This window comes from Luteimonas composti (assembly GCF_042678665.1).
GTDB lineage: Bacteria > Pseudomonadota > Gammaproteobacteria > Xanthomonadales > Xanthomonadaceae > Luteimonas > Luteimonas composti.
The window spans coordinates 612,593-713,404 of sequence record NZ_JBHTKU010000003.1 but is presented as its reverse complement, the minus strand read 5'-3'; the positions used below and the strand labels follow the sequence as shown (position 1 = coordinate 713,404).

The window sequence follows — 100,812 nt, the reverse complement described above, 5'->3', positions numbered from 1 at the left end:
GTCGTTCAAGCCGAACCCGTAGCGGGGCACCGGCTAGGTGCTTTTACGCTACGCTAGCACCTATCCGCCGCCCCGCTACGGGTCGGCTTAACTCTGGTGTTAGGGCGCGCGCTGAGCCATCCCATGACCGGAATGTGGCTGCAGCAGCTCCATCCTCCTAGCGCAAGCCTGCCGCGCCAGATCGGCGCACTGCAACTTCGCCCCCGACCGTTCCAGGCGCAAGCCGCTGGCTGGCGGTCTTCCACGGGGCAGCCGATTGCCGAGTTGCTTCTGGGCAAGCCCTGTATGGCGATCGGTTGGCGTACAGTTCCGGCAGCGGGGCCCGGCAGTTCTGTCGCCGGCGCCCTAACCATTCGTTCAAGCCGAACTTGTCCCGCTGCGCGGGCCAAGTCGGCTTAACTCAAGCGTTAGGGCGCTCGCTGAGGCATCCCATGACCGGTATGTGGTCGCAGCAGCTCCACCTTCCTAGCGCAAGCCTGCCGCTCCAGATCGGCGCGCAGCAACTTCGTTCCCGACGGCTCCAGGCGCGAGCCGCTGGCTGGCGGTCTTCCACGGGGCGACCGACTGCCGAGTTGCCTCTGGGCAAGCCCGGTAGGGCGATCGGTTGGCGTACAGTTCCGGCAACGGGGTCCGGCAGTTCTGTCGCCGGCGCCCTAACTATTCGTTCAAGCCGAACTTGCCCCGCTGCGCGGGCCAAGTCGGCTTAACTCAAGTGTTAGGGCTCACCGGCACCATTCACGCAACATGGAGGTATGCAATGAAAGCTGTCGCCGCTTCAACAGTACTGTTCAGTTCTTCGCTCGCGGCGTTTGCCGCGATGCCGGAGCGGGTCCAGTTTGTAGGCTCCATTCAGCACGACAACCTGACGCCGATCACCTTCGACCTCCACTTGCCATCCAAGCAAAGCGCGACCTTGAAGCTTGCGGATGGCTCAACGCTGGAGCTGGTCACTCCAGGCGGCCAAGCCAGCCCGGACGGGGCACGCATTCGTCTACTATCCCCCGCCGGCGAGATCATGCACACGGCCACAGTGCCTGATCCGAGTCTGGCAAGTACGTCGTTCGCATACAAGATCTGCAACGGGCAAGTCACCTACATGAGTCCGGCGCCTGCTGTGGTCCAAGATTGCGGGGCGTGAGCCCTAACCATTCGTTCAAGCCGACGCCACTTCGTGGCGCGGCTTAACTCAAGCGTTATGCGGCACAAGTGAGGGCGCGACATGTCTGACAACAACGAGTACGGCGCTCAGCACTCAGTGAAGTTCAGCGAGGTGACATGGTACGAACGGCTGCGAAAAATCGCTGCATACGTACCAGATCAAGTTCCCCTATTCGCTACGGTTACAGTTTTGTTCTGGGGCGTGGCAGAAGTTGTTTCGGAACTTGGTGGTGAGACGCTATCACTCCGAAATCTTGCAGCACCAGCACTTGCGACTGCGCTCGTCATATCTGTGTACAAGGCGATACAAGCGTATGCGAAATATGTGCCAGAAGCGCTTTCTGATGAAAGCCTGTCGGCCAAGAAGGTCTTTCGACAGGGAAGGTGTGGCTGGCAATTCGCTTTAGCTAGAGAGATGCTCCTTGAGCGTATAAGAGCCGTTGATCGAAAGTTGAAAAGAGTTGAAACTGGTGCCCAGTTCATTCGACCGACGCATCTTCCTGCAGCTGACTACCTGTCTTGGCTGCAGAAGCGGCCCGAAATACTTCAACGGTTGATCCGGTCAGTTGCTGTCCAATGTACAAGTGACATGCCGAAGATACTTGCAGTCACGACAGATGAAGCAACACTTGCGATGTCAAGGATGCAGTCGAGCAACTAGCCCTTCTTTACGAAGAAGCAGCTAATTTTGAGCTGGAGGTTCGCAGCGTGAAGCCGCCCGAGCACCTTGCCTCTGTGCATCGCATGACATTCGGATGGTCCGACCCAATCCGAGACGGAATCGCCAAGTTCGTGGGTGTCTTGGACGCAATCTCTAAGCTGGACGTTAAACGCGTCGCGTCTGGCGCGGAACAATTGCCTGATTTCGCTATCGCGTTCGAGTCCCCGCCTAGTCTCAACGCATTTGGGAAGGAACTTGAGTCGCTCGGGCCTTATGCATTTCGCTAGCGCGTGGCAAAGCGGCGCATACCGTAAAGTACGTGTCGCATAACAGTTCATTCAAGCCGAAGCCGCTACGCGGCTCGGCTTAATTCAAGCGTTAGGCCTCATGAGACACATTCTCGCAATTGCCTTGTTGGCTGGGTTGTCGTTCACACCCGCACCTGCCAACGCACAATCCAAGATTGTTAATGTTCCCATCGGCCCGACGCCCGCTTGCCCAGCGCTCCCGGGTGTCACTAACGTCAAAATTTCCGGCGTGCCTGGCCCAGATTTCTGGTCGTGTACCGCCACCCATGTGCAGAGCGGCAGAAAGCTGTTCGACATCTATGTTGGCAATCATCCCGCCAGACCGGGACCGGGCTATCGTTTCGCTGGATACACCTTCTTCGGGGATAAATCACTAGTGTGGTTCGCACAGCCAACTGGTCATCGCAGCTCTCCGGTAACATGGCAAACGTACCTGCCAACTGGCGACCTGCGAATGTCAGTAATGGTTGTCTCGCTTGAGCGCACCGGCTTCTTCGACCTAGAGGAAATCACCCCGCTAATTGCACACCTCAAGATTGGTTACTAGCATGAGGCCTAACAATTCACTCAAGCCGACGCCGCTTCGCGGCGCGGCTTAATTCAGGCGTTAGGCCCCTTATGAGACAGTTCGGCCTCCTCATTGTTTGGTGCTTGGCTCTCGCCGGATGCGGCTCGGACAGGGTTTCCGAAACCATCGGAGTGCAAGTTCACGCCGGCAATGTGATCGACCTGCGCGCCGCAGAGGCTGGGGAGTGGGACCGGGTTTGTGTACTTGGTCCGTACTCCAACGACCAAACCGCCAAAGAAGCGCTAGGTTTCGGCTGGCCTGTTGAGTCGCGCTCCTCCATCCAAGAGAGCGACGGCATCTCCCTGCTTCTGTTCGTTCTTGGACAGAATGTCGTGCATTCGGTCGAGCACCCGCGGGATCAGGGCGACTTTTCTGAGCTGTCCGGTCGCTGCTTCCCGCGCGAGCAGGCACAATTTGTCCTTAGGGCCGGGCGAGCTGACGGCTGGCCGGAGTTGGTCCCGCGCAACGGGGCCTAACAATGCGTTCAAGCCGAAACCGCTTCGTTCCACCAAGCACATGGCAGGTAAAGCTTGCCATGTGTTTGGCTCCACTACGCGGTTCGGCTTAACTTTGGTGTTAGGCAGCATGGGCAAGCGCAGGGTCCTCCGGGCAGTGCTTTTCAGCTTCAGTGCGGCCATTGGCCTTCTAGGGCTTTGGTGGCTGCTTTCCGCTCATGCGACAGCCCATCTCCGCTTCGGTCATTGCGGAGCTACTTCGCTCGATCATCCGGAGGCTTACTGTCGCGTCGGCATGCGGCTCTTGTACCAGTCGATCGCCACGCTTGCTGCCTCTGCGGTGCTGCTGGTTTCTGCAATCTACATCGGGCGGCATCGTAAGCATGCTGCCTAACAAGTCATTCAAGCCGATGCCGCTTCGCGGCACGGCTTAATTCTGGTGTTAGGGCGCTATGAAAGTCCTCATCAATCTAATTCTTGCTTCCACGCTATTTGTCGGCATCTGCTCAGCTCAGTCCATTGCAGAGCAGCAAGATGCTCGTGTCATCGAGAACCTGATATCCGCCGGGTCTGATATTTCAAAGCCGCATAACATCGACTTCTTCATGTTCATGCCTAGCAAATCGAAAGCCAAATCGGCGGCCGCTGAAATGGAAAAGCTTGGCTACACCATCGCCTCAATAGACCGAGATGCCGGACAGTCGCAATGGCAGATTCACGCCATCCGCGTAATGGCGCCCCAACTTGACGCAATGACCGCCACGACGCGCACGCTTGAGTCTGTAGCAGCCAAACATGGCGGTGACTATGATGGCTGGGGCGCGAGCGTAGTCGAGTAGCGCCCTAACAATTCATTCAAGCAAGCGTTAGGCGTCACACCATGCACATCGCACGTCAGGCCTTTCTATCGATCCTGGTGCTGGCAAGCTTGCTCGCACTTTTGCCGGGCATCGCTTATGCCGTTGGCCTTTTCAGAGTTCACGGTAGGCCGGTTCCGGCAGATCCAACTGCCTTCGACAGAGGTTTGGTGCAGGCCGCTTGGCAGGGATGCCGCGAAGAGTCTCCTATTGCCGTTACCCGTCTCAATCCTTGGGGAGTTGCCGCCCGACTTCTCTTCGGTGATCCACTGCGGGCGGCACCTGGCGAGCGCGCCTCTTGGCAGATTGCGCGCACCCACAATGCCGCCCATCCCGTAGGCAACAATCTTTGGTGGCACACATCCGGCACGGCGCTTACCATTTGGATAACTCGCAACTGGTCGGCTGAGCAAATTGGCGCAACCCTTGCCCGTGATGGTCTATGCAAGTGACGCCTAACAATTCATTCAAGCCGAACCCGCTTCACGGGTCGGCTTAATTCAGGCGTTAGGCCGCTCGCAAACGTTCGGGGGAGCTGATGGATCTCAACGCAGTCCGAGCACTCGCTATTTCCTTGCCCGGAGTGACCGAAGAGCCCCACTTCAACTACTTGTCGTTCCGCGTGAGCGGAAAGATCTTTGTGACTGTTCCTCCGGATGAGCTGCACGCTCACGTCTTTGTCTCAGAAGAGCATCGGGAGCAGGCGCTTGCCATGCACCCAGAGTTTGTTGAGAAGCTGCTGTGGGGTGGGAAGGTCGTCGGGCTGCGCGTAGCCCTGGCTGGGGCGGAGCCACTTGTCGTAGCCGAGCTCGTTCGCCAAGCTTGGCGCAACAAAGCTCCTCGTAGGGTGGTCGCGGCTTGGGGTGGTGGTTAAGGCAGCCGCGGCCTAACAATTCGTTCAAGCCGACGCCGCTTCGGGGCGCAAACCACATGGCAGGTAAAGCTTGCCATGTGCTTCACGCCCCTGCGCAGCGCGGCTTAACTCTGGCGTTAGGCCGCTCCCAAGCATCATAGAGAGTCGACGAAGGTCGCACGATGGCTACGGCAAGACGAATCTTAGCTACTGCATTTATGGCGTCGGCGGGATTGCTCCCGGCATTCGCCGGCGGGCACGTAGCCCGAACAACTAGCCTGTGTGAGCTGGCTACACTTGCTGACCTAGACAGCACGTTGGTTTCCTTCAAGGCCATTGCATCAACGGACTTGCATCACGGGGTTACGCTTTCAGATCCAGCGTGCCGCAACTTTGGGTTGAGACTTGGTCAAGAGTCGGATTCGGCAGAGCAGACTGTGGGGCTCTTCCTGCACACGCTGGCGACGCAGGCGCCGCATTGGACCTGGCGCTCCGTTAGCGGCACCTTCATCGGGGTCGTTCAGATCAATCCAGCGGGCGAGCGCCGTTTCATTCCATCGGCCGTGCGTGATTTCAAAGAGGTTGCTTATGAGCCGTAGCACCCGCGGCCTAACAATTCGTTCAAGCCGAAGCCGCTTCGTTACGCAAACCACATGGCAGGTAGATCTTGCCATGTGCTTCGCTCCACTACGCGTCTCGGCTTAACTCTGGTGTTAGGCGGCACAATCGAGCAGTCCTAGAATCCGAAACATGAGTCGAACTTTTCTTGTTGGCGTCCGGGGCGAGAGCCACAACAACGATGATGGCGCATCGCGCCAAGACATCATTCGGCGCATGCGTGTCAATGAGCCGGTGCAACTCAAAGCCGACCCGACGAATCCGCACGACAGATGGGCAGTCAAGGTTCTTACGCAATCTGGGGAGCAGATCGGCTGGCTACCTTCGGACGCTCGGGATGCAGACGCACTACTCAAAGGCGAGCCGATCGAGGCCGCAGTTCATGCGGTGCGTGGTGGCACAACCTGGATCAAGCGACTTCTTGGCAAGAAGTCCGTTGGTGTTGTCCTACGCATCACCAAAGGCGATCCTGATTGGGACAGGCGTGCACAACTTGAAGCTCGCGCTGAGAAAATCGATGAGCGGGTAGCGGCGGCGCTCAAGATTGAGAAGAGCGGAGATAGCGAAGCGGCAGTTCTCGCTTTCACTCAGGCCATTTCGGAGGTTCGTTCTTTTACAACGACAGATCCATATGCGTCTGCGCACCGCCGGCTTCACGCCCCGATAGATCGCTTGAGTCTATTGCTTGAGCGCCGCAAAGCTTACGCAGATGCGCTTGCGGTGATCCAAGAATGGCGAACAACATTCGATCCAATCCAACCAAGCAAGTCCATCGTGGATTCATTGGACAAGCGGGCCAAGCGTTTGCAGGCAAAGCTCAAGTAATGTGCGAGTGCCGCCTAACAATGCGTTCAAGCCGAAATTGCATCGCTACGCCAGTCGCATGGCAGAAAAAGCTTGCCATGTGCCCGGCTACGCGCTGCAATTCGGCTTAACTTAGGTGTTAGGCAAGGCAGAAAGATTATGGGCGACTGGGATTTTCTTTACGAGATGAATGAACGCGGCTATAGCGCCGAAGAAATCGCCGACGCCGCCGGGTGTGGCGTAGCACCTTGGCAGTGGAAGTACGTTGATCGGGAGTGGGTTGACTCCCAACTCAAGGACACGCCAGAAGATGACGTTTATTCCATAGGGCCATGCGAACCGTTTGAGAGCAGGGACGGCTTTCCCTACAGCATCCTGGAGCAAACAGAAATCTTGCAAGAGCTAGTAGAGTGCGCTGCACGGCACTTCGAAAACACAGGCAGATACTTGCAAGTTTGGGGTGAGCTCGGAGAAATCTATGCTGAGATCAAGTTCGGGCTTCGCAGTCACGGCACTCACACGGCTGGATCTGACGGCACAATCAACGGCAAGCTCGTTGAGGTAAAAACCATTTCACCCGAGAAATCTAACGATCGTGTGATAGTCAAGAGTCAAGGCGACTTTGAGCAATTGCTAATTGTCAGGATTGATCAAGATTTCCAATTTCAAGGCAAGCTCTTCGACAGGAGCGAACTCAAGGGTGCCGCCAGCAAGTTCCTCAGGGGGCGCCTGAAGGTATGACGCGAGCCTTGCCTAACAATTCATTCAAGCCGACGCCGCTTCGCGGCGCGGCTTAATTCAGGCGTTAGGGCTCACCGGCACCATTCACGCAACATGGAGGTATGCAATGAAAGCTGTCGCCGCTTCAACAGTACTGTTCAGTTCTTCGCTCGCGGCGTTTGCCGCGATGCCGGAGCGGGTCCAGTTTGTAGGCTCCATTCAGCACGACAACCTGACGCCGATCACCTTCGACCTCCACTTGCCATCCAAGCAAAGCGCGACCTTGAAGCTTGCGGATGGCTCAACGCTGGAGCTGGTCACTCCAGGCGGCCAAGCCAGCCCGGACGGGGCACGCATTCGTCTACTATCCCCCGCCGGCGAGATCATGCACACGGCCACAGTGCCTGATCCGAGTCTGGCAAGTACGTCGTTCGCATACAAGATCTGCAACGGGCAAGTCACCTACATGAGTCCGGCGCCTGCTGTGGTCCAAGATTGCGGGGCGTGAGCCCTAACCATTCGTTCAAGCCGACGCCACTTCGTGGCGCGGCTTAACTCAAGCGTTAGGCGCATTGGAGGAAACGATTATGCCGTATCGATCCGCTAGAAGACTCGCCTCAATCCTTGTCATAGTCGGCTGGGGCACCGTGTTCTTGAGCCTCATCCTCCTTCCAGTGATGGCTTGGTCCGCTATGGGCTCTCTCGGAGGCTGGATCGCTGCTGCGCCATTCGTACTCCCAATCTTCATCTCTGCTCTGGGTGGACTGCTGCTATCGATGGCAGGCTATGCGTCGCGGGCTGTCTTCGATATCGCAGAGTCGGCCTCAGAGCGGGCGCCTAACAATTCATTCAAGCCGAACTCGCTTCGCGAGTCGGCTTAATTCAACCGTTAGGCCGCATGGGAATTGTTCTCGCAATGGTCCAGTTCGGTCTCGTGCTGATCCTGCTGGCGGTGGCTCTGGCCGTGCGCTTCGCTGGCAACGCAAAGCCACTTAACGTCGTTGATTACGCTCGCGTGTCGGACCCCGTGGCGCTTCATCGCTGGGCAGGGAACCGGCTTCTTGTTCTGCCGCTCGTGTTCCTGGTCGGGGGCTACACCTCGTACGCCTTCCCCACGCTCGCTCTGGTGATTCTTGGGGCAGCAACAGTCGTCTGTCTCTGCGTAGCCGCTTGGCTTGCGGTCGGGGCTGAAAGATTCCAGAGTGCGGCCTAACAGTGCGTTCAAGCCGAACCCGCTTCGTTACGCGGCCCAGGCGGCAGGTAAAGCTCGCCACCTGGTCCGCTCCACTGCGCGGGTCGGCTTAACTTAGGTGTTAGGCCGTGGGGACAAGTCTGTCGCGAGTACGCTCCTACCGCATCTTCTTCCTTTGCTTCATCGGCGGGAGCCTGCTGCTGTCTTACTTGGCCACGCTCCCAGCGAGCGGATGGCTGCGTACGGCAAGCGCGTATCTGGTGCCCGTCGGGGCTTCGATCCTGGGCCTACTCGTTGCTCAACGGGGTAGCCGCCTCTCGTTCAGCGGCTTACTGGCTTCTGGTGCGCTCATTTCCGCACTCTTCTATACGGTCATATGGGCCTCCTACCATTGGCTTGCACTTCCGGCTGGGGGCTCGGTGCCGTTCTGGCGGTTAGCACAAGTTGCCGGCTGGCCTTACTTGCTCGCCCTAGCGGTCAATGCCCTAGCTCCTGCCCTCTGTTGGCTTCTGTTTCCACGGCCTAACAATTCGTTCAAGCCGATGCCGCTTCGCGGCACGGCTTAACTCAAGCGTTAGGCCTTCAACGGAGCAATCATGGACCTCCGAAATTTCATCAAAGAGACGCTCGTACAGATTTCCCAAGGAATTGAAGACGCGAGCGCTGCTCTCGAAGGTACGAGCGCAATTGTGAATCCGCGAAACGTAGCAGGGGCGACGGGGACGAATGACACGAAGGTGTACGGCTATCTGATCGAGAAGGGCAGTAGCACCGTCATGCGGCAGGCAGTCCAAAGCATCTACTTCGACGTTGCTATCTCTGCGGCGAAGGGAACAGAGACCAAAGGAGGAATTGGCCTCGTGGTTGGCGCGGTTGCCCTCGGGAGCCAAGGGCGTAGCGATGCAACCGACAGCTCCCAGTCGCGCATCCAGTTCACCATTCCGATGGTCTTGCCCACCAAGGGTCAGGCCTAACTAGTCATTCAAGCCGACGCCTTCGGCGCGGCTTAACTCGGGTGTTAGACCGCATGAAAGAATTACCAGATGTGACGCCTCGCGCTGACTTGGTGGCCCGCCTGGTCTGTGCGGCTCTCGGGATACTTCTTGGTGCCGTTTGTGCCACCGCCTACTTTGCGGGCAGTCATGCGGCTGTGTGCTGGCTATCCGGCATAGGGTCCGCCGTCTTTCTGTTTGCAAGCTTTGGCCCTCAGAGCTTTCGTGTAGGCTTGCTCATATGGCTGCCGTGGGTGTAGCGCTGCGGCCTAACAACTCGTTCAAGCCGAACTTGCCCGCTGCGCGGGCCAAGTCGGCTTAACTCAAGCGTTAGAGCGCTGGAGAGTGCGATGAGAACTGCCTCGGCGATCGCTGCATTGCTACTGCCACTGTCAGCGTTTGCGGGCAGTCACGGAGCCAACGTCCCAGATCGCTTTCTTGGCTACTGGGCCGGAAGCCCTGATTCTTGCGGGTCAGACGCAGACGATATGATTCTTCGCATTGCACGGCAGCATATTTCTTACTGGGAAAGTGAAGGCGCAATCATAGCCGTCGTGACTCGCGGAGAAACTGAGATTGCCCTGATCTCCGAGCTATCCGGCGAGGGAGAAACATGGCTATCCACTGCAAAGTTCAAGCTCTCTCAAGATGGTCGTCAGCTAATTGACGACATGTCTGTGCCAGGCCAGCAATTTGTACGTTACAAGTGCTCTCGCACAGTGGGCACGCGGTCTAACAATTCGTTCAAGCCGATGGCGCTTCGCGGCACGGCTTAACTCAGACGTTATGACTCATGAGCAGCGAACCGACAGCCAAAGTTCTGTTCCGCGTCCCAGGCGATGATGGCGTTGCATCTATCGAGACGCTTTGGGCAATTCCGCTCGGCCACGACCTCTACAAACTGGACAACTCGCCGTTCTACGCCTACGGCGTTTCGTGGCAAGACACAGTGCTCGCGCCGATAGACCCCCAAGAGCAAGTGCCAACCTTTCAGTCCGTAGTCGAGAGGTCAGGCAACCGGACAATCCGAGTTATCTTTGACCCGCCTGTCTCTCCGGGCAACACTTCGGATCAGCTTCTTCAAGGCTTGGTCTCCCTTGGGTGCAGTTATGAGGGAGCCAATCCAAAATATATCTCCGTCAACATCCCGCCAGAGGTGGGGCTACAAGATGTTCGGTCGTACCTCATCGCACGTGACGCTCAGTGGGAGCATGCAGACCCAACGTATGAGTCACTGTTTCCGGATGAGGGGTGAATTAACACCCCAAGTGCAACACCCCTGAGAGCTGTTGCATGCGTTCGACTGGGCTCTGGTAGCCATATCGCTTCCTCGGTCGTGTATTGAGTTTATGCGTGATACGGTCGCAGTGGGCCTGGCCTGCACGCGCCAAGCTTCTGCGCTTGGGCGGGTACTGACGTAACAGACCGTTGAAGTTCTCGTTGCTCCCTCGCTCCCATGGATGATGGGGATAGGCGAAGTAACAACGAACCCCCGTCGCTTGTTCGATCGCCTGGTAGCCATGGAACTCGGTGCCGTTGTCCCAGGTGATGGTCTTGAACGGCAGGCCGCTGCGTCCGATCAGATCGACGGTGGCGCGATTGACCGCTTTGACGGTTCGATGCGGCAGCCTGGCGATCAGGGCCAGCCCGGTGCTTCGCTCGACCAGGGTCAACAGGCAGGCCCGCTCTCCGGCTGTGCCAATGACGGTGTCTCCTTCCCAGTGACCGACTTGCCTTCGATCCTCGGCCTCGACGGGGCGAGTGTCGATCATGGGCTTGCCGTGGAGCTTTCCCCGCCGTTCGGGGCCGAACGTCCGCTTGCGTCTTCGCTTGCCTGCTTGGCGCAAGCAGTAGCGTAGGTTGCCTCCGGCGAGCCGGTCGCGGTGCACGTGCCGGTAGATCGTCATGTGGCTGATCCGCGCAACGCCGTGCAACGCCAGCCAGCGGGCGATCTGTTCGGGATTCCACTGTGCGTGGGACAGGAGGGCCTCGACGCGACCGTAGGTATCGGGATCGTGCTGCCTGACCTGCCGGCTGCGCCGGCGCCGGCCATTGGTTCGCTCCTGCGCCTTGCTCGGCCGGTAGGCGCCGTCCGTCCGGTGGCAGCGGTTGCGCTGAACTTCGCGGCTGATGGTGCTCGGCGACCGACCCAGCAGGCGCGCGATGGCGCGAAGGGACTGCCCGTCGCGGTGAAGCACGGACAGGGTGTATCGTTCGGGCTCGGTGAGCTGGTGGTACATGAGGGATCGTCTCTTGCCGGAGTGATCCTCTCCAGTCTGCCAGCTCACCTCTTCATCTTCGGGCGGCGTGGGTGTTGCACTTACTTTGTTAACTCGCGCCGCCTAACAAATCGTCCGAGCCGACGCCGCTTCGCGGCGCGGCTTAGCTCATGTATTAGGTCGCGGAGCAAGTTCGTGGGACCGAAAGAACTTTCCGGCGCAGCTGCGTTGCTTGGCCTACTCATCGTTGTTGCAGGGTGCTGGCAGCTCATGCGTACCCTGCGTACTCGGCCGAGCAGGTTCCTGTTTGTTTCGCTCGTATCACTGATTGTTTGGGTTCTCATCTCCGACACGATAACCCGAGTAATCTTTTTCTACACAGACCTCTCCAATCCACAAACTTGGGCAAACTGGGCGTTGCTTTCTGTCGAGTTCTTTGTGCCATCGGTTCTGGTTCTGATTGCTGCGGTGTGCTTCTGGATTGTCGCTCGGTCGCTACCGCGGCCGAACTAATCATTCAAGTCGACGCCTTCGGCGCGGCTTAATTCAGGCGCTAGGCGGTTCGTCATGACACTCGGCAGGCGCCAGTTTCTTACGGCTGCGGCGATTGGAGCTGCGACGTTTGCTATGCCAGCAGGCGCCGCGCGCATCGGGGGAGCGACAATGTATGGTCTGATCGGAAAGATGACGGCGGTCGCTGGCCAGCGCGACGCGCTGATTTCGATTCTTCTGGACGGTGTTTCAGGAATGCCAGGGTGTTTGAGCTATGTCGTCGCACAAGACCCCGCGGACGCTGACGCCATCTGGATCACCGAGGTCTGGGACAGCCAGGCCAGCCACAAGGCCTCGTTGTCGCTGCCATCGGTCCAGGCCGCTATTGCCCAGGGTAAGCCGCTGATTGCAGGCTTCGACCAGCACATCGAGACTGCACCGGTGGGTGGGCACGGGATCGCGGGCCCGGGCTGACAATGTATTCGAACCGGCGACGCTTGGTTGCGCAAAGCATGTGGCAGGAACTGCCTGCCGTATGCCTTGCTTCACGATGCATCCCGGCTTGACGTGGGCGTTAGGCGGCAGGGGATGAACTTCAGCGATCTCGCAAAAGCGGCGCTCCAGCTGAACGACCTCTACGAGCAACTGGAGGTCAAACGCTGGGGACGCGTCTGGAGCACGCAGGAGCTGGCTCTTGGCTTCATGGGAGACGTCGGCGAGTTGGCCAAGCTGATTCAGGCTCACGCCGGCGTTCGGACGATCGATGAGCATCACGCAAAGCTCGGCCATGAACTGTCTGACTGCCTCTGGTCAATCATGGTGCTGGCCAGTAAATGTGGCGTCGATCTTGAGGCGGAGTTCCTCAAGAACACACGTGAGATTTCAGAGCACGTGTCGCGCGAACTGGGCGAGGAGACGGGAGCCGCCTGACAATGCGTTCAAGCCGAGGCCGCTTCGTTCCGGAGAACGCACGCCAGGTACCCTTGCCATTTGCTCCGCACCCCTGCGCGTCTGGCTTTAACCTGGGCGCCAGGCCGCAAAGACCAAAAGCCAAGGATCACGGTTGCACCTGGTCGGGTGATTGCTCGCGTCGCCAAGCATCCCCGTGCGTCGGCTCTTACCCGCCGCGCGGAACAGCTGGCGCCCGATCGGGCGGCTTGAGCTGCCGGATCGCCGGCCGGGCAACGGGCTGGCCGGCATCATGGGGCAAGCCCTCGCTCGGCAGGTTGCCGGCGGACAGTTCATGGTCGCGCCGGCGTTCATGGCTTCGGGACGTCCAAAGCGGACGCTTGCGTGCTCCTCACTGTCGTCGCATGCTGCGGCCCAACCAATCATTCAAGCCGAACCCCCGTTGCGCCTCGGCCCGGTTCCGGCGCCAGCTGCCGCGAGCCAGCCCGGACTTTGGGAGCCGGTCTCCGCGCGTGACCCGCGGACCGCGCCGCACGTTGTTGACGACCCGGCTGGCGTCCCTCTGCTTCAGCCGAGGTCCGACCTGGAGGACCGATGGAAATTTCGGCTCATCTGCTCAGTGCCGCGGGTGGCCATGCGCTCGAGGTCCGTACTGGCGAGTCGATGCAGCGGCTCGCGGTCGCGGCCAAGGCGGTGGGGCGGGGCAGCGCCGTCAACGGTGGCGAGTTCCTGATGGCCGCCCTGGCGAGCTGCTATTGCAACGATCTCTACCGGGAGGCGGCACGGCTGGGGATCCAGGTCATTGGCTGCGAGGTGGTCGCGTCCGCCCGGTTCAACGGGGTGGGGCTGGCGGCTGAATCGGTCACGTATGCGGCCAGGGTGAATTCGCCGGATGCCCCGGAGCGGATCGACTTGCTGCTGGAGGAAACCGATCGTCTTGCGGAGATCCACAACACGCTCCGCGCTGGCTGTCCGGTCCGGCGGGTGGCCTGGCAAGACGACGCTGGGTAGGCATCTGCCTGGACGGGACTGCAGGCGAGGAAGCTTGGTTCACCCTGTCCGCAACCCCGTCCAGTTCCTTGATCCGCTCTGTCGCCCGTCTTGCGACGTCCGCATCGCTGGCGCGCCGTCGGCCGGCCGGGTACGACCGCCGCAGATCTCGGACGGGGCTGGCAGTCGCGGGGGATCATCGCCTGAGACCGCGAACGCCTAGACTTGGCGCCATGGATTCGATGACCTTGCTGTACACGATGACCGCACTGCTGCTGCTGGCGGTGGTGTTGCTGGCGGTGCTGGTGCTGCGGCGCCCGGGGCGGGAGCTGGAGCGCGCGCTGCGCGAGGAGCAGCGCGAGGGACGGGGCGAGCTGCGCCAGCAGCTCGACGGGCTGGCGGTGCTGCAGGAGCAACGCAACGACGCCTTCGGCCGGCGGCTGGAAGATCTGTCCACCCGCACCGACCAGCGCCTGGACGTGCTGCGCGAGGCTCTGACCGACGATGCGCGCAAGGCCCGCGGCGAGCACGCCGAACTGCAGCACCGCTTCGAGCTGGCGCTCGGCCAGCGCCTGCACGGCCTGCGCGAGCAGATGGACGCGTTCGGCCAGCAGCAGGAGGCGCGCATCCACGCCTTCGGCCAGCAGCAGGCCGAGCTGGTGAGCCGCATCGACGCCGGCATGACTGCGCTGCGCCAGTCGCTGGCCGGGGAGCTGGCGCGGGCGCGTTCGGAAACCGGCGAGCAGCAGCAGCGTTTCGCCGAAGGCCTGGGCGCGCGCCTGGCCGAGCTGACCCAGCGCAACGAGCAGCGTATCGGCGAGATGCGCGCCACCCTGGAGCAGCAGCTGCGCAGCCTCCAGGAAGACAACGCGGCCAAGCTGGAGAAGATGCGCGAGACGGTGGACGAGAAGCTGCAGAGCACGCTGACCACGCGCCTGGATTCCTCGTTCAAACTCGTATCCGAGCGGCTGGAGCAGGTGCAGCGCGGGCTGGGCGAGATGCAGCAACTGGCGACCGGCGTGGGCGACCTCAAGCGGGTGCTGACCAACGTCAAGACCCGGGGTACCTGGGGCGAGGTGCAGCTGGACAACATCCTCGAGCAGACGCTGACCGCCGAGCAGTACGCGCGCAGCGTGCGCGTGCGTCCCGACAGTGGCGAGGCGGTGGACTTCGCCGTGCGCCTGCCGGGGCGCAGCGCGGACGACGCACCGCTGTGGCTGCCGATCGACTGCAAGTTCCCGCGCGAGGACTACGAGCGCCTGGTCGACGCGCAGGAGCAGGCCGAGCCGGAGCTGGTGCGCAGTAGTGGGGCCGCGCTCGAGCGGGCGATCCGCACCCAGGCCAGGTCGATCTGCGAGAAGTACATCGTGCCGCCGCACACCACCGATTTCGCGGTGATGTTCCTGCCCACCGAAGGCCTGTACGCCGAGGTGATCCGCCGTCCCGGCCTCACCGATGCGCTGCAGCGCGACCACCGCATCGTGGTGGCCGGGCCGACCACGGTCACGGCCCTGCTCGGCAGCCTGCAGATGGGCTTCCGCACCCTCGCGATCGAGCAGCGTTCGAGCGAGGTGTGGAAGCTGCTGGGCGCGGTGAAGAGCGAATTCGGCAAGTTCGCCGGGGTACTGGAGAAGGCGACTTCGCAGCTGGGCACGGTGCAGAACAGCATCAAGGCCGCGGGCGTGCGCACCCGCGCGATCGAGCGCAGGCTGCGCGGCGTGGAGACGCTCCCGGGTCCGGAAGCTGCCGGCCTGCTGGGCGGTGCGATCGACGAGTCCGAAGAAGCCGACGAGGGCACGGACGCGCAGGACTAGGCGCGGGCGCAGGCATCGACACGCGCGGTGTCCATGGCGCGACGAGCGGCGGTGGCCGGGTCGACTTGTGGCACGGGTCCTGTCCCGACGCCCGGCCGATACTGACGACCTCCACAGCGGAGGAATCGCGCATTCGGATCGGCCTGTGCCTCGTCGTCCTGCTCGCCATCGCGGTATCCCGGCCGTCCCCGGCCGCAGCGGGACCCGAGCGCGAATCCTTCGACCTGCGCGTGCCGGTGGCCCCCGCAGCGGTGCCGTCGCAGGGCCGCCTGCGCCTGTTCCACGAGCTGCACCTGACCAGCTTCGCGCGCGAGCCGTTGGCGATCGAGCGGATCGAGGTGCAGGGCGATGACGGCAGGGTGCTCGCCAGCTACGCCGGCGACGCGCTCCGGCGTCGGCTGGTGCCGGCGGTGCCTGCCGCGGAAACCGGAGATGCGCGCCTGCTCGCACCCGGCACGGTGCGCGTGCTGCATGTCGAACTGGAGCTTGCGCCAACGGCGGTGCCGTCCTCGCTGCGGCATATCGTGACCTATGGCGTGGCGGGTGAACCTGCAGACGCGCAGGTCTCGGCCGGTGCAGTCGCGGTCGGCAGCGATGGCGCCATCGTGCTGGGTCCGCCGTTGCGCGGTGGGCCCTGGGCGGCGGTGTTCGATCCGGCCTGGGCGCGTGGACACCGCCGCGTGCACTATGCGCTCGAGGGGCGCGCGACCCTGCCGGGCCGCTTCGCCCTGGACCTGGTCAAACTCGACGCGCAGGGCCGCATCGCCGCCGCGGACCCGGATGTGATCCGGAACGCCTACGGCTGCGGCGAGCCCGTGCTGGCGGTGGCCGATGCCGAGGTGGTTGCCGTCCGCAACGACTACCCGGAAGCCGAACGCATCTCCGGCAACGGGCGCCATCGGCTGTCCGCCGGCAGCGGCAACCATGTGGTGCTGGCGCTGGAGGACGGACGCCACGCCTTCTACGAGCACCTGCGCCCGGGCAGCGTGCGCGTCGCGGTGGGCCAGCGCGTGCGGCGTGGGGAGGTGCTCGGCGAGGTCGGACTGAGCGGCAGCGGTGGCTGGCCGCACCTGCATTTCCACGTCGCCGACGGGCCTTCGCTGCTGGGCGCGGAAGGGCTGCCGTTCGCCTTCGACGCTTTCGAACTGCTGGGGCGCTACGGGGACTTCGAGCAGCTGGGCCAGGCGCCCTGGGAGCCGCAAGGCGCCGGCATGCGGCGCGGGGAACGGCCGCCGGACAACGCCGTGCTGCGCTTTCCCGACTGAGGCCGGCGAGGCGTCAGGGCGTGGGCGACAGCGGAACGATCGGCATCACGTCGACTGGCACGGTCGGGTGGGCTTCGTCGTCGCGCAGGTAGTCCGGCAGCTCCTCGTCCTCTTCGCTGCGACGGTCGGCCTGGATCTGGTAGTTGCGGCGCTGCATCCAGGCATCGCGCACCAGCGCGTACTCGTCGGCCGCGCCCTGGCGCATGGCGTCGACGGCGAACAGCTGGGTGCGCAGGTCGACCAGCTGCAGGCCCTGCAGGAAATAGCGGGTGCCGTCGTCCTCGATCTGGCGCGTCGGCGACAGCGGCGCGTCTCCGACCAGTCCGAAGGTATCGCGCAGGGTGCGGGGGCCGAACAGCGGCAGCTCGACATAGCGCGAGTTCTTCCAGCCCCACACGCCCAGCGTCTGGCCGAAGTCCTCGCTGCGGTTGGGGATGTTGACCGCAGTGGCGGGATCGAAGATGCCGCCGATGCCGATGGTGGCGTTGAGCAGGAAGCGGCCGAGCGACTGGCCGGCCTGGCCCGGGCGCCCCTGCAGCAGCGCATTGAGCGCACTCACCGGCTGGCCGAGGTTGTTGAAGAAGTTGCCCACGCCCAGCCGCACCGGCCGCGGCACCACCTTCATGTAGGCGCGCGCCAGCGGCGTGGCGATGGTGCGGTCCACGGCGTTGTTGAAGCGGTGCACCTTGCGGTTCCACTTCTCCCAGGGGTCGTAGCTGCCGGGCAGCTGCGCCGGCGCCGGCAGGCTGGGATCGGCGACCGGATCGTACGGCGCGCCGTAAATGGCGGCGTAGTCGAGTTCGGCCTCGGTGGGCGCGGTGGCGGCCACGTCGGCTTGCGCGGCATCGGCAGTGGGCGGTTCGGCCGCCAGGTCACTGGCCTGCGTAGCGGCTTCCGACGCCTCCAGCGCAGGATCGATGGCAGCGGCGGCCGTGGTGTCGACCGCCGGCACGGCGGACGTGTCCACAACGTGAGGCGCCACTGCCGGAGCCTCGGTCGCGGACGGACGAGCGCCGCCGCCGCTGGCGCAGGCGGCCAGCAGCAGGGTCGGGAGCAGGAGCAGGCACAGGCGCGGCAGCGTGCGCAGGGAGACACTCATGGATGCGGTCCGTCGGATGCGCTGCGCGGACTTCATGCCCGCGCGAATGTGAGGGTGGGGGAGAGCCGGTAGGCGCGGCGCAGGCCGTCGAGGCCTGGCGGATCGCCGACCACCGGAACGCCGCCGCCACGTTGCGCCAGTTCCACCAGCAGGGCAAGGCCCGCACTGTCCACGGAGGTGACCGCCGACAGATCGAAGCGTTCCACGCCCGGCGCCTGGGCCAGTGCGGCCGGCCAGAGCGCGGCCACCGCTTCGCGCACGAGCGCGCCGGCGAACGCCAGCGTGGTCCCGTCGCGACGCAGGGTGGCCGCCTGTGCCATCAGTTGCTGCCGGCCTCGGCCGAGAGCTGGCCGCTGCGCAGTTCCTTGGTCACCTGCGCGATCGACTTGCGCTGCAGCTCGGCGTCGAACTGCTGGCGGAAGGTCTGCACGAACGACACGCCTTCGACCATCACGTCGAACACGCGCCAGCCGCTGCCGGCGCGGCGCATCAGGTAGTCCACCGGGATCGGCTCGCCGCCCTGGCGCAGCAGTTCGCTGGAGACCTTGACGCCGAGGTTGCGCGGCAACGCGGTCTCGGACTTGATCCGCACGCGCAGGCGCGTGTTGAAATCGATCAGCGAGGAGCCGTAGCGGCGCATCAGGTTGTCGGCCAGCGCGTCGCCGAAGGCCTTCACGTCGGCATCGGAGGCGCCCCGGCCGTGCCGGCCCAGCACCTGGCGGGCCGCGTAGTCGCGGTCGAACATGGTGTCGAATTCGCTGCTGACGAACCGCTGCAGGGCGGCGCGGTCGCGGGTGAACTCGGCGCGGCGCGACTCCAGCGTTTCCAGGACGCGCCGGGTGTTCTGCAGCACCAGCTCGCTGGGCGAGCCCTGCATGGTGGCGGGCGCCGCGGGCGCGGACTGTGCCTGGGCGAAGGACAGGGCGGGCGCGGCGGCGAGCAGGGTCGCGGCCAGGCCCAGTGCGAGGGCGTTGCGGGGGATGCGGATCATGGGGTCGTTCCTTCTTCCGGAGCGGACGGCGCGGCGGGCGCGGGCTGCGCATCACCGGGCGCGGCATTGTCGCCGCCGCCGCTGAACATGTACTTGCCGACCATCTGGATCAGGTCCACGGCCGGCGTGGTGAACACCAGTTCCTCGCCCGGCTTGAACACCTCCATGTCGCCGCCGGGCTGCAGCCCGACATAGCTTTCGCCGAGCAGGCCGCCGGTGAGGATGCCGGCCGAGGTGTCGATCGGGATCTCGCTGAAGCGCTCGTCGATGGCGAGGGTGACGATGGAGTCGAACTTGACCGGATCGAGGTCGATCTTCGACACCCGGCCGATGGTGACGCCGCCGATCTTGACCGGTGCGTTGGGCCGCAGCTGGCCGATCTGGGTGAAGCGCGCGGTCAGCTCGTAAGTGTCGCCGGACAAGCCGAAGCGGCCGTTGGTGGAGGCGATGGCCAGCACCAGCAGCGAGGCCAGCGCCAGGACCAGGAAGGCGCCGACGGCGAATTCGAGACGGGGGCCACGGGTAGCCATTGGATCACCTCGTCGCCGCGCGATGCGGCGGATTGCGTGTTGCGGAAAAGACGGCGGGCAAGCGGTTGCGGTGCATGCGGCTCACCGGAACAGGAAGGCCGACAGCACGAAGTTGAACATCAGCACCAGCAGCGAGGCGTTGACCACCGCGCGCGTGGTGGCCACCGAGGTGCCCTCGATGGTGGGTTCGGCGTGGTAGCCCACGTACGAGGCCACCAGCGCCGCGGTACCGCCGAACACCGCCGCCTTGACGAACGCCGGCACGAAGTCGCCGTGGAAATCCACCGCGTCCTTCATGATCTGCCAGAAGCTGCCGTTGTCGATGCCCAGCACCTGCACCGCCTGGAACCAGCTGGCGGCGATGGCGAAGCTGGCGAAGAACCCCACCAGCAGCGGCACGGTCAGCACCGCCGCCCAGAAGCGCGGCGCGACCGCCTTGCCGACCGGATCGATCGCCATCAGGCCGAGCGCGGTGATCTGGTCGGTGGCGCGCATCAGGCCGAGTTCGGCGGCGATCGAGGAACCGGCGCGGCCGACGAACAGCAGCGCGGTCAGCACCGGCGCCAGTTCGCGGTACAGGCCCAGGCCGATCAGCACGCTGACCTGGTTGGAGGCGCCGTAGGTCTCGAGCGCGCGGAAGCCGAGCAGGGTGAGCGACAGGCCGACGAAGGCGCCGCCGACCGCGATGATCGGCAGCGAGCGCGCGCCGATCTTGTAGATCTCGCGGGTGAGTTCGGCGAAGAAGTCGGCGGTCGGCCTAGAGGCGCGCAGCACCGAGAGCGAGAACAGGCCGGCGCGGCCCACCGAGCGCAGGGCGGAGGCGAGCGGCATCAGCGGGTGCTCCGGTGGAACGTGGCGGCCGATGCACCCCCACCCCAGCCCTCCCCCGCGCAGCGGGGGAGGGAGCAAAGGCGCATCCCGCTCCCCCGCCGCTGCTCGGTGGAGCGAAGACGGGGCCCCGGCCCCCGCTTGTCGGCCATGGAGCGAAGGCGCATCGCGCCTCCCCACCGCTGCCTGGTGGAACCAAAGCTGGGCGTCGGCCTCCGCTTGTCGGCCGTGGAGCGAAGGCGCATCTCCTCCCCCCGCGCGCGGGGGGAGGTCGGGAGGGGGGGCAGCCCGACGCAAGGATACGTGCCGGTCGCGCTCACGCCGCCTCCGTGCGCCGCGCGCTGTCGAAGGCGATGGGGCCGTCGGGCTCGCCGCGCAGGAACTGGCCTACCAGCGGGTCGGCGCTGGCCTGCAGCTGCCCGGGCGTGCCCGAAAACACGATGCCGCCGTTGGCGATCACCACCGCGTGGTCGCAGATCGGCAGCGTCTCGTGCACGTGGTGGGTGACGATGATGCTGGTCAGGCCCAGCCGGTCGTTGAGCTCGGAGACCAGGTTCATGATCACGCCGGACGCGATCGGGTCGAGGCCGGTCAGCGGCTCGTCGTAGACCATCAGCGGCGGGTCGAGCGCGATCGCGCGCGCCAGGGCCACGCGCCGTGCCATGCCGCCGGACAGCTCGCGCGGATACAGGTCGGCCGCGGAGCGCAGGCCCACCGCGTGCAGCTTCATCTCCACCAGGCGGTCGATCACCTCGCGCGGCAGCCTCGTATGCGCGCGCAGGGGCAGCGCCACGTTCTCCGCGGCGGTGAGGTCGGTGAGCAGGCCGTTGCCCTGCAGCAGCACCCCGATCGACTTGCGCAGCTCCAGCAGCGCGCGCTGGCGCTGCGGCACCGCCTGGCCGAACACCTCGACGCGTCCGGCCGCGGGCACGAGCTCGCCGGTGAGCGCGGCCAACAGGGTCGACTTGCCGCTGCCCGAGGGTCCGAGCACGGCGGTGACGCTGCCGCGCGGCACGGCCAGGTCGATGCCGGACAGGATCGTGCGACCGCCCCGGTCGAGGCGGACGGCGTCGAAGCGCACGGCGATGGCGTCGTTGGAGTCGGTCATGGGCGGGGAAGACGGGTCCGGCGGACCCGGCAGCCGGGCAGGATGCGGGACAGCGGCTGAACCTCGACGGAGTTTTCACATCGGATGCCACTCCGGCAGTCCGCCCCCTGGCCGACGCGGCGGACGGCAAGCGTCCAGGGCAGCGACGGCTGCGCTGGAATCCGCCGGCCGCCGCCCCGGCAACAGCGGCGGCTGGCACGCCGGCCATCGGGACGCAGCCGCCCTCCGGTCCCGCGACGCTCAGGCGTCTGCTCCGCTCTCCGGCAGCACCCCGTTGTACTGCGCGCGCGGCCGGATCAGGCGGTCCGCGGCCTGCTGCTCCTGCGCGTGCGCCAGCCAGCCGGCGAGCCGCCCCGCGGCGAACATCACCAGCGCCGGCGTCTCGGGCAGGCCGTGCACGTAGCAGATCGCGGCCAGCATGCCGTCGATGTTGGGCAGCCGGCCGCTGGTCTCGGCCGCGGCCTGCACCAGCGCATCGACATGGGCCATGCGCGGATCGCCGGCGCGGTACCGGCGCAGCATCGCCAGCACTTCGGCGCCGCGCGGGTCGCCGTCGGGATACAGCACGTGGTGGAAGCCGGGAAGTTCGTCGCCGCGGCGCCAACGCTCGCCGATGAAGGCGGATGCCGAGCGGGCGCCGGCGGCATCGGCGATCAGCGCGTAGGCGCGCGCGGTGGCGCCGCCGTGGCGTGGTCCGGACAGCGCCGACAGCCCGGCGCAGACCGTGCCATGCAGGTGCGCGCCGGTGGAGGCCACCACGCGCGCGGCGAAGGCCGACACGTTGAGTTCGTGGTCTGCGCACAGCACCAGGGCCGCGCGCACCAGGTCGGCGAAAGCCTCGTCGCCCGGGCGCCAGGCGTCGGCAAGCACCCGGTGCACCGGCCGCGCGTCCGGGGCGCCGGCCACCAGCAGGGCGGCGTTCTGGCGCAGCAGGGTCGCGGCGATGCGGCGGCGCGCGGCGGGCGCGGCATTGAGCGAATCGCGCTGGTCCACCGCCAGCAGCGGGATCGACGCCATCGCCCGCTTGAGCGGCGGCAGCGAGGCGTCGGTCGCGATCGGCGCGACCCGCGCCGGCCAGCCCTCGACGTCGAGTCCGGCAAAGGGATCGCTGTCGCCGCAGTCCCAGAGCAGGCGCGCGGCGTCCTCGAGCGTGGCGCCGGCGCGCACCATGCCGACCGCCGCGCGGCCACGGTAGTAGGGGCTGTCGGGGCGGATCAGCGAGATCGCGGTTTCCATCACCGGCAGGCCGCGGTCGAGGCTCTGCGCCGCGCCCCGCGCCGCGCCGCGCCCGGCCTTCTTGCGCTGCGCCAGGCGCTCGATGTCGCGCCGCAGATAGACGCGACTGCGGTGGTCGGGCCCGGGGCGCGACTCGATCAGCCCGCGGCTGACGTAGGCGTACAGCGTGGCCGGGCTGATCCCGAGCAGGGCGCAGGCCTGGGGGGCCGCAATCAGGTCGCCGTCGGCGGGGCCGGGCTGGGTCATGGCTTCAGCTTGATCCGTTCAATCAAGATTGATCAACCCGAGGAAGAGTGCCACATTGCAGTCCACCGGGAAATCCCCGCCGCCATGCCCCAGGCCGCCATGTCCAGCTCCGCTTCCTCCCAGTCCGCCGGCGCGCGCTTCCGCGCCGCCCTCGCCGCCGAATCGCCGCTGCAGGTGATCGGCGCGATCAACGCCAACCACGCCCTGCTCGCCAGGCGCGCCGGCTACCGCGCGATCTACCTGTCCGGCGGCGGCGTCGCCGCGGGTTCGCTGGGCCTGCCGGACCTCGGCATCAACACGCTCGAGGACGTGCTGATCGACGTGCGCCGCATCACCGACGTCTGCGACCTGCCGCTGATGGTCGACATCGACACCGGCTTCGGGCCCAGCGCCTTCAACATCGAGCGCACGATCAAGTCGCTGATCAAGGCCGGCGCGGCCGCCTGCCATATCGAGGACCAGGTCGGCGCCAAGCGCTGCGGGCACCGCCCCGGCAAGGAAATCGTGTCGCAGGGCGAGATGGTCGACCGGGTCAAGGCCGCGGCCGATGCCAGGACCGATCCGGACTTCTTCCTGATCGCGCGTACCGACGCGATCCAGGTCGACGGCGTGGACGCGGCGATCGAGCGCGCCATCGCCTGCGTCGAGGCCGGCGCCGACGGGATCTTCGCCGAGGCCGCCTACGATCTCGACACCTACCGGAAGTTTGTCGATGCGGTGCAGGTGCCGGTGCTGGCCAACATCACCGAGTTCGGCAAGACCCCGCTGTTCACCCGCGACGAGCTGGCCGCGGCCGGCGTGGCGATCCAGCTGTATCCGCTGTCGGCGTTCCGCGCCATGAACAAGGCCGCCGAGACCGTGTACGAGGCGATCCGCCGCGACGGCCACCAGAAGGCCGTGGTGGAGATGATGCAGACGCGCGAGGAGCTGTACGAGCGCATCGGCTACCACGCCTTCGAACAGAAGCTCGACGCGCTGTTCGCGAAGAAATGAGTCGTCCGGCGGCCGCGGTCGGCCGGCGGACCGGACGGGGCATCCTGCCCCGCCGGCTGCCTCCGGCGCGTGCGGTCGCGGCGCAGCCGCTTCCATCCATCCAACGCAAGGTCCGTCGCCGCACGGACACGAGGCGCGCCACAGGCGCCGCCACCGCAACCAGCTGACGCAGTCCAGGAGATCCGCCCATGAGCGAAGCCACCCCCGCCGCCACCGGTTTCAAACCCAAGAAGTCCGTCGCCCTGAGCGGCACCGCCGCGGGTAACACCGCCCTGTGCACCGTCGGCCGCACCGGCAACGACCTGGCCTACCGCGGCTACGACATCCTCGACCTGGCGACCACCTCCGAGTTCGAGGAAATCGCGCACCTGCTGGTCCACGGCAAGCTGCCCAACCGCGCCGAGCTGGCCGCGTACAAGACGAAGCTCAAGGCGCTGCGCGGCCTGCCGGCGGCGGTGAAGGTGGCGCTGGAACAGCTGCCGCCGTCGAGCCATCCGATGGACGTGATGCGCACCGGCGTGTCGGTGCTCGGCTGCGTCAAGCCCGAATCGGCGGACCACAACCACCCGGGCGCGCGCGACATCGCCGACAAGCTGATGGCCTCGCTGGGCTCGATGCTGCTGTACTGGTACCACTGGGCCTACAACGGCAGGCGCATCGAGGTGGAGACCGACGACGATTCGATCGGCGGCCACTTCCTGCACCTGCTGCACGGGCAGAAGCCGAAGGAGAGCTGGGTGCGCGCGATGCACACCTCGCTGATCCTGTACGCCGAGCACGAGTTCAACGCGTCCACCTTCACCTGCCGCGTCGTCGCCGGCACCGGTTCGGACATGTACTCGGCCATCTGCGGCGGCATCGGTGCGCTGCGCGGCCCCAAGCATGGTGGCGCCAACGAGGTGGCGTTCGAGATCCAGAAGCGCTACGACACCCCGGACGAGGCGGAAGCGGACATCCGTGCGCGGGTGGAGCGCAAGGAAGTGGTGATCGGCTTCGGCCACCCGGTCTACACCGTGTCCGATCCGCGCAACAAGGTGATCAAGCAGGTGGCGAAGGAGCTGTCCGAGGAAGCGGGCAGCACGAAGATGTACGACATCGCCGAGCGCCTGGAAACGGTGATGTGGGACATCAAGAAGATGTTCCCCAACCTCGACTGGTTCAGCGCGGTCAGCTACCACGTGATGGGCGTGCCGACCGACATGTTCACCCCCCTGTTCGTGATCTCGCGCACCTCGGGCTGGAGCGCGCACATCATCGAGCAGCGCATCGACGGCAAGATCATCCGACCGAGCGCCAACTACACCGGTCCGGAAGACCAGGCCTTCGTGCCGATCGACCAGCGCTCCTGATCCTCCGCTTCGCTCCCCCCCGCACGCGGGGGAGGGCCGGGGTGGGGGCCAGCCGTCGCACCGCTGCCCGGACGCGCGCCCCCATCCCAACCTTCCCCGCACGCAGGGGAAGGGGCCTAGTCCCCATTCCGAGTCGCCAGCCATGAACAGCCAGCACCGCAAACCCCTCCCCGGCACCCAGCTCGACTGGTACGACGCGCGCGCAGCCGTCGAGGCGCTGCAGCCCGGGGCCTGGGCCACGCTGCCCTACACCGCGCGCGTGCATGCCGAGAACATCGTGCGCCGCGCCGATCCGGCGCGCATCGATGACTACCTGGGCCAGCTGGTGCGGCGCGAACGCACGCTGGATTTCCCCTGGTTCCCGGCGCGCGTGGTCTGCCACGACATCCTCGGCCAGACCGCGCTGGTCGATCTGGCCGGCCTGCGCGATGCGATCGCCGACCAGGGCGGCGACCCGGCGGCGGTGAACCCGGTGGTGCCGGTGCAGCTGATCGTCGACCACTCGCTGGCGGTGGAATGCGGCGGCTACGACCCGCAGGCCTTCGAGAAGAACCGCGCGATCGAGGATCGCCGCAACGAAGACCGCTTCCACTTCATCGAGTGGACCAGGCAGGCGTTCAAGAACGTCGACGTGATCCCGCCGGGCAACGGGATCATGCACCAGATCAACCTGGAGAAGATGTCGCCGGTGATCTACGTGCAGGACGGCGTCGCGTTCCCGGATACCTGCGTCGGCACCGACTCGCATACCCCGCACGTCGATGCGCTGGGCGTGATCGCGATCGGCGTGGGCGGGCTGGAAGCCGAGAACGTGATGCTGGGCCGCGCCTCGTGGATGCGCACGCCCGAGATCGTCGGGGTCGAGCTGGCCGGCAGGCCCGCACCCGGCATCACCGCCACCGACGTGGTGCTGGCGCTGACCGAATTCCTGCGCCAGCAGAAGGTGGTGGGCGCCTACCTGGAGTTCCGCGGAGAAGGCGCGGCGGCGCTCACCGTGGGCGACCGCGCCACCATCTCCAACATGGCGCCCGAATACGGCGCCACCGCGGCGATGTTCTTCATCGACGACAACACCCTCGACTACCTGCGCCTGACCGGCCGCACCGACGAACAGGTGGCCCTGGTCGAGACCTATGCGAAGACCGCCGGCCTGTGGGCGAGCGATCTCGCGACCGCGCAGTACGAGCGCACCCTGCACTTCGACCTGTCGAGCGTGGTGCGCAACATGGCCGGCCCGTCCAACCCGCACCGGCGCCTGCCGACCAGCGCGCTGGCCGAGCGCGGCATCGCCGACGAAGCCAAGCTGGCCGCCGGCAAGGCCGAGGAAGCGGCGGGCCTGATGCCCGACGGCGCGGTGATCATCGCCGCGATCACCAGCTGCACGAATACGTCGAACCCGCGCAACGTGATCGCGGCCGGCCTGCTGGCGCGCAACGCGGTGGCCAAGGGCCTGGCCCGCAAGCCCTGGGTCAAGACCTCGCTGGCGCCCGGCTCCAAGGCGGTGCAGCTGTACCTGGAAGAGTCGGGCCTGCTGCCGGACCTGGAGCAGCTGGGCTTCGGCATCGTGGCGTTTGCCTGCACCACCTGCAACGGCATGAGCGGTGCGCTGGACCCGAAGATCCAGCAGGAGATCATCGAGCGCGACCTCTACGCCACCGCGGTGCTCAGCGGCAACCGCAACTTCGACGGCCGCATCCACCCCTACGCCAAGCAGGCCTTCCTGGCCTCGCCGCCGCTGGTGATCGCCTATGCCATCGCCGGCACGGTGCGCTTCGACATCGAGAAGGATCCGCTGGGCGTGGATGCCGAGGGCAATCCGGTCACGCTCAAGGACCTCTGGCCCAGCGACGAGGAGATCGACGCGGTGGTGAAGGCCAGCGTCAAGCCCGAGCAGTACCGCGCCGTGTACGGGCCGATGTTCAAGCTGCGCGTGGAATCGGGCGAGGCCGTGAGCCCGCTGTACGACTGGCGCCCGATGTCGACCTACATCCGCCGTCCGCCGTACTGGGAGGGCGCGCTGGCCGGCGAGCGCACGCTCAAGGGCATGCGCCCGCTGGCGGTCCTGGGCGACAACATCACCACCGACCACCTCTCGCCGTCCAACGCGATCCTCGCCAGCAGCGCCGCCGGCGAATACCTGGCGAAGATGGGCCTGCCCGAAGAAGACTTCAATTCCTACGCCACCCACCGCGGCGACCACCTCACCGCGCAGCGCGCCACCTTCGCCAATCCCAAGCTGCTCAACGAGATGGTGCGCAACGAAGATGGAAGCGTGCGCCAGGGTTCGCTGGCGCGGATCGAGCCGGACGGCCAGGTCACGCGCATGTGGGAGGCCATCGAGACCTACATGGATCGCAAGCAGCCGCTGATCATCATCGCCGGCGCCGACTACGGCCAGGGCAGCTCGCGCGACTGGGCCGCCAAGGGCGTACGACTGGCGGGCGTAGAGGCGATCGTGGCCGAAGGCTTCGAGCGCATCCACCGCACCAACCTGATCGGCATGGGCGTGCTGCCGCTTGAGTTCCGCAGCGGCGACACGCGCCACACCTACGCCATCGACGGCACCGAGACCTTCGACGTGGTCGGTGCGCGCACCCCGCGCGCGACGCTCACCCTGGTGATCCGCCGTCGCAACGGCGAGGTGGTCGAGGTGCCGGTGACCTGCCGCCTGGATTCGGACGAGGAAGTGTCGATCTACGAGGCCGGCGGCGTGCTGCAGCGCTTCGCCCAGGACTTCCTGGCGGAGAACCAGGCGGCGTGAGGCGCAGCCCGGAGCGTTGCTCCGGGGAGCGCCGCGGGGCGCGAAGTCCCGGGCGGGCTGCGCTCGTCCTGGCGGCAGCGGATGGCGGAGAATGCAGAGCGATGTCGAAAGCGGAGTGGCCGGTTCGTCGTGACGGCACTGCCACCCCAACGAGGACATGAGCATGAGCCAGACTGCCGAACCGGGCACCGTTCGCCTGCACCGCATCCTCGCCGCGCCGCCGGAGCGCGTGTATCGCGCCTTCGTCGATCCGGCCGCGCTGACGCGCTGGCTGCCGCCCTACGGCTTCACCGCCACCATGCACGCGTTCACGCCTGGCGTGGGCGGCGGCTACCGCATGTCGTTCACCAACTTCAGCACCGGTTCGAGCCACGCGTTCACGGCGACGTTCGTCGAACTGGTCGAGAACGAGCGTATCCGCCACACCGATACCTTCGATGCCCCTGGCCTGCCCGGCGAGATGCAGGTGACCGTTTCGCTGAAGAAGAGCATTGCCGGCACAGAACTGCAGATCGTGCAGGCGGGAATTCCCGCCGCGATTCCGGTCGACATGTGCCACCTCGGCTGGCGCGACTCGCTGGAGATGCTGGCGAAACTGGTCGAACCCGAGATTCCGGACGGGGGCTGATCGATGGACGCCGGAAGCCTGATGCGGATGGCGCGAGCGCCCGCGGACACGGCGGAGCGCATGCATGCGGTCCTGCCGTCGCTCGGGCTGGAGACAGGCGGCGAACGCTGGCCTGCCGCCAACCTCCACCAGTCGCTCTCGACCGACTGCCCCGCCCGGCACGAGCAGGCGCTGCGGCGGGCGCTGGGGCGGATACGTGCGCCTGCGTTCGACCTGGTCTTCAACCGCGTCGGTCTGGGCGACCGCTGGGTACTGCGCGCCCGGGGCACCCCGGACGGATTCGCGCGGCTGCTCGCCGAGACGCGCGCGGTGCTGCAGGCCGAAGGCATCGCCTGCCACACCGGCCATACCCCGCACGTGACCCTGTGCTACGCCCCGCCGTTCGTCCAGGACGGCACGCGCGCGCTGGCTTCGCCGATCGCGTGGCGCGTCGACGCCGTCGAACTGGTCGTGGCCGCCACCCATCCCTACCGGTACCGGACGCTGGCGCGACAGCCGCTGGCGCCGCCTCCCCAGAGCGAGCTGTTCGACGCAGCTTGCCGCAACAGGTTTTCTGACAGGCAGCGATTGCAGGACATTCCATGGCATTGAAAAAGGGCATCAGGCAGCTGGTCGACGAGGCCAGCGCACGCATCGACACGATCCCGGTGGACCAGGCGCAGGCGCTGCTCGCCGATCCCGACGTGCAGTTCGTCGATATCCGCGACGTGCGCGAACTCGAGCGCGAGGGCATGGTGCCGGGCGCCTTCCACGCGCCGCGCGGGATGCTCGAGTTCTGGGCCGACCCCGACAGTCCCTACTTCAAGCCGGTGTTCGGCCAGGACCGCCGCTTCGTCCTGTACTGCCAGTCCGGCTGGCGTTCGGCGCTGGCCGCCGCGGCGCTGCAGGACATGGGCCTGCAGCGCGTGGCCCATGTCGCCGGCGGCTTCCATGGCTGGAAGACCGGTGGCGGCGAGGTCGCGCGCAAGACCGCGCGCGAGCCTGGATCCGCGCCGGAGCTGCGCGGCGGCCAGGTCCGCATTCCCGCCACCTACATGCGCGGCGGCACGTCCAAGGGCGTGTTCTTCCGCCTGGCGGACCTGCCCGAGGCCGCGCGCGCGCCCGGCCGCGCGCGCGACCGCCTGTTCCAGCGTGTGATCGGTTCGCCCGATCCCTACGGCAAGCAGACCGACGGCATGGGCGGGGCGACCTCGAGCACCAGCAAGTGCGTGATCGTCTCGCCGTCGACGCGCGAAGGCCATGACGTGGACTATCTCTACGGGCAGGTGTCGATCGACAGCGACTTCGTCGACTGGTCGGGCAACTGCGGCAACCTGTCCTCGGCGGTGGGACCGTTCGCCATCGCCCAGGGCATGCTCGATCCGTCGCGCGTCCCGCACGAGGGTCGCTGCACCGTGCGCATCTGGCAGGCCAACATCGGCAAGACCATCCTCGCGCACGTGCCCGTCGTCGATGGCCAGGTGCAGGAGACCGGCGACTTCGAACTCGATGGGGTGACCTTTCCCGCGGCCGAAGTGGTGCTGGAGTTCCTCGACCCTTCCGATGAAGGGGACGGCGGTGGCGCGATGTTCCCCACCGGCAACCTCGTCGATACCCTCGACGTGCCCGGCGTCGGCGAGCTGCGGGCGACGATGATCACGGCCGGCATTCCGACGGTGTTCGTCAACGCGGCCGACATCGGCTTCGATGGCACCGAACTGCAGCCTGCGATCAACGAGGACAAGGCCGCGCTGGCGAAGCTCGAGGCGATCCGCGTCGCCGGCGCGCTGCGCATGGGGCTGATCCGGTCGCCCGAAGAGGCGCTGACCCGCCAGCACACGCCCAAGGTCGCCTTCGTCGCGCCGCCGAAGGGCTACGTGTCGTCCAGCGGCAAGGCGGTCGCGGCGGAGGCCATCGACCTCAACGTGCGCGCGCTGTCGATGGGCAAGCTGCACCACGCGATGATGGGCACGGCCTCGGTGGCGATCGCGACCGCCGCCGCCGTGCCCGGCACCCTGGTCAACCTCGCCGCCGGCGGCGGCCAGCGCGACGTGGTGCGCTTCGGCCACCCCTCCGGCACGCTGCAGGTGGGCGCCTCGGTGCAGCAGGTCGACGGCCAGTGGTGCGTGACCCGCGCGGTGATGAGCCGCAGCGCCCGCGTGCTCATGGAAGGCATGGTGCGGGTGCCGGCGGACACGCTGGAATAGTAGTTCCGCAGCTTCCCGCCCCCGCATGATCGACTCCCTCCCCCGTTCGCGGGGGAAGGGGTTCTCGCCCGGCTCGAGCGAGGCGGCGATGTGCGGCCTTCCCCCGCGCGCAGGAGACGAATGCCGGGAAGGGCACCGTTTCCCTCAGCGCCTTGCAGATTCGGCTCCCTCCCCCCGCAAGCGGGGGAAGGGGTTTTCGCCCGGCTCGAGTGAGGTGGCGATGTGCGGTCTTCCTCCGCGCGCGGGGAAAGGGGCAATGCCAGGTTGGTCGCCGTTTCCCCCGGCGCCTTGCAGATTCGACTCCCTCCCCCGCTTGCGGGGGAGGGTCGGGGTGGGGGCCGGCAGGTCGCGGCGCTTTTCGAACGCGCGCCGTTGGCGCGCGCCCCCATCCCGGCCTTCCCCCGCAAGCGGGGGAAGGGGTCCTCGCCCGGCTCGAGCGAGGCGGCGATGTGCGGCCTTCCCCCGCGCGCGAGGAAAGGGGCAATGCCGGGTGGGTCGCCGTTTGCCCCGGCGCCTTGCGGATTCGACTCCCTCCCCCGCTTGCGGGGGAGGGTCGGGGTGGGGGCCGGCAGGTCGCGGCGCTTTTTCGAACGTGCGCCGTTGGCGCGCGCCCCCATCCCGGCCTTCCCCCGCAAGCGGGGGAAGGGGTTCTCGCCCGGCTCGAGCGAGGCGGCGATGTGCGGCCTTCTCCCGCGAGCGGGGAAGAGCAAAGCCGGGTGGGTCGCCGTTTTCCCGGCGTATCGAGAATTCGACTCCCTACCTGCGGAGAAGGTGTTTGCGCAGGAGAGCGAAGCGCCGCTCAGTCTCTCCGGCCGAACCGCTCACCGAAGAAATCGCCCTCGTTCCAGCGCGGCCGCTGCGCATCGTCGCCCACCCGCTGGCCGATGCGCGCGTTGAGGCGCGCCATGCGCGCGGCGTCGCCGTAATGGATCGGCAGGGACACGTCGTCGCAGGGCTGGTGGTAGCAGTGGCGCAGGAACCAGGTGAAGGCCAGCTTCGGATCCTGCGCCGGGTTCGTGCCGACCACGCCGCCCATCAGGTAGACCGCCGGAATCCCCGCGCGCACGAACGCATACTGGTCGCTGCGCACGAAGATCACCTCCTCCGGGAACGGATCGGGCGACAGCGTCACGCCGATCTCGGCCGCCGCCGCTTGCAGCACCGCATCGAGCGAGGAATGCGCCACGCCGATCGGCACCACGTCCGTCGTCGGCGCGGTCATCACCGGCATGTCCATGTTGATGTTGGCCACCAGCGGCCCCTCGACCGAGGGGTGGTTGGCGAACCATTCGGCGCCGAGCAGGCCCTTCTCCTCGCCGGTCAGCGCCACGAACAGCAGCGATCGCCGGGGCGCGGGCGCCCCGGCCAGCTCGCGCGCCGCCTCGAGCATGATCGACACGCCCAGGGCGTTGTCGAGCGCGCCGTTGTAGACGCCGTCGCCATCGACCTCCACGCCGGTGCCGACATGGTCGAGATGGGCGCTGTAGACGACGTGCTCGGCCGCCAGCGCCTGGTCCGCACCCGCGATGCGGCCCACCACGTTGCGCGACTCCATCGGTTCGATCCGGCTGCGGCTGGCGAGGCGGATCGTGCCCGGCAGCGCGAAGCCCTGCAGCCGGCCCTCGCGCGCCTGCTCGAACAGCATTGCCGCGGTCTGCCCGCTCTGGTCGAACAGCACGTCGGCCGCGGCCGCACTCACCGTCGCGGTGGCGCGCAGCTGCGGAAAGGCGTCGATCGCGCTGCCGTCGGCGCCACGCAGGCGCATCGACGGCTTGCCGATCGACTGCACCGCACGCGCCCACGGGTAGCGCGCCTCGTCGTCGGCGGTATTGACGAAGACCACGCCGACCGCGCCGCGCTCGACCAGGTTGCGCAGCTTCTCGCGATTCGAGGAGTGGAATGCGCGCTGGGTATTGTCGAAGGTGCCCGGCGCGCCGCCGAACACCACCGCGATGCGTCCCTCCAGCTCGAGCCCGGCGAGATCGTCGTGGCCCAGCTCCGGGGCGTGCACCGCCTGGCCGACGAACACCGCCGGCGCTTCCACCACGGCCTCGGGGGCGTTGAAGTTCACCCCGGGAAGGAACTGCTCGCGCAACGACAGCGCGGTGACGTCGCCGCCGCGCCGGATCTCGAAGGCCGCACCGTCCTCCAGCACGGTCGCCTGCAGCAGCGGCACGCGCTGGTACCAGCCGCCGTCGTCGCCGGCCGGGAGCAGTCCGATCTCCGCATAGCGTCCCGCCACGTACCCGGCGGCGCGATCGAAGCCCTGCGTGCCGGTCTCGCGGCCCTCCATGGCGTCGTCGGACAGGGCCACCACGTCGGCCTCGATGCGCTGGCCCGCCGGCGTTTCGTTGGCCGGCTTCGGCGTGGACGGCGGCGCGGCGGCGGCGGCGGCGTCGGTGTCGGTGTCGGGGGCGGGCGCGCGCTGGCAGGCGGCGCAGGCCAGGCAGGCGGACAGCAGCAGCGCCGCGAAGGGTCGACAGGTCATGGGGGCTCCGTGAATGCGCGGCGACGCTAGCACCCGCCCGGCGATCGCCACAACCTGCACGCCGGCGCGACCCGGCGGCCTATGATGCAGGTGCGCAGCAGCCGGATTGAGCCGGGTCAATGCGCGGCGCGCCCGCGGCCGCCAGCATCGCCACGGGCCACCCGGCTCCGGACGTGCTCCGCTCCCGACCGACATCCACCAGCGAGGTGACGACATGGGCAAGGCTTCCGATCTCCCGATGGCACTGTGGAAAGCCAACTTCGACCTGCAGACGCGGCTGGGCCGGCTGCTGCAGGACAGCGGACGCGACTGGCTGGAACTAGGCACGCGCGCGGCCGGCGAGGGCGCCGCCGAGTTCGACGCCGAGGCGCGCCGCCTGCTGCAGGCCGGCGACTGGCAGGCGCTGGCGGCGCTGCCGATCGAGACGTTCTGGCGCCAGGCCGAGCAACGCGTGGGCGACGGCCAGGCGTTCGCGCAGGTGGCGCTGCAGGCGCAGGAGCGCTTCGCGCGCGAACTGGGTACCGCGCTGCAGGAATGGCAGCGGCAGATGGCCGAGGCCTGGTCCAGCGCGGGCCTGGACGGCAGCGCCGCGCAGGACACCGCCCAGGCGTGGCGCGCGCTGCTCGCCGGACTGGAGCAGTCGTTCGCCGGAATGGCGACCGGTGGTGGAAGCGGCAAGGGCCCGGGCACGCGTGGCGGTTGAGGAGGCCGCACCGCCCGACGATTCCTGGCACGCGCTCGATCCCGGGCAGGCGCTGGCGCGGCTGCACGCGGACCAGCAAGGCCTGGACCCGGAGGAAGCCGCAGGCCGCCTGCACGCGCATGGCCCCAATGCGCTGCCGCCGCCCCGGCAGGTGCCGGGCTGGCACCGCCTGCTGCGCCAGTTCAACGACCCGCTGATCCTGTTCCTGCTCGCGGCCGCCGTGCTGTCGGCGCTGCTGGGCCATCTGGTCGACGCCGGGGTCATCGCCGCGGTGGTCGTGGTCAACGCGGTGGTCGGCGTCGTCCAGGAAGGCCGGGCCGAGCAGGCGCTGTCGGCGCTGCGCTCGATGCTGGCGCCCTCGGCGCGGGTGCTGCGCGCCGGCCATCGCGCCACCGTGGCGGTGGAGACGCTGGTGCCGGGCGACGTGCTGCTGCTGGAGGCCGGCGACCGCGTGCCCGCCGATGCGCGGGTGCTGCGCGCGCGCGGCCTGCGCGTGGACGAGTCGGTGCTGACCGGCGAATCGGTCCCCGCCGACAAGCAGGTCGAGGCGGTGCCGGTCGAGGCGGAACTGGGCAGTCGCGCATCGATGCTGTACTCCGGCACCCTGGTCGCGACCGGGCAGGCGGTCGCGCTGGTGGTGGCCACGGGCCCGTGCACGCGCATCGGCCGCATCGGCACCCTGCTCGGACAGGTCGAAACGCTGACCACGCCGCTGCTGCGGCAGATCGCGCGCTTCGGCCGCGCCTTCACCGCGTTCGCGCTGGTGTCGGCCGTGGCGCTGCTGCTGTTCGCGGTGGTCGTGCGCGACTACGCCTGGCTCGACGCGCTGATGGTGGTGGTGGCGCTGGCGGTCGGCGTGGTGCCCGAGAGCCTGCCCGCGGTGATCACCATCACCCTGGCCATGGGCGTGCGACGCATGGCCGCGCGCAACGCCATCGTGCGGCGCCTGCCCGCGGTGGAGACGCTGGGCGCCACCACGGTGATCTGTTCGGACAAGACCGGCACCCTCACCCGCAACGAGATGACCGCGCGCAGCGTGGCGACCGCCGCGGGGCGGGTGGAAGCCGACGGCAGCGGCTACGCACCCGAGGGCAGGCTGCGTGCGCATGACGGCGGCGACACCGCGCTCGCAGCCGCGCAGCGCGTGGCGCGCATCGGGCTGCTGTGCAACGACGCCCAGCTGCGCGCCGGCGAGGATGGCTGGCGCGTGGACGGCGACCCGATGGAAGGCGCGCTGCTGGCGCTGGCGGGCAAGGCCGGTTTCGACGCGGCCGCCGTGCGCAGCGCGCATCCGCGCCTGGACGAAGTGCCGTTCGATGCGGCGCATCGCTTCATGGCGACCCTGCATGCGGATGCGGAAGGCCCCGGCGCCCTGGTCTGCGTCAAGGGCGCGCCCGAGCAGGTGCTGGCGCTGAGCACGGCGCAGGTCGGTGCCGACGGCGCCGGAACGGCACTCGGGACGGCCGCCTGGCGCGCGGCGATCGACGCCGCCGGCGCGGACGGCCAGCGCGTGCTGGGCTTCGCCTACCGCCGCCTGGACCAGGTGCCCGCGCGCTTCGAACTGGACGACATCCAAGGCCTGGTGTTCGCCGGCATCGTCGGATTCATCGACCCGCCGCGCGAGGAGGCGATCCGCGCCGTGGCCGACTGCCGCCGCGCCGGTATCGCGGTGAAGATGATCACCGGCGACCACGCCGCCACCGCCGCCGCCATCGCCGCGCAGCTGCGCCTGGCCGACGAGGTGCGCGTGGTCACCGGCCAGGAGCTCGACGGCGTGCCGGACGCGGACCTGCCCGCGCTCGCGCTGCAGGCCAGCGTGTTCGCCCGCACCACGCCCGAGCACAAGCTGCGCATCGTGCGCGCGCTGCAGTCGCGCGGGCACACCGTGGCGATGACCGGCGACGGCGTCAACGACGCGCCCTCGCTCAAGCAGGCCGACATCGGCATCGCCATGGGCCACAAGGGCACCGAGGCGGCCAAGGAGGCCAGCCAGATGGTGCTGGCCGACGACAATTTCGCCTCGATCGCCGCCGCGGTCCACGAGGGGCGCGCCATCCACGACAACATCCGCAAGGTCATCGCCTGGACCCTGCCAACCAATGGCGGCGAGGCGCTGGCGGTGCTGCTCGCACTGCTGTTCGGCTGGCTGCTGCCGATGACGCCCGCGCAGATCCTGTGGATCAACATGGTGCTGACCGTGAGCCTGGGCCTGTCGCTGGCGTTCGAGCCGCCCGAGCGCGGGGTCATGTCGCGCCCGCCGCGGCGCCGCGATGCGCCGCTGGTCTCGCCCTTCATGCTGTGGCGCATCGTGCTGGTGTCGGTGCTGTTCAGCCTGGCCGCCTTCGCCATGTTCGGCTGGGCGCAGGCGCGCGGCCACGACATCGAAACCGCGCGCACCATGGTGGTCAACACCTTCTGCGTGCTGGAGATCTTCTACCTGTTCGCGGTGCGCTACCTGCATGGCACCTCGTTCTCGCTGCGCGGCCTGCGCGGCACGCCTGCCGTGCTGTGGGCAGTGGGCGCGGTGGTGGTGGCACAGCTGGGCTTCACCTACCTGCCGTGGATGCACGCGCTGTTCGACAGCCGCCCGCTGCCGCTGCCGGAGGGCATGGCGATCGTCGCCACCGGCGTGGCCCTGCTGGTGGTGCTGGAACTGGAGAAATGGCTGCTGCGCCGCCTGGACGTGTTCGCCGAGCTGCGGACCGTGGCAGGATCGGCAGCGACGCAAGGGGAGGCGACCGCATGACCGGGACCACGCACGCGCGCAGCCTGCTGCTCGCCACCGACCTGTCGCCGCGCTGCGACCGCGCCACCGACCGCGCCATCGCCCTGGCCGGCGCCTGGCGCGTGCGCGCGGTGGCCGCCACCGTGGTGGAGTGGGTCGAACGCACCGAGCGCAACGTGCCGCGGCACGACCTGCCGGGCTGGTATACCGAACCCAGCGACGCGCAGCTGGCGCGGCACCGGCTCGCGCGCGAGTTCGAAGGCGCTTCCCATCCCTGGGACATCAGCGTGGGCGAGGGCGTGGCCGGCGAACAGGTGTCCGGCCTGCTCGACGTACTGGATGCGCCGCTGGTGGTCACCGGCCCGGTGCGCGGCGGGGCGATGGCGCCGGTGGTGCTGGGATCGACCATCGACCGCCTGCTGCGCCGCCCCGGCACCCGGTTGCTGATGGTCAACGAGCGGGTACATCGTCCATACCGGCGGCTGCTGCTGGCCAGCGATTTCTCGCCGGCCTGCATGATCGCCCTGCAGCAGGCGCGCCTGCTGTTCCCGGAGGCAAAGCTGACGGTGCTGCACGGCTACAGCGTGCCGATGCTGGGCCTGCTCGATACCAGCCGCGACCAGGCGCTGGCCAACGCGCGCGCCGCCCAGCGCGAGGAGGGCCGCGCCTTCCTGCGCGAGGCGGGCCTGGACGACGTCGAGCTGCTGGTCGAACACGGCGACCCGGCGCGCCTGGCGCAGCAGTACGTCGACAGCGTCGGCGCCGACCTCGTGGTGCTGGGCACGCACGGGCGCGGCGCCATCCACGAACTGCTGGTGGGCAGCGTCGCGCGCCGGTTCCTGACCACGGTGCACGCGGACATGCTGGTGGTGCACGGGTGATGCGTTGCCCCGTCGCTCCGTCTGGCGCCTTGCTCCCTCCGCCCGCGGGGGAGGGTCGGGGCGATGGCCAACGGAGCGGCGACAGCCCCCGCCTCCACGCCGCCCTCCGGCATCGCATCCCATGATCCCCGCATGACCCCAGACGATGACCTGCGCATCCTGCGCAACCGCACGTTCGACGAACTCGCGATCGGCGACACCGCCACCATCGAGCGCGGCCTCACGCAGCAGGACATCCAGCTGTTCGCGCTGCTGTCGGGCGACGTGAATCCGGCCCACGTCGATCCCGACTTCGCCGCCTCGACCCGCTACCACGGCGTCATCGCCCACGGCATGTGGGGCGGAACGCTGATCTCGGCGGTCCTCGGCACGCGCCTGCCGGGGCCGGGCACGATCTACCTGGGCCAGACGCTGCGCTTCCTGGCGCCTGTGCGCATCGGCGACCGCCTGACCATCCAGGTCGTCGTCGCCGCGCTGGAGCCCGAAACCCGCCGCGTCACCCTCGACTGCCGCTGCACCAACCAGGACGGCCGGGTGGTGATCGAGGGCGAGGCGAAAGTGGTCGCGCCGGACCAGCGCATCGAACGCCCGCGCACCGCGCTGCCCGGGATCCACCTCGATGCCGCCGGCGACGGCCTCGACCGCCTGCTGGCCCACGTCGCATCGCTCGAGCCGATCCGCGTGGCGGTGGTGCATCCCTGCGACGCGTTGAGTTTGGCCGGTGCGCTGGACGCGCGCGATGCCGGGCTCATCGAGCCGGTCCTGGTCGGGCCGCGGCCGCGCATCGAAGCCGCGGCTGCCCAGGCCGGCGTGTCGCTCGAGGGCATCGCGATCGAGGACGTGCCGCACAGCCACGCCGCGGCCGCCCGCGCGGTGGAACTGGCGCGCGCGGGCGGCGTGGAGGCGTTGATGAAGGGCAGCCTGCACACCGACGAACTGATGGGCGCGGTGGTGGCCTCGGCCACAGGCCTGCGCACCAAGCGCCGCGTCAGCCACTGCTTCGTGCTGCAGACGCCGCATTACCCGCGCCCGTTCATCGTCACCGATGCCGCGATCAACCTCGCGCCCGACCTCGCGCAGAAGGCCGACATCATCCGCAACGCCATCGAGCTGGCGCACGTGATCGGCGTGGAGCGGCCGAAGGTGGCGATCCTGGCGGCGGTGGAAACGGTGACGCCGACCATGCCCGCAACGCTCGACGCCGCGGCGCTGTGCAAGATGGCCGACCGTGGCCAGATCGAAGGCGGCGTGCTGGACGGTCCCCTGGCCTTCGACAATGCGGTGTCGATCGCCGCCGCGCGCACCAAGGGCATCGAGTCCGAGGTCGCCGGCCAGGCCGACATCCTGGTCGTGCCGGACCTGGAGAGCGGCAACATGCTGGCCAAGCAGGTGATGTTCATGGGCGACGCCGCCAGCGCGGGCATCGTGCTGGGCGCCAAGGTGCCGGTGGTGCTGACCAGCCGCGCCGACGCGCGCGAATCGCGCATCGCCTCCTGCGCCATCGCGCTGATGCTGGCGCACCGCTATCGCACAACGCCGCCCTGAGCGGCAGGCTTTGGCCGCCTTGCTCCCTCCTCCGCTTGCGGGGGAGGGCCGGGGTGGGGGCCGTCCCAGGTCAATGCGCCAGCCGTCCTCGCGTCGGAACCTGCCCCCATCCCAACCTTCCCCCGCAGGCGGGGGAAGGAGCTGGGGGCGAGTCGCGCGTGATCGCGCTGCTGCCTCACCTTCCTTCGGTTTCGTCTCCCTCCCCCGGTTGCGGGGGAGGGTCGGGGTGGGGGCCGTCTCAGGTCGCTACAGCAAGCGTCCCCGCATCGGATCCTGCCCCCTACCCCCACCTTCCCCCGCGAGCAAGGAAAGGAGCGCGCCGGCCTTGTCGCCTTGACTCTGGACCAGGGTCCAGACTGCAGACTGTCGTCCCCGCCCGGAGATCGCCATGTCCACCATGAGCATCGGCCAGCTGGCCCGGTCCGCCGGCGTTGCCATCGACACCGTGCGCTACTACGAACGCAGCGGCCTGCTGGCGCCTGCCGCGCGCCTGGCCTCGGGGTACCGTCGTTACGGCGGTGCTGAACTCAAGCGCCTGCGCTTCATCCGCCGCGCCAAGGCGTTGGGCTTCTCGCTGGACGACATCTCCGAGCTGCTCAGTCTCGGCGAGCGCAGCGACGTGGCCAGCATCCGCGCCGTGGCCGCGCGCAAGCAGTCGGAGGTCGACGCGCGCATCGCCGAACTCGAGCGGGTGCGGGACGGCCTGCGCGCCCTGGTCGCCGCCTGCCCGGGCCACGGTCGCGCCGAAGCCTGCCCGATCCTCAACGCGCTGGCGGGGGAGGGCACGCCATGAATGATCACCACGACACGCTGCACGACCCCGTCTGCGGCATGACGGTCAAGCCCGGTTCCCCTCACCGCGTCGAACATGGCGGCCGTGCCTGGCACTTCTGCAGTGCCCATTGCGCGGAGAAGTTCAGCGACGATCCCGCCCGCTACGATGGCAGCGCCCCCGGAACCGCCGCGGAGCGCGACCCGGTCTGCGGCATGACGGTGAAACCTGATTCCCCGCACCGCGTCGGACACGCCGGCCGCACCTGGCATTTCTGCAGCGCGCACTGCGCGAAGAAGTTTGCCGCCGACCCCGCCCGCTACGACGGAAGTCCGGCCCCCGCCAGTGAAGGCCGGGACCCGGTTTGCGGCATGACGGTCAAACCCGATTCCCCGCACCGCGTCGAACACGCCGGCCGCACCTGGCATTTCTGCAGCGCGCACTGCGCGAAGAAGTTTGCCGCCGACCCCGCCCGCTACGACGGAAGTCCGGCACCCGCCAGTGAAGACCGGGATCCGGTTTGCGGCATGACGGTCAAACCCGATTCCCCCCACCATGTCGAACACGCCGGCCGCACCTGGCGCTTCTGCTGCGCGCGCTGCGCGGAGAAGTTCACCGCCGATCCCACCCGCTACGACGGCAGCGCGCCCGCCTCATCCTGCCGCGCCAACCACCAGGCAGCGCCCGCAGCACCAGCCGAACCACTGCCGCCGGGCACCATGTACTTCTGCCCCATGGATCCGGAAGTCCGTCAGGACCATCCCGGCACCTGCCCCAAGTGCGGCATGGCGCTGGAGCCGGAGATCCCCAGTCTGGAGGAAGGCGACAGCCCCGAACTGCGCGATTTCTCGCGCCGCTTCTGGTGGACCCTGCCGCTCACTGCAGTCGTGTTCGTGCTGGGCATGTTCGGCCACCGGCTGCAGCTGATGGACATGGCCACGCAAAGCTGGGTCGAGCTGGTACTCGCCACCCCCGTGGTGCTGTGGGCCGGCGCGCCGTTCTTCGTGCGCGGCTGGCAGTCGATCCGCAACGCCAGCCCCAACATGTGGACCCTGATCGCGCTGGGCACCGGCGCGGCGTACCTCTACAGCGTGGTCGCCACCGTCGCGCCGGGCGTGTTCCCCGACGCCTTCGCCTCGATGGGCCGCGTCTCGGTGTACTTCGAGGCCGCCGCGGTGATCGTCTCGCTCACCCTGCTCGGCCAGCTGCTCGAACTCAAGGCGCGTGCGCAGACCTCGGCGGCGATCCGCTCGCTGCTTGGCCTGGCGCCGAAGACCGCGCGCCGCCTGCGCGAGGACGGCGGCGATGAGGACATCCCGCTCGAGCACGTGCACGTCGGCGACCGCCTGCGCGTGCGCCCCGGCGAGAAGGTGCCGGTGGACGCGGTGGTGGTCGAAGGCGGCAGCAGCGTCGACGAATCCATGCTCACCGGCGAGCCGCTGCCGGTGCGCAAGGCGCCGGGCGATCGCGTGATCGGCGCCACCCTCAACACCAGCGGCGCGCTGGTGGTGCGGGCCGAACGCGTGGGCTCGGCGACCCTGCTCTCGCAGATCGTGCAGATGGTGGCGCAGGCGCAGCGCTCGAAGGCGCCGATGCAGCGCCTGGCCGACGTGGTTGCCGGCCGCTTCGTGCTCGGCGTGGTGGCGGTGGCGCTGATCGCCTTCTTCGCCTGGGGCCTGCTGGGGCCGGAGCCGGGCTGGGTCTACGGCCTGGTCAACGCGGTGGCGGTACTGATCATCGCCTGCCCCTGCGCGCTGGGCCTGGCCACGCCGATGTCGGTGATGGTGGCCACCGGTCGCGGCGCCACCCTGGGCGTGCTGTTCCGCGACGCCGCGGCGATCGAACGCCTGCGCGAGGTCGATACCCTGGTGGTCGACAAGACCGGCACCCTCACCGAAGGCCGGCCCGCGTTCGACGAGGCCGTGGGCCACGAAGGCTTCGACGACAGCGAACTGCTGCGCCTGGCCGCCAGCCTCGACCAGGGCAGCGAACACCCGCTCGCGCACGCCATCGTGCAAGCCGCGCGCGAACGCGGCATCGCGCTTGCGCCGGTGGACGATTTCGAATCCAGCACCGGCATCGGCGTGCGCGGCCGCGTGGAGGGCCGCCGCCTGGCGCTGGGCAATACCGCACTCATGCGCGAGGAGGGCGTGGATCCATCGCCGCTCGCGGACCGCGCCGAACAGCTGCGCGGCCGCGGCGCCAGCGTCATGCATCTTGCGGTGGACGGCGCGCTGGCCGGGCTGCTGGCCGTGTCCGATCCGCTCAAGCCCAGCACGCCCGATGCGCTGGCCGCGCTGCGCGGCTCAAACCTGCGCATCGTCATGGCCACCGGCGACGGCCTCACCACCGCCAACGCCATCGCCGCGCGCCTGGGCATCGACGAGGTGCACGGCGAGGTGCGCCCCGAGGACAAGCTGGCGCTCATCGAACGCCTGCAGGGCGAAGGCCGCGTGGTGGCGATGGCCGGCGACGGCATCAACGATGCACCGGCGCTGGCCAAGGCCGACGTGGGCATCGCCATGGGCACCGGCACCGACGTGGCCATGGACAGCGCCCAGGTCACCCTGGTCAAGGGCGACCTGCGCGGCATCGCCACCGCGCGCGCGCTGTCGCAGGCCACCGTGGCCAACATGCGCCAGAACCTGCTGTTCGCGCTGGTGTACAACGGCCTGGGCGTGCCGGTCGCCGCCGGCGTGCTGTATCCCTTCACCGGACTGCTGCTCTCGCCCATGATCGCGGCGGTGGCGATGAGCTTCAGCTCCGCCTCGGTGGTGGGCAACGCACTGCGCCTGCGCAACCGCCGCCTGTCCCTGCCCATCCCCGGAGAGTCCCCCGCATGAGCGAACCCACCGATCGCTATCCCACCCGCGGCGACCTGGTGCTGGTGCTCAACTGCGGCTCCTCCAGCATCAAGTTCGCGCTGTTCGACGCCGGCCAGCAGCCGCTCCCGCGCCAGCCGGCGTGGAACGGGAAGGTGCAGGGCATCGGCGGGCCGACGCCGAGCTACGGCGAGACGGGCATCGAACCCGCGCCGGTGGAGCTCGACGCCGCCAGTCCCTACCGCGCGGCGCTGCAGCGCATCCGCCAGGGCGTGGTCGCGCGCCTGGGCGGGCGCAGGCTCGCCGCGATCGCGCACCGCGTGGTCCATGGCGGCAGCCGCTACTTCGCGCCCACGCGCGTGGACGACGCCGTGCTGGCCGACCTCGAGGGCTACATCCCGCTGGCGCCTCTGCACCAGCCGTTCGCGCTGGAGGCGATCGAGATCCTGCTGCGCGAGCGCCCGGACATCCCCCAGGTGGCCTGCTTCGACACCGGCTTCCACCACACCCTGCCGGACGTGGAGAAGATCCTGCCGCTGCCCTTCGACGCCTGGCGGCGCGGCCTGCGCCGCTACGGCTTCCACGGGCTGTCGTACGAGTACATGGCCACCGCCCTGCCCGAGCGCCATGGCGAACTCGCAAAGGAGCGGGTGGTGGTCGCGCACCTGGGCAGCGGCGCCAGCCTGTGCGCGATGCACGGCCTGCAAAGCGTGGCCACCACCATGGGCTTCTCCGCGCTCGACGGCCTGATGATGGGCACGCGCACCGGCGCGCTCGACCCCGGCGCGCTGCTGTACCTGATGGAGATCGAGAAGCTGACGCTGGAGCAGGTGGGGCAGATGCTCTACCACCGCTCCGGCCTGCTGGGCGTGTCCGGCATCTCGCCCGAGCCGCGCGTGATCGTGCGCCACGAGGACGAGGCCGGCGAGACCGGCGAACGCGCGCGCCTGGCGCTGGACCTGTACGTGCGCCGCATCGTGCGCGAGACCGGCGCCCTGGCCGCGGTGCTCGGCGGGCTGGACCTGCTGGTGTTCACCGCCGGCGTCGGCGAGCACAATGCCTTCGTGCGCGAACGCGTGTGCCGGGACCTGGCCTTCCTCGGGATTGCGCTGGATCAAGGCGCCAATGCGGCGGATGCACCGATCATTTCCGCCGAGGACAGCCGCGTGCGCGTGGGCGTGGAGCCGACCAACGAGGAATGGGTGGCCGCGCGCGACGCGCTGGCTGCGCTGGGCTGACGCAGCGGGGCCGGTCGCGCCTGTCCCCGTACCAGGCGGCCCGACCCTCTGCCGGAGGTTGGCCCTGGCCCCGGTTCCGCCACTGACGGAGATGCCGATGCTGCTTGGACTCGACGCCTCGATCTGGAAGATGCTGGTGCTGGTGCTGGTCGCGCCGGTACTGGCGGTGGGCCTGCTCAACCTGCTGTTGCGCAGGCGCGGCGGGGTCGGCAGCGCCTGGGCCGGCGTGCTGGTGCTGGCGCTGGCTGGTGCGGTCTCGGTGCTGATCATCCTCGACAAGGTGCGGCTGTGAACCGGGCCTTGGCCATGGAGGTGGACGCATGCGCCGGCTGATCCTGCCGATGCCCGGCAACGAGGCGCTGGCCGCCGCGCTGGCGCAGGCCTGCGACGGCGAGGCCGGGCGGGTCGAGACCCGGCGCTTCCCCGACGGCGAGAGCTACGTGCGCCTGCATGGCGATCCGGCCGGACGGCCGGTGGACCTGGTCTGCACGCTGGCGCGCCCGGACCCCGGCTTCCTCGGCCTGGTCTTCGCCGCCGACGCCGCGCGCGAACTCGGTGCGACCGAAGTCACCCTGGTCGCGCCCTACCTGGCCTACATGCGCCAGGACGTCCGCTTCCAGCCCGGCGAGTGCATCAGCTCGCGCAGCTTCGCGCGGCTGCTGTCGTCGAGCTTCGACCGCCTGCTCACGGTCGACCCGCACCTGCACCGGTACGCGGCGCTGTCGGCGATCTACACCATGCCCACCGCGACCCTGCAGGCCGCACCGCTGCTGGCCGACTGGATCGCCGCGCACGTGGCCGCGCCACTGGTGGTCGGCCCCGACGCGGAGAGCGAGCAGTGGGCCGGCGCCATCGCGACCCGCATCGGCGCGCCGCACGTGGTGCTGCGCAAGACCCGGCTGGGCGACCGCAGCGTGCGGATCGACGTGCCCGACCTGTCGCGCTGGCGCGACCGCACCCCGGTGCTGGTGGACGATATCGCCTCCTCCGGCCGCACCCTGGCCGAGGCCGCGCGCGGGCTGGCGGCGCAGGGGCTGCCCAGGGCCGAATGCGTGGTGGTGCACGCGCTGTTCGCGGACGGCGCCTTCGAGGCACTCGCGCCGCTGTTTGCCCGCATCAGTTCCACCGATTCCGTGCCGCATCCGAGCAACGGCATCGCGCTGGCGCCGCTGCTGGCCGATGCACTGCAGCGCGACCTGCGGGATTGATCCAGGCAACGAGGACCGTCGCACAGAGGGAGGACCCATGAGCACCGACACCGCACGCGCCCGCTGGCTCGCCGGCCACGGCCCCATCGTCCACCGCGACGACACCGTCGACCGCGTCGATGCCCTGGTCGCGCGGCTGCAGGACGACGGCCGCATCGCCTCGATGGATGCCGCCTACGCCCTGCTCGCCGCCGCCGACCGCCTGGCCTGCGTGGCCATGAACGTGGTCGCGCACATGACCTACGCACGGCGCATCGACCTGTCCGGCACGCCGCTGGCCGCCGACGACTTCAAGCCCGTGCCCGAAGGCCACACCGGCGGCTCGCTCAACATGGTGCAGGGCTTCGTCGGCTACCTGCTGGCCAATGCGCTGACCGGCCGCACCCGCGGCTGGATCATGGGCCAGGGCCACTGCGTGGCCGCGATCGAGGCGGTGAACGCGCTGACCGGCGATGTCTCGCCGAACCAGCGCGGCCGCTACGACCGCAGCGCCGAAGGCCTCTCGCGCCTGGTCGCCGATTTCTATTCGTATGCGATCGGCCCGGACGGCCGCCCCGCCGCACCGCTGGGCAGCCACGCCGGCCCGGACACCGCCGGCGCGGTGAGCGAAGGCGGCTACCTCGGCTTCGCCGGCCTGCAGTACGTGCACATGCCGCTGCCGGGCGAGAGCGTGGTGGCCTTCCTCAGCGACGGTGCGTTCGAGGAACAGCGCGGCCAGGACTGGGCGCCGCGCTGGTGGCGCGCCGAGGACAGCGGCGCCGCCATCCCGGTGATGATCCTCAACGGCCGCCGCATCGAACAGCGCACCCAGATCGTGCAGGAAGGCGGTGCGGCCTGGCTGGCCGGCGACGTGCGCCACAACGGCTTCGATCCGGTGATCGTCGACGGCCGCGACCCCGCCGCCATCGCCTGCGCGATCGTCGAGGCCGAGGACGCGCTGCATGCCTTCGCCGCCGACCCGCAGCGCCGCTATCCCGCGCGCCTGCCCTACGTGATCGCCGAGACCGAGAAGGGCTTCGGTTTCCCCGGCGCCGGCCGCAATGCCGCGCACAACCTGCCGCTGGACGGCAACCCGCACCACGAGGCCGACGCGCGCGAGGCCTTCAACCGCGGCGCGGCCGCGCTGTTCGTGCCCGGCGACGACCTGGACACCGCGCTCGCCACCTTCGTCTGCCACGACGCGCAGGGCCGCGCGAAGGAGAGCGCGCACCCGATGGCGCATCGCGATCCGCCCGCGCCGACGCTGCCCGAGCCTGTCTGGGCGGCACCGGGCGGCAAGGCCAGCGCGATGGCCGCGCTCGATCGCTGGTTCGTGGCCCTGGTCGAGGCCAACCCCGGCCTGCGCGTGCGCATCGGCAATCCCGACGAGCTGGCCAGCAACAAGATGGGCGGCACCCTGCAGCGGCTCAAGCACAGGGTCAATGCGCCCGAGCCGGGCGTCGCCGAGGACCTGCAGGGCGCGGTCATCACCGCGCTCAACGAGGAGGCGGTGGCGGCCGCCGCGCTGGCCAACAAGGGCGGCCTGAACCTGATCGTCAGCTACGAGGCGTTCGCGGTGAAGATGCTGGGGCTGCTGCGCCAGGAAGCGATCTTCGCCCGCCGCCAGCGCGAGACCGGACGGCCGCCGCGCTGGCTGCCGGTGCCGCTGGTGGTCACTTCGCACACCTGGGAGAACAGCAAGAACGAGCAGTCGCACCAGGACCCCACCATCGGCGAAGCGCTGCTGGGCGAGATGTCCGACACCGCGCGCGTGCTGTTTCCCGTGGACGGCAACACCGCCGTCGCCGCGCTGCGCGATGTCTACGCCGGACGCGGCCAGCTGGCCTGCGTGGTGGTGTCCAAGCGCGAGGTCGACGAACGCTTCGATGCCGCCGCCGCGCAGCGGCTGGTGCGCGATGGTGCCGGCCATCTCGTCGGCGACCCGGCCGATGCAGAAGTGCAGCTGGTGGCGATCGGCGCCTACCAGCTCGACGCCGCGCTCGCCGCGCAGCGCCACCTGGCCGAACGCGGACATCGCGCCTGCGTGAGCGTGGTGCTCGAGCCCGGGCGCCTGCGCATGCCGCGCGATGCCATCGAAGCGTCGTTCGTGGCCGACGACGCCAGGGTGCAGGCGCTGTTCCCGCCGCAGCTGCCGCGCGTCCTCCTCAGCCACACCCGGCCCGAGCCGATGCTGGGCGTGCTCCGGCGCATCGACTCAGGCCCGGCGCGCACGCGCGCGCTGGGCTACATCAGCCGCGGCGGCACGCTCGACGTGCCCGGCATGCTGTTCGCCAACCGCTGCACCTGGGCGCATGCGGTCGATGCCTGTGCCACTGTCGCGGGCTGGTCGCGCGAGGCCGTGCTCGATCCGCCGCTGCGCGATGCGCTCGACGGCCGCGGCGATCCGCGCGCGCTGCAGGCCGCGGCCCCATGAGCGCGGTCACGCCCGGCCCCGCACTGCCGCCGCTGCGCGCCCTGCGCATGCAGCTGCATGCCGCGCACCAGCCGATCGTGGTGATGCGCAGCGATTGCCATGTCTGCCGGTCGGAAGGACTGTCGCCCCGCAGCCAGGTGCTGCTGGTGTCCGGCGAGCGGCAGGTGCAGGCGCTGCTCTACCAGACCGACGACGAACGCTTCCCGCTCGACCAGGTGGCCCTGTCGGAAGCGGCCTGGACCGCGCTGGGCCTGGCCGAGGGCGACCCGGTGCAGGTGCGCCACCCGCCGGTGCTCGAATCGCTGGCCAGCGTGCGCCGCCGCGTGTACGGCCGGCGCCTCGACGCGCCCGAGATCGACGCCATCGTGCGCGACGTGGTCCAGGGCCGCTACACCGACGTGCACCTGGCCGCCTTCCTCACCGCCACCGCGGCGCTGCCGATGGACGCGGCGGAGACCGTGCACCTCACCCGCGCCATGGTCGAGGTCGGCCATCGCCTGTCGTGGCCGTCGCCGAGCGTGGTGGACAAGCACTGCGTCGGCGGCCTGCCCGGCAACCGCACCTCGCCGATCGTGGTCGCCATCGCCGCGGCCAACGGCCTGGTCATGCCCAAGACCTCCTCGCGCGCGATCACCTCCCCGGCCGGCACCGCCGACACCATGGAGACGCTGGCGCCGGTCGACCTCGACCTGCCCACCCTGCGGCGCGTGGTCGAGCGCGAAGGCGGTTGCCTGGCTTGGGGCGGGGCGATGCACCTGAGCCCGGCCGACGACATCTTCGTGCGCATCGAGCGCGAGCTGGACATCGACACCGAAGGCCAGCTGATCGCCTCGGTGCTGTCGAAGAAGATCGCCGCCGGCGCCACCCACGTGGCCATCGACATCCCGGTCGGGCCCACCGCCAAGATTCGCAGCCCCGAGGCCGCCCGCCACCTGGCCGCGCGCATGGAGGCCACCGGCGCCCATTTCGGCCTGCTGGTGCGCTGTATGTTCACCGACGGCGCGCAGCCGGTGGGCCACGGCATCGGCCCCGCGCTGGAGGCGCACGACGTGCTGGCGGTGCTGCGCTGCGAAGCCGGTGCCCCGGTGGACCTGCGCGAGCGTGCCGCCGACATCGCCGGCGTGGTGCTCGAACTCGGCGGCGTCGCCGCCGAAGGCACGGGCACGCGGCTGGCGCTGGACACGCTCGACAGCGGCCGCGCCTGGGACCGTTTCGTCCGCATCTGCGAAGCGCAGGGCGGCATGCGCACCCCGCCGGTCGCCCCCTGCGTGGCGCCGCTGGTCGCCACCCATGGCGGCCGCGCGGTGCACATCGACAACCGCCGCCTCTCGCGCCTGGCCAAGCTCGCCGGCGCGCCGGAAAGCGCGGCCGCCGGCGTCCGCCTGCTGGTCCGCCTGGGCGACGAGGTTGCGCGTGGACAGCCGCTGCTGGAGCTGCATGCGCAGACGGCGGCGGAACTGGCGTATGCGCTGGAGTACGCGAAGGATGCGGGGGATATCGTGCAGATCGTGGCGTGAGAGGTTCACCAGCGGCTGTCCCGATGCACCGCACTGCGATCATCTGCCCCAGTCTCCACGCGGCCGATCCCTTGTCATCGCGCGCGAGGGCAGCGGTAAAAGGGGACGGAGGGAATTAATCCCCAAATAGCCACCTACTGACTAAGAAGACTCGGTTTGTTCTGCGGACCGCGGCGAGTCTGCCCTGGAGCGGGTGGCCTTACTTCTCGGAACCCGGCTCAATCGCTTCGGCAAGTCGTCGCGCCAATCCGTACGGCTCCGGATCATTCCGGTTGCTGAGCACCACCACCGTCAGCCGCTGCTCCGGCCAGCGCAGCAGCACGTTCCGGAACCCGATGCTCTCACCCGAATGCCACTGCAGCGGGCCATGCGCGCTGGCGTGCAGGCGCCAGCCATAGCCGTAGCCGTCCACGTCGGCTTCGTCGGTGGTGGTGTGGGCGATGAAGGCGAGCGCGCGCAGATCGGCGCGCAGCAGGCGGTCGTCGTCGAGGGCGGCGTTCCATTTCGCCAGGTCGTCGATCGAGGCGTAGATGCCGCCGTCGCCGAGGGTGGCGCTGGTGGGGCTTTGGTCGGTGCGGGTCCAGTTGCCGTCGCTGTGGCTGTAGCCCCAGGCGCGATGCGGCACCGGCGGGCCGCCATCGACGCGGGCCACGGCGCCCATGCCCAGCGGCTGGAAAATGCGTTCGTGCAGGAAGGTGGGAAAGTCGCGGCCTGAGGCGCGGGCCACCACCAGGCCCAACAGCACGTAGCCGCTATTGCTGTAGCGATAGCGGCTGCCGGGCGCGAAGTCGAGCCGGTCCACGCCTTCGAGCAGGCCCAGCACATCGGCGTCCTGCACCTGGCCGTCGACGTCGGGCGGCAGCAGGTCTTCGTAATCGACCAGGCCGGAGGTGTGGCTGAGCAGGTGGTGCAGGGTGATGCCGTCGGTGGCCTGCGGCAGGCCGGGCAGCCAGCGGCGCAGCGGGTCGTCCAGCGACAGGCTGCCGTCCTGCACCAGCAGCAGGATCGCCGCAGCGGTGAACTGCTTGCTCACCGAGGCCAGGCGGAAGCGCGTGTCCGGCGTGACCGGCGTGCCCTGCTCGAGGTCGGCCAGGCCGTAGCCCTTGCGCACGACGGGCTCGCCATCGCGAAGCACCAGCACGGCGGCACCGGGGACTCGGCCGGTGTAGTCGGCCATCATCGAATCGACCCGTTCGGCCGTGGACTGCATCGCGCCTCCTGTGCTGGCGCAGGCCGCAAGCAGGCAGGAGAGCAGGGCGGCGGCGGTGCGCATGGCCGGAGTGTAGCGTCCGCCGCGGCTGGCGCGCCTCGCGGCGCGCAAGGTGGATTAGTGCGTCGCTCCGTGCAGGCCTTCGTGGATCGCGTCGAGCAGGCTGCCGTCCGCGTCGTCGCCGCCCAGCTCCCAGAACATCAGCCCGCCCAGTCCGCGCTCGCGGGCGAAGGCGGCCTTGGCGCGGATCGACTCGGGATCCTCGTAGCTGATGAACTCTCGCGTGGCCGGGTTCCAGAGCCATGGCGCCTGCGCCTGCGGATCGCGATGGCGTTCGAACGCGTCATCGGTGAGTGGGCCATCGCGCAGCTCGCGCCAGGTCAAAAAGCCGATCTCGCTTTCGAAGGGCTGGTGCAGGCCGGCGTTGTCCGCGGTGGTGGCGCGGAACTTCTTGCCGTAGAAGGCCGCGCCCGGCACCAGCTTGGCCGGGGGCACGCCAGCGGCGAGGAACTCGTCGATGGCGCGCGCGGTATCGCGATCCTGCGCGCTGGTCGCGCCGGCGGAGCGGAACAGCCCGGCGTGGTGGCCGGTCGGCTTGCGCGGCGAGCCGAAGAAGTCGTAGGTCATCAGGTGGATCGCATCGACCAGGGGCACGATGCGCGGCAAGTCCAGTCCTTGCGCGGCATCGCCGTCGGCGGCGGCGATGGTGAGCCGGTAGTGCCGGTCGGTCTCGGTGGCCAGCGTGTCGAGCTCTTCTCGCAGCGCCTGCAGCAGCAGCGGGAAGTTCCCGCGGTCCGCGGGCGAATGGCTGATGCCCGCCTCGCCGACGGCGGGATATTCCCAGTCGATGTCGAGGCCATCGAGATCGTGCCGGCGCACCAGCTCCACCGCGGTCTGGGCGAAGGTGCGGCGCGCGTGCGCGCTGGCGGCGGCCTCGGAGAAGTTGCCCGCGCCCCAGCCACCGATCGCCAGCAGCACCTGCGGTCGGCCGGCGTCGTCACGCTGGCGCGCAAGCTGCGACAGGCGCTCGCCCATGCCCGCGCGCGGGAGATGCACGCGGTGCGCGTCGTCGACCACGGCGAAGGAATAGATCACGGTGTCGAGCCTGTCGACATCGACCTGCGGCAGCGGCGCGCCGCGGTCGAGTACGTAGGCGATCACGCGGGGTGCGCGGGGCGGTTGCGCGGCCATCGCCGCGGTCGATGCCATCGCCAATGCCGCGAGACACAGGGCCAACCGCCACCAGCGTCGTTGCATGCCGTCGCCTCCAGTCCGGGAGGCGACACCGTACGGCAACTACGGGGTCGGGCGCACCTGTAAGGCGCCCGGCATGCCGCAGTCGCGACCCTCATCGCGCATCGCACGGCTCATCGTCTTCGCCGGGGACCAGACCGGCCTCGTGCAGCATGCAGTTGATGCGCGCGTCCACGTGCGGGCAGTCTTCGGGCGCGGCATGCTCCAGAATCTCGTCGGCAATCCCGTTGAAGGTGCTCATCAGGCGCTCGGGTTCGGTGTCGGCGATGAGTTCGGGCAGATGCGCCGCAAGCTGGTCGAGCTGGTGATCCAGGGTGGCCCTGTCCAGGTGGCGCATCCGGTTGCCTCGCGGGGTTTGTCGCACGATGGTGCTCAGGCCCGAAGATCGCCTGTCTGGCGTCGACGGCACGCGAACGCGGGCACCTGCGGGAGAGCGCCGCGCCTACTCGTCCCGCCGCCGGAACGGCAGCACCACGCCGCGTTCCTCTTCGCTGGCATCGCGCCGCCACAGCACCGGCACGTCGCGCGGCGAGCCGGGCTCGAAGGTATCGCGCTCGGCCTGCGCGGCGCGTTCGGCTTCCTCCTCCTCGATCTCCCAGCTGTAGCGGCGGCGCGGCGGCAGCGGATCGGCGCGGCGCAGCAGCCACGCCGCCAGCGCGCCGCCGAGCGCGCCGCCCAGGTGCGATTGCCAGGACACGCCCGGCTCCTGCGGCAGCACGGTCAGCAGCATGCCGCCGTAGAACAGGAAGGCGATCATGCCGGCGGCGATGGAGGGCCGGTCGCGGCGCAGCAGGCCCAGCACGAACACCAGGAACATCAGGCCGTGGGTGAGGCCGCTGGCGCCGAGGTGGAACGAGCCCGGATCGCCCAGCGCCCAGGCGCCCAGGCCCGAGCCCAGCCACATCAGCGGCAGGCCGCGTACGGTGGCGCGCGGGTAGACGGCCAGCGCCAGGGTGCCGAGGATCAGCAGGGCCGAGGCGTTGGCGATGAGGTGTTCGGGCGAGCCGTGCAGCAGCGGCGCGGTGAGGATGCCGGGCAGGCCCTGCAGCGTGCCCGCGCCCACCGCGAAGGCGTGGTAATCGCCCATGCCCTGCAGGCCGAACACGATGAGCAGCAGCAGGACGAATGCGATCGCACCCTTGAGTGCGTTGCCCAGTCGCCGCCGGTCGATGGCGCGCTGGGCTTCGGGATCGATCGGGTCGTCGGGGGTAGGCAGGTACATCCGGCAAGGGTGGCGGCGGAATGGGTGGATGCAAGGGTGGAGCGGCGGCAGCGGCGGGCGGCGTCCTGCTCCTTGCCGCTTGCGGCGGAAGGTTGGGATGGGGGCGCGCGCGAGTGCGCGGCAGGGACGGTCGCGACCTGTCGCCCCCACCCCAGCCCTCCCCCGCAGGCGGGGGAGGGGGCAGGAACAGGCGGAGCCGGGTACGTGATCCTCAACCCACGTCGCCGCCCTGCTCCTTCCCCCGCTTGCGGGGGAAGGTTGGGATCGGGTGCGCGCGAACGCGCGGCAGGGACGGTCGCGACCTGTCGCCCCCACCCCAGCCCTCCGCAGGCGGGGGAGGGGGCAGGAACTGGCGGATCCGGGTACGTGATCCTCAACCCACGTCGCCGCTCTGCTCCTTCCCCCGCTTGCGGGGGAAGGTTGGGATGGGGGCGCGCGCGAACGCGCGGCAGGGACGGTCGCGACCTGTCGCCCCCACCCCAGCCCTCCGCAGGCGGGGGAGGGAGCAGGAACTGCGCATCCGGGTACATGATCCTCAACCCATGTCGCCGCTCTGCTCCTTCCCCGCTTGCGGGGGAAGGTTGGGATGGGGGCGCGCGCGAGCGCGGCAGGGCGGTCGCGACCTGTCGCCCCACCCCCCCCCCCGCAGGCGGGGGAGGGGGCAGGGACTGGCGGATCCCGGGTACGTGATCCTCAACTCACGTCGCCGCTCTGGCTCCTTCCCCGGCTTGCGGGGGAAGGTCGGGATGGGGCGCGCGCAAACGCGCGGCAGGAACGGTCGCGACCTGTTGCCCCCACCCCGGCCCTCCCCCGCAGGCGGGGGAGGGGGCAACGCGCGGCGGTGCGAGCGGTCTGCTCCCTCCTCGGCTGGCCGAAGAGGGGGTGCGCCAATGCGGCGTCAGCGAACGTCAGCCGGCGGCGGGCTTCGGCGGCCGCGCCAGGCTCAGGGCCACGGTGATCGCCAGGATCGCTCCCACCGTGCCCAGCGACCACAGCACCGGGATCTTGTACACGTCGATCAGCAGCATCTTCGCGCCGATGAAGACCAGCACCACCGCCAGTCCGTAGGGCAGCAGGTGGAAGCGCTCGGCCATGCCGGCCAGCAGGAAGAACATCGCGCGCAGGCCCAGCACCGCGAACACGTTCGAGGTCAGCACGATGAAGGGGTCGGTGGTGATGGCGAAGATCGCCGGGATCGAGTCCACCGCGAAGATCACGTCGGTGATACCGATCATCACCAGCACGATGAACAGCGGGGTGAACTTGCGGCGGCTGCCGCGGCCCAGCCACAGCGCGCCGCCGTGGTAGCGGCGCACGAACGGCACGTGCGCGGTCAGCCAGCGCAGCACCGGGTTCTTCTCCAGATCGGGTTCCTTGCCGGCGGCGAACCACATCTTCACGCCGGTCAGCAGCAGGAAGGCGCCGAACACGTACAGCATCCAGTGGAAGTTCGCGATCAGCGCCGCGCCGGCGAAGATCAGGATCGCGCGCAGCACGATCGCCAGCAGGATGCCGATCACCAGCACGCGCTGGCGCTGTTCCTCGGGCACCGCGAAGTAGCCCATCAACATCAGGAACACGAAGATGTTGTCGACCGCCAGCGCCTTCTCCACCAGGTACCCGGTGAGGAACTCCAGGCCCACGCGCCGCGCCTCGTCCGGCCCGGCCGCCTCGCCGACGTACCACCACAGGGCCGCGTTGAAGGCCAGCGCCAGGGCCACCCAGCCCAGGCTCCACCACGCCGCCTCCTTGAACGTCACCTTGTGCGCGCCGCCGTGGCGCATCAGCACCAGGTCCACCATCAGCGCGACCAGGACCAGGCCGGAGAAGCCGGCCCACAGCCATACGTTGCCTATCGTTTCCATCGGGTCATCCGGGCAGGGGGAAAGAACGGCCGCGGACGCAGGCGGCTCGGAACCCTTGCTCGGAGATCCGGGGACGCACCTTCGCCATCGCGGCGAAGGTCTTGCTCACAGCCCTCTGGGCTGCCGCGGGACCGGAGCATCGCTGCTCGAAATGACGGCCGTCGCGCTGGGAGCTACTCCCCTTCGGCGCGCATTGTGGCGGCGTGCCGGCGGCGCGGTCAACGGGGCGGATAAACTGTGCGGATGAACGAAGCCCTCCCCACCGTCCGCCTCAGGAACGCCTGGCGCTCCAACCACCCCTGGATCTTCCAGAAACTGGTCGAGAAGCCCGCCCAGCGGCCCAGGCCCGGCACCATCGTCGATATCGTCGGCATGGATGGCGTGTGGATCGGGCGCGGCTTCTACAACGGCCATTCGCGCATCGCCCTGCGCATCCTCGAAACCGATCCGGACGTGGCGGTGGACGCCGCCTGGTTCTCGCGCAAGATCGCCGAGGCCGTGCGCCTGCGGCGCGAGGTGCTGCGCCTGGACGAGACCAGCAACGCCTGGCGGGTGGTGCACAGCGAAGGCGACGGCCTGAGCGGCCTGGTGGTCGACCGCTACGACGACCTGCTGGTGGTCGAGTACTTCAGCGCCGGCATGTTCCGCCACCGCGAGTGGATCCATGCCGCGCTGCGCGAGCAGTTCCCGGGCTGCCGCTTCCACGGCTTCGCCGACGAGCACGTGCAGAAGCAGGAGTCGTTCGACTTCCGCGAAACCAGCGGCACCGAAGCCGCGATCATCACCGAGAACGGCATCCGCTTCCGCGCCGATCCGGCCGGCGCGCACAAGACCGGCTTCTTCGCCGACCAGCGCGACAACCGCGAATGGCTGTCGCACCGCTGCACCGGCAAGCGCGTACTCGACCTGTGCTGCAACACCGGCGGCTTCGGCGTGTACGCCGCGGTGCGCGGCGCGGCCGAGGTGGTGGGCATCGATATCGACGACGCAGTGCTGGAGATCGCGCGCGGCAACGCGAAGCTCAACAACGTGCGCCCGCGTTTCGTGCAGGCCGACATCTTCCCGTGGCTGCGCGACGCGGCCAATAACGGCGAGCAGTACGACGTGGTCATCCTCGATCCTGCGAAGATGACGCGCGACCGCGACCAGGTGATCCCGGCGCTGAAGAAATACCTCGACATGAACAAGCTGGCGCTGGGCGTGGTCAAGCCCGGCGGGCTGCTGGCCACGTTCTCGTGCACAGGCCTGGTGAGCGAGGAGCAGTTCCTCGACATGCTGCGCCGCGCCGCGTTCTACGCCGGGCGCACGGTGCAGGTGCTGAAGATCTCCGGCGCCGGCGCCGACCATCCGTTCATGGCCCACGTACAGGAATCGCGCTATCTCAAGGCGGTGTTCTGCCGCGTGCTGGATTGAACCGGCGCACCGGCCGCGTGCGGCCGGGCGCGCGGCGCGCGCTGCTGGCAGTGGCGACGCTGACCGTCGCGGCGCTGGCGCTGACCTTCCTCTGGCGGCCGCTTTACCACTGGTGGCGCGGGCCGCCGCCGACCCTGCCGGCCACCTCGTTCGACTGGCAGCCGCGCATCTCGCCGCTGGCCGGCGACGGCCACCGCGGCCTGCGCGACGGGCACCTGCTGCAGGCGCGCTTCGACGAACCCTGGGGCCTGGTGCGCGGACCGGACGGCAGCCTGTTCGTGGCCGACGGCGGCGAGGCCAACCGCATCCGCCGCATCGCGCCCGACGGCAGCGTGAGCACGTTCGCAGGCTCGGATGAAGGCTTCGCCGACGGCATCGGCGCGGCGGCGAAGTTCCACACGCCCTCGTCGCTGGCCATCGACCGCCTGGGCAACCTCTACGTGGCCGATACCGGCAACCACGCGATCCGCAGGATCTCGCGCGATGGCCGGGTGACCACGCTGGCGGGCACCGGAATCCCCGGCTTTCGCGACGGCGAAGGCGCGCTGGCGCAGTTTCGCGCGCCGATGGGCGTGGCGGTGGATGCCGGCGGGCGCGTGTACGTGGCCGACACCTGGAACGACCGCATCCGCGTGATCGAAGCCGATGGCCGCGTGCGCACGCTCGCCGGCGGCGATGTCCCCGGCCTTGCCGGCGGACGCGGCGAGGCCGCGCGCTTCGACACGCCTACCGCGATCGCCGCGACAGGCGACGGCAGGCTGTGGATTGCCGATACCGGCAACCGCGCGCTGCGCTGGATCGATGCGGCGGGCGCGGTCCACACCTGGCGCGCGGCGGCCTGGGACGCGCCCGAGCCGTCGCGCCCGCTGGCGCTCGCCGCCAGCCACGACGGTGTGCTGTACGTGTCCGAGCTGTCGCCCGGGCGCGTGCTGCAGGTCTCGGCCGATGGCCGCTCGCGCGTGCTGGCCGGCGGTGGCGTGCCCTGGTTCGCGCGTCCCGCCGGGCTGTGGCTCGAGATCGACGGCAGCCTGCTGCTGGCCGATGCGGCGGGCCATCGCCTGCATCGCATCGCACCGCGCGCGGCCGGCGCGCCCGGCAACGGCCCGATTGGCCCTTCGCCCGCGCGCGTGCTGCCCGACACCGCGCAGCGCTGGCCGTTCGCGCCGCAGGACGGCTGGCACGAGGTGGTCGGCACCCTGGGCGAGGTGCGCGGCAACTTCAGCGGCGAAAGCCGCAGCCACCTGCACAACGGCCTGGACGTGCGTGCCGACGTCGGCACGCCGGTGCTGTCGCTCGCCGGCGGCAAGGTGACCAGTCCGCTGGCCGCCTTCAGCTTCGGCGGCCAGGCCGAGGGCATCAGCGTCGACGAGCTCACCTACCTGCACCTGCGCGCCGGGCGCACGGCGCAGGGGCGCAACCTCGACCCCGCGCGGTTCCTGATCGACCGCGACGAGGGCGGCCGCGCCGCGTCGGTGCGGATCATGCGCGGCACGCGCTTCGCCCCGGGCGACGCGCTGGGCACGGTCAACGCGCAGGCGCATACCCACCTGATCGTCGGGCCCTATGGCCACCAGCACAATGCGATCCGGCTCGGCCTGCGCAACTTCAGCGACGGGGTGCCGCCGCGCATCGACCACGTCAGCCTGCTCGACAGCGCCGGCCGGCCGCTGTCGGCACGCGAAGAGGGGCGGGTGCTCGTGCCGCGCGCTGGCGGCGGCGTGCAGGTGGTGGTCGAGGCCTGGGACCAGGTCGACGGCAACCTGCCGCGGCGCCGGCTGGGCCTGCACCGGGTCGGCTACCAGGTGCTGGGCGCCGACGGCCGCCCGGTCCCCGGCTTCGAGCAGCCGGCGATGCAGCTGGACTTCTCGCGCATGCCGGCCGATCCGGGCGCGGTGAAGCTGGCCTACGCCGCCGACAGCGGCATCACCGTGCACGGCGCCGCGCGCACGCGCTTCCTGTACGTGGCCAGCAACCGCGTGCGCGGCGACGAGGCGGCGGTCGATGCCTGGCAGCCGGGCGCACTGCCGCCGGGCGATTACATCGTGCGCGCGCACGGCGAGGACGCGGCCGGCAACCGCGCGACCGGCTCGACCGACCTGCCGGTGCGGATCCTGCCCTGAGCGGCTCAGGCCGCCGCCGCGCCCAGGCCACGCTGCAGCCGGCTGAACGCGCGCCGCAGCGAGGACTTCACCGAGCCCAGCGGCATGCCCAGTTCGCTGGCGATCTCGCTGTGGCTGCGCGCCTCGAGGAAGGACATGCGCACCAGCCGCGCCTGCACGGGGGGCAGGGCGGCGATGGCGCGGCCCAGGCCGAGCTGGTCGACATAGGCCTCGGGCGCGCTGGCGCCGTCGCCGCCCTCGTGCAGCGCGGAGGCGAGGTGTTCGGGCAGCTCCTCGCCGCAGACCACGGCGCTGCCGCGGCGCAGGCTGTCGATGTGGACGTTGCGGGCGATGCGGTACAGCCAGGTGGCCGCGCCCGCGCGGCCCGGGTCGAACATGCGCGCCGCGCGCCAGGCCCGCAGCATGGATTCCTGCACCAGGTCCTCGACCCGCGCGGCGGGCGCGCCCAGGCCCAGCAGGTAGCGGTGCAGGCGCGGCGCGAAGTGCTGGTGCAGGCAGCGGAAGGCGAGGGCATCGCCGCCGGCGATGCGGCGCATCACCGCCGCCCAGTCGGGCAGGGCGGCCTGCGGCGAAGCGGTGGGCGGGTCGGCGTCCATGTGCGTGGCTCCCGGATCGGTCGGGGCAGACGCTAGACAGCGCGCTGTTACATGTTAGTCAATCGTTAAGTTGTACGAATCATGGACAAGATTTTCCAGGGTCCGGTGCATCCGGCCGGGCCGCAGGCGCGTATGAGGCGGGGTCGTCAGCACTGACGTCGCCCTGTCCCCAATCCGGAGTTGTCCCATGCGTACCTGGCTGATCCTCCCCGCCTCCGCCCTGCTCGCCACCTCGGTCCACGCCGCCGGCCCCGAGCCGGGGCGCCTGTCCATGTCGGTGATCGGCGGCGTCGACGTGCCGCTCAGCGGCGACGTGCACGATGGCGCCGTGGCGCCGGTGCCCGACCTCGGCCCGCTCAACCCGGCCCTGGCCGGCGTGTCGGCCGAACTGCGCATCGGCGCGCGCAGCCACGACCGCATCTACGACCTCGCCGACACCTACGGCCTGGAGTTCGCATACGCCTTCGACGAGAACCGCGAGCTGTTCGGCCAGGTGCGCCAGACGCGCGCCGGCCGGGGCAGCTTGCAGGTCGGCGGGGCCTACGTCCCGGCGCTCGATGCGGAGCTGCCGGTGTACGGCAGCTTCAGCGCCTACGAGGCGCTGTCGGCCGAGCTCGGCTACCGCTGGTACTTCGGCACCGCCGGCACCGCGCGTCCGTTCGTGGCGGCGCGCGTGGGCGCGACCCGCACCGATGCGATCAGCGCCACCTTCGAGATTCCCGATGGCGGCATCACCATCGCCAACGCGCCGTTCTTCGACTCGGGCTGGTCGCCCACCGCCGGCCTGGACGTGGGCGTGATCATCCCCGCCGGCGAAACCTTCAGCGTCACCCTGACCGGCGGCCTGCGCTACACCGGTGACCTGAAGGACGACGACAGCGCCATCGGCGGGCTGGGCCTGGGCAGCATCAACGACACCGGCAGCCGCTTCTCGGTACCGGTCACGCTGGCCGCGCGCTGGGACTTCTGAGGCGACGGCGGGGTCTGCGCAAGGTCGCGGACCCTCATCGCGCAGGCGCGCAAGGCGCCTGCGCCGATGGTCAGGGTGACCAACCGGCCATGCCGGCACCGATGCGATCGCGTGTGATGGCGCCTCCGCAGCGACCGGAGACATGCGATGCGAGCTTCCCTGCTGGCCGCGATGCTGCTGGCCGCCGCCCCGCTGTACGCCCAGCAGACGGCCGTCACCACGCCGCCAGCCGGCGTTGCGGGACCGCCCACGCGCGTGCTGGTGCTGGGCAGCGTGCACCTGGCGCAGGAAGAGGGCGGGCCGGTGACGGCCGATGCGATCGAACCGCTGCTGCAGCGACTGGCCCGCTTCGATCCGCAGGTGATCACCGTGGAATCGATGCCCGGCGAAACCTGCGACATGATGCGCCGGCATCCCGCGGCCTACGACGTCGAGGGCAATCTCACTTACTGTCCGGACACGGCACCGGCGCAGGCCACCACCGGCCTCGACGTGCCCGCCGCGCTGGCGTCGGTGGAGGCGCAGCTCGCGGCCTGGCCGCAGACGCCCGCTCCCGCGCAGCGCCGGCGCCTGGCGGCGACGTTCCTGGCCGCGGGCGATCCCACCTCGGCCCTGGTGCAGTGGCTGCACCTGCCCGAAGCCGAACGCCGCACCGGCGACGGCCTCGACGATGCGCTGGTCCAGACCTTGCGCAAACGCGCGGCGTCCAGCAGCGAGAACACCGTGATCGCCGCCGCGCTGGCCGTGCGCCTGGGCCTGCAGCGCGTGTACCCGGTGGACGACCACACCGGCGACAACCTGCGTATCGACGACGTGGACGGCTTCGCCACTGCGATCCGCGGCGCCTGGAACAGCGCGCCCCCCGAATGCGCGGCGCTGCGCGCGCGCGACCGCGAACTGCGCCAGGCGCCCGACCTGCTGGCGCTGTACCGCCACACCAACAGCGCCGCCTACCAGCGCATGCCGATGCGCTGCGATTTCGCGCTCGCGCTGGCCGAAGACTCGCCGCAGCGCTTCGGCCGCCAGTACGTTGCCGGCTGGGACCTGCGCAACCTGCGCATGGTCGCCAACATCGGCGCCACCTTCCGCGAACGTCCCGGCGCGCGCGTGCTGTCGGTCGTCGGCGCCTCGCACAAGGCCTGGTTCGACCGCCTGCTGGGGCAGCTGCAGGGCGTGGAGGTGGTCGACGCGGCGCAGGTGCTGGCCGACTGACGGCAGGACGTCAGCGCGATCGCAGCCAGTCGCGCAGCACCCGGGCGCTGTTCATCTGCGGATCGCGCGCGGCATAGACCAGGGTGGTGCGGCCCCTGCGCAGCCAGGCCTCGAGTTCGCCCACCGCGTCCGCGTTCGCCTCCAGCTCGCCGCGGTAGCGCTCGATGAAGCCGGGGAAGCGCGCGGGCTCGTGCGCGAACCACGTGCGCAGCGCCGGGCTGGGGGCGATGTCCCTCAGCCACAGGTCCAGCGCCAGCGCCTCCTTCCTCACCCCGCGCGGCCACAGCCGCTCGACCAGGATGCGCGCGCCGTCGTCGCGCGCGGGCGGTTCGTAGGCGCGCTGGAGGCGGATGTCCATGCGCGGGCTCCGTGGCTGATCGCGATCAATGTACGCTCACGGCGCCGGGCCCATCATCGGCCCACCGGACCAAGGAGACGATGCATGGCACGGGATTTCATGGGCAAGGTGGCGATCGTCACCGGGGGCGCCTCGGGCATCGGCGCGGCGGTGTGCCGGCAGCTGGCCGCGGGCGGCGCGAAGGTGGCGGTGGCCGACTACAACCTCGACGCCGCGCAGGCGCTGGCCGGCGAGCTGGGCGAGGCGATCGCGGTGCAGGTGGACGTGGCCGACGCGGCCGCGGTGCAGCGGATGGTGGAGGCGACGGTGGAGCGTTTCGGCGCGCTGCACCTGGCGGTGAACAACGCCGGCATCGGCGGGCCCAGCCATCCCACCGCCGAGTATCCGCTGGACGACTGGCACCGCGTCATCGACGTCAACCTGCACGGCGTGATGTATTCGATGAAGTACGAGCTGGAGGCGATGCTGGCCGCCGGCGGCGGGGCGATCGTCAACATGGCCTCGATCCTGGGCAGCGTCGGCTGGAGCGGCTCGCTGCCCTACGTGGCGGCCAAGCACGCGCTGCTGGGCATGACGAAGACCACCGCCATCGAATACGCCACCCGCGGCATCCGCGTCACCGCCGTGGGCCCGGCCTTCATCGACACGCCGCTGCTGGAAGGCCTGGACCGCAGCGTCTACGACGGCCTGGTCGGGCTGCATCCAGTCGGCCGGCTGGGCACGCCGGACGAGGTGGCGGCGCTGACCTGCTTCCTGCTCTCGGACGATGCCTCGTTCGTCACCGGCAGCTACCACCTGGTGGACGGCGGCTTCACCGCCCGCTGAGCCGCCTGCCCGCACCGCCGCCGCCCGGCGGGGCGCGCGGCGTCCGTCGCTCAGTAACCCTGCTCGCGCAGCGTCGCGCGCACCTGCTCGTGGCGCGCCCGCATCTGCTGCGAGGGCGCCGGACCGAGCAGGCTGACCACCACGATCGCCACGGTGGCCGAGAGGAAGCCCGGCACCATCTCGTACAGCGCGCTGCCGGTGTGCTTCCACGCGATCACCACCACTGCTCCGGTCAGCATGCCGGCCAGCGCGCCGTTGCGGGTCATGCGCTGCCAGAACAGCGACAGCACCACCACCGGGCCGAAGGCCGAGCCGAAACCCGCCCAGGCATAGGCCACCAGGCCGAGCACGCGCGATTCGGGATCGCGCGCGATCCACATCGCCAGCAGCGCGACCGACAGCACCATCGCCCGGCCGACCCAGACCAGTTCGCCGTGCCCGGCGCGCGGGCGCAGGAAGCCGCGGTAGAAATCCTCGGTGAGCGCGCTGGAGCACACCAGCAGCTGCGCGGCCAGGGTGCTCATGATCGCGGCCAGGATCGCCGACAGCAGCACGCCGGCGATCCACGGGTTGAACAGCAGCTCCGACAGCGCGATGAACACGCGCTCCGGATTGGCGTCCACCGGGCCCGCGTGTTCGGGATGGATGGCGAACCAGGCGATGCCGAAGAAGCCGGTGGCCAGCGCGCCGGCCAGGCACAGGATCATCCAGGTCATCGCGATGCGCCGCGCGCGCGGGATGGTGGCCAGGCTGTCGGCGGCCATGAAGCGCGCCAGCAGGTGCGGCTGGCCGCAGTAGCCCAGCCCCCACGCCAGCAGCGAGACGATGGCGATGGCGCCACCCGTGCCGAACCAGTCCAGCCGCGTCGGATCCACCTGCTCGACCACGGCGAGGGCCTCGGCAGGCCCGCCGGCGCCGACGATGGCGAAGACCGGCACCAGCAGCAGGGCGAAGATCATCAGCGTGGCCTGCACGGTATCGGTCCAGCTCACGGCGAGGAAGCCGCCCACGAAGGTGTAGACGATCGTCGCCGCCGCGCCCCACAGCATGGCCTGGCCGTAGGGCAGTCCGAACATGCTCTCGAACAGGCGCGCGCCGGCCACCACGCCCGAGGCGCAGTAGATGGCGAAGAACACCAGGATCACCAGCGCCGAGAAGATGCGCAGCAGGCGGCTGCCGTCCTCGAAGCGGTGGGTGAAATAGTCGGGCAGGGTGAGCGCGTTCTTCGTGCGCTCGGTGTACACGCGCAGCGGGCCGGCGACGAAGCGCCAGTTGGCCCAGGCGCCGATGACCAGGCCGATCGCGATCCAGCTTTCCGAGGCGCCGCCCAGGTACAGCGCGCCGGGCAGGCCCATCATCAGCCAGCCGCTCATGTCCGATGCGCCCGCCGCCAGCGCGGTGACGTAGCTGCCCAGCGAACGCCCGCCCAGGATGTAGTCGTCGAAGGTGCGGGTGCGGCGCCATGCGACGAAGCCCAGGCCGACCATCAGCAGGAGGTAGGCGGCGAACGTGATGAACAGCGGCGAAGTCAGGGACATGCAGCGGGCACCGGTGGCGGGCGGGACTGGGCGCAGAGTGTGGCCGAAGACGTGCCGCCTGCGCCAATGACCATCGGCAGGCGCGCAGGCCCGGATATCGAAGGTCCGGCAGTGCGGTACACGCGCGCGGTGACCGCCGCATCGCGCGGCGGCGTCGCGCTCAGAGTGCGGCGATCCACTGGCGCAGCAGCGCCTGCAGCGCCGGCGCGCGACGCTCCACGTCGTCGACGCCGGCGAACGCGACCTGGGCGCGATCGGCGCCCAGCCAGTGCAGCAGCCCCGCAGGATCGTCGATGGCGAGGCCGTTTCCGGGCAGGGCGCGCACCTTCGCGCCGCGATGCAGGATCAGCGCGACACCGTTCTTCGCACGCAAGTGCACGGTGGCGAAGTATTCGTGGGTGCGGAAACTCGGCGCGTTCCACTTCACGCCTTCGGCGATGGCCGCATCGGCGGCGAGGATGGCCCGGCGCAGCGCTTCGACGGCCGGTTTGTGCGGATGCTCCAGCGCGGACATCAGCGCGTCGACTGCTTCGCTGGTATCGGGCGGCGTGCGTTTGCGCTGCGGACTCATGGGCGGCGCATCCGTCGGGTGGAAGCAAGCCGAAGCACGCGGTTCAGTCCGGCGTCTCGTTGGTGCGCGCCCACGCGCTGGCGCGTTCGTGTTCCAGCGGACGCAGCTCGTAGAACAGGCCCAGGGGCAGGGTGGGGCTGTCCGACAGCAGGGCCGCGGCCTCGGCGAGCGACGGCGCCCGCACGAACCAGTAGCCGCCGACCAGCTCCTTGGTCTCGCCGAACGGGCCGTCGAGCGCGACGCCGCGGGCGTAGATGGTGGCGCCTTCGCGCGCCAGCCGGTGCCCGGTCACCATGTGGCCCGCCGCGATCCGCGCGTCGAGCCAGTCGTAGAAGCCGTCGATCGCGGCCTGGATCTCCTCGGGCGCGGCGTCGCGGCGCCATTGTCCCCGCGAAAGCACCAGGAACTCCCGTGTTGCGCCGTCGTCGCCCATGCACGCCGCCTCGATGTCGCCCGCGGGCGACGCTACCGCACATCGGGTCGCGGCGGTAGCCGGTCGCCTGCGGCGCTGTCAGGCGCTCGCGGGGCGGGCGTCGAGATGCTGGCGCAGCGCGGCGAGGTCGGCGACGAAGCCCCGGTAGGCCGCTTCGCGTGCCGCGGCCTCCTGCTGGCGCAGCACCCAGGCCGGGTGCACGGTGAGCAGGGCGCGCGTGCCGTCGTGCAGTTTCCGCCACTGGCCGCGCTCCTCCATCAGCCGCACGCCGCGGCCGAGCAGGGACATGGCCGCGGTCGCGCCGAGGCAGACGATCGCCTCCGGCCGCACCGCCTCGATCTCGCGCGCCAGCCAGGGGCGGCAGGCTTCGACCTGCGTCGCCTCGGGATTGCGGTGCAGGCGGCGCTTGCCGCGCCGTTCGAAGCGGAAGTGCTTGACCGCGTTGGTGAGGTAGAACCTTCCGCGCTCGAGCCCGAGCTCGGCCAGCGCGCGATCGAGCAGCTGGCCGGCAGGACCGGTGAACGGGCGGCCCGTCAGGTCCTCGGTATCGCCCGGCTGTTCGCCCAGCAGCAGCACGCGTGCATCCACCGGGCCTTCGCCGAACACCGTCTGCGTCGCCGGCTCCCACAGCGGGCAGGCGCGGCAGCCGCGCGCGGCTTCGCGCAGCGAGCACAGGTCGGGCGCGTCCTGCAGCTGCGGCACCGCACCGGGATGCACGGGCGCGATCCTCGGCGGCTCGGCGCGGACGGGGATCCGGCGCCGCGGCGCCTGCGCCTCGCGCTCGGCCATCTCGCGCACGCGCGTGCCGGCCTCGCGCACCAGGGTGGGCAGCAGCTGCGCCTCGGGCAGGTGCTTCCAGTATTTCACCGGCATTTCCTGGCGCATCATCCGCGGGTTGAGCCGCGCCGGGTTGAAGATGTGCGCGTAGTAGGTGCGCCACAGGTCCTCGTGCGCGTCGTCGGGCGGTGCGTCGGACGGCAGCGCGCCGTCGCCGAAGGCCAGCGCCTCGCCATCCCAGCGCGCGCTGCGGTAGGGCGTCAGGATCGCCCAGCGCATGCCGGCGAAACGACGCGCGAAGAACGCCGCCACGCGGTCGACGATGCGGTGCCCGGGCTCGAACCAGGCGATGAACGCCTCGCCATCGCCCGGCACGGCGCGGAAGCGCACGAAGGCCTTCATCTTGTGCGCGTCGCGGCGCACGGCCTGGGCCAGCGCCTGCGCGCGGCGCACGTCGGCATCGGCGGGATTGGAGAGCACGGTCGGCTCGCCGTGGTTGATCCGCCACAGCAGCCGGTACAGCAGCCCCAGCCGCTGCGGGTCGCGATGGCAGAGCACGTCCCCGGCGATGCCGAGCAGGGCGCTGGAGGCGCGCGGGGTGGCGTTCGCCGCCGGCGCATCCCGCAGGTCCGGCGCCGCCAGCAGCGCGGCGGGTGCGTCGCCGTCCTGCCAGTCGATGTCCTCGGGCGGCACCCGAGCCTGCAGACCGTGGCGCGCGATGTCGCGCCAGGCGCCGACGTCCCAGGGCGGATCGACGCGGGCGGTCCAGCGCGCCATCAGGCGGCCGCGTCGAACAGCGACCCCTGCCGCGGCGGCGGCGCCAGCTTCGCGCGCAACGCCTGCGGGTCGTCGAGCGCGCGGCGCGGATGGTGGTCGGCCAGCTGGACGAAGGGCAGCAGCTTCGACAGGGGCGCACGCAGGCGCGCCAGGTCGGCCACGCGCAGGCGGCCGTGGCGGCGTGCGGCCAGCACGCGCTCGACGTTCTTCAGCCCCAGTCCCGGCACCCGCAGCAGCAGTTCCCTGGCCGCGGAATTGAGATCGACCGGGAAACGCTCGGGATGGCGCAGCGCCCAGCCCAGCTTGGGATCGACGTCGAGCTCGAGCATGCCGTCGCCGCGCCCGTCGGCGATCTCCTCGATGCGGTAGTCGTAGAAGCGCAGCAGCCAGTCGGCCTGGTACAGGCGGTGCTCGCGCTGCAGCGGCGGCGCCCGCGGCGGCAGCTTGCTGCTGGCGTCGGGAATCGGGCTGAAGGCCGAGTAGTAGACGCGGCGCAGCCGGTAGTTGCCGTACAGGTTGTCGGCCATCGACAGGATGGTGCGGTCGTCGGCGCCATCGGCGCCGACGATCATCTGGGTGCTCTGGCCGGCGGGCGAGAAACGGGGCGCACGCCGGCGCGGCGCGCCGGCGACCGAGGCGGTGCCGGTCGCGGCCCTGCGCGCCTGCTTCGATTCCTCGATCCGCCAGCGCAGCTCGCCCATCGCGCCGCGGATGGCGGGCAGCTGCTTTTCAGGCGCCAGGGCGGCCAGGCCCTGCTCGGTGGGCAGCTCGACGTTGATCGACAGCCGGTCCGCGTAGCGGCCTGCAGCGGCCAGCAGCTCCGGCGAGGCCTCGGGGATGGTCTTGAGGTGGATGTAGCCGGCGAAGCGGTGCTCCTCGCGCAGGCGGCGCGCGACCTCCACCAGCTGCTCCATGGTGTAGTCGCCGCTGCGGATGATGCCGCTGGAGAGGAACAGGCCCTCGATGTAGTTGCGCCGGTAGAAGTCCAGGGTGAGCCGGACGACCTCGTCGACCGTGAACCGCGCGCGCGGCACGTTGCTCGACACGCGGTTCACGCAGTACGCGCAGTCGTACACGCAGAAATTGGTCAACAGGATCTTGAGCAGGGACACGCAGCGGCCGTCCGGCGTATAGCTGTGGCAGATGCCCATGCCCTCGGTGCTGCCGATCCCGCCGCTGCGCGAGGAGTCGCGCCGGCCTGCGCCGCTGGACGCGCAGGACGCGTCGTACTTGGCGGCGTCGGCGAGGATGGACAGTTTGCGGGCAGTTTCCATCGCGGCAGGGTGGGAGGCGCGCGTCTCAGCGGGTGAGACGGGAACGGGACAAGGATGAACGCGCGGGCGGCGCGGTTCAGCTGCGTCCGCGCCGCTGCGTTGACGCCGGCCGCATGGGCGCCCGGCTAGCCTCGCGCCATCCCTTCGCGTCGCGATGCCGCGGCGAATCTGGTCCCGCCTGCCGCATGCGCCGTCCTTCCACCGACCCGTTCCGCAGCACGATGCCCCGCCCGTGAAGACCGCGCGGCGCGACCTCGTGGAACTGCGGCCGGAAGGGCTCTACTGCCCGGCGGGCGATTTCCATATCGATCCCTGGCGGCCGGTCCCGCGCGCGGTGATCACCCATGGCCACGGCGACCACGCGCGCGGCGGCATGGGCGAATACCACTGCGTGCGCGAGAGCCTGCCGATCCTGCAGTGGCGGCTGGGCGCGCAGCGCTACCGCGTGGTGGAATACGGCGAGCCCTTCGACCTCGGCGGGACCCGCGTGTCGCTGCATCCGGCCGGGCACGTGCTGGGTTCGGCCCAGGTGCGGATCGAGGACGGCGACCGGGTCTGGGTGGCCTCGGGCGACTACAAGCGCCAGCACGATCCCACCTGCGCCCCGTTCGAGGTGGTGGCCTGCGACACCTTCATCACCGAGGCGACCTTCGGCCTGCCCATCTACCGCTGGCCCGACACGGCCGAGGTGGCGCGCGAGATCGCCGACTGGCGCGCGGCCTGCGAACGCGAGGGCACCGCCGCGGTGCTGTTCTGCTACGCGCTGGGCAAGGCGCAGCGGGTGCTGGCCGAACTCGCGCCGTTCCTCGACGCGCCCGTACTGCTGCATGGCGCGATTGCCAGCGGAGTCGAGGTGTACCGCGGCTGCGGCATCGCGCTGCCGCCTACCGAGTCCGTGTCCGACCAGGCGCGCGGCATCGACTACGCGGGGCAGCTGGTGCTGGCGCCGCCATCGGCCGCGGGCAGCGCGTGGATGCGTCGCTTCCGCCGCGCGCAGACGGGATTCGCCTCCGGCTGGATGCGCCTGCGGGGCAATCGCCGCCGCCGCAACTACGACCGGGGCTTCGTGGTCTCCGACCATGCCGACTGGCCCGACCTGATCCGCACCGTGCGCGAAACCGGCGCCACGCGCGTGATCGCCACCCACGGCAACACCGACGCGATCGTCCGCAAGCTGTGCGAGGACGGCATCGACGCGGGCGCGTTCCGGACCGGGTATGGGGAGGAGGACTGATGGCGCGAGTCCTTCTCTTCCGCCACGGTGCTGCTCCCTCCCCCGCTTGCGGGGGAGGGAGGGGGTGGGGGCACGCCCAGGTCGCCACGACACGCGTCCTCGCTGCTGAACCTGCCCCCATCTCAACCTTCCACCGCAAGCGGGGGAAGGAGCAGGGCACTCCCTTTCCCGTCCATGGGCGAGGGTCGGGGTGGCTGCACGCCTGGATCGCCACGACACGCGTCCTCGCTGCTGAACCTGCCCCCATCCCGACCTTCCCCCGCGGGCGGGGGAAGGAGCAGGACACTCCTTCCCCCGTTCACGGGGGAGGGCCGGGGTGGGGGCTCGCACAGGTCGCCATGACACAGATCCTCGGGCCGGACCTTGCCCCCATCCCAACCTTCCCCCGTAGGCGGGGGAAGGAGCAGGACGCCCCCTCCCCCGTTCACGGGGGAGGGCCGGGGTGGGGGCACGTCCAGGTCGCCACTCAATTCATCCCCGCACCGGCCCCCGCCTGATGCGCCGCTTCGCCGCCCTCTACCGCGAGCTCGACCGCAGCACCGCCACCCTCGACAAGCGTGCGGCGCTGGTGCGCTACTTCCGCGAAGCGCCGCCGCGCGACGCGGCCTGGGCGCTGCACCTGCTTTCCGGCGGCAAGGTCGCGGGCGCGAAGCGCCGCATCGCCAACACGCGCGAGCTGCGCGAATGGATCGCCGCCGAAGCCGGCCTGCCCGACTGGCTGGTCGACGACAGCTACGACCAGGTCGGCGACCTGGCCGAGACCCTGGCCCTGCTGCTCGACGACCCCACCACGCCGGGCAGCGACGCACCGCTGTGGGAATGGATCGAACGCCGCCTGCTGCCGGTCGCGAACCGCGACGTGGAGGTGCGCCGGGCGGTGGTGGTCGGGGCCTGGCGCAGCCTGTGCTTCGATGAGCGCCTGCTGTTCAACAAGCTGCTCACCGGCGCACTGCGCGTGGGCGTGTCGCAACGCATGGTCCAGCAGGCGCTGGTGGAAATGAGCGGCATCGACATCGCCCGCATCGCCCAGCGCATGCTCGGCCAGTGGCAGCCGACGCCCCGGTTCCTCGCCACGCTGCTGTCGCAGGAGGAGCTGGCGAGCGACCGCCAGCAGCCCTACCCGTTCTTCCTGGCCACGCCGCTGGAGGCGGCGCTGAGGCCGGACGGGGCCGCGCTGCCCGAGGACGATGCGGAACGGAGCGACCATGACGCGGAGCAGATCGATGCGCCGCCCCCCGCTACCCTCGCGAATGATCCGGCGGCGGTCGAGCGCGCCCTCGGGTCCATCCACGACTGGCTGCTGGAATGGAAGTGGGACGGCATCCGCCTGCAGCTGATCCGCCGCGGCGGCGAGGTGGCGCTGTGGTCGCGCGGCGAGGAGCGGCTCGATGGCCGCTTCCCCGAGATCGAGCATGCCGCGCGCGCCCTGTTGCGCGACTGCGTCCTCGACGGCGAACTGCTAGCCTGGCGTAGAGATGCCGCCGAGCCGATGCCGTTCACCGCATTGCAGACCCGCATCCAGCGGCGCAAGCCCGGCGCGAAGACCCTCGCCGATACGCCGGTACGCGTGCAGGCCTACGACCTGCTCGAACTCGACGGCGAGGACTGGCGCGCGCGCCCGCAGCATGAGCGGCGCGCGGCGCTGGAGGCACTGCTGGCCGCGCACGGCGATCCGCGCATCGTCGCCTCGCCCCTGGTCGACGCACGCGACTGGAGCCAGGCCGCCGGCCTGCGCGAACAGGCGCGCGAGCGCGGCGTCGAAGGCCTGATGCTCAAGCGTCGCGACGCGCCTTACCAGGCCGGGCGCAAGCGCGGCGACTGGTGGAAGTGGAAGATCGACCCGCTGACCGTGGATGCGGTGCTGATCTATGCGCAGTCCGGGCACGGCCGCCGCAGCACGCTCTACACCGACTACACATTCGGCCTCTGGGACGGCGACACCCTGGTGCCCGTGGCGAAGGCCTACAGTGGCCTGGACGATGCGGAGATCCTGCGCCTGGACCGCTGGATCCGCGCCAACACGCTGGAGCGCTTCGGCCCGGTGCGCTCGGTCCCCGGCGTGCATGTGTTCGAACTCGGCTTCGAGGCGGTCAACCGTTCGACCCGGCACAAGTCCGGCATCGCCGTGCGCTTCCCGCGCATCCTGCGCTGGCGCCACGACAAGCCCGCGGCCGAAGCCGATCGCCTGGCCACCCTGCGGGCGCTCGCGCGATGAAGTCCGGCGCGCCGCGCACCCGCTTCGACGCGCCGCTGGCGGCGTGGTTCGACACCCGGGGCTGGCGACCGGCGCCCTTCCAGCGCGAGGCCTGGCGCCGCTGGCGCCGTGGCGAATCCGGACTGCTGGTCACGCCCACCGGCAGCGGCAAGACCCTGGCCGCCCTGGGTGGCCCGCTGCTCGATGCGCTGGCCGAAGCGGCGCGGCGGAAGCTCGCGCCAGCAAAGGCAGTGCGGGCCAGGACCGGTGCGGCCGGAACGGCGTCGCGGCGTGCGGCGCAGACCGCCGGCAACCCGCAGACTGCCCCGGCGGCATCGGCGCGCATGGTCGCAGCGCGCGTCGCGGCCACCCGCGTCGGACGGGTGGCGAAGGCGCGGGCAGAAGGGGCTGCGTGCCCGGCCGTGGTTGGAGGCGATGCGGGAGCGCCGGCAGCGCCGGATGCCGGGGTGTCCCACCACACGCCGGCAACGGCGCGCAGGAAGACGGCGCCTGCCGCCCGCACCCGCCTGCTCTGGATCACCCCGTTGCGCGCCCTTGCCAGCGACACCGTGCGCGCCCTGCGCGAGCCGATCGAGGCGCTGGGCCTGGACTGGACCGTCGCGATGCGCACCGGCGACGCCAGCTCCCGCGACCGCCGCCTCGCCCGCCAGGGTCGCGCCGATGCGCTGGTGATCACGCCCGAATCGCTGGCCCTGCTGCTGAGCTATCCCGACACCGCCGCGCAGCTGTCGGGCCTGCGCGGCATCGTCGTCGACGAGTGGCACGAACTGCTCGGCAACAAGCGCGGCGTGCTGCTGCAGCTGTGCCTGGCGCGGCTGCGCGCGTGGGCGCCGGATGTGCGCATCTGGGGGCTGTCGGCCACGCTCGGCAACCTCGAGCAGGCGCGCGACGCACTGCTGCCGCATGCGCCGGGCGCCGCCATCCTGCAGGCAGCCAAGCCTCGCAGTCTCACCCTCGAGACCCTGCTGCCCGAAGCCGGCGAGCGTTTTCCATGGGCCGGGCACGTGGGTCTGTCGCAGGTGCAGCGCGTCGCCGCGCGCCTGCAGGCGGCGGCTACCACCCTGCTGTTCGCCAACACCCGTGCGCAGGCCGAACTCTGGCATCGCGCGCTCTCGGCGACGTGGCTCGACGAGCCCGAGACGCTCGCCCTTCACCACGGCTCGCTGGATCCGAAGCTGCGCGCCTCGGTCGAGCAGGGTCTGCGCGAAGGCCGCGTGCGCTGCGTGGTCGCGACCTCCAGCCTCGACCTCGGCGTCGACTTCCCCGCCGTCGACCAGGTGATCCAGATCGGCAGTCCCAAGGGCATGGCGCGGCTGCTGCAACGCGCCGGCCGCGCGCGACATCGTCCCGGCGAGGCCGGGCACATCCTGTGCGCGCCGACGCACGCGCTGGAGCTGGCCGAGTACGCCGCCGCGCGCGAGGCACTGCGCGAGGGCCAGGTCGAAGCGCGCCTGCCGCCGCGACTCTCGCTCGACGTGCTGGCCCAGCATTGCGTCACGCTGGCGCTGGGCGGCGGCTTCCGGCCCGACGCGCTGCTCGCGGAAGTCCGCGGCACCCACGCCTTCGCCGCGCTCGGCGACGCGCAGTGGCAGGCGGTGCTGGCCTTCATCGTGCAGGGCGGCGAAGCGCTGCAGCATTATCCCGAGTACACGCGGGTGGTGGTGGACGACGACGGGATCTACCGCGTGACGGATCGCCGCATCGCGCAGCGCCATCGCCTGTCGATCGGCACGATCACCAGCGACGGCGCGCTGCAGGTGAAGCTGCTGCGCGGCGGCAGCCTGGGCAGCGTGGAAGAGAGCTTCCTCTCGCGCCTGCGCCCGCGCGACCGTTTCCAGTTCGCCGGCCGCACGCTCGAACTCGTGCGGCTGCAGGACATGACCGCCTACGTGCGCGTGGCGAAGAAGGCCGACGGCATCGTGCCGCGCTGGCAGGGCGGGCGCATGCCGATGTCCAGCGAACTCGGCGCGCGCGTGGCGCAGGTGCTGGCCGGCCCGCGCGACAGCCCCGAGCTGCGCGCGCTGGGCCCGCTGCTCGAGCTGCAGGCCCGGATTTCCGCGCTGCCGGCTGCGGATGGCCTGCTGGCGGAGTTCGCGAAAACGCGCGAAGGCTGGCATCTGTTCGTGTATCCGTTCGCCGGCCGCGGCGTGCACGAAGGGCTGGCCGCGCTGCTGGCGCTGCGCTGGAGCCGGCTGGCGCCCAACACGTTCGGGTTCGCGGTCAACGACTACGGCCTGGCGCTGACCGCGCACGCGCAGACGCAGATGGACGCGGACACGCTGCGCGCCCTGCTCGATCCTGCCCGGCTGTTCGACGACCTGCGCGACGGCGCCAACCTGGGCGAACTGGCGCGCCGCCAGTTCCGCGAGATCGCGCGCGTGGCGGGCCTGTTGCCGCCATCGCTGCCGGGGCGCGCGCTGCGCAGCCTCCGCCAGCTGCAGGCGTCCAGCGGCCTGCTGTTCGACGTACTGCAGCGACACGATCCGGGCCACCTGCTGCTCGAGCAGGCCGAGCGCGAGGTCTTCGAGGCCCAGCTCGAGGTGCGCGCGCTGCAGGCGGTGCTCGAGCGCTGCCATGCCGCGCGCATCGACCTGCACCATCCGAAGACGCTCACCCCGTTGTCGTTTCCGCTGTGGGCCGAAGGCATGCGTGGCACGCTCAGCAGCGAGGACTGGCGCACGCGCGTGCAGCGCGTCGCCGAACGCCTGGAAAAGCGCCATGGATGAGACGCTGGACCTGGCCATCGCCGGGGAGCCGGTGCGGCTGTTCGCCGACCGCGCCCTGTACTGGCCCGCGCGCGGGCGACTGCTCATCGCCGACCTGCACCTGGGCAAGGGCGATACCTTCCGCACCGCCGGCATCGCGGTACCGACCGGCGGGACCGCCCAGGACCTCGGGCGCCTCGCGCGGCTGCTGGCGCGCAGTGGCGCCCGTTCGCTGTGGATCCTCGGCGATTTCCTGCACGCCAGGCGGACCGCCGCGGTGGACGCCGCTTGGCGTGACTTCCGCGATGCCCACCGCGACGTCGCGATCGCCGTCGTGCCCGGCAACCACGATCGCGCCCTCGACCCGGCGGCGGCAGGCGTGGAGCGCCTGCCCGAAGGCGTGGTCGACGGGCCTTTCGAACTTCGCCATGCACCGTCGCCGGGGCCGTCCGCGCAGCACGTGCTGTGCGGCCACGTCCACCCTGTCCTGCGCCTGCCGGGGATCGGCCGCCATCCGCTGTTCTGGCTGCGGCCGCGGATCACCGTGCTGCCGGCGTTCTCCGCGTTCACCGGGGGCCATCCGGTGCCGCGCGCGGACAGCGGTGGCAGCGTGCTCTGCGACGGCGCGCAACTGCTGCAGCTGCGTTGACCGACCGCGCATTAGCCGTGATTCTGGGATAAAGAATCCAGAATCGAGTACTTTGGTGCAGAAGTAGAACACCCATCTTCCTGGTACGCCGCAGCAGCCCGGCTTTGCGCCCGGGCCCGCGGTCGAGCAATTCGCTCATCCCCCACCAGGAGACATCCATGCGTTCCAAGCTGTTGACCACCACCGTTGCCGCCCTCCTGCTCGGCGGCGCTTCGCTCGCCCATGCCCAGGACACCGGCTTCTACGCCGGCGCCGGCGCCGGCCAGGCGCTGGTGGACGAGCGCGCCTACGACGACGAGGACACCGCGTTCTCCGTCTTCGGCGGCTACCAGTTCCACCGCAACTTCGCGCTGGAGGCGGGCTATACCGACTTCGGCAAGCTCGAGCCGCGCGGCGAGGGCAGCAACCTCGAACTGGCCTCGGCTTCGCTCACCGCGGTCGGCATTCTCCCGTTCACCGAGAAGTTCTCGGGCTATGCCAAGGCCGGCTTCCAGCGCTGGGACCTCGACCGCGCGATCCCGGGCCTGACCGGCACCGCCAAGGACGACGGCACCGACCCGGTCTACGGACTCGGCCTGCAGTACCGCTTCAACGACCTGGTCGCCCTGCGCGGCGAGTACACCCGCAGCGAAGTCGAAGACCTCGACGTCGACGCGGCCCAGGTGCAGGTGCGGTTCGATTTCTGAGCCGCTTCGCGGCTCGTGATCGCGTCGGATGCGCGGCCCGTGGGTCCACGGGCCGCGTAGTCCTGGCGATTCAGTCAGCGGTGACCGGCTGGATGAGCTGATCGGCGGGTTCGCAGCGCGGAGGCCAGGCTGGATCGGCGTCCGCGGCCAGATCGACCAGATAGATTTCTCCCGATGCGGGTCCCGCATCCTGGCCGAACAGCAGGCGACCGCCATCGGGCGAAAACTTCGGCCCGACCTGGAACACCTCGTCGTTGCCCTGGATCCGCAGGCCGGGCACCCAGTCGTCGCCGTTGCGTCTGTAAAGATGGATTCGCGAGCGCACGTCGCGGTCGGAGACGACCGCCAGCTGCGAGCCGTCGCGCGACACGTCGGCTTCGAAATCATTGGCCGGCGTGTTCACCGACGCGACGTTGGCGACGTGCCACTCGCCCGCCGCGTCGCGCACGGCCCGGTAGATGTCGGTGCCGCCATGGCCGCCTGGACGATCCGACCCGAAATACAGGTGGCCCGCGCGATCGACGCTGGGCAGCAGTTCGGAACTGTCGCTGTTGACCGGTTCGGGCAGGCGCTGGGGCGTCCCCCAGTTGCCGTCGCCATCGCGGGCGACCACGTAGATGTCGAAGTCGTCATTGCCGGCTTCGGCGAAGCGATGTCGGGTGGAAATGAAATAAAGCGACTTTCCGTCCGGTGCCAGGAAGGGATCGCCATCGTGCATTGCCGTGTCCGCCGAGAACGCGGGCTCGCGCGGCCTGGTCCAACGCCCGTCGACGCAGCGGCTCTCCATCAGCCGATAGCGCCGGAACGCGCGATCGGCGCGCATGAATACCGCCAGCGCACCATCCCCGCTGAAGGTCGGAGTGGTTTCGTACTGGCCGGTGCTCCACGCGTCGGGTGTCCAGCGCGCTGCGGCGCGCGCATTCGTGGCTCGCGCGTCATCCATCGCCGCCGCGGGCTGCTGCGCGGCGCAAGCCGCGCAGGCCAATACCAGCGGCAGTCCCGGGAACCGTAGTGTCACGGCGGTCCTCCTGCGGTCACGTCATCGGTACGGCGGCAAGCGGGCGGCGCGTGCTGGAATCGGGCCCGGAGCGGACGGCGCGCTCTCACGCGGCGGCTGGGATCGCATCGGCGTGCCAATCGCCGGGAGCGCAAAACCGCACGAAAAAATGGCGCGCCTGGAGGGATTCGAACCCCCGACCAATGGCTTCGGAAGCCACTACTCTATCCGGCTGAGCTACAGGCGCGTGGCCGGGGATTGTCCCACGGACCGGGCCGCGGCGCGAGCCTTGACGGGCTTGGTAGGCTGGGGCGATGCACGGGCACGACCAGGACACTCCGCTCGCACCGGTTCCCGAGTGGCGCCGGCGCTTCGCCTTGTACTGGGCGCTGGTGCGCGGCGACCGCCCGATCGGCTGGCTGCTGCTGCTGTGGCCGACCTGGTGGGGGCTGTGGATCGCCTCGGGCGGCGTGCCGTCGCTGTGGATCCTGTTCGTGTTCAGCGCCGGCGTGTGGCTGACGCGTTCGGGCGGCTGCGTGATCAACGACTACGCCGATCGCTGGCTGGACGGTTCGGTGGAACGCACCAAGGACCGCCCGCTGGCGACCGGGGCGGTGTCGGGGCGCGAGGCGCTGGCGGTGTTCGCGGTGCTGATGCTGGTCGCGTTCGCGCTGGTGCTCACCCTCAACCGCCTGACGATCCTGATGAGCATCGTCGGCGTGCTGCTGGCCGCGACCTATCCCTATCTCAAGCGCTACACCTACCTGCCGCAGGTGTACCTCGGCATGGCCTTCGGCTGGGGCATCCCGATGGGCTTCGCGGCGGTGCAGGGCGAGGTGCCGCCGGTGGCCTGGGTGCTGTACGTGGCCAACATCTTCTGGGCCACGGCTTACGACACCTGGTATGCGATGGTCGATCGCGACGACGACATCCGCATGGGCTCGAAGTCGACGGCGATCCTGTTCGGCGACCTCGACCTGGTCGCCCAGGGCGTGCTGTACGCGATGACCTTCGCCGCGCTGGCCCTCGTCGGGCGGCAGGCGGGGCTGGGTGCGGTGTACTGGGCCGGGCTGGGCGTGGCGGCGCTGCTGGTGGGCTGGGAATTCCTGATCGCGCGCTGGCGCGATCGCGCGGCCTGCTTCCGCGCCTTCCTGCACAACCATTGGGTGGGGCTGGCGATCTTCGCGGGGATCGCGGGGGATTACGCGCTGCGTTGAGTGGCGTGGCGGCGGTGGCCCCACCCCAGTCCTCCCCCGCGAGCGGGGGAGGGGGCGAAACCGACGTGCCCAGCGCATCGACCGCCAGTCAATCGCAGTGGATGCTTGCGTGTTTCGCATCCTCGCACGGGACAACTCTCTCCCCTGCGGGGAAGAGCGAGACCGATGTGCGTAACGCATTGACCGTCAGCCAGCCACCTTGGACGGCCCCGCGGCTCGCTTCGGCACGGGACAACTCCCTCCGCCGCCCGAGGGGAACAGCGAAACCGATGTGCCCACCGGATCGACCGCCGGCGACTACCGTCGACGCCCGCGTGTGGCTTCCTTCCTCACACGGAACAACCCCGTCCCCCGCTCGCGGGGGTGGGTCGGGGTGGGGCAAGCCGACGCGACGCGACTCACGGCACCCGCGCGCACACCCAGGCCTCCACCCGCGCCACGCCGGCCCGGCGCAGTGCCCGCGCGGCCGCGTGCAGGGTCGCGCCCGTGGTCATGACGTCGTCCACCAGCACCACGTGCGAAGGCAGCGGCCGGCCGTCGTGCACCGCGAACGCCCGACGCAGGTTGCGGCGCCGCTGCGCGGCATCGAGCTCCGACTGCGCCTGCGTCGGCCGCTGCCTCCGCAGCAGGTCGGTCCGCAGCGGCAGCCGTAGCGCGCGGGCCAGCGGGCGGGCCAGCTCCAGGGCCTGGTCGTAGCCACGGCGCCGCAGTCGCTCCAGGTGCAGGGGAATGGGCAGCAGGACCTCGGGAGGCTCCAGCGCGGCGAAGCGCCGCGCCATCGCCTCGGCCAGCAGCCGCCCCGCGGCGAGGTCCTTGTGGAATTTGAAACGCGGCAGCAACCGGTCCAGCGGCGCCGCGTAACGGAACGCGGCGTGGGCGGCATCGAGCGGCGACGCGGCCTGCAGGCAGGCGCCGCAGGCCGGGGCAGGAGCCGACAGCGGCAGGGCGCAGCGCGCGCAGGCCGCATCGTTCCAGGGCAGGGCGTCGCTGCAGGCGCGGCACAGGTCGGCCCCGGGCGGGGCCGTCTCGCCGCAGGCCAGGCAGCGCGGCAGGCACAGGCGGATGCCCAGCCGCCGCCACCAGCCGTCAACCACGATGCCTCCGCTTCGGTTGACAGGCTCCCGCATGCTTTCCAGACTGCCCGCCCTTCGCCTTTGCGTCTGTCAGGGAACCGCCATGCCTGCCGTCAGCCCGCTCCGCGCCGTCGCCGGCGCCGCGCCGATCCGCCACGACTGGACGCTGGAGGAGGTCGAGGCGCTGCTGGACCTGCCGTTGCCGGAGCTGCTGTTCCGCGCCGCCGAGACCCACCGCCGCCACTTCGACCCGGCCGAGGTGCAGGTCAGCACCCTGCTGTCGGTCAAGACCGGCGGCTGCCCCGAGGACTGCGCCTATTGCCCGCAGGCGCAGCGCTACCACACCGGTGTCGAGGCGACCAAGCTGATGTCCACCGACGCGGTGCTGGAGAAGGCGCGCGCGGCCAAGGCCGCCGGCGCCTCGCGCTTCTGCATGGGCGCGGCCTGGCGCTCGCCCAAGGACCGCGACATCCCCAAGGTCGCCGAGATGATCCGCGAGGTGAAGGCGCTGGGCCTGGAGACCTGCGCCACCCTGGGCATGCTCAGCGGCGAGCAGGCGCAGGCCCTGCGCGCGGCGGGACTGGACTACTACAACCACAACATCGACACCGATCCGGAGTTCTACGACGCGGTGATCCGCACCCGCGAGATCCAGGATCGGCTCGACACGCTCGAGCATGTGCGCGACGCCGGCATGAAGACCTGCTGCGGCGGCATCGTCGGCATGGGCGAGACGCGGCGCCAGCGCGCCGGCTTCCTGCGCACCCTGGCCAACCTGCCCGCGCACCCGGACTCGGTGCCGATCAATCGCCTGGTGCAGGTGGCCGGCACGCCGCTGCACGGCACCGCCGAACTCGATCCGTTCGAGTTCGTGCGCACGATCGCCGTCGCCCGGCTGCTGATGCCGGCCTCGATGGTCCGGCTGTCGGCCGGGCGCGAGCAGATGTCGGACGAATTGCAGGCGCTGTGCTTCGCCGCCGGGGCCAACTCGATCTTCCACGGCGAGAAGCTGCTGACCACCGGCAACCCGGACGTGGCCCACGACCAGGCCCTGTTCCAGCGCCTGGGGCTGCGCGCGATGCAGGTCGCGGTGGACGCGCCAGGCCACGACCACGGTGGTACCGTACACGCGGACATCTCGGCCGGCGCCGGACCGGGATCCTGCGCGGCGGGGGGCCGCGTCTGACAGGAAGCGTCGCCATGCCGATCGAACGCCCGGACCTGCATGCCCGCGTCGCGGCATCGCGCAGCCAGCGCAGCGCCGGCGCGGCCAGGCGCGTGCGCCGCGAGGTTCTGCGCCGCGACGGCGCCCGCTGCGAGGTCTCCGACGGCCACGGCGGCAGCCGCAGCCTGCTCAACTTCTGCAGCAATGACTACCTGGGGCTGTCGCAGCACTTCGCGGTGGTGAACGCGCTGCAGGACGCGGCCGCGCGCGACGGCGCGGGCGGTGTCGCCTCGCACCTGGTCTGCGGCCATCACGCCGTGCATGGCGCGCTCGAGCGCGAGCTGGCCGACTGGCTGCAGGTGCCGCGGACGCTGCTGTTCGGCAGCGGTTTTTCCGCCAACCTGGCGGTGATGCAGGCGCTGCTTGAGGACGACGATGTCTGCGTGCAGGACCGGCTCAACCATGCCAGCCTGATCGACGGCGCGCGCCTGGCCGGCTGCCGCCTGCGGCGCTATCCGCATGCCGACGTCGAAGGCGCGCTGCGCCAGCTGCGCGGCGCGCCCGAGGGCGCGGCGATGCTGGCCACCGATGGCGTGTTCAGCATGGACGGCGACGTCGCCCCGCTGCGCGAGCTGGCCATCGCCGCGCGCGTGCAGCAGGCGCTGCTGTACGTGGACGACGCGCACGGCGTCGGCGTGCTCGGGCCGGAGGGCCGCGGCTCGGTCGCGGCCGCCGGACTCGACGTCGCCGCGGTGCCGCTGCGCCTGGCCACGCTGGGCAAGGCGCTGGGTGGCTGCGGCGCGGTCGTCGCGGGCGATGCCGACCTGGTCGACCACCTCGCCGAAACCGCGCGTCCCTATCTCTACACCACCGCGCTGCCGCCGGCGCAGGCCGCGGCGATGCTGGCGGCGGTCAGGCTGGCCCGGCGCGAGCACTGGCGACGCGAGCGCCTGCGGGAGCTGGTCCAGCGTTTCCGCGCCAGCGCTACCCGCCACGGCCTGCAGCTGCTGGCCTCGGAAACGCCGATCCAGCCGGTGCTGTGCGGCGACAACGCGCGCGCTGTGGCGATGGCCGAAGCGCTCGAGGACGCCGGCTACTGGGTCGCCGCGATCCGTCCGCCGACCGTGCCGGAAGGACAGGCGCGGCTGCGCGTGGCCTTCAGCGCCATCCACGAACCCGCGCAGGCCGAGGCGCTGTCCGACGCCCTGGCCCTGGCCCGCGACCGCGCCGACGTCGCCGCCAGCCGCTACGCATGACCCGTCGCGACGTGAATGGCCGCGTCGCGCTGGCGGCGGTCGGCCTGGCGCTGCTGTCCGCGCTGTTCTTCACCATGACCTACGTGCTCAACCGCGCCAGCGCCAGCGGCGGCGGGCACTGGGCCTGGCTGGCCAGCCTGCGCTACCTGATCACATTGCCGCTGATGCTGCCCTTGCTCGCGCGGCGGGGCGCGATGATGCCGGTGCTGCGCGCGATCGCGTCGCACCCGTTGGCCTGGCTGCGCTGCGCCGGCGTGGGCTTCGTGCTGTTCTACGTGATGCTGTCCTACGCGGCCGCGAGCGGGCCGTCGTGGCTGGTGGCGGGCTCGTTCCAGTTCACCGTGATCGCCGGGATGCTGTGCGCGCCCCTGCTGTACCGCGACGCGCGCCGCCGGATCCCGCCGGCCGGGCTGCTGGTGGCGGCGCTGATCCTCTCGGGCGTGCTGCTGATGCAGGTCGGCCACGCCAGCGGCGCGCTCGACCGCGCGGCCTGGATCGCGCTGGCCTGCGTGCTGGTCTCGGCGGTGGCGTATCCGCTCGGCAATCGCCTGCTGCTGCTGCACCTGGAGCGCAGCGGCGAGCCGCTCGACGCTACCCAGCGCGTGTTCGGCATGACCCTGGCCAGCCAGCCGCTGTGGCTGCTGGTGGCCGGCTACGCCGCGCTGCAGTCCGGCCCGCCCACGGCCGCGCAGGTCTGGCTGGCCGCGGGCGTAGCGCTGTCGGCGGGGGTGATCGCCACCATCCTGTTTTTCCAGGCCACCGGGATGGTGCGCGACCAGCCGCTGGCGCTGGGTGCGGTCGAGGCCATGCAGGGCGCGGAAGTGGTGTTCGCGGTGCTGCTGGGCGTGCTGCTGCTGGGCGAGCCCTGGCCGGGCGCGACCGCGCTGTCAGGCGCGGTGCTGGTGCTGGCAGGCATCATCGCCTTCGCCTGGGTGGTCGCGCGGCCGGCTGCCGGAGGCGATGGAACACGCGCGTTGCGTACGGACAAGGGTGCATGAGCAGTTTGCGGATCGAAACGAAGGGGCAGGGGCCCGACCTGGTGTTGCTGCATGGCTGGGCCATGCATTCGGGCGTGTTCTCGGCGCTGGCCGAACGCCTGGCCGCGCGATTCACCGTGCACTTGGTGGACCTGCCCGGCCACGGCGACAGCCGCGACAGCAGCCTGCCGCTGGCGCTGGAGCCGGTGGTCGATGCGCTGGCCACGCGCCTGCCGCCGGCGCTGTGGGCGGGCTGGTCGCTGGGCGGGCTGTTCGCGCTGCATGCGGCGGCCACGCGACCGGCGCTGGTGCAGGGCCTGGCGATGGTCTGCGCCAGCCCCCGCTTCGTGCGCGGCGACGACTGGTCGCTGGGGATGTCGCCGGAGATCTTCCGCGGATTCGCCCTGGGCCTGCGCGCGGACTATCGCGCCACGCTGGAGCGCTTCATCGCGCTGGAGGCGTTCGGCTCGGACGATGCGCGCCACGAGATGCGGGTACTGCGCGACGAGGTGTTCGCGCGCGGCGAACCGGCCGCGCACGTGCTGGCCGACGGGCTGGCCCTGCTGGAAACCGCCGACCTGCGCGCCTCACTGCCGGCGCTGTCGATGCCGACGCTGTGGCTGGCCGGACGCCGAGACCGCCTGGTCGATCCGCGCGCGATGCAGGCCGCCGCGGAGCAGGTGCCGCAGGCGCGGGTGGTGGTGGTCGAACACGCCGGGCACGCGCCATTCCTCACCCATGCGGATGAAGTGGCGGCGGCGTTCGACGGGTTCCTGGACGTGGCGCGATGAACGGGCCCCGCGACCGCCTGTTCGACGCGCGCCAGGTGCGGCGCGCGTTCTCGCGCGCCTCGGCCAGCTATGCCTCGGCCGCCGTCCTGCAGCGAGAGGTCGAAGCGCGGCTGCTGGAATCGCTCGACCTGGTGGCGCTCGACACCGCGCGCCCGCGCGACTGGCAGCCCGCGCTGGTGCTCGACGTCGGCAGCGGCCCGGGCCACGCCGCGCAGGCCATGCGCCAGCGCTGGCCGAAGGCGCGCGTCGTCGCGCTCGACCTCGCATTGCCGATGCTGCGCGCGATGCCTGCGCGCAGCGGCTGGAACCCGCTGCGCCGCCAGGTCGACCGCGTCTGCGCCGACCTGCGCGCGCTGCCCTTGGCCGAGGGCAGCGTCGACGTGCTGTTCTCCAACCTGTGCCTGCAGTGGGTGGACGACCTGCCTGCGGCCTTCGCCGGCTTCCGCCGTGTGTTGCGCCCCGGCGGCGTGCTGCTGTGCTCGACCTTCGGCCCGGACACGCTGTGGGAAATGCGCGAGTCCTTCGCCCGTGCCGACGAGGTGCCGCACGTAAGCCCGTTCGCGACCATCGCCCAGTTCGGCGATGCGCTGATGCACGCGGGCTTCCGCGACCCGGTGCTGGACCGCGACGTGTTCGAACGCGGGCACGCCGACCTGGCTGGACTGATGCGCGAACTGCGCGCGATCGGGGCCACCAATGCCCTGCACGCGCGCCGGCATACGCTGACCGGACGCAGGCGCTTCGCCGCCGCGGCCGCCGCCTACGAACCGCTGCGCGGACCGGATGGCCTGCTGCCTGCCAGCTGGGAAGTGATCACCGCGATGGCCTGGGCGCCGGCGCCGGGCGCGCCGATCCGCGAAGGCGGGCACGAGGTCGCCAGCTTTCCGGCGAGCGGGATTCCGGTGCGGCGGCGGGGGTAGGGCAGCGCGGCTGCGTTGCAGGCCCCCACCCAACCCTCCCCCGCGCGCGGGGGAGGCTCAATGCGTCGCTTCGGCGCGCCCGCGAAACCCGCAGCCTGCTCGCTCCCCGCAAGCAAGGCGGGCTCGCAGCGCATCTGGGCGACGTCCCCATGCAAGGAGGGGCGGTACTCCCACCTCCGCTGTTTCGCACACGGAAGGGCCGAAGTCGTCCCCCCCGCCTGTGGCGTGAGCCTCGACGTTCAGCCCCCTCCCCCGCCTGCGGGGGAGGGTTGGGGTGGGGGCCACCGGCGCTATGGCACCGATTCACGCCGCGCGCCCTAGACTCCGTCCGGTCTAGTGTCCGGGATGTCCCGATGAAAGCCCTGCTCGCCGCCCTGTGCCTGGCCCTCGTTCCGTCGCTGGCCGCGCAGGCGCAGTCCTCGCGCATCGACCTGTCGGGCATCGATCCGATGCAGGTGCTGGCCGGCGCCAACGACGTGCTGGCGCGCGCGCCGGACGCCGACATCGACCGCCTGTTCAAGGCGGTGCACGCCGCCTCGCGCGACGAGCAGGAGGCGCGCGGGCTGTGCGCCCTGTTCGAGCCGGAGGCCGACCGCAGCCTGGCCGGTCTGCAGCGCGCGGCCAACGCCCTGGGCGAACAGAGCCGCCTGCGCTTCGTCGAGGCCGTCACCGCGGTCGCGCTCGGCGGCCTGCAGGCGCCGCCACGCGCCTGGGATCCTGCGGTCGGCGAGCAGGCGCTGAAGGCCGCGACCGTCACCGGCATGATGCTGCACGACGGTTTCCTGCTGGGCCTGTCCAGCACCGGCCGAGATGCCGACAGCCGCCGCGCGCGCTGCACCGCGTTCCGGCAGATGGTCGACGTGCTCGACGGGTTCAGCGTCGGCGACCGCGTCGCCGCCACCCGCTACCTGCTCAGCGAAGGCCTGGCGCGCTACGGCGCAGAACTCTGACGCCACCGTTCCCGCGGCCACGTCTCCCGTCACCGGGAGCGGCTCGTGGGTCGCGATCGATCGGGCATCGCCGGCGTCGTTGAAGCCGCCACCGTCCCGGACGGCGTACCCCGCGCGATGCGCAGGCACCCCGTCGCCCGTGGCCCGCCGCATCGACGATGCGGGCGCCGCTGGCTAACGCTGCGCCTCACGAAGACGCTGCGCCGGCGCCGGCGTCCGCCGCACCGGCACCGGCTGCGCCGCGCGGTGCACGCGCGCCTCCGGCGATGCGGCCGCGGCCGGCGTCGCCGCCTGAGCCGCCGCAGGCGTGCCGTTGCCCGGCGCCAGCGGCTGGCTGCCGGTGCGGCGATGCAGGACCACGTCCTGGTGCACGCGCACCCAGTCCACGTACAGGCGCTGCGGGAACTGGCTGCCGCTGTCCGGGCTGCCCGGCCAGCTGCCGCCGACCGCGACGTTGAGCAGCAGGAAGAAGGGCTGGTCGAACACCCAAGCGCCATGGGCCTCCACCTGCGCGCGCGTGACCGCATGGAACTGCACGTCGTCGACGAACCAGCGGAAGCCGTGGTCGTCCCATTCCACCGCATACACGTGGTAGTCCAGGTCGACCCGCCGGCCGAGGTCGTGGGTGCCGGTGAACGGCGTGGTCCCGCCCGAATAGCCCGGACCGTGCAGCGCGCCGTGTGTGAGCGTCGGCTCGGAGCCTACGTGCTCCATGATGTCGATCTCGCCGCTGAGCGGCCAACCGACCGTGGCGAAGTTGCCGCCCAGCATCCAGAACGCCGGCCAGACGCCCTGGGTCTGCGGCAGGCGCATGCGCGCCTCGATGCGGCCGTGCCGGAACTCCTGCCTGCCGCGCGTGACCATCCGGCTGGAGCTGTACTGGCAGGCGCCGTACCAGCACGACGCGCCCGCCGGCGCGCCGCGCCGCGCTTCGATCACCAGCACGCGGCTGCCGGCCAGGGTGTCGCACTGGATGAAGGCGTTGCCGCCATCGGTGTAGTACTGCAGTTCCTGGTTGCCCCAGCCGTGGCCCCCGGTCTCGAAGCTCCAGCTGGCCGCGTCGATCGTCTCGAACTCGTCGGCCCAGACCAGGACGCGGCTGGTGGCGGCCGGGACTGCCGCGGCGCGGCGCATGCCGGCATCCGAGGCGCAGGCCGGTGCGGTGGCCAGCATCGCCAGCAGCGATGCCACCAGCAGGCTGCGCCTTCGAGGCGTGGATCGGTGCATGCGTCGCTTCCCCCCGGTATGCGGCCGCAGCCGCGCGTCAGCGGACCTGCGCCAGCCAGGCCGACAGGTTGTAGTAGTTGCTCACGCGGGCGATGCGCCCGTCGCGGACCTCGAAGAAGGCGCCGCCGGGCAGCACGTAGCGCTGGCCGCGCGCCGGCGGCAGGCCCTCGTCGTTGGCCAGGTATTCGCCGTGTACCACGTACTCGGCCGCGACCCGCGCGCCGTCGGCGGTGGACATCACCACGACGTCGCGCAGCTGCTCGCGGTAGCAGCGGTCCATGCGCGCCATGAAGGCGGCGAAAGCCTCGCGCCCGGTCTCGCGCGGGCCCTCGTTGAGGTCGTGCGCCACGTCGTCGGCCAGCAGCGCCAGCATCGCGTCGCGGTCGCCGCGGTTGAACGCGGCGTAGTAGGCCAGCACCAGCTCGGTGCCGCGGTCGTGCAGGCGGTTGCCGTCGATGCGCATCGCGCGGGGTCCTGAGTGGCTCGCGCGGGCGCGCGACCCGGGGATCATAGCGCGGCGGCTAGTTCGGCTTGACGAACAGGTCGCGGTGGAAGAAGTAGACCTCGCGGGCGAGGAACTCCCAGCGGGTGCGGAACGAGCGGAAGCGGGTGGTCGGCGTCGGCGAGCCCAGCGCGTCGATGCCCAGGCCACGGCACAGCCGCAGGGCGCGCGCCATGTGCAGCGGATCGCTGACCACGATCGCGCGCTGCAGGCCGTTCTCCTGCATCAGGCGGCGCGCCTCGAACAGGTTCTGGTAGGTGGTCTGCGATATCGACTCGATCAGGATCGCATCCTCGGGCACGCCGGCCCGCATCGCGTAGCGCCGCGCGACCTGGGATTCGGCGAAGCGCGCGCCGCCGCCGCCGTAGCCGCCGGTGAAGATCAGCTTGTCCGCCAGCCCGCTGCGGAACAGGTCCAGGCCGTGCTCGATGCGCGCCTTGAACACCGGTGAGGGCACCGCGTCGTAGGCGGCCGCGCCCAGCACGATCACCGCGTCGGCCGGCGCGGCCTGGTCGCGTTCGCCGACCCAGTGGATCCAGTACGCCACCCCGCCCAGCCACAGCGCGCACAGCAGGGCCAGCCGCATCAGCAGCCGCGGCCAGCGCCTTGGCCGGGGCCTGCGCCTCACGCCTGCCCCCAGGGCAGGTGGTCAGGATCGACGTTGCCGCCGGTCAGCACCACGCCGACGCGCTTGCCTGCGAAGCGCGCCGGCTGCGCGAGCACGGCGGCCAGGGCGATCGCGGACGACGGTTCGACCAGCAGCTTCAGTTCGGCCAGCAGGCTGCGCATGGCGGCGACGGTCTCCGCGTCCTCGACCGCGACGACGGCCGGCGCGTGCGCTTGCAGGATCCGGAAGTTGGGTTCGCCCAGCAGCGCGCGCAGCCCGTCGCACAGGGTGTCGGGAGCGAACGTCGGCACGCGTTCGCCGCGCTGCAGCGAGTCGCGCGCATCGGCCGCGCCCGCCGGCTCGGCCAGCACCAGCTCGACGGCCGGCGCCAGCCCTGCCAGCGCGATGGCCGTCCCGCCGGCCAGGCCACCACCGCCGACCGGTACCACCACCGCGTCCAGCGCGGGCGCCTGCGACAGCAGTTCCAGTGCCGCGGTGCCCTGGCCGGCGATGACGCGCGCATCGGCGTAGGGATGCACGAGCACCGCGCCGGTGGCCTCCTGCACGCTGGCGCAGGTGGCTTCGCGCGCTTCCAGCGTGGCGTCGCAGCGGTGCAGGACCGCACCGAAGCCGGCGATCCGGGAGAGTTTCGTGGCGACCGCGCCGTCCGGGACCACCACGTGGCAGGGGATGCCGCGCAAGCGCGCGGCCAGCGCCAGGGCCGCGCCGTGGTTGCCGGACGAATGGGTGACCACGCCGCGCGCCGCGTCCTCCGCGTCGAGCGAGAACACCGCGTTGCAGGCGCCACGGAACTTGAACGCGCCGCCGCGCTGCAGCGGTTCTGCCTTGAACAGCAGTGCGCAGCCGGCAGCGGCATCGAGCGCGTCGGCGCGCAGCAGCGGGGTGACGGAAGCGTGCGGCGCGATTCGCGCGGCCGCCTCCAGTACGTCGTCCAACTGCGGCAGTGGAAAGGCGGCAGGCATCTCCCACAGACTAGCCGATCGCCCAGGGAGGTGTTCAGGAAGCACAATGGGCCGAGGGCAGGATTAAGCACGGATTCAAAACGCCGGGCCGATGCTGCTGTTCCGCAGGAACGGGGGCGCGCCATGATCCGCAAGCTGTTGATCCCGCTGGTGGCCGCAGCGGCGCTGTCGGGCTGCGCCAGCGACTACTACTACCGCGGCAGCGGCGGCGGCGACTACTACTACGGCAGCCCCGCCTATTCCGGGTACTACGGCGCACCCTACAGTTCGCTGGGCTACGGCCATGGCGGCTGGTACGGCGGCCTGGGGTACGGCTACGGCCATTACGCGCCCTATCGCCGCTACTACGGCTACGGCGGCTGGTACGGCTCGCCCTACTACGGCTACTCGCCCTGGCCGTCCTATTACTACCCCTATCGCCCGCGTCCACGGCCCCGTCCGGGTCCCGACGGGGAGCCGCCGGCGGCCGGCGTCGAGCGCGTGACCGGTGGCAACCTGCCGCCCCGGCGCCAGGTTATGCCCTCTCCGCAGCAGGCCGCGCCGGTCGCCCGGCCGCAGCGCCGGGAAATGTCGCAGCCGCTGCGCCGGCAGGCCCTGCCGTCGGGCCCCGCCGTGTCGCCGCAGCCGCGCATGCCGCAGCGCGCGGCGTCCCAGCCGCTGGCGCCCCGGATGGAGCGCCCGGCCCCCCGCATGGCCCCGCAATCGGTGCCGCGCGCCCAACCCCGCATGGAGCGGCCGGCACCGAGGATGGAGCGCCGCGCGATGCCTTCACAGCGTGACCGCCGTGCCGAACCGTAGGTCGCAAACCGCTTGCGCCGCGCGCGGGGCGGGTTCAAGCTAACCGCACTGACCGGTTGCGTCGGATTCCGACGTAATCAGGTCCAGAGCGACAAAGTTCCGCTTATGTCGACTCCCGGCGGGGGATACCGGATCCCCCCTGTTCCGCTCCCGCCGGGCGTCGGCGCCTGACGAGGCGCCGCCCCAGGGCGCGCCGGGCGCCCGCCACCGCGGGGCGCCAGAAAAGAATGGGGCCGGATGTCCCCCGACATCCGGCCCCTTTGCTTCCCCGGGTTGTGCTTGGCCAGCCCTGTTCCAATCTCCGGCCGCGCCCCCCAAGACGCTTGCCAGCCCGGGTGCAGGAAACAGGGTCGCAGGAAGCGTGCCAACCTTCCGCCACGACCTGCCTCGCCCGGCGCGGCGACGGCCCGGCCGCCCGCCACCTGCGCAGGCGGGCACACTTGCAGCGCCCGCCAGCGGGCCGGAACATGCCGCAGCTTTCCGCGCCTGCCGGCGCCAACGACCCCATGAACCGAGACTTCCATCGCTACGACGTCATCGTGATCGGCGGCGGCCATGCCGGCACCGAGGCCGCGCTGGCGTCGGCGCGCGCCGGTGCGCGCACCCTGCTGCTCACCCACAGCATCGATACGGTCGGCGCGATGAGCTGCAATCCGGCGATCGGCGGGATCGGCAAGGGCCACCTGGTGCGCGAGATCGACGCGCTGGGCGGCATCATGGCCCGGGCGGCCGATGCGGCCGGCATCCAGTGGCGCCGGCTCAACGCGTCCAAGGGTCCGGCGGTGCGCGCCACGCGGGCGCAGGCCGACCGCGCGCTGTACCGCGCCTTCGTCCGGCGCGTGGTCGAACACCAGCCCAACCTCACCGTGTTCCAGGCGGCGGTCGACGACCTCGTGATGGAGGGCGACGCGGTGCGCGGCGCGATCACCAACACCGGCCTGCGCTTCGACGCGCGGGCGGTGGTGCTCACCGCGGGCACCTTCCTGGCCGGCAAGATCCACATTGGCGAGACCCGCTACGCCGCCGGCCGCATGGGCGATCCGCCCGCGACCACCCTGGCCGCGCGACTGCGCGAGCGGCCGTTCGTCGTGGACCGGCTCAAGACCGGCACGCCGCCGCGCATCGACGGCCGCACGCTCGACTATTCGGTGATGCAGCCGCAGCCCGGCGACGACCCGCGTCCGGTGTTCTCGTTCATGGGATCGCGCGAGGACCATCCGCGCCAGGTGCCGTGCTGGATCACCCAGACCACCGGACGCACGCACGAGATCATCCGCGCCGCGCTGCACCGCTCGCCGCTGTATTCGGGCCAGATCGAGGGCATCGGCCCGCGCTATTGCCCGAGCATCGAGGACAAGGTGGTGCGCTTCGCCGAGAAGGCCAGCCACCAGGTGTTCGTCGAGCCCGAGGGGCTGGACGTGGTGGAGATCTATCCCAACGGCATCTCCACCTCGCTGCCGTTCGACGTGCAGCTGGAGCTGGTGCGCTCGATCGAAGGCTTCGGCCAGGCGCACATCACCCGCCCCGGCTACGCGATCGAGTACGACTTCTTCGACCCGCGCGGCCTGCGCACCTCGCTCGAGACCAAGGCGGTGTCGGGCCTGTTCTTCGCCGGCCAGATCAATGGCACCACCGGCTACGAGGAGGCCGCGGCGCAGGGCCTGCTGGCCGGCGTCAACGCCGCGCGCTTCGTGCGCGACCTGGCGCCGTGGTCGCCGCGTCGCGACCAGGCCTACCTGGGCGTGCTGGTCGACGACCTGATCACCCACGGCACCTCCGAACCCTACCGGATGTTCACCTCGCGCGCCGAGTACCGCCTGCAGCTGCGCGAAGACAATGCCGACCTGCGGCTGACGCCGGTCGGTCGCGAGCTCGGACTGGTGGACGACGCGCGCTGGACGCGGTTCGAGGCCAAGCGCGAGGCGATCGAGGGCGAGACGCGGCGCCTGGGTGCGCTGCGCGCCTCGCCCGGCAACGCCGCATCGCGCGAGGCGGCGGCGACGCTGGGCATCGAACTGAGCCGCGAGGGCAGCGCGCTCGACCTGCTGCGGCGGCCCGAACTGGACTACGCGAAACTGGCGTCGCTGGATGCGTTCGCGCCGGAGATGCCGGTCGCGCCCGAGGTCGCCGAACAGGTCGAGATCGAGACCAAGTACGCCGGCTACCTGCAGCGCCAGCGCGAGGAGATCGCGCGCGCGCAGCGCAACGAGTCCACGGCCATTCCCGATGGCTTCGACTACACCCAGGTGCGCGGCCTGTCGGCCGAGGCCATGCAGAAGCTGTCGCGGGTGCGCCCGCAGACGGTGGGCCAGGCGCAGCGCATTCCCGGCATGACGCCGGCGGCGATCTCGCTGCTGCTGGTGCACCTGGCGCGACGCGGGCCCGGTGCGCGGGTTGCCGAGGTTGGATCCGTGCCGGCGGCCGCGGGACGCTGAACCGCTGCGCGTTCTGCATCGGGGCGGGGAAGCGGCAAACGCCTCTTGCCAGGATCGACGCCGGATTGCGATCTCCCCGCCCGCGGCGCGTGGCCTTGCCGTGCGTCACGGTTGCCTGTCGCTGCCGATGAGCTGCGCCTGATCGCCGACGCCCAGCGCGGCGCTGCGATGCGCCTGCCGCGCGTGGCGAGTGCGGGGCGCGGGTGTTGCCCGTGCCACCAGCGAAGTCGCAACGGCGCAAGCAGCCGGCGCCGCTCAGAATTTCCAGGTCGCGCGCAGGTAGAGGTCGTTGTCGCGGCGCGGTCGCACGGCGGTCGCCGGCAGGTCGATCTCCTCGCGCTGCCGGTAGCGCGCGTCGAACTGCCATTCCTTCGACGGCTGCCACACCCAACGCGCCTCCAGCAGCTCGTCGTTGGGCCGGAAATCGCTGGAGATCAGCCAGCCGTCGGCGACGCGCCCGTAGACGATCCCGAGGTCGTGATCGGGCAGGAGGTCCATGAAGTTGAGCGAGGCCTGCCATGAGAGGCCGTCGGCGCTGCCGGTACCGGAATTCACCGCTTCGCGGCGTGGCGTGTCCGGTGCGTAGCCCAGTTCGCCGCCCAATCGCAGCTTCGTGCCGCCCGCTCCCAGCGGCCACTGCGCGGTGGCCTTGGCGGTGACGGCCAGGTAGTCCTGCGTGCGCGGATCCGCGACGCCGTCGGGATGCAGCGCCGACGGCAGCCAGTTGAGCGTGACCACGCGCTGCACCAGCGGGCCGATCGCGGTCTTCGATTCGGCCACCGCCAGCACGCCAACGCGCGAGTCGCCGTCATCGAATGCCAGCGGGCGGCGCAGGGTGCCGGTCGGACCGCGGCGATCGTTGTGGCGCAGCACCAGGTGCGTGGTCCAGTCGTCGCTGGCGCGCCACTGCAGCCAGGCGCCGTCGGTCCAGGTGACGTCGAAGTTGGGGCTGTCGTTCTGGTCGAGCGACTTCTTCATCACGTCGTCCAGGCCCCAGGCGGCCTGGAAGCGTCCGACGCGGAAGCTCCAGGGCGATTGCGCCGGGCGGTATTCGAGGTAGGCCTCGTCGATCGTGGCCTGGCCGTCCTCGAGGCCGGCGGGGCCGGGCGCGTAGGTGCGCATCCAGAACTCCTCGTTGTCCTGGTCGCTGTCGAGCCGGGCCGCGACGCGGCCGCTGACGTGCCAGCCGCCGCCGAGGTCGCCGCGCAGGCGCAGGCGCAGGCGGGCGCGCAGGCTGTCGGCGTCGGACTCGGCGCCGCTGCGGGCACGGGTTTCCGAAGCGACGTAACCGAAGCGCACGTCGCCGCTGGTCTTCCAGGACTCCTCGGCGTGGACGCCGCCGGCCGCCAGTACCAGCACCATCGCTGCGGCAAGCGGGTGACGGGCGCGGGTCATGGACCGCGACCCGGGATTGGCGCGACGGGTACGCATGGCAAGCCTCCTTCGGGCCGGATCATGCGCGCCAGTTTGCGCGCCGACACGGGGCATGTCCTTGACCCCGATCAACCCCTGCCGGCCCGCGGCCTGCCACCGCACTCGATGATTCGGGGGCGCGGACATGACGCACGCCGGCGGGCCCGTCGCGCGGCACCGCGCCGTCGGCTTGTCCGAAGGCCGTGGTTTCAGTGGCTCCGTGGCGCGGCGGCCGCGCCGGCCGCCATGCCAAAGCGCTTCTGCAGCGTGCTGGCCAGGCTGGCCCGGGTGAGTTCGCCCATGTGGGTATCGACCAGGCGGCCGTCGGCGTCGAAGAACAGCGTCGTCGGCAGGCCGCGGGTGCCCGTTTCCAGCATCGCCTGCGATTGCGGATCGAGCAGGACATGGTCGAGTTCCAGCCCGGCGGCATCGAGGTAGTCGCCGATGGTGCCGCGGTCCTCGCCCTGGTTGGCCAGCACGAAGACGACGTCCGGCCAGCGCCGCTGCGCATCGGCCAGCACCGGCATCTCGCGCCGGCAGGGCGGGCACCAGGTCGCCCACAGGTTCAGCACCATCGGCCGACCCGAGAGCGCAGCGAGCGTGGTCGGTTCCCCGTCGAGCGTCGCCAGTTCGAAGGCGGGCAGCGGCGGCGCGGCGCGCTGCATCATCGCCAGCAGGCCGCCGAACACGGCCCAGGCCAGCATGCCTGCGGCGATGCCGGCCAGCAGCGGGCGCCGCAGCGGTCGCCGCTTCCCGGTCCGCCACCAGGCGAAGGCCGCCGCCGCAGGCAGACCCGCCCACCACAGGAAGCCACCGTCGCCGATGGCGATGATCGACCTGGGCGCTGCCATGTATTCCGGCCACCACAGCAGCACGTAGCCCAGTCGCGCGGCGAGCAGGCCGACCAGCACCGCATCGACGAACAACGCCACCGCGATCCGGTGCGGACAGGCCGCCGCCGCATCGGGCAGTCGCCGTGCCCAGGCGCGCACCACCAGCCAGCCGACGATGGTGGCCGCCGCGGCGATCACCGCGTGCATCGGGAACGGACCCAGGCCGCTCACCGGTAGGCTTTCAGGTAGCGGGCCTCGAAGCGCTGCTTGAGCCAATGGAAGACGCGCATGCGCGGCAGCGCCAGGTTGCGCCTGCCGCTGCGGTACACGAGCATGCCGCTGTCGAGCGCATCGACGATGCAGACCAGTTCGGTGCGGAAGCCGTGCGCGGCTGTCTCGCCGCGCAGTTCCGCGGCGATGTTGCGGGCGACCGCGTCGGCCTGCAGGTCGGCCTGGTGCGCCTGCTTGGCCATCCAGTCCGGTCCCGGGTAGCTGCCGGCGTCGCCGGCGACGTACACCTGCTCCAGGCCCGGCACCCGGCACGACGCATCGGCGGCGACGAACCCGCCCGCCGAGCGCGGCAGCGCGCTGCCGTCGAGCCAGGCCGGGCCGGTGAGTCCGGGCATGAACAGGATCAGGTCGGCATCGAATCCGCCGCCTTCGGTCACGACCCTGCCGGGTTCGAAGCGCAGCGGCTTGTGGCCCAGGTGGGTCTCGATGCCCAGCGCCCGCATCCGCGAGAGCATTTTCGCCACGGCGGCGGCGCCCAGGCGCTGGCCGGGCTGCGTCGCCGGGTTGAAGAACACCAGCCGGAACCGCTCGCGCCGGCCCTGCCGGCGCAGCAGGGTGTCGATGCCGAACAGGAACTCGAACATCGGCCCGCCGCGCACGGCACCCGGTTCGTCCGGATTGCTGGCGAAGCCGATGGCGATCGTGCCGCCGTCCATCGCCGCAAGGCGGTCGCGGATCGATTCGGCCGCCTCGATGCCCTCGCAGGGAATGATGGCGTGCTCGATGCCCGGCAGCTTGCGCAGGTAGCGTCCGCCGGTGGCGATGACCAGCACGTCGCCGTGCACTTCCCCGGTATCGGTCATCACGCGGCGCCCGCCGTCGGCCACTTCGAGCACGCTGCCGCGATGCCAGTGCACCGCGTGGCGCTCGAAGAAGCGCGCCAGCGGGATGCGCAGGTCTTCGCCGCTGCGCTCGCCCGAGGGCAGCCAGATCAGGCTCGGCAGGTAGACCAGCTCGTTGCGCGGCGACACCACGGTCACCGGTTCGCGCACGCCGAGCGCTCGCAGGCGGCGGATCGTGGTGAGCGCGGCGAAGCCGCTGCCGAGGATGACGATCCGCGTCATGCGGCGTGTTCCCGCGCCCAGCGCACGATCTCCGCCGCCGGCAGCGCGCCCGACACGCGTGCCAGCTCGCGGCCGCCGCGGAACAGCGCCAGCGTCGGAATGCTGCGGATGTCGAAGCGCGCGCCCAGGTCGGGCTCGGCCTGGGTGTCGAGCTTGCCCAGGCGCATCCGCGGCTCCAGCTGCGCGGCGGCGGTTTCGAAGTGTGGCGCCATCACCCGGCAGGGGCCGCACCATGGCGCCCAGAAGTCCACGAGCAGCGGCAGGTCCGAACGGCTGGCGTGCAGGTCGAAGTTGCCGCGGTGCAGTACGACCGGGCGCGCGGCGAACAGCCGCTGGTGGCAACGGCCGCAGCCGGGAGCGTCGCCAAGCCGCGCTTCGGGCACCTGGTTGAGCGCGCCGCAGTGGACGCAGGGGATCTTGAGCGCGGCGCTCACGACCCGGCCTCGAAGCTCTTGTCGCCCAGCAGCACGCGGCCCTCGCCGTCGACCACGGTGACCGCGACGTCGATGCCCTGGCGCACGCTCTGGGTGACCACGCAGAACTCCTCGAACTGGGCCAGCACCCGGTCCAGCGCGCGGTAGTCGGCGTTGTGCCCGGGCAGGTGCAGGGTCACGGCCGCCGACGGGATCCGCCAGCGCCCCTCGGCGTTGCGCTGCGGCACGGCGGTGATTTCGGCGGTCAGCGGCCCGGGCGTGTTGCGCTGCTTGCGCAGCGCGAACAGCAGGCTGGCGACCAGGCAGTTGGCGACCGCGGCCAGCAGCATGCGCGAGGGGTTGGGCCCCTGGTCCTGCCCCAGCGGCGGCGACTCGTCGGTGAGCAGTGGTTCGAGCGCGGTGTCGTGGAACTGCACGCGGAAGGCGTAGTCGCCGTCCTGCGCGAGGCTGATGCGGATGGGGCTGTCGATGCTCATGCGTCCTCCTGTGGCCGCCGGTCAGCGCGCCGCGGCCGGGACTTCGACCCACAGCGCGCCGCGCAGGTCGCCGACCGAGAAGCCGGTGGCGTCGTCGTCCGGGTAGCGGGCGGCGAGGGCCGCCTGCACGTCCGGCGCGAGATGGCTGCCGTGGCAGGCCAGGCAGCCGGGTTCGGTGGCGATGCCGCGCATCATGCGCAGCGCGACGCCGTCTGGCAGCCCGTCGCGGATCACCGCGACCTGCTCGCCGGCCGGGGCACCGTCGGCCACCGCCCGTGCGAACGCGTCCAGCGGCGCGCGCTGCCAGTCCGCGGCGGCGTGGCCGGGATTGCGGTTGCGGCCCGGCACGGCGACGCGGCCCAGGCGCACGTCGTGCGTGGCCATCACGTCGGCGGCGATGCGTGGCGCGTCGTCGTGGCAGACCCCGATCGCGGCGACCGGCCCGCCCGCCTGCATCGCGCCCTGCAGCCGCTCGCGCAGGCGCGTACTGAACGCCATCGCGGCCGCGCGCGCGCGGGTCGCGTCCGCATCGCCGGCCGCCTGCGCGGGCGCGGCGGCAGCGCTGGCGGTGGATGCGGCGGGCGCCGGCTCGTGCGCGCAGGCGGCGAGTGCCGTCGCGGCGAGCAGGGGCAGGAGTGCGCGGAGCGGCAGGTGCAGTGTCATGGCGTGGCCTTGGTCGGGCGGCTGCGCGTGAGCAGCGAGTAGTACAGCAGGGGAATGACAAGCAGCGTGAGCACGGTCGAGACCAGGATGCCGAAGATCAGCGAGATCGCCAGGCCGTTGAAGATCGGGTCGTCGAGGATGAAGAACGCACCGCCCATCGCCGCCAGCGCGGTCAGCGCGATCGGCTGCGCGCGCACCGCGCAGGCGTCGACCACCGCCTGCGCCGGCGTGCGCCCGCGCGCCAGTTCGTGGTTGATGAAGTCCACCAGCAGGATCGAGTTGCGCACGATGATGCCGGCCAGCGCGATCATGCCGATCATGCTGGTGGCGGTGAACTGCATGCCCAGCAGCGCGTGTCCCGGCATCACCCCGATCACGGTCAGCGGGATCGGCGCCATGATCACCAGCGGCACCGCGTAGTTGCGGAACCAGGCCACCACCAGCAGGTAGATCAGCACCATGCCCGCCGCATAGGCGATGCCCATGTCGCGGAAGGTCTCGTAGGTGATCTGCCACTCGCCGTCCCACTTGACCGCATAGCCGGCGGTGTCGGCCGGCTGGGCGATGTAGTGCTGCGACAGCCGCTGGCCCGCGACGGCGTGTTCGTCGAGCTGTCCGACCAGGTCGAACATGCCGTACAGCGGGCTGTCGGTCGCGCTGCTCTCGTCGCCCATCACGTAGACCACGGGCAGCAGGTCCTTGTGGTGGATGGCGCCGTCCCAGGCCTGCGTGCGCGGCTGCACCAGCTCCGACAGCGGCACCAGCTGGCCGTCGCCGCCGCGCACGCGCAGCGCCAGCACGCCGTCGAGCGTGGCCTGGTCGGCCACCGGCAGGCGCAGCCGGATCGGGCGCGGGTACTTCGAGCTGCCGTCGATGAGGTGGCTCGCGTTCAGGCCGGACAGGCCGGCAGCGATGGTGTCGGCGATATCGGCCTGCGACACGCCCAGGCGCGCGGCACGCACGCGGTCGATCGCCAGCACTTCGCGCGCGGCGTCGGCCTCGACGCTGCTGTCGACGTCGACGATGCCGTCGGTGGCGAGGAAGCGCTGCTCCAGCGCGCGGCCGATCGCGCGCTGTCGCGCGTAGTCGGGTCCATACACTTCGGCCACGATCGGCGAAAGCACCGGCGGGCCCGGCGGCACTTCCACCACCTTCACCGACGCCCCGTGGCGGCGCCCGACCTCGGCGACCTGCGGGCGCAGCGCCACGGCGATGTCGTGGCTCTTGCGGTCGCGCTCGCGGCGGTCGACCAGGTTCACCTGCAGGTCGCCGACGTTGGCGCCGGCGCGCAGGTCGTACTGGCGCACCAGGCCGTTGAAGTTGATCGGCGCCGCGGTGCCGGCATAGGCCTGCCAGTCGCGTACCTCGGGCACGCGCTCGATCACCGCCGACAGCTCCGACAGCAGCGCGCTGGTGTCTTCCAGGATGCGGCCTTCGGGCAGGTCGACCACGATCTGCAGTTCGGACTTGTTGTCGAACGGCAGCATCTTCATCACCACCAGCCGGAAGCCGGCCAAGCTCGCTGCCAGCACCACGAGCAGGGCCATCGCCGCGAACAGCCAGCGGCGCCGGCGCGCGCCGCGATCGGCGGACAGGAAGGGCGTCATCAGCCGCTCGAACAGGCGGTGCAGGCGCGCGGCCATGGTGCCTTCAGCGTGGCCCTCGTGCTGGCCGGCGCCGGCGGCCACGTGGCCCTTGAGCAGCTTCAGCGACAGCCACGGCGTGACCACCAGAGCGATCGCCAGCGACAGCAGCATGCCCACCGAGGCGTTGATCGGGATCGGCCGCATGTACGGTCCCATCAGGCCGCTGACGAAGGCCATCGGCATCAGCGCCGCGATCACGGTGAAGGTGGCCAGGATGGTCGGGCCGCCGACCTCGTCCACGGCCGGCGGGATCGCCTCGCGCAGGGTCTTTCCGCCGTGGGCCATGTGCCGGTGGATGTTCTCCACCACCACGATGGCGTCGTCGACCAGGATGCCGATCGAGAAGATCAGCGCGAACAGCGAGACGCGGTTGAGGGTGAAGCCCATCGCCCAGGAGGCGAACAGGGTGGTGGCCAGGGTCAGCACCACCGCGCTGCCGATCACCAGCGCCTCGCGCCGGCCCAGCGCGAACAGCACCAGCAGCACCACCGAGCCGGTGGCGAACACCAGCTTCTTGATCAGGGTGTGCGCCTTGTCGCTGGCGGTGGCGCCGTAGTCGCGGGTGACCTGCACCTCGATGCCGTCGGGGATCAGCTGCCCGCGCAGCGCCTGTACGCGTTCGCGCGCGGCGCGGGTGATGTCGGCGGCGTTGCTGCCCGGCTTCTTGGCGATCGCCAGCGTGACCGCGGGAGCCGTGCCCGTGGCCGGACCGTCGCGCCCCGCCGGGGCGCCATGCCAGACGTAGCTCGCCGGCGCGTCGGCGGCATCGCTGACCCGGGCGACGTCCTCGAGCCGCACCGGCTGGCCGCCGGCGACGCCCAGCACCAGGCCGGCGACTTCGTCGCGGTCGGCCAGGAAACTGCCCGAGGTGACCTGGACCACGCCGTCGACGCCGATGCGCTCGCCGGCCTGGCGTGCGAGGTTGGCCGCCTGCAGCGTGCCGGCCAGGTCGGTCACGGCCAGTCCGTGGCTGGCCAGGCGCGCGGCATCGAGTTCCACCATCACCGCCCGCTCGGGTGCGCCGATGGTGAACACGTCGCGGGTGCCGGGGATGCGCTTGAGTTCGGTTTCCAGCGTGTGCGCGACCGCGGCGAGGTCGCGCGCCGAGCGCGCCGGGTCGTCGGTCCACAGCGTCAGCGCCATCACCGGCACGTCGTCGATGCCCTTGGGCTTGACCACGGGCTGGCCGATGCCCAGGCCCTGCGGCATCCAGTCCTGGTTGGAGAAGACCTTGTCGTACAGGCGCACCAGCGCCGGCTGGCGCGCCACGCCAACCTCGAATTCCACGGTCAGCACCGCCATGCCGGGACGGCTCACCGAGTAGGTGTGCTTGACCTGTTCGATCTCCGCGAGCACCTGCTCCAGCGGCCAGGCCACCATCTGCTCCACCTGGCGCGCGTCGGCGCCGGGGAAGGGCACGATCACGTTGGCCATGGTCACGTCGATCTGCGGCTCTTCCTCCTGCGGCGTGACCAGCACCGCGACGATGCCCAGCAACAGCCCCAGCAGGGCCAGGACCGGCGTGAGCGGGTTGGCCTGGAAGGTCGCGGCCAGGCGTCCGGCAAGCCCCAGGCGTGCGCTGTCGTGGGCCGCCATGTCAGTCCCCGGCTCCGCGCGCGGCCGCCAGCGCCTGCATCGCGGCCACGGGGTCGGCGGCGATCGATTCGCCCGCCGCCAGCCCGGCGATCACCTCGACCTGGTCGCCCACCTGCGCGCCCAGGCGCAGCTGGCGCAGCGTCAGCTGCCCGTCGGCCAGCACGTAGGCGGCGGTGACCTCGCCACGGCGCAGCACCGCGCCGGCCGGGATGCGCGGATGAGCGGCGCCCGGCACGGCCGGGAACGCGACCTTGGCGGTACTGCCGGGCGACGGAACCGGATCGAGCTGCGGCAGCTGCACGCGCACGCGCACGGCGTGGCTGGCGGCATCGCCGGCCGGGAACACGGTCACGTCGGCCGCTTCCGCGCTGCGGCCATCGGGCAGGTGCACGCTGGCCACCGGGTCGGCGCGGATCGCGTCCGCCGTCGACTGCGGCACGCTGACCTCGATCCGCAGGGCATCGGGCGCGAACACCGACATCAGGACCGCGCCGATGCCCACGCTCTCGCCCGGATCGACCTCGCGCGAGGCGACGATGCCGGCATAGGGTGCGCGGATGCTGGTGTAGGCGGCCTGCTGGCCGACGTTGGCCAGCTGCGCGCGCGCGGCGTCGCGCGCGGCGCGCGCCGAATCGCGGACCGCACGCGCCTGGTCGAGCTGCGCGCGCGAGACATAGTCGCCCTGCGACAGCGCCAGGTAGCGCGCATGGCTGGCGTCGGCCTCGCGGGCCGCGGCCTCGGCGGCCTGCAGCTGCGCGCGCGCGGCGTCGACGCCGGCCTGCTGCTCCACCGCGGTCAGGCGCACCAGCAGTTCGCCCTCGGCCACGCGGTCGCCGACGTCGCGGCGCACCTCGGCCACGCGGCCGCTGGTCTGCGCGGCGAGCGCGGCGTGCCGCACGGCCTCGACCACGCCGTCCCAGGCGCGGCCGTCGGCGCGGTCGCCGCCCTCGACCACCACGGTGTCCAGGCCGTCGATGGCGGGCGGCGGCGGCAACCCGGCGTCGCCGCCCCCACAGGAGGCGAGCGCGAACGCCAGCAGCGACGCCGCCGCCAGGCGCAGGACAGGGGGAACGCGCAGGGTCATGGCGCAGCCCTAGCGGAACGCGCAGCCGCTGCGCACGCCGAACCTGCGGAACACGATGGCGGCGGGGCAGAAGCCGGTGATGCTGGACTGCAGCAGGTTGGCGCCGACGAAGGCGGTCAGCCACAGCCACATCGGCGAGACGTAGTGGGCCAGCAGCAGGCTGCCGAGGATCATCACGCCGGCGAAGGCGAAGATGGCGCGGTCGAGGTTCATGGCGGTTCTCCTTGGGTGGGGGTGTGTCAGCGCGTGCGTTCGATGCCCAGCAGCCTGAGCACGTACTTCTCGTACACCGGCTCGGTGTGGCCGGATTTCATCTTCATCAGGAAATACTTTTCGAAGGCGACCTTGGCCAGGTGCACCCACTTGCC

Annotated in this window: 91 protein-coding genes, 1 tRNA gene and 2 pseudogenes (1 of these 94 running past the window's edge); 56 read left to right on the top strand and 38 right to left on the bottom strand. The window is 70.5% G+C overall.

What is annotated here, in order from left to right; all coding sequences use genetic code 11:
• The first annotated feature begins 757 nt into the window (after window positions 1-757).
• From ACFQ2D_RS12025 to ACFQ2D_RS11965, 13 genes are all read left to right on the top strand, one after another.
• Window positions 758-1,138, top strand: coding sequence for a hypothetical protein (locus ACFQ2D_RS12025; RefSeq protein ID WP_280942924.1), 381 nt, complete (start codon window positions 758-760; stop codon window positions 1,136-1,138).
• Between the two features lie 81 nt (window positions 1,139-1,219).
• On the top strand, window positions 1,220-1,819 hold the full coding sequence (locus ACFQ2D_RS12020) for a hypothetical protein (protein ID WP_280942931.1): 600 nt from the start codon (window positions 1,220-1,222) through the stop codon (window positions 1,817-1,819).
• Between the two features lie 387 nt (window positions 1,820-2,206).
• Window positions 2,207-2,674 (top strand): hypothetical protein, encoded by a 468-nt coding sequence (locus tag ACFQ2D_RS12015; protein WP_280942930.1) that lies wholly within the window; start codon window positions 2,207-2,209, stop codon window positions 2,672-2,674.
• Window positions 2,675-2,745: 71 nt separating this feature from the next.
• Window positions 2,746-3,171, top strand: coding sequence for a hypothetical protein (locus tag ACFQ2D_RS12010; protein WP_280942929.1), 426 nt, complete (start codon window positions 2,746-2,748; stop codon window positions 3,169-3,171).
• Between the two features lie 431 nt (window positions 3,172-3,602).
• Window positions 3,603-3,989, top strand: a complete 387-nt coding sequence (locus tag ACFQ2D_RS12005) for a ribonuclease E inhibitor RraB (RefSeq protein ID WP_280942928.1) — start codon at window positions 3,603-3,605, stop codon at window positions 3,987-3,989.
• 41 nt (window positions 3,990-4,030) lie between these two features.
• Complete coding sequence (locus ACFQ2D_RS12000; RefSeq protein WP_280942927.1) at window positions 4,031-4,459, top strand: hypothetical protein; 429 nt, start codon at window positions 4,031-4,033, stop codon at window positions 4,457-4,459.
• Window positions 4,460-4,545: 86 nt separating this feature from the next.
• Window positions 4,546-4,881 (top strand): MmcQ/YjbR family DNA-binding protein, encoded by a 336-nt coding sequence (locus ACFQ2D_RS11995; protein WP_386795659.1) that lies wholly within the window; start codon window positions 4,546-4,548, stop codon window positions 4,879-4,881.
• A 296-nt stretch (window positions 4,882-5,177) separates the two neighbouring features.
• Window positions 5,178-5,459 carry a hypothetical protein gene (locus tag ACFQ2D_RS11990; protein WP_386795658.1) on the top strand — a complete coding sequence of 94 codons (282 nt, stop codon included), beginning with the start codon at window positions 5,178-5,180 and terminating at the stop codon, window positions 5,457-5,459.
• Between the two features lie 151 nt (window positions 5,460-5,610).
• Complete coding sequence (locus ACFQ2D_RS11985; protein ID WP_280942926.1) at window positions 5,611-6,303, top strand: HIRAN domain-containing protein; 693 nt, start codon at window positions 5,611-5,613, stop codon at window positions 6,301-6,303.
• Between the two features lie 138 nt (window positions 6,304-6,441).
• A complete protein-coding gene (locus tag ACFQ2D_RS11980; protein WP_280942925.1) occupies window positions 6,442-7,023 on the top strand; it encodes a DUF6998 domain-containing protein in 582 nt (193 codons plus the stop codon).
• A 106-nt stretch (window positions 7,024-7,129) separates the two neighbouring features.
• On the top strand, window positions 7,130-7,510 hold the full coding sequence (locus tag ACFQ2D_RS11975; protein ID WP_280942924.1) for a hypothetical protein: 381 nt from the start codon (window positions 7,130-7,132) through the stop codon (window positions 7,508-7,510).
• Window positions 7,511-8,790: 1,280 nt separating this feature from the next.
• Window positions 8,791-9,168 carry a hypothetical protein gene (locus ACFQ2D_RS11970; RefSeq protein WP_280941644.1) on the top strand — a complete coding sequence of 126 codons (378 nt, stop codon included), beginning with the start codon at window positions 8,791-8,793 and terminating at the stop codon, window positions 9,166-9,168.
• An 811-nt stretch (window positions 9,169-9,979) separates the two neighbouring features.
• Complete coding sequence (locus ACFQ2D_RS11965) at window positions 9,980-10,441, top strand: DUF4265 domain-containing protein (RefSeq protein ID WP_280941643.1); 462 nt, start codon at window positions 9,980-9,982, stop codon at window positions 10,439-10,441.
• A 1-nt stretch (window position 10,442) separates the two neighbouring features.
• Here ACFQ2D_RS11965 and ACFQ2D_RS11960 read toward each other — a convergent pair whose 3' ends face one another.
• Window positions 10,443-11,426, bottom strand: a complete 984-nt coding sequence (locus tag ACFQ2D_RS11960; RefSeq protein ID WP_280941642.1) for an IS30 family transposase — start codon at window positions 11,424-11,426, stop codon at window positions 10,443-10,445.
• A gap of 642 nt (window positions 11,427-12,068) precedes the next feature.
• Here ACFQ2D_RS11960 and ACFQ2D_RS11955 point away from each other — a divergent pair.
• The 5 genes from ACFQ2D_RS11955 to ACFQ2D_RS11935 all read left to right on the top strand — a co-directional run bounded on the left by ACFQ2D_RS11955 (window position 12,069) and on the right by ACFQ2D_RS11935 (window position 16,875).
• Window positions 12,069-12,371, top strand: a complete 303-nt coding sequence (locus ACFQ2D_RS11955; protein ID WP_280941641.1) for a putative quinol monooxygenase — start codon at window positions 12,069-12,071, stop codon at window positions 12,369-12,371.
• Window positions 12,372-12,485: 114 nt separating this feature from the next.
• Window positions 12,486-12,827 carry a MazG nucleotide pyrophosphohydrolase domain-containing protein gene (locus ACFQ2D_RS11950; protein WP_280941640.1) on the top strand — a complete coding sequence of 114 codons (342 nt, stop codon included), beginning with the start codon at window positions 12,486-12,488 and terminating at the stop codon, window positions 12,825-12,827.
• Window positions 12,828-13,400: 573 nt separating this feature from the next.
• Window positions 13,401-13,817: an OsmC family protein gene (locus tag ACFQ2D_RS11945; protein WP_280941639.1), complete on the top strand. Its 417-nt coding sequence runs from the start codon at window positions 13,401-13,403 to the stop codon at window positions 13,815-13,817.
• A gap of 221 nt (window positions 13,818-14,038) precedes the next feature.
• Window positions 14,039-15,610: a DNA recombination protein RmuC gene (gene rmuC, locus ACFQ2D_RS11940; RefSeq protein WP_280941647.1), complete on the top strand. Its 1,572-nt coding sequence runs from the start codon at window positions 14,039-14,041 to the stop codon at window positions 15,608-15,610.
• A gap of 230 nt (window positions 15,611-15,840) precedes the next feature.
• Window positions 15,841-16,875: a M23 family metallopeptidase gene (locus ACFQ2D_RS11935; protein ID WP_280941638.1), complete on the top strand. Its 1,035-nt coding sequence runs from the start codon at window positions 15,841-15,843 to the stop codon at window positions 16,873-16,875.
• A gap of 13 nt (window positions 16,876-16,888) precedes the next feature.
• Here the strand turns inward: ACFQ2D_RS11935 and ACFQ2D_RS11930 are convergent, their stop codons facing one another.
• From ACFQ2D_RS11930 to ACFQ2D_RS11900, 7 genes are all read right to left on the bottom strand, one after another.
• Window positions 16,889-17,974 carry an MlaA family lipoprotein gene (locus ACFQ2D_RS11930; protein WP_280941637.1) on the bottom strand — a complete coding sequence of 362 codons (1,086 nt, stop codon included), beginning with the start codon at window positions 17,972-17,974 and terminating at the stop codon, window positions 16,889-16,891.
• 32 nt (window positions 17,975-18,006) lie between these two features.
• Window positions 18,007-18,294, bottom strand: a complete 288-nt coding sequence (locus tag ACFQ2D_RS11925) for an STAS domain-containing protein (RefSeq protein ID WP_280941636.1) — start codon at window positions 18,292-18,294, stop codon at window positions 18,007-18,009.
• A complete protein-coding gene (locus tag ACFQ2D_RS11920) occupies window positions 18,294-18,965 on the bottom strand; it encodes an MlaC/ttg2D family ABC transporter substrate-binding protein (RefSeq protein WP_280941635.1) in 672 nt (223 codons plus the stop codon). The genes ACFQ2D_RS11925 and ACFQ2D_RS11920 overlap by 1 nt, the downstream gene beginning before the upstream one ends.
• Entirely contained in the window at window positions 18,962-19,495 is a 534-nt protein-coding gene (gene mlaD / locus ACFQ2D_RS11915) for an outer membrane lipid asymmetry maintenance protein MlaD (RefSeq protein WP_280941634.1), read from the bottom strand. The genes ACFQ2D_RS11920 and mlaD overlap by 4 nt, the downstream gene beginning before the upstream one ends.
• Window positions 19,496-19,576: 81 nt before the next feature.
• A complete protein-coding gene (locus ACFQ2D_RS11910; RefSeq protein ID WP_280941633.1) occupies window positions 19,577-20,326 on the bottom strand; it encodes an MlaE family lipid ABC transporter permease subunit in 750 nt (249 codons plus the stop codon).
• 313 nt (window positions 20,327-20,639) lie between these two features.
• Window positions 20,640-21,431: an ABC transporter ATP-binding protein gene (locus ACFQ2D_RS11905; protein ID WP_280941632.1), complete on the bottom strand. Its 792-nt coding sequence runs from the start codon at window positions 21,429-21,431 to the stop codon at window positions 20,640-20,642.
• 240 nt (window positions 21,432-21,671) lie between these two features.
• Window positions 21,672-22,913, bottom strand: coding sequence for a citrate synthase family protein (locus ACFQ2D_RS11900; RefSeq protein WP_280941631.1), 1,242 nt, complete (start codon window positions 22,911-22,913; stop codon window positions 21,672-21,674).
• A 99-nt stretch (window positions 22,914-23,012) separates the two neighbouring features.
• Here ACFQ2D_RS11900 and prpB point away from each other — a divergent pair, with 99 nt between their 5' ends.
• The 7 genes and pseudogenes from prpB to prpF all read left to right on the top strand — a co-directional run bounded on the left by prpB (window position 23,013) and on the right by prpF (window position 30,830).
• Window positions 23,013-23,906, top strand: coding sequence for a methylisocitrate lyase (gene prpB / locus ACFQ2D_RS11895; RefSeq protein ID WP_280941630.1), 894 nt, complete (start codon window positions 23,013-23,015; stop codon window positions 23,904-23,906).
• A gap of 188 nt (window positions 23,907-24,094) precedes the next feature.
• Complete coding sequence (gene prpC, locus ACFQ2D_RS11890; protein WP_280941629.1) at window positions 24,095-25,255, top strand: bifunctional 2-methylcitrate synthase/citrate synthase; 1,161 nt, start codon at window positions 24,095-24,097, stop codon at window positions 25,253-25,255.
• A gap of 142 nt (window positions 25,256-25,397) precedes the next feature.
• Window positions 25,398-28,016: a Fe/S-dependent 2-methylisocitrate dehydratase AcnD gene (gene acnD / locus ACFQ2D_RS11885; protein ID WP_280941628.1), complete on the top strand. Its 2,619-nt coding sequence runs from the start codon at window positions 25,398-25,400 to the stop codon at window positions 28,014-28,016.
• Window positions 28,017-28,179: 163 nt separating this feature from the next.
• On the top strand, window positions 28,180-28,644 hold the full coding sequence (locus ACFQ2D_RS11880) for an SRPBCC family protein (RefSeq protein ID WP_280941627.1): 465 nt from the start codon (window positions 28,180-28,182) through the stop codon (window positions 28,642-28,644).
• A gap of 60 nt (window positions 28,645-28,704) precedes the next feature.
• The gene (locus ACFQ2D_RS11875; RefSeq protein ID WP_280941626.1) at window positions 28,705-29,235 is read left to right on the top strand and encodes a 2'-5' RNA ligase family protein; all 531 of its coding nucleotides are present in this window, start codon (window positions 28,705-28,707) and stop codon (window positions 29,233-29,235) included.
• Window positions 29,226-29,573: pseudogene (locus tag ACFQ2D_RS11870) on the top strand (rhodanese-like domain-containing protein); the annotation flags it as partial. The gene ACFQ2D_RS11875 and the pseudogene ACFQ2D_RS11870, both read left to right, overlap by 10 nt.
• A gap of 69 nt (window positions 29,574-29,642) precedes the next feature.
• Entirely contained in the window at window positions 29,643-30,830 is a 1,188-nt protein-coding gene (gene prpF, locus ACFQ2D_RS11865; RefSeq protein WP_342457119.1) for a 2-methylaconitate cis-trans isomerase PrpF, read from the top strand.
• A gap of 799 nt (window positions 30,831-31,629) precedes the next feature.
• On the opposite strand, the gene ACFQ2D_RS11860 is transcribed toward prpF, so the two are convergent.
• Window positions 31,630-33,318 carry a M28 family metallopeptidase gene (locus ACFQ2D_RS11860; protein WP_280941624.1) on the bottom strand — a complete coding sequence of 563 codons (1,689 nt, stop codon included), beginning with the start codon at window positions 33,316-33,318 and terminating at the stop codon, window positions 31,630-31,632.
• 238 nt (window positions 33,319-33,556) lie between these two features.
• On the opposite strand from ACFQ2D_RS11860, the gene ACFQ2D_RS11855 reads away from it, so the two are divergent.
• The 12 genes and pseudogenes from ACFQ2D_RS11855 to ACFQ2D_RS11800 all read left to right on the top strand — a co-directional run bounded on the left by ACFQ2D_RS11855 (window position 33,557) and on the right by ACFQ2D_RS11800 (window position 49,142).
• The gene (locus tag ACFQ2D_RS11855; protein ID WP_280941623.1) at window positions 33,557-34,021 is read left to right on the top strand and encodes a phasin family protein; all 465 of its coding nucleotides are present in this window, start codon (window positions 33,557-33,559) and stop codon (window positions 34,019-34,021) included.
• Complete coding sequence (locus ACFQ2D_RS11850) at window positions 34,011-36,767, top strand: HAD-IC family P-type ATPase (RefSeq protein WP_280941622.1); 2,757 nt, start codon at window positions 34,011-34,013, stop codon at window positions 36,765-36,767. Before ACFQ2D_RS11855 ends, ACFQ2D_RS11850 begins: the two co-directional genes overlap by 11 nt.
• Entirely contained in the window at window positions 36,764-37,627 is an 864-nt protein-coding gene (locus ACFQ2D_RS11845) for a universal stress protein (RefSeq protein WP_280941621.1), read from the top strand. Before ACFQ2D_RS11850 ends, ACFQ2D_RS11845 begins: the two co-directional genes overlap by 4 nt.
• Window positions 37,628-37,759: 132 nt before the next feature.
• Window positions 37,760-39,172 carry a bifunctional enoyl-CoA hydratase/phosphate acetyltransferase gene (locus ACFQ2D_RS11840; RefSeq protein ID WP_280941620.1) on the top strand — a complete coding sequence of 471 codons (1,413 nt, stop codon included), beginning with the start codon at window positions 37,760-37,762 and terminating at the stop codon, window positions 39,170-39,172.
• A gap of 397 nt (window positions 39,173-39,569) precedes the next feature.
• Complete coding sequence (locus ACFQ2D_RS11835; RefSeq protein ID WP_280941646.1) at window positions 39,570-39,965, top strand: heavy metal-responsive transcriptional regulator; 396 nt, start codon at window positions 39,570-39,572, stop codon at window positions 39,963-39,965.
• Window positions 39,962-40,255 (top strand): annotated as a pseudogene (locus tag ACFQ2D_RS11830) (YHS domain-containing protein); the annotation flags it as partial. The gene ACFQ2D_RS11835 and the pseudogene ACFQ2D_RS11830, both read left to right, overlap by 4 nt.
• Before the next feature lie 60 nt (window positions 40,256-40,315).
• The gene (locus tag ACFQ2D_RS11825) at window positions 40,316-42,787 is read left to right on the top strand and encodes a heavy metal translocating P-type ATPase (protein WP_386795666.1); all 2,472 of its coding nucleotides are present in this window, start codon (window positions 40,316-40,318) and stop codon (window positions 42,785-42,787) included.
• The gene (locus ACFQ2D_RS11820; protein ID WP_280941172.1) at window positions 42,784-44,004 is read left to right on the top strand and encodes an acetate/propionate family kinase; all 1,221 of its coding nucleotides are present in this window, start codon (window positions 42,784-42,786) and stop codon (window positions 44,002-44,004) included. Before ACFQ2D_RS11825 ends, ACFQ2D_RS11820 begins: the two co-directional genes overlap by 4 nt.
• 97 nt (window positions 44,005-44,101) lie before the next feature.
• Window positions 44,102-44,296, top strand: coding sequence for a hypothetical protein (locus ACFQ2D_RS11815; RefSeq protein WP_280941171.1), 195 nt, complete (start codon window positions 44,102-44,104; stop codon window positions 44,294-44,296).
• Between the two features lie 28 nt (window positions 44,297-44,324).
• The gene (locus ACFQ2D_RS11810) at window positions 44,325-45,212 is read left to right on the top strand and encodes a ribose-phosphate pyrophosphokinase (protein ID WP_280941170.1); all 888 of its coding nucleotides are present in this window, start codon (window positions 44,325-44,327) and stop codon (window positions 45,210-45,212) included.
• Window positions 45,213-45,249: 37 nt separating this feature from the next.
• Window positions 45,250-47,625, top strand: coding sequence for a phosphoketolase family protein (locus ACFQ2D_RS11805; protein ID WP_280941169.1), 2,376 nt, complete (start codon window positions 45,250-45,252; stop codon window positions 47,623-47,625).
• The gene (locus tag ACFQ2D_RS11800) at window positions 47,622-49,142 is read left to right on the top strand and encodes a thymidine phosphorylase family protein (protein WP_280941168.1); all 1,521 of its coding nucleotides are present in this window, start codon (window positions 47,622-47,624) and stop codon (window positions 49,140-49,142) included. Before ACFQ2D_RS11805 ends, ACFQ2D_RS11800 begins: the two co-directional genes overlap by 4 nt.
• Window positions 49,143-49,341: 199 nt before the next feature.
• Here ACFQ2D_RS11800 and ACFQ2D_RS11795 read toward each other — a convergent pair whose 3' ends face one another.
• The 5 genes from ACFQ2D_RS11795 to ACFQ2D_RS11775 form a co-directional block, all read right to left on the bottom strand.
• Window positions 49,342-50,415, bottom strand: coding sequence for a serine hydrolase domain-containing protein (locus ACFQ2D_RS11795; RefSeq protein ID WP_280941167.1), 1,074 nt, complete (start codon window positions 50,413-50,415; stop codon window positions 49,342-49,344).
• Window positions 50,416-50,469: 54 nt separating this feature from the next.
• Window positions 50,470-51,609 (bottom strand): glycoside hydrolase family 18 protein, encoded by a 1,140-nt coding sequence (locus ACFQ2D_RS11790; RefSeq protein ID WP_386795657.1) that lies wholly within the window; start codon window positions 51,607-51,609, stop codon window positions 50,470-50,472.
• A 91-nt stretch (window positions 51,610-51,700) separates the two neighbouring features.
• Window positions 51,701-51,943: a hypothetical protein gene (locus tag ACFQ2D_RS11785; RefSeq protein ID WP_280941165.1), complete on the bottom strand. Its 243-nt coding sequence runs from the start codon at window positions 51,941-51,943 to the stop codon at window positions 51,701-51,703.
• Window positions 51,944-52,048: 105 nt separating this feature from the next.
• Entirely contained in the window at window positions 52,049-52,828 is a 780-nt protein-coding gene (locus ACFQ2D_RS11780; RefSeq protein ID WP_280941164.1) for a rhomboid family intramembrane serine protease, read from the bottom strand.
• Between the two features lie 908 nt (window positions 52,829-53,736).
• Window positions 53,737-54,693: a TerC family protein gene (locus tag ACFQ2D_RS11775; protein ID WP_280941163.1), complete on the bottom strand. Its 957-nt coding sequence runs from the start codon at window positions 54,691-54,693 to the stop codon at window positions 53,737-53,739.
• A gap of 243 nt (window positions 54,694-54,936) precedes the next feature.
• Here ACFQ2D_RS11775 and ACFQ2D_RS11770 point away from each other — a divergent pair, with 243 nt between their 5' ends.
• Window positions 54,937-56,106, top strand: a complete 1,170-nt coding sequence (locus ACFQ2D_RS11770; protein WP_280941162.1) for a class I SAM-dependent rRNA methyltransferase — start codon at window positions 54,937-54,939, stop codon at window positions 56,104-56,106.
• Window positions 56,103-58,226, top strand: a complete 2,124-nt coding sequence (locus tag ACFQ2D_RS11765) for a gluconolaconase (protein ID WP_386795656.1) — start codon at window positions 56,103-56,105, stop codon at window positions 58,224-58,226. Before ACFQ2D_RS11770 ends, ACFQ2D_RS11765 begins: the two co-directional genes overlap by 4 nt.
• Before the next feature lie 5 nt (window positions 58,227-58,231).
• Here ACFQ2D_RS11765 and ACFQ2D_RS11760 read toward each other — a convergent pair whose 3' ends face one another.
• The gene (locus ACFQ2D_RS11760; protein WP_280941161.1) at window positions 58,232-58,822 is read right to left on the bottom strand and encodes a sigma-70 family RNA polymerase sigma factor; all 591 of its coding nucleotides are present in this window, start codon (window positions 58,820-58,822) and stop codon (window positions 58,232-58,234) included.
• Window positions 58,823-59,009: 187 nt separating this feature from the next.
• Here ACFQ2D_RS11760 and ACFQ2D_RS11755 point away from each other — a divergent pair, with 187 nt between their 5' ends.
• Both ACFQ2D_RS11755 and ACFQ2D_RS11750 read left to right on the top strand, forming a co-directional pair.
• A complete protein-coding gene (locus tag ACFQ2D_RS11755) occupies window positions 59,010-59,792 on the top strand; it encodes a hypothetical protein (protein ID WP_280941160.1) in 783 nt (260 codons plus the stop codon).
• 147 nt (window positions 59,793-59,939) lie between these two features.
• Window positions 59,940-61,004, top strand: a complete 1,065-nt coding sequence (locus tag ACFQ2D_RS11750; RefSeq protein WP_280941159.1) for a DUF5694 domain-containing protein — start codon at window positions 59,940-59,942, stop codon at window positions 61,002-61,004.
• Window positions 61,005-61,014: 10 nt separating this feature from the next.
• Here ACFQ2D_RS11750 and ACFQ2D_RS11745 read toward each other — a convergent pair whose 3' ends face one another.
• Complete coding sequence (locus ACFQ2D_RS11745; RefSeq protein WP_280941158.1) at window positions 61,015-61,362, bottom strand: DUF488 domain-containing protein; 348 nt, start codon at window positions 61,360-61,362, stop codon at window positions 61,015-61,017.
• Window positions 61,363-61,446: 84 nt separating this feature from the next.
• Between ACFQ2D_RS11745 and ACFQ2D_RS11740 the strand changes: the two genes are divergently transcribed.
• Window positions 61,447-62,187, top strand: coding sequence for an SDR family NAD(P)-dependent oxidoreductase (locus ACFQ2D_RS11740; RefSeq protein WP_280941157.1), 741 nt, complete (start codon window positions 61,447-61,449; stop codon window positions 62,185-62,187).
• A gap of 50 nt (window positions 62,188-62,237) precedes the next feature.
• Here ACFQ2D_RS11740 and putP read toward each other — a convergent pair whose 3' ends face one another.
• The 5 genes from putP to ACFQ2D_RS11715 form a co-directional block, all read right to left on the bottom strand.
• On the bottom strand, window positions 62,238-63,725 hold the full coding sequence (gene putP, locus ACFQ2D_RS11735; RefSeq protein WP_280941156.1) for a sodium/proline symporter PutP: 1,488 nt from the start codon (window positions 63,723-63,725) through the stop codon (window positions 62,238-62,240).
• 160 nt (window positions 63,726-63,885) lie between these two features.
• A complete protein-coding gene (locus tag ACFQ2D_RS11730) occupies window positions 63,886-64,296 on the bottom strand; it encodes a DUF1801 domain-containing protein (RefSeq protein WP_280941155.1) in 411 nt (136 codons plus the stop codon).
• Between the two features lie 43 nt (window positions 64,297-64,339).
• Window positions 64,340-64,729 (bottom strand): YciI family protein, encoded by a 390-nt coding sequence (locus ACFQ2D_RS11725; RefSeq protein ID WP_280941154.1) that lies wholly within the window; start codon window positions 64,727-64,729, stop codon window positions 64,340-64,342.
• Window positions 64,730-64,807: 78 nt separating this feature from the next.
• A complete protein-coding gene (locus ACFQ2D_RS11720; protein ID WP_280941153.1) occupies window positions 64,808-66,283 on the bottom strand; it encodes a UdgX family uracil-DNA binding protein in 1,476 nt (491 codons plus the stop codon).
• A complete protein-coding gene (locus ACFQ2D_RS11715) occupies window positions 66,283-67,557 on the bottom strand; it encodes a putative DNA modification/repair radical SAM protein (protein WP_386795655.1) in 1,275 nt (424 codons plus the stop codon). Before ACFQ2D_RS11715 ends, ACFQ2D_RS11720 begins: the two co-directional genes overlap by 1 nt.
• Before the next feature lie 232 nt (window positions 67,558-67,789).
• Here ACFQ2D_RS11715 and ACFQ2D_RS11710 point away from each other — a divergent pair, with 232 nt between their 5' ends.
• The 5 genes from ACFQ2D_RS11710 to ACFQ2D_RS11690 all read left to right on the top strand — a co-directional run bounded on the left by ACFQ2D_RS11710 (window position 67,790) and on the right by ACFQ2D_RS11690 (window position 75,046).
• Window positions 67,790-68,791 carry a ligase-associated DNA damage response exonuclease gene (locus tag ACFQ2D_RS11710; RefSeq protein WP_280941152.1) on the top strand — a complete coding sequence of 334 codons (1,002 nt, stop codon included), beginning with the start codon at window positions 67,790-67,792 and terminating at the stop codon, window positions 68,789-68,791.
• A 496-nt stretch (window positions 68,792-69,287) separates the two neighbouring features.
• Window positions 69,288-71,006, top strand: coding sequence for a cisplatin damage response ATP-dependent DNA ligase (locus tag ACFQ2D_RS11705; RefSeq protein ID WP_280941151.1), 1,719 nt, complete (start codon window positions 69,288-69,290; stop codon window positions 71,004-71,006).
• The gene (locus tag ACFQ2D_RS11700) at window positions 71,003-73,732 is read left to right on the top strand and encodes a ligase-associated DNA damage response DEXH box helicase (protein WP_280941150.1); all 2,730 of its coding nucleotides are present in this window, start codon (window positions 71,003-71,005) and stop codon (window positions 73,730-73,732) included. Before ACFQ2D_RS11705 ends, ACFQ2D_RS11700 begins: the two co-directional genes overlap by 4 nt.
• The gene (pdeM, locus tag ACFQ2D_RS11695) at window positions 73,725-74,360 is read left to right on the top strand and encodes a ligase-associated DNA damage response endonuclease PdeM (RefSeq protein WP_280941149.1); all 636 of its coding nucleotides are present in this window, start codon (window positions 73,725-73,727) and stop codon (window positions 74,358-74,360) included. The genes ACFQ2D_RS11700 and pdeM overlap by 8 nt, the downstream gene beginning before the upstream one ends.
• A 158-nt stretch (window positions 74,361-74,518) precedes the next feature.
• A complete protein-coding gene (locus ACFQ2D_RS11690) occupies window positions 74,519-75,046 on the top strand; it encodes an outer membrane beta-barrel protein (RefSeq protein ID WP_280941148.1) in 528 nt (175 codons plus the stop codon).
• 70 nt (window positions 75,047-75,116) lie between these two features.
• On the opposite strand, the gene ACFQ2D_RS11685 is transcribed toward ACFQ2D_RS11690, so the two are convergent.
• A complete protein-coding gene (locus ACFQ2D_RS11685; protein ID WP_280941147.1) occupies window positions 75,117-76,064 on the bottom strand; it encodes a hypothetical protein in 948 nt (315 codons plus the stop codon).
• Window positions 76,065-76,213: 149 nt separating this feature from the next.
• Window positions 76,214-76,290, bottom strand: a tRNA-Arg gene (locus ACFQ2D_RS11680).
• A gap of 67 nt (window positions 76,291-76,357) precedes the next feature.
• Here ACFQ2D_RS11680 and ubiA point away from each other — a divergent pair.
• A complete protein-coding gene (gene ubiA / locus ACFQ2D_RS11675; protein WP_280941146.1) occupies window positions 76,358-77,260 on the top strand; it encodes a 4-hydroxybenzoate octaprenyltransferase in 903 nt (300 codons plus the stop codon).
• A gap of 398 nt (window positions 77,261-77,658) precedes the next feature.
• Here the strand turns inward: ubiA and ACFQ2D_RS11670 are convergent, their stop codons facing one another.
• On the bottom strand, window positions 77,659-78,387 hold the full coding sequence (locus ACFQ2D_RS11670) for a ComF family protein (RefSeq protein ID WP_280941145.1): 729 nt from the start codon (window positions 78,385-78,387) through the stop codon (window positions 77,659-77,661).
• Window positions 78,388-78,436: 49 nt separating this feature from the next.
• Between ACFQ2D_RS11670 and bioB the strand changes: the two genes are divergently transcribed.
• The 6 genes from bioB to ACFQ2D_RS11640 all read left to right on the top strand — a co-directional run bounded on the left by bioB (window position 78,437) and on the right by ACFQ2D_RS11640 (window position 84,392).
• Window positions 78,437-79,519 (top strand): biotin synthase BioB, encoded by a 1,083-nt coding sequence (bioB, locus tag ACFQ2D_RS11665; RefSeq protein WP_280941144.1) that lies wholly within the window; start codon window positions 78,437-78,439, stop codon window positions 79,517-79,519.
• Window positions 79,520-79,539: 20 nt separating this feature from the next.
• Window positions 79,540-80,754, top strand: a complete 1,215-nt coding sequence (bioF, locus tag ACFQ2D_RS11660; RefSeq protein ID WP_280941183.1) for an 8-amino-7-oxononanoate synthase — start codon at window positions 79,540-79,542, stop codon at window positions 80,752-80,754.
• A complete protein-coding gene (locus ACFQ2D_RS11655) occupies window positions 80,751-81,752 on the top strand; it encodes a multidrug resistance efflux transporter family protein (protein WP_280941143.1) in 1,002 nt (333 codons plus the stop codon). The genes bioF and ACFQ2D_RS11655 overlap by 4 nt, the downstream gene beginning before the upstream one ends.
• A 5-nt stretch (window positions 81,753-81,757) precedes the next feature.
• On the top strand, window positions 81,758-82,522 hold the full coding sequence (gene bioH / locus ACFQ2D_RS11650) for a pimeloyl-ACP methyl ester esterase BioH (protein ID WP_280941182.1): 765 nt from the start codon (window positions 81,758-81,760) through the stop codon (window positions 82,520-82,522).
• Window positions 82,519-83,442, top strand: a complete 924-nt coding sequence (bioC, locus tag ACFQ2D_RS11645; protein WP_280941142.1) for a malonyl-ACP O-methyltransferase BioC — start codon at window positions 82,519-82,521, stop codon at window positions 83,440-83,442. The genes bioH and bioC overlap by 4 nt, the downstream gene beginning before the upstream one ends.
• Before the next feature lie 353 nt (window positions 83,443-83,795).
• The gene (locus ACFQ2D_RS11640; RefSeq protein WP_280941141.1) at window positions 83,796-84,392 is read left to right on the top strand and encodes a hypothetical protein; all 597 of its coding nucleotides are present in this window, start codon (window positions 83,796-83,798) and stop codon (window positions 84,390-84,392) included.
• 174 nt (window positions 84,393-84,566) lie between these two features.
• Here ACFQ2D_RS11640 and ACFQ2D_RS11635 read toward each other — a convergent pair whose 3' ends face one another.
• From ACFQ2D_RS11635 to ACFQ2D_RS11620, 4 genes are read right to left on the bottom strand one after another with little or no spacing between them, the layout of a single operon-like run.
• On the bottom strand, window positions 84,567-85,619 hold the full coding sequence (locus ACFQ2D_RS11635; protein WP_280941140.1) for a glycoside hydrolase family 16 protein: 1,053 nt from the start codon (window positions 85,617-85,619) through the stop codon (window positions 84,567-84,569).
• Window positions 85,620-85,656: 37 nt separating this feature from the next.
• On the bottom strand, window positions 85,657-86,082 hold the full coding sequence (locus ACFQ2D_RS11630) for a ketosteroid isomerase-related protein (RefSeq protein ID WP_280941139.1): 426 nt from the start codon (window positions 86,080-86,082) through the stop codon (window positions 85,657-85,659).
• 58 nt (window positions 86,083-86,140) lie between these two features.
• Complete coding sequence (locus tag ACFQ2D_RS11625) at window positions 86,141-86,707, bottom strand: YdcF family protein (RefSeq protein WP_280941138.1); 567 nt, start codon at window positions 86,705-86,707, stop codon at window positions 86,141-86,143.
• Window positions 86,708-86,745: 38 nt separating this feature from the next.
• The gene (locus ACFQ2D_RS11620) at window positions 86,746-87,711 is read right to left on the bottom strand and encodes a pyridoxal-phosphate dependent enzyme (protein ID WP_280941137.1); all 966 of its coding nucleotides are present in this window, start codon (window positions 87,709-87,711) and stop codon (window positions 86,746-86,748) included.
• 123 nt (window positions 87,712-87,834) lie between these two features.
• Between ACFQ2D_RS11620 and ACFQ2D_RS11615 the strand changes: the two genes are divergently transcribed.
• Together ACFQ2D_RS11615 and mnmG are read left to right on the top strand one after the other, a co-directional pair.
• Complete coding sequence (locus tag ACFQ2D_RS11615; RefSeq protein ID WP_280941136.1) at window positions 87,835-88,509, top strand: hypothetical protein; 675 nt, start codon at window positions 87,835-87,837, stop codon at window positions 88,507-88,509.
• Between the two features lie 506 nt (window positions 88,510-89,015).
• Window positions 89,016-90,944, top strand: a complete 1,929-nt coding sequence (mnmG, locus tag ACFQ2D_RS11610; RefSeq protein WP_280941135.1) for a tRNA uridine-5-carboxymethylaminomethyl(34) synthesis enzyme MnmG — start codon at window positions 89,016-89,018, stop codon at window positions 90,942-90,944.
• A 255-nt stretch (window positions 90,945-91,199) separates the two neighbouring features.
• Here mnmG and ACFQ2D_RS11605 read toward each other — a convergent pair whose 3' ends face one another.
• The 10 genes from ACFQ2D_RS11605 to ACFQ2D_RS11560 form a co-directional block, all read right to left on the bottom strand.
• Window positions 91,200-92,375, bottom strand: a complete 1,176-nt coding sequence (locus ACFQ2D_RS11605; RefSeq protein ID WP_280941134.1) for a porin — start codon at window positions 92,373-92,375, stop codon at window positions 91,200-91,202.
• A 191-nt stretch (window positions 92,376-92,566) separates the two neighbouring features.
• Window positions 92,567-93,421 carry a TlpA disulfide reductase family protein gene (locus ACFQ2D_RS11600; RefSeq protein ID WP_280941133.1) on the bottom strand — a complete coding sequence of 285 codons (855 nt, stop codon included), beginning with the start codon at window positions 93,419-93,421 and terminating at the stop codon, window positions 92,567-92,569.
• On the bottom strand, window positions 93,418-94,545 hold the full coding sequence (locus tag ACFQ2D_RS11595) for an NAD(P)/FAD-dependent oxidoreductase (protein WP_280941132.1): 1,128 nt from the start codon (window positions 94,543-94,545) through the stop codon (window positions 93,418-93,420). Before ACFQ2D_RS11595 ends, ACFQ2D_RS11600 begins: the two co-directional genes overlap by 4 nt.
• Window positions 94,542-94,979, bottom strand: coding sequence for a thioredoxin TrxC (gene trxC / locus ACFQ2D_RS11590; RefSeq protein ID WP_280941131.1), 438 nt, complete (start codon window positions 94,977-94,979; stop codon window positions 94,542-94,544). The genes ACFQ2D_RS11595 and trxC overlap by 4 nt, the downstream gene beginning before the upstream one ends.
• On the bottom strand, window positions 94,976-95,455 hold the full coding sequence (locus tag ACFQ2D_RS11585) for an OsmC family protein (protein WP_280941130.1): 480 nt from the start codon (window positions 95,453-95,455) through the stop codon (window positions 94,976-94,978). Before ACFQ2D_RS11585 ends, trxC begins: the two co-directional genes overlap by 4 nt.
• Window positions 95,456-95,476: 21 nt before the next feature.
• On the bottom strand, window positions 95,477-96,118 hold the full coding sequence (locus ACFQ2D_RS11580) for a Tll0287-like domain-containing protein (RefSeq protein ID WP_280941128.1): 642 nt from the start codon (window positions 96,116-96,118) through the stop codon (window positions 95,477-95,479).
• A complete protein-coding gene (locus ACFQ2D_RS11575; RefSeq protein WP_280941127.1) occupies window positions 96,115-99,360 on the bottom strand; it encodes an efflux RND transporter permease subunit in 3,246 nt (1,081 codons plus the stop codon). Before ACFQ2D_RS11575 ends, ACFQ2D_RS11580 begins: the two co-directional genes overlap by 4 nt.
• A 1-nt stretch (window position 99,361) precedes the next feature.
• Window positions 99,362-100,444, bottom strand: coding sequence for an efflux RND transporter periplasmic adaptor subunit (locus tag ACFQ2D_RS11570; protein WP_280941126.1), 1,083 nt, complete (start codon window positions 100,442-100,444; stop codon window positions 99,362-99,364).
• A 9-nt stretch (window positions 100,445-100,453) separates the two neighbouring features.
• Window positions 100,454-100,657: a YgaP family membrane protein gene (locus ACFQ2D_RS11565; protein ID WP_280941125.1), complete on the bottom strand. Its 204-nt coding sequence runs from the start codon at window positions 100,655-100,657 to the stop codon at window positions 100,454-100,456.
• A gap of 26 nt (window positions 100,658-100,683) precedes the next feature.
• Window positions 100,684-100,812, bottom strand: the end of a protein-coding gene (locus ACFQ2D_RS11560; RefSeq protein WP_280941124.1) for an NAD(P)/FAD-dependent oxidoreductase. It continues 1,143 nt past the right edge of the window; the window shows 129 of its 1,272 coding nt (coding positions 1,144-1,272); its start codon lies off the right edge, out of view; the stop codon is at window positions 100,684-100,686.

What these genes read in the sequence shown, in the direction of transcription:
- prpB (WP_280941630.1), top strand. Translation starts at nt 23,013, where the DNA reads ATGTCCAGCTCCGCTTCCTCCCAGTCCGCCGGCGCGCGCTTCCGCGCC.
- ACFQ2D_RS11955 (WP_280941641.1), top strand. Translation starts at nt 12,069, where the DNA reads ATGTATGGTCTGATCGGAAAGATGACGGCGGTCGCTGGCCAGCGCGAC.
- ACFQ2D_RS11965 (WP_280941643.1), top strand. Translation starts at nt 9,980, where the DNA reads ATGAGCAGCGAACCGACAGCCAAAGTTCTGTTCCGCGTCCCAGGCGAT.
- ACFQ2D_RS11595 (WP_280941132.1), bottom strand. Translation starts at nt 94,545, where the DNA reads ATGACGCGGATCGTCATCCTCGGCAGCGGCTTCGCCGCGCTCACCACG.
- ACFQ2D_RS11960 (WP_280941642.1), bottom strand. Translation starts at nt 11,426, where the DNA reads ATGTACCACCAGCTCACCGAGCCCGAACGATACACCCTGTCCGTGCTT.
- ACFQ2D_RS11970 (WP_280941644.1), top strand. Translation starts at nt 8,791, where the DNA reads ATGGACCTCCGAAATTTCATCAAAGAGACGCTCGTACAGATTTCCCAA.
- prpC (WP_280941629.1), top strand. Translation starts at nt 24,095, where the DNA reads ATGAGCGAAGCCACCCCCGCCGCCACCGGTTTCAAACCCAAGAAGTCC.
- ACFQ2D_RS11995 (WP_386795659.1), top strand. Translation starts at nt 4,546, where the DNA reads ATGGATCTCAACGCAGTCCGAGCACTCGCTATTTCCTTGCCCGGAGTG.
- ACFQ2D_RS11795 (WP_280941167.1), bottom strand. Translation starts at nt 50,415, where the DNA reads ATGCGCACCGCCGCCGCCCTGCTCTCCTGCCTGCTTGCGGCCTGCGCC.
- ACFQ2D_RS11775 (WP_280941163.1), bottom strand. Translation starts at nt 54,693, where the DNA reads ATGGAAACGATAGGCAACGTATGGCTGTGGGCCGGCTTCTCCGGCCTG.
- ACFQ2D_RS11855 (WP_280941623.1), top strand. Translation starts at nt 33,557, where the DNA reads ATGGCACTGTGGAAAGCCAACTTCGACCTGCAGACGCGGCTGGGCCGG.
- ACFQ2D_RS11825 (WP_386795666.1), top strand. Translation starts at nt 40,316, where the DNA reads ATGACGGTCAAACCCGATTCCCCGCACCGCGTCGAACACGCCGGCCGC.
- acnD (WP_280941628.1), top strand. Translation starts at nt 25,398, where the DNA reads ATGAACAGCCAGCACCGCAAACCCCTCCCCGGCACCCAGCTCGACTGG.
- ACFQ2D_RS11805 (WP_280941169.1), top strand. Translation starts at nt 45,250, where the DNA reads ATGAGCACCGACACCGCACGCGCCCGCTGGCTCGCCGGCCACGGCCCC.
- bioC (WP_280941142.1), top strand. Translation starts at nt 82,519, where the DNA reads ATGAACGGGCCCCGCGACCGCCTGTTCGACGCGCGCCAGGTGCGGCGC.
- ACFQ2D_RS12005 (WP_280942928.1), top strand. Translation starts at nt 3,603, where the DNA reads ATGAAAGTCCTCATCAATCTAATTCTTGCTTCCACGCTATTTGTCGGC.
- putP (WP_280941156.1), bottom strand. Translation starts at nt 63,725, where the DNA reads ATGTCCCTGACTTCGCCGCTGTTCATCACGTTCGCCGCCTACCTCCTG.
- ACFQ2D_RS11785 (WP_280941165.1), bottom strand. Translation starts at nt 51,943, where the DNA reads ATGCGCCACCTGGACAGGGCCACCCTGGATCACCAGCTCGACCAGCTT.
- ACFQ2D_RS12010 (WP_280942929.1), top strand. Translation starts at nt 2,746, where the DNA reads ATGAGACAGTTCGGCCTCCTCATTGTTTGGTGCTTGGCTCTCGCCGGA.
- ACFQ2D_RS11860 (WP_280941624.1), bottom strand. Translation starts at nt 33,318, where the DNA reads ATGACCTGTCGACCCTTCGCGGCGCTGCTGCTGTCCGCCTGCCTGGCC.
- ACFQ2D_RS11585 (WP_280941130.1), bottom strand. Translation starts at nt 95,455, where the DNA reads ATGAGCATCGACAGCCCCATCCGCATCAGCCTCGCGCAGGACGGCGAC.
- ACFQ2D_RS11705 (WP_280941151.1), top strand. Translation starts at nt 69,288, where the DNA reads ATGCGCCGCTTCGCCGCCCTCTACCGCGAGCTCGACCGCAGCACCGCC.
- ACFQ2D_RS11670 (WP_280941145.1), bottom strand. Translation starts at nt 78,387, where the DNA reads ATGCGGGAGCCTGTCAACCGAAGCGGAGGCATCGTGGTTGACGGCTGG.
- ACFQ2D_RS12015 (WP_280942930.1), top strand. Translation starts at nt 2,207, where the DNA reads ATGAGACACATTCTCGCAATTGCCTTGTTGGCTGGGTTGTCGTTCACA.
- ACFQ2D_RS11640 (WP_280941141.1), top strand. Translation starts at nt 83,796, where the DNA reads ATGAAAGCCCTGCTCGCCGCCCTGTGCCTGGCCCTCGTTCCGTCGCTG.
- ACFQ2D_RS11630 (WP_280941139.1), bottom strand. Translation starts at nt 86,082, where the DNA reads ATGCGCATCGACGGCAACCGCCTGCACGACCGCGGCACCGAGCTGGTG.
- ACFQ2D_RS11575 (WP_280941127.1), bottom strand. Translation starts at nt 99,360, where the DNA reads ATGGCGGCCCACGACAGCGCACGCCTGGGGCTTGCCGGACGCCTGGCC.
- ACFQ2D_RS11605 (WP_280941134.1), bottom strand. Translation starts at nt 92,375, where the DNA reads ATGCGTACCCGTCGCGCCAATCCCGGGTCGCGGTCCATGACCCGCGCC.
- ACFQ2D_RS11580 (WP_280941128.1), bottom strand. Translation starts at nt 96,118, where the DNA reads ATGACACTGCACCTGCCGCTCCGCGCACTCCTGCCCCTGCTCGCCGCG.
- ACFQ2D_RS11625 (WP_280941138.1), bottom strand. Translation starts at nt 86,707, where the DNA reads ATGCGGCTGGCCCTGCTGTGCGCGCTGTGGCTGGGCGGGGTGGCGTAC.
- ACFQ2D_RS11750 (WP_280941159.1), top strand. Translation starts at nt 59,940, where the DNA reads ATGCGAGCTTCCCTGCTGGCCGCGATGCTGCTGGCCGCCGCCCCGCTG.
- ACFQ2D_RS11810 (WP_280941170.1), top strand. Translation starts at nt 44,325, where the DNA reads ATGCGCCGGCTGATCCTGCCGATGCCCGGCAACGAGGCGCTGGCCGCC.
- ACFQ2D_RS11790 (WP_386795657.1), bottom strand. Translation starts at nt 51,609, where the DNA reads ATGCAACGACGCTGGTGGCGGTTGGCCCTGTGTCTCGCGGCATTGGCG.
- ACFQ2D_RS11925 (WP_280941636.1), bottom strand. Translation starts at nt 18,294, where the DNA reads ATGGCACAGGCGGCCACCCTGCGTCGCGACGGGACCACGCTGGCGTTC.
- ACFQ2D_RS11910 (WP_280941633.1), bottom strand. Translation starts at nt 20,326, where the DNA reads ATGCCGCTCGCCTCCGCCCTGCGCTCGGTGGGCCGCGCCGGCCTGTTC.
- ACFQ2D_RS11905 (WP_280941632.1), bottom strand. Translation starts at nt 21,431, where the DNA reads ATGACCGACTCCAACGACGCCATCGCCGTGCGCTTCGACGCCGTCCGC.
- ACFQ2D_RS11690 (WP_280941148.1), top strand. Translation starts at nt 74,519, where the DNA reads ATGCGTTCCAAGCTGTTGACCACCACCGTTGCCGCCCTCCTGCTCGGC.
- ACFQ2D_RS11800 (WP_280941168.1), top strand. Translation starts at nt 47,622, where the DNA reads ATGAGCGCGGTCACGCCCGGCCCCGCACTGCCGCCGCTGCGCGCCCTG.
- ACFQ2D_RS11985 (WP_280942926.1), top strand. Translation starts at nt 5,611, where the DNA reads ATGAGTCGAACTTTTCTTGTTGGCGTCCGGGGCGAGAGCCACAACAAC.
- mlaD (WP_280941634.1), bottom strand. Translation starts at nt 19,495, where the DNA reads ATGGCTACCCGTGGCCCCCGTCTCGAATTCGCCGTCGGCGCCTTCCTG.
- ACFQ2D_RS11835 (WP_280941646.1), top strand. Translation starts at nt 39,570, where the DNA reads ATGAGCATCGGCCAGCTGGCCCGGTCCGCCGGCGTTGCCATCGACACC.
- pdeM (WP_280941149.1), top strand. Translation starts at nt 73,725, where the DNA reads ATGGATGAGACGCTGGACCTGGCCATCGCCGGGGAGCCGGTGCGGCTG.
- ACFQ2D_RS11900 (WP_280941631.1), bottom strand. Translation starts at nt 22,913, where the DNA reads ATGACCCAGCCCGGCCCCGCCGACGGCGACCTGATTGCGGCCCCCCAG.
- ACFQ2D_RS11845 (WP_280941621.1), top strand. Translation starts at nt 36,764, where the DNA reads ATGACCGGGACCACGCACGCGCGCAGCCTGCTGCTCGCCACCGACCTG.
- ACFQ2D_RS11980 (WP_280942925.1), top strand. Translation starts at nt 6,442, where the DNA reads ATGGGCGACTGGGATTTTCTTTACGAGATGAATGAACGCGGCTATAGC.
- ACFQ2D_RS11615 (WP_280941136.1), top strand. Translation starts at nt 87,835, where the DNA reads ATGATCCGCAAGCTGTTGATCCCGCTGGTGGCCGCAGCGGCGCTGTCG.
- ACFQ2D_RS11880 (WP_280941627.1), top strand. Translation starts at nt 28,180, where the DNA reads ATGAGCCAGACTGCCGAACCGGGCACCGTTCGCCTGCACCGCATCCTC.
- rmuC (WP_280941647.1), top strand. Translation starts at nt 14,039, where the DNA reads ATGACCTTGCTGTACACGATGACCGCACTGCTGCTGCTGGCGGTGGTG.
- ACFQ2D_RS11780 (WP_280941164.1), bottom strand. Translation starts at nt 52,828, where the DNA reads ATGTACCTGCCTACCCCCGACGACCCGATCGATCCCGAAGCCCAGCGC.
- ACFQ2D_RS12000 (WP_280942927.1), top strand. Translation starts at nt 4,031, where the DNA reads ATGCACATCGCACGTCAGGCCTTTCTATCGATCCTGGTGCTGGCAAGC.
- ubiA (WP_280941146.1), top strand. Translation starts at nt 76,358, where the DNA reads ATGCACGGGCACGACCAGGACACTCCGCTCGCACCGGTTCCCGAGTGG.
- ACFQ2D_RS11950 (WP_280941640.1), top strand. Translation starts at nt 12,486, where the DNA reads ATGAACTTCAGCGATCTCGCAAAAGCGGCGCTCCAGCTGAACGACCTC.
- ACFQ2D_RS11740 (WP_280941157.1), top strand. Translation starts at nt 61,447, where the DNA reads ATGGCACGGGATTTCATGGGCAAGGTGGCGATCGTCACCGGGGGCGCC.
- ACFQ2D_RS11730 (WP_280941155.1), bottom strand. Translation starts at nt 64,296, where the DNA reads ATGAGTCCGCAGCGCAAACGCACGCCGCCCGATACCAGCGAAGCAGTC.
- ACFQ2D_RS11655 (WP_280941143.1), top strand. Translation starts at nt 80,751, where the DNA reads ATGACCCGTCGCGACGTGAATGGCCGCGTCGCGCTGGCGGCGGTCGGC.
- ACFQ2D_RS11840 (WP_280941620.1), top strand. Translation starts at nt 37,760, where the DNA reads ATGACCCCAGACGATGACCTGCGCATCCTGCGCAACCGCACGTTCGAC.
- ACFQ2D_RS11930 (WP_280941637.1), bottom strand. Translation starts at nt 17,974, where the DNA reads ATGAGTGTCTCCCTGCGCACGCTGCCGCGCCTGTGCCTGCTCCTGCTC.
- ACFQ2D_RS11760 (WP_280941161.1), bottom strand. Translation starts at nt 58,822, where the DNA reads ATGGACGCCGACCCGCCCACCGCTTCGCCGCAGGCCGCCCTGCCCGAC.
- ACFQ2D_RS11875 (WP_280941626.1), top strand. Translation starts at nt 28,705, where the DNA reads ATGCATGCGGTCCTGCCGTCGCTCGGGCTGGAGACAGGCGGCGAACGC.
- ACFQ2D_RS11745 (WP_280941158.1), bottom strand. Translation starts at nt 61,362, where the DNA reads ATGGACATCCGCCTCCAGCGCGCCTACGAACCGCCCGCGCGCGACGAC.
- ACFQ2D_RS12025 (WP_280942924.1), top strand. Translation starts at nt 758, where the DNA reads ATGAAAGCTGTCGCCGCTTCAACAGTACTGTTCAGTTCTTCGCTCGCG.
- ACFQ2D_RS11975 (WP_280942924.1), top strand. Translation starts at nt 7,130, where the DNA reads ATGAAAGCTGTCGCCGCTTCAACAGTACTGTTCAGTTCTTCGCTCGCG.
- bioB (WP_280941144.1), top strand. Translation starts at nt 78,437, where the DNA reads ATGCCTGCCGTCAGCCCGCTCCGCGCCGTCGCCGGCGCCGCGCCGATC.
- ACFQ2D_RS11700 (WP_280941150.1), top strand. Translation starts at nt 71,003, where the DNA reads ATGAAGTCCGGCGCGCCGCGCACCCGCTTCGACGCGCCGCTGGCGGCG.
- ACFQ2D_RS11820 (WP_280941172.1), top strand. Translation starts at nt 42,784, where the DNA reads ATGAGCGAACCCACCGATCGCTATCCCACCCGCGGCGACCTGGTGCTG.
- ACFQ2D_RS11720 (WP_280941153.1), bottom strand. Translation starts at nt 66,283, where the DNA reads ATGGCGCGCTGGACCGCCCGCGTCGATCCGCCCTGGGACGTCGGCGCC.
- ACFQ2D_RS11565 (WP_280941125.1), bottom strand. Translation starts at nt 100,657, where the DNA reads ATGAACCTCGACCGCGCCATCTTCGCCTTCGCCGGCGTGATGATCCTC.
- ACFQ2D_RS11920 (WP_280941635.1), bottom strand. Translation starts at nt 18,965, where the DNA reads ATGATCCGCATCCCCCGCAACGCCCTCGCACTGGGCCTGGCCGCGACC.
- ACFQ2D_RS11570 (WP_280941126.1), bottom strand. Translation starts at nt 100,444, where the DNA reads ATGACCCTGCGCGTTCCCCCTGTCCTGCGCCTGGCGGCGGCGTCGCTG.
- ACFQ2D_RS11770 (WP_280941162.1), top strand. Translation starts at nt 54,937, where the DNA reads ATGAACGAAGCCCTCCCCACCGTCCGCCTCAGGAACGCCTGGCGCTCC.
- ACFQ2D_RS12020 (WP_280942931.1), top strand. Translation starts at nt 1,220, where the DNA reads ATGTCTGACAACAACGAGTACGGCGCTCAGCACTCAGTGAAGTTCAGC.
- ACFQ2D_RS11620 (WP_280941137.1), bottom strand. Translation starts at nt 87,711, where the DNA reads ATGCCTGCCGCCTTTCCACTGCCGCAGTTGGACGACGTACTGGAGGCG.
- ACFQ2D_RS11725 (WP_280941154.1), bottom strand. Translation starts at nt 64,729, where the DNA reads ATGGGCGACGACGGCGCAACACGGGAGTTCCTGGTGCTTTCGCGGGGA.
- ACFQ2D_RS11715 (WP_386795655.1), bottom strand. Translation starts at nt 67,557, where the DNA reads ATGGAAACTGCCCGCAAACTGTCCATCCTCGCCGACGCCGCCAAGTAC.
- ACFQ2D_RS11755 (WP_280941160.1), top strand. Translation starts at nt 59,010, where the DNA reads ATGCGTACCTGGCTGATCCTCCCCGCCTCCGCCCTGCTCGCCACCTCG.
- ACFQ2D_RS11945 (WP_280941639.1), top strand. Translation starts at nt 13,401, where the DNA reads ATGGAAATTTCGGCTCATCTGCTCAGTGCCGCGGGTGGCCATGCGCTC.
- ACFQ2D_RS11635 (WP_280941140.1), bottom strand. Translation starts at nt 85,619, where the DNA reads ATGCACCGATCCACGCCTCGAAGGCGCAGCCTGCTGGTGGCATCGCTG.
- ACFQ2D_RS11815 (WP_280941171.1), top strand. Translation starts at nt 44,102, where the DNA reads ATGCTGCTTGGACTCGACGCCTCGATCTGGAAGATGCTGGTGCTGGTG.
- mnmG (WP_280941135.1), top strand. Translation starts at nt 89,016, where the DNA reads ATGAACCGAGACTTCCATCGCTACGACGTCATCGTGATCGGCGGCGGC.